This is a genomic window from Pseudescherichia vulneris NBRC 102420, from assembly GCF_000759795.1.
GTDB lineage: Bacteria > Pseudomonadota > Gammaproteobacteria > Enterobacterales > Enterobacteriaceae > Pseudescherichia > Pseudescherichia vulneris.
Genome location: NZ_BBMZ01000009.1, coordinates 113,910 through 229,252 on the forward strand (window position 1 = coordinate 113,910; position 115,343 = coordinate 229,252).

Annotated in this window: 103 protein-coding genes and 1 pseudogene (2 of these 104 cut by a window edge); 65 read left to right on the forward strand and 39 right to left on the reverse strand. The window is 55.5% G+C overall.

Annotation, left to right across the window (positions count from 1 at the left end; translation table 11 throughout):
* Positions 1-1,529 carry the 3' portion of a peptidase U32 family protein gene (locus EV102420_RS08480; protein ID WP_042390926.1) on the forward strand. Its footprint begins 436 nt before the window's first position, so only the last 1,529 of its 1,965 coding nucleotides appear in the window; its start codon lies off the left edge, out of view; the stop codon is at positions 1,527-1,529.
* A 43-nt stretch (positions 1,530-1,572) separates the two neighbouring features.
* On the opposite strand, the gene EV102420_RS21265 is transcribed toward EV102420_RS08480, so the two are convergent.
* From EV102420_RS21265 to EV102420_RS08490, 3 genes are read right to left on the reverse strand one after another with little or no spacing between them, the layout of a single operon-like run.
* Complete coding sequence (locus EV102420_RS21265; RefSeq protein ID WP_072015217.1) at positions 1,573-1,704, reverse strand: DUF2474 domain-containing protein; 132 nt, start codon at positions 1,702-1,704, stop codon at positions 1,573-1,575.
* Positions 1,704-2,714, reverse strand: coding sequence for a cytochrome d ubiquinol oxidase subunit II (gene cydB / locus EV102420_RS08485; protein ID WP_042390927.1), 1,011 nt, complete (start codon positions 2,712-2,714; stop codon positions 1,704-1,706). The genes EV102420_RS21265 and cydB (EV102420_RS08485) overlap by 1 nt, the downstream gene beginning before the upstream one ends.
* Entirely contained in the window at positions 2,714-4,114 is a 1,401-nt protein-coding gene (locus EV102420_RS08490; protein ID WP_042390929.1) for a cytochrome ubiquinol oxidase subunit I, read from the reverse strand. The genes cydB (EV102420_RS08485) and EV102420_RS08490 overlap by 1 nt, the downstream gene beginning before the upstream one ends.
* A gap of 177 nt (positions 4,115-4,291) precedes the next feature.
* Between EV102420_RS08490 and EV102420_RS08495 the strand changes: the two genes are divergently transcribed.
* From EV102420_RS08495 to patD, 6 genes are all read left to right on the forward strand, one after another.
* Positions 4,292-5,701 carry an aminotransferase-like domain-containing protein gene (locus EV102420_RS08495; RefSeq protein WP_042390931.1) on the forward strand — a complete coding sequence of 470 codons (1,410 nt, stop codon included), beginning with the start codon at positions 4,292-4,294 and terminating at the stop codon, positions 5,699-5,701.
* 180 nt (positions 5,702-5,881) lie between these two features.
* Positions 5,882-7,024: a putative ABC transporter substrate-binding protein YdcS gene (gene ydcS, locus EV102420_RS08500; RefSeq protein ID WP_042390933.1), complete on the forward strand. Its 1,143-nt coding sequence runs from the start codon at positions 5,882-5,884 to the stop codon at positions 7,022-7,024.
* Positions 7,025-7,040: 16 nt separating this feature from the next.
* Positions 7,041-8,051, forward strand: a complete 1,011-nt coding sequence (locus tag EV102420_RS08505; protein ID WP_042390934.1) for an ABC transporter ATP-binding protein — start codon at positions 7,041-7,043, stop codon at positions 8,049-8,051.
* The gene (locus EV102420_RS08510) at positions 8,052-8,993 is read left to right on the forward strand and encodes an ABC transporter permease (RefSeq protein WP_042390937.1); all 942 of its coding nucleotides are present in this window, start codon (positions 8,052-8,054) and stop codon (positions 8,991-8,993) included.
* Entirely contained in the window at positions 8,983-9,789 is an 807-nt protein-coding gene (locus tag EV102420_RS08515) for an ABC transporter permease (protein ID WP_042390940.1), read from the forward strand. The genes EV102420_RS08510 and EV102420_RS08515 overlap by 11 nt, the downstream gene beginning before the upstream one ends.
* Before the next feature lie 24 nt (positions 9,790-9,813).
* The gene (patD, locus tag EV102420_RS08520; RefSeq protein ID WP_042390943.1) at positions 9,814-11,238 is read left to right on the forward strand and encodes an aminobutyraldehyde dehydrogenase; all 1,425 of its coding nucleotides are present in this window, start codon (positions 9,814-9,816) and stop codon (positions 11,236-11,238) included.
* 254 nt (positions 11,239-11,492) lie between these two features.
* Here patD and EV102420_RS08525 read toward each other — a convergent pair whose 3' ends face one another.
* Positions 11,493-12,383 carry an SDH family Clp fold serine proteinase gene (locus EV102420_RS08525; RefSeq protein WP_255211664.1) on the reverse strand — a complete coding sequence of 297 codons (891 nt, stop codon included), beginning with the start codon at positions 12,381-12,383 and terminating at the stop codon, positions 11,493-11,495.
* A gap of 382 nt (positions 12,384-12,765) precedes the next feature.
* On the opposite strand from EV102420_RS08525, the gene EV102420_RS08530 reads away from it, so the two are divergent.
* Positions 12,766-12,939 (forward strand): GhoT/OrtT family toxin, encoded by a 174-nt coding sequence (locus EV102420_RS08530; RefSeq protein ID WP_072015224.1) that lies wholly within the window; start codon positions 12,766-12,768, stop codon positions 12,937-12,939.
* Positions 12,940-12,990: 51 nt separating this feature from the next.
* Here the strand turns inward: EV102420_RS08530 and EV102420_RS08535 are convergent, their stop codons facing one another.
* Genes EV102420_RS08535 through EV102420_RS08545 form a run of 3 tightly spaced genes read right to left on the reverse strand, consistent with a single transcriptional unit; the run spans position 12,991 to position 19,515 of the window.
* A complete protein-coding gene (locus EV102420_RS08535) occupies positions 12,991-15,165 on the reverse strand; it encodes a virulence factor SrfC family protein (protein WP_042390950.1) in 2,175 nt (724 codons plus the stop codon).
* Positions 15,162-18,143 (reverse strand): virulence factor SrfB, encoded by a 2,982-nt coding sequence (locus EV102420_RS08540; protein WP_042390952.1) that lies wholly within the window; start codon positions 18,141-18,143, stop codon positions 15,162-15,164. The genes EV102420_RS08535 and EV102420_RS08540 overlap by 4 nt, the downstream gene beginning before the upstream one ends.
* 4 nt (positions 18,144-18,147) lie before the next feature.
* Positions 18,148-19,515 (reverse strand): SrfA family protein, encoded by a 1,368-nt coding sequence (locus EV102420_RS08545; RefSeq protein WP_042390954.1) that lies wholly within the window; start codon positions 19,513-19,515, stop codon positions 18,148-18,150.
* Between the two features lie 292 nt (positions 19,516-19,807).
* Here EV102420_RS08545 and EV102420_RS08550 point away from each other — a divergent pair, with 292 nt between their 5' ends.
* Together EV102420_RS08550 and EV102420_RS08555 are read left to right on the forward strand one after the other, a co-directional pair.
* Positions 19,808-21,406, forward strand: a complete 1,599-nt coding sequence (locus EV102420_RS08550; protein WP_042391153.1) for an ABC transporter substrate-binding protein — start codon at positions 19,808-19,810, stop codon at positions 21,404-21,406.
* Positions 21,407-21,423: 17 nt separating this feature from the next.
* Positions 21,424-21,657, forward strand: coding sequence for a DUF2526 family protein (locus EV102420_RS08555; RefSeq protein WP_042390956.1), 234 nt, complete (start codon positions 21,424-21,426; stop codon positions 21,655-21,657).
* Positions 21,658-21,756: 99 nt separating this feature from the next.
* Here EV102420_RS08555 and EV102420_RS08560 read toward each other — a convergent pair whose 3' ends face one another.
* Both EV102420_RS08560 and EV102420_RS08565 read right to left on the reverse strand, forming a co-directional pair.
* Positions 21,757-22,206 (reverse strand): DMT family transporter, encoded by a 450-nt coding sequence (locus EV102420_RS08560; RefSeq protein WP_042390958.1) that lies wholly within the window; start codon positions 22,204-22,206, stop codon positions 21,757-21,759.
* Complete coding sequence (locus tag EV102420_RS08565) at positions 22,203-22,721, reverse strand: GNAT family N-acetyltransferase (RefSeq protein WP_042390959.1); 519 nt, start codon at positions 22,719-22,721, stop codon at positions 22,203-22,205. The genes EV102420_RS08560 and EV102420_RS08565 overlap by 4 nt, the downstream gene beginning before the upstream one ends.
* 129 nt (positions 22,722-22,850) lie before the next feature.
* On the opposite strand from EV102420_RS08565, the gene curA reads away from it, so the two are divergent.
* From curA to nadS, 4 genes are all read left to right on the forward strand, one after another.
* Complete coding sequence (gene curA / locus EV102420_RS08570; protein WP_042390960.1) at positions 22,851-23,888, forward strand: NADPH-dependent curcumin/dihydrocurcumin reductase; 1,038 nt, start codon at positions 22,851-22,853, stop codon at positions 23,886-23,888.
* 250 nt (positions 23,889-24,138) lie between these two features.
* Entirely contained in the window at positions 24,139-24,804 is a 666-nt protein-coding gene (locus EV102420_RS08575) for a GntR family transcriptional regulator (protein ID WP_042390962.1), read from the forward strand.
* Between the two features lie 115 nt (positions 24,805-24,919).
* Positions 24,920-25,246, forward strand: coding sequence for a type II toxin-antitoxin system RelE/ParE family toxin (locus EV102420_RS08580; RefSeq protein ID WP_042390964.1), 327 nt, complete (start codon positions 24,920-24,922; stop codon positions 25,244-25,246).
* A complete protein-coding gene (gene nadS, locus EV102420_RS08585) occupies positions 25,243-25,533 on the forward strand; it encodes a NadS family protein (protein ID WP_042390966.1) in 291 nt (96 codons plus the stop codon). Before EV102420_RS08580 ends, nadS begins: the two co-directional genes overlap by 4 nt.
* 293 nt (positions 25,534-25,826) lie before the next feature.
* Here the strand turns inward: nadS and pqqU are convergent, their stop codons facing one another.
* On the reverse strand, positions 25,827-27,935 hold the full coding sequence (gene pqqU / locus EV102420_RS08590; protein WP_042390968.1) for a TonB-dependent receptor PqqU: 2,109 nt from the start codon (positions 27,933-27,935) through the stop codon (positions 25,827-25,829).
* A gap of 235 nt (positions 27,936-28,170) precedes the next feature.
* On the opposite strand from pqqU, the gene yncE reads away from it, so the two are divergent.
* Positions 28,171-29,232, forward strand: a complete 1,062-nt coding sequence (gene yncE / locus EV102420_RS08595; protein ID WP_042390969.1) for a 7-bladed beta-propeller protein YncE — start codon at positions 28,171-28,173, stop codon at positions 29,230-29,232.
* 63 nt (positions 29,233-29,295) lie between these two features.
* Here the strand turns inward: yncE and ansP are convergent, their stop codons facing one another.
* Entirely contained in the window at positions 29,296-30,792 is a 1,497-nt protein-coding gene (ansP, locus tag EV102420_RS08600) for an L-asparagine permease (protein WP_042390972.1), read from the reverse strand.
* A gap of 385 nt (positions 30,793-31,177) precedes the next feature.
* Here ansP and EV102420_RS08605 point away from each other — a divergent pair, with 385 nt between their 5' ends.
* The 10 genes from EV102420_RS08605 (at position 31,178) to EV102420_RS08650 (ending at position 39,249) form a co-directional block, all read left to right on the forward strand.
* Entirely contained in the window at positions 31,178-32,212 is a 1,035-nt protein-coding gene (locus EV102420_RS08605) for an LLM class flavin-dependent oxidoreductase (protein WP_042391156.1), read from the forward strand.
* Positions 32,191-33,306 (forward strand): amidohydrolase, encoded by a 1,116-nt coding sequence (locus EV102420_RS08610; protein ID WP_042390974.1) that lies wholly within the window; start codon positions 32,191-32,193, stop codon positions 33,304-33,306. Before EV102420_RS08605 ends, EV102420_RS08610 begins: the two co-directional genes overlap by 22 nt.
* Before the next feature lie 17 nt (positions 33,307-33,323).
* Entirely contained in the window at positions 33,324-34,637 is a 1,314-nt protein-coding gene (locus EV102420_RS23010) for an LLM class flavin-dependent oxidoreductase (protein ID WP_042390976.1), read from the forward strand.
* 22 nt (positions 34,638-34,659) lie between these two features.
* Positions 34,660-35,592, forward strand: a complete 933-nt coding sequence (locus EV102420_RS23015; RefSeq protein WP_042390978.1) for an ABC transporter substrate-binding protein — start codon at positions 34,660-34,662, stop codon at positions 35,590-35,592.
* Between the two features lie 10 nt (positions 35,593-35,602).
* Positions 35,603-36,109, forward strand: a complete 507-nt coding sequence (locus EV102420_RS08625) for a GNAT family N-acetyltransferase (RefSeq protein ID WP_042390981.1) — start codon at positions 35,603-35,605, stop codon at positions 36,107-36,109.
* 9 nt (positions 36,110-36,118) lie between these two features.
* Positions 36,119-37,048, forward strand: coding sequence for an amino acid ABC transporter permease (locus EV102420_RS08630; protein WP_042390983.1), 930 nt, complete (start codon positions 36,119-36,121; stop codon positions 37,046-37,048).
* The gene (locus tag EV102420_RS08635; protein ID WP_042390986.1) at positions 37,032-37,805 is read left to right on the forward strand and encodes an amino acid ABC transporter ATP-binding protein; all 774 of its coding nucleotides are present in this window, start codon (positions 37,032-37,034) and stop codon (positions 37,803-37,805) included. The genes EV102420_RS08630 and EV102420_RS08635 overlap by 17 nt, the downstream gene beginning before the upstream one ends.
* A gap of 109 nt (positions 37,806-37,914) precedes the next feature.
* Complete coding sequence (locus EV102420_RS08640; protein WP_255211665.1) at positions 37,915-38,394, forward strand: GNAT family N-acetyltransferase; 480 nt, start codon at positions 37,915-37,917, stop codon at positions 38,392-38,394.
* Between the two features lie 37 nt (positions 38,395-38,431).
* Entirely contained in the window at positions 38,432-38,662 is a 231-nt protein-coding gene (gene pptA / locus EV102420_RS08645) for a tautomerase PptA (protein WP_042390988.1), read from the forward strand.
* 101 nt (positions 38,663-38,763) lie between these two features.
* Positions 38,764-39,249: a lysozyme inhibitor LprI family protein gene (locus EV102420_RS08650; RefSeq protein WP_052512338.1), complete on the forward strand. Its 486-nt coding sequence runs from the start codon at positions 38,764-38,766 to the stop codon at positions 39,247-39,249.
* A 134-nt stretch (positions 39,250-39,383) separates the two neighbouring features.
* Here EV102420_RS08650 and EV102420_RS08655 read toward each other — a convergent pair whose 3' ends face one another.
* From EV102420_RS08655 to EV102420_RS08665, 3 genes are all read right to left on the reverse strand, one after another.
* A complete protein-coding gene (locus tag EV102420_RS08655) occupies positions 39,384-39,773 on the reverse strand; it encodes a DUF943 family protein (protein ID WP_042390990.1) in 390 nt (129 codons plus the stop codon).
* Entirely contained in the window at positions 39,773-40,618 is an 846-nt protein-coding gene (locus EV102420_RS08660; protein WP_042390992.1) for a DUF3289 family protein, read from the reverse strand. The genes EV102420_RS08655 and EV102420_RS08660 overlap by 1 nt, the downstream gene beginning before the upstream one ends.
* A gap of 313 nt (positions 40,619-40,931) precedes the next feature.
* Positions 40,932-41,507 carry a flavin reductase family protein gene (locus EV102420_RS08665; RefSeq protein ID WP_042390994.1) on the reverse strand — a complete coding sequence of 192 codons (576 nt, stop codon included), beginning with the start codon at positions 41,505-41,507 and terminating at the stop codon, positions 40,932-40,934.
* A 227-nt stretch (positions 41,508-41,734) separates the two neighbouring features.
* Here EV102420_RS08665 and EV102420_RS08670 point away from each other — a divergent pair, with 227 nt between their 5' ends.
* From EV102420_RS08670 to EV102420_RS08685, 4 genes are all read left to right on the forward strand, one after another.
* Positions 41,735-42,451: an ABC transporter ATP-binding protein gene (locus EV102420_RS08670; RefSeq protein WP_042390995.1), complete on the forward strand. Its 717-nt coding sequence runs from the start codon at positions 41,735-41,737 to the stop codon at positions 42,449-42,451.
* Positions 42,448-43,416 (forward strand): ABC transporter substrate-binding protein, encoded by a 969-nt coding sequence (locus EV102420_RS08675; protein WP_042390997.1) that lies wholly within the window; start codon positions 42,448-42,450, stop codon positions 43,414-43,416. The genes EV102420_RS08670 and EV102420_RS08675 overlap by 4 nt, the downstream gene beginning before the upstream one ends.
* Before the next feature lie 39 nt (positions 43,417-43,455).
* Positions 43,456-45,111 (forward strand): ABC transporter permease, encoded by a 1,656-nt coding sequence (locus EV102420_RS08680; RefSeq protein WP_042390999.1) that lies wholly within the window; start codon positions 43,456-43,458, stop codon positions 45,109-45,111.
* A gap of 145 nt (positions 45,112-45,256) precedes the next feature.
* Positions 45,257-45,505, forward strand: coding sequence for a biofilm development regulator YmgB/AriR family protein (locus tag EV102420_RS08685; protein ID WP_042391002.1), 249 nt, complete (start codon positions 45,257-45,259; stop codon positions 45,503-45,505).
* A 49-nt stretch (positions 45,506-45,554) separates the two neighbouring features.
* On the opposite strand, the gene EV102420_RS08690 is transcribed toward EV102420_RS08685, so the two are convergent.
* From EV102420_RS08690 to EV102420_RS08700, 3 genes are all read right to left on the reverse strand, one after another.
* A complete protein-coding gene (locus EV102420_RS08690) occupies positions 45,555-45,767 on the reverse strand; it encodes a hypothetical protein (RefSeq protein ID WP_042391004.1) in 213 nt (70 codons plus the stop codon).
* 165 nt (positions 45,768-45,932) lie between these two features.
* Positions 45,933-46,220: a hypothetical protein gene (locus tag EV102420_RS22315; protein WP_131406005.1), complete on the reverse strand. Its 288-nt coding sequence runs from the start codon at positions 46,218-46,220 to the stop codon at positions 45,933-45,935.
* A gap of 98 nt (positions 46,221-46,318) precedes the next feature.
* Positions 46,319-46,573, reverse strand: coding sequence for a biofilm development regulator YmgB/AriR family protein (locus EV102420_RS08700; RefSeq protein ID WP_052512339.1), 255 nt, complete (start codon positions 46,571-46,573; stop codon positions 46,319-46,321).
* Positions 46,574-46,917: 344 nt separating this feature from the next.
* Here EV102420_RS08700 and treZ point away from each other — a divergent pair, with 344 nt between their 5' ends.
* The 3 genes from treZ (at position 46,918) to glgX (ending at position 53,409) form a co-directional block, all read left to right on the forward strand.
* Positions 46,918-48,705, forward strand: coding sequence for a malto-oligosyltrehalose trehalohydrolase (gene treZ / locus EV102420_RS08705; protein ID WP_042391007.1), 1,788 nt, complete (start codon positions 46,918-46,920; stop codon positions 48,703-48,705).
* Complete coding sequence (gene treY / locus EV102420_RS08710; protein WP_042391010.1) at positions 48,702-51,236, forward strand: malto-oligosyltrehalose synthase; 2,535 nt, start codon at positions 48,702-48,704, stop codon at positions 51,234-51,236. The genes treZ and treY overlap by 4 nt, the downstream gene beginning before the upstream one ends.
* Positions 51,237-51,333: 97 nt before the next feature.
* Positions 51,334-53,409: a glycogen debranching protein GlgX gene (gene glgX / locus EV102420_RS08715; protein WP_042391012.1), complete on the forward strand. Its 2,076-nt coding sequence runs from the start codon at positions 51,334-51,336 to the stop codon at positions 53,407-53,409.
* 9 nt (positions 53,410-53,418) lie between these two features.
* Here the strand turns inward: glgX and EV102420_RS08720 are convergent, their stop codons facing one another.
* The 7 genes from EV102420_RS08720 to EV102420_RS08745 form a co-directional block, all read right to left on the reverse strand.
* Positions 53,419-53,895, reverse strand: coding sequence for an RES family NAD+ phosphorylase (locus EV102420_RS08720; protein WP_042391015.1), 477 nt, complete (start codon positions 53,893-53,895; stop codon positions 53,419-53,421).
* Positions 53,895-54,341 (reverse strand): Xre family toxin-antitoxin system antitoxin, encoded by a 447-nt coding sequence (locus tag EV102420_RS08725; RefSeq protein ID WP_042391017.1) that lies wholly within the window; start codon positions 54,339-54,341, stop codon positions 53,895-53,897. Before EV102420_RS08725 ends, EV102420_RS08720 begins: the two co-directional genes overlap by 1 nt.
* 64 nt (positions 54,342-54,405) lie before the next feature.
* Entirely contained in the window at positions 54,406-55,287 is an 882-nt protein-coding gene (yddG, locus tag EV102420_RS08730) for an aromatic amino acid DMT transporter YddG (RefSeq protein ID WP_042391018.1), read from the reverse strand.
* Positions 55,288-55,333: 46 nt separating this feature from the next.
* Positions 55,334-56,344 carry an alcohol dehydrogenase AdhP gene (gene adhP, locus EV102420_RS08735; protein WP_042391019.1) on the reverse strand — a complete coding sequence of 337 codons (1,011 nt, stop codon included), beginning with the start codon at positions 56,342-56,344 and terminating at the stop codon, positions 55,334-55,336.
* Between the two features lie 219 nt (positions 56,345-56,563).
* Positions 56,564-58,261, reverse strand: coding sequence for an NAD-dependent malic enzyme (locus tag EV102420_RS08740; RefSeq protein ID WP_042391020.1), 1,698 nt, complete (start codon positions 58,259-58,261; stop codon positions 56,564-56,566).
* Positions 58,262-58,452: 191 nt separating this feature from the next.
* Positions 58,453-58,590, reverse strand: a complete 138-nt coding sequence (gene sra, locus EV102420_RS21270) for a stationary-phase-induced ribosome-associated protein (protein ID WP_072015219.1) — start codon at positions 58,588-58,590, stop codon at positions 58,453-58,455.
* 131 nt (positions 58,591-58,721) lie between these two features.
* Positions 58,722-60,263, reverse strand: coding sequence for a methyl-accepting chemotaxis protein (locus EV102420_RS08745; protein ID WP_042391022.1), 1,542 nt, complete (start codon positions 60,261-60,263; stop codon positions 58,722-58,724).
* A 302-nt stretch (positions 60,264-60,565) separates the two neighbouring features.
* On the opposite strand from EV102420_RS08745, the gene EV102420_RS08750 reads away from it, so the two are divergent.
* Positions 60,566-60,991, forward strand: coding sequence for a DUF2231 domain-containing protein (locus EV102420_RS08750; protein WP_042391024.1), 426 nt, complete (start codon positions 60,566-60,568; stop codon positions 60,989-60,991).
* Between the two features lie 12 nt (positions 60,992-61,003).
* Entirely contained in the window at positions 61,004-62,305 is a 1,302-nt protein-coding gene (locus EV102420_RS08755) for a PQQ-dependent sugar dehydrogenase (protein WP_042391026.1), read from the forward strand.
* A 60-nt stretch (positions 62,306-62,365) separates the two neighbouring features.
* On the opposite strand, the gene EV102420_RS08760 is transcribed toward EV102420_RS08755, so the two are convergent.
* Together EV102420_RS08760 and EV102420_RS08765 are read right to left on the reverse strand one after the other, a co-directional pair.
* The gene (locus tag EV102420_RS08760; RefSeq protein WP_042391028.1) at positions 62,366-63,376 is read right to left on the reverse strand and encodes a LacI family DNA-binding transcriptional regulator; all 1,011 of its coding nucleotides are present in this window, start codon (positions 63,374-63,376) and stop codon (positions 62,366-62,368) included.
* A gap of 27 nt (positions 63,377-63,403) precedes the next feature.
* A complete protein-coding gene (locus tag EV102420_RS08765) occupies positions 63,404-65,293 on the reverse strand; it encodes a beta-glucoside-specific PTS transporter subunit IIABC (RefSeq protein ID WP_042391030.1) in 1,890 nt (629 codons plus the stop codon).
* 159 nt (positions 65,294-65,452) lie between these two features.
* Here EV102420_RS08765 and EV102420_RS08770 point away from each other — a divergent pair, with 159 nt between their 5' ends.
* The gene (locus tag EV102420_RS08770; protein ID WP_042391031.1) at positions 65,453-66,544 is read left to right on the forward strand and encodes a hypothetical protein; all 1,092 of its coding nucleotides are present in this window, start codon (positions 65,453-65,455) and stop codon (positions 66,542-66,544) included.
* An 81-nt stretch (positions 66,545-66,625) separates the two neighbouring features.
* Here EV102420_RS08770 and EV102420_RS08775 read toward each other — a convergent pair whose 3' ends face one another.
* From EV102420_RS08775 to ycgZ, 3 genes are all read right to left on the reverse strand, one after another.
* Entirely contained in the window at positions 66,626-66,907 is a 282-nt protein-coding gene (locus EV102420_RS08775) for a biofilm development regulator YmgB/AriR family protein (RefSeq protein WP_042391033.1), read from the reverse strand.
* A 38-nt stretch (positions 66,908-66,945) separates the two neighbouring features.
* Positions 66,946-67,140, reverse strand: coding sequence for a hypothetical protein (locus EV102420_RS22880; protein WP_370678338.1), 195 nt, complete (start codon positions 67,138-67,140; stop codon positions 66,946-66,948).
* A 265-nt stretch (positions 67,141-67,405) separates the two neighbouring features.
* The gene (ycgZ, locus tag EV102420_RS08785; protein WP_042391037.1) at positions 67,406-67,645 is read right to left on the reverse strand and encodes a regulatory protein YcgZ; all 240 of its coding nucleotides are present in this window, start codon (positions 67,643-67,645) and stop codon (positions 67,406-67,408) included.
* Between the two features lie 321 nt (positions 67,646-67,966).
* Here ycgZ and EV102420_RS08790 point away from each other — a divergent pair, with 321 nt between their 5' ends.
* From EV102420_RS08790 to EV102420_RS08800, 3 genes are all read left to right on the forward strand, one after another.
* On the forward strand, positions 67,967-69,187 hold the full coding sequence (locus tag EV102420_RS08790) for a diguanylate phosphodiesterase (RefSeq protein ID WP_042391040.1): 1,221 nt from the start codon (positions 67,967-67,969) through the stop codon (positions 69,185-69,187).
* A gap of 53 nt (positions 69,188-69,240) precedes the next feature.
* Positions 69,241-69,972, forward strand: coding sequence for a MerR family transcriptional regulator (locus tag EV102420_RS08795; protein ID WP_042391042.1), 732 nt, complete (start codon positions 69,241-69,243; stop codon positions 69,970-69,972).
* A gap of 95 nt (positions 69,973-70,067) precedes the next feature.
* Complete coding sequence (locus tag EV102420_RS08800) at positions 70,068-72,389, forward strand: FdhF/YdeP family oxidoreductase (RefSeq protein WP_042391044.1); 2,322 nt, start codon at positions 70,068-70,070, stop codon at positions 72,387-72,389.
* 14 nt (positions 72,390-72,403) lie between these two features.
* Here the strand turns inward: EV102420_RS08800 and EV102420_RS08805 are convergent, their stop codons facing one another.
* Positions 72,404-73,708 carry a glycoside hydrolase family 10-like protein gene (locus tag EV102420_RS08805; protein WP_042391047.1) on the reverse strand — a complete coding sequence of 435 codons (1,305 nt, stop codon included), beginning with the start codon at positions 73,706-73,708 and terminating at the stop codon, positions 72,404-72,406.
* A 7-nt stretch (positions 73,709-73,715) separates the two neighbouring features.
* On the reverse strand, positions 73,716-74,003 hold the full coding sequence (locus EV102420_RS08810) for a VF530 family protein (protein WP_042391049.1): 288 nt from the start codon (positions 74,001-74,003) through the stop codon (positions 73,716-73,718).
* A gap of 121 nt (positions 74,004-74,124) precedes the next feature.
* Here EV102420_RS08810 and EV102420_RS08815 point away from each other — a divergent pair, with 121 nt between their 5' ends.
* The 8 genes from EV102420_RS08815 (at position 74,125) to EV102420_RS08850 (ending at position 89,438) form a co-directional block, all read left to right on the forward strand.
* Positions 74,125-75,351 (forward strand): nitrate regulatory protein, encoded by a 1,227-nt coding sequence (locus tag EV102420_RS08815; protein WP_042391051.1) that lies wholly within the window; start codon positions 74,125-74,127, stop codon positions 75,349-75,351.
* Positions 75,352-75,620: 269 nt separating this feature from the next.
* Positions 75,621-76,883, forward strand: a complete 1,263-nt coding sequence (locus EV102420_RS08820) for a CmpA/NrtA family ABC transporter substrate-binding protein (RefSeq protein ID WP_042391052.1) — start codon at positions 75,621-75,623, stop codon at positions 76,881-76,883.
* Positions 76,884-76,894: 11 nt separating this feature from the next.
* A complete protein-coding gene (gene ntrB / locus EV102420_RS08825; protein ID WP_042391053.1) occupies positions 76,895-77,803 on the forward strand; it encodes a nitrate ABC transporter permease in 909 nt (302 codons plus the stop codon).
* A gap of 24 nt (positions 77,804-77,827) precedes the next feature.
* A complete protein-coding gene (locus tag EV102420_RS08830; RefSeq protein ID WP_042391054.1) occupies positions 77,828-78,625 on the forward strand; it encodes an ABC transporter ATP-binding protein in 798 nt (265 codons plus the stop codon).
* A gap of 22 nt (positions 78,626-78,647) precedes the next feature.
* Positions 78,648-82,721, forward strand: coding sequence for a nitrite reductase large subunit NirB (nirB, locus tag EV102420_RS08835; protein ID WP_077776509.1), 4,074 nt, complete (start codon positions 78,648-78,650; stop codon positions 82,719-82,721).
* The gene (locus tag EV102420_RS08840; protein ID WP_042391055.1) at positions 82,718-85,372 is read left to right on the forward strand and encodes a nitrate reductase; all 2,655 of its coding nucleotides are present in this window, start codon (positions 82,718-82,720) and stop codon (positions 85,370-85,372) included. The genes nirB and EV102420_RS08840 overlap by 4 nt, the downstream gene beginning before the upstream one ends.
* Positions 85,373-85,436: 64 nt before the next feature.
* Entirely contained in the window at positions 85,437-86,186 is a 750-nt protein-coding gene (locus tag EV102420_RS08845) for a YoaK family protein (protein ID WP_042391056.1), read from the forward strand.
* Between the two features lie 258 nt (positions 86,187-86,444).
* Entirely contained in the window at positions 86,445-89,438 is a 2,994-nt protein-coding gene (locus tag EV102420_RS08850) for an RHS repeat-associated core domain-containing protein (RefSeq protein ID WP_052512340.1), read from the forward strand.
* 87 nt (positions 89,439-89,525) lie between these two features.
* Here EV102420_RS08850 and EV102420_RS21280 read toward each other — a convergent pair whose 3' ends face one another.
* From EV102420_RS21280 to gcvA, 3 genes and pseudogenes are all read right to left on the reverse strand, one after another.
* Positions 89,526-89,927, reverse strand: coding sequence for an NUDIX hydrolase (locus EV102420_RS21280; protein ID WP_255211666.1), 402 nt, complete (start codon positions 89,925-89,927; stop codon positions 89,526-89,528).
* A gap of 15 nt (positions 89,928-89,942) precedes the next feature.
* A pseudogene (locus EV102420_RS22720) lies at positions 89,943-89,996 on the reverse strand (hypothetical protein); the annotation flags it as partial.
* Positions 89,997-90,106: 110 nt separating this feature from the next.
* Positions 90,107-91,030: a transcriptional regulator GcvA gene (gcvA, locus tag EV102420_RS08860; protein ID WP_042391058.1), complete on the reverse strand. Its 924-nt coding sequence runs from the start codon at positions 91,028-91,030 to the stop codon at positions 90,107-90,109.
* A 240-nt stretch (positions 91,031-91,270) separates the two neighbouring features.
* Between gcvA and EV102420_RS08865 the strand changes: the two genes are divergently transcribed.
* The 18 genes from EV102420_RS08865 (at position 91,271) to EV102420_RS08945 (ending at position 107,292) form a co-directional block, all read left to right on the forward strand.
* Complete coding sequence (locus tag EV102420_RS08865) at positions 91,271-91,552, forward strand: hypothetical protein (RefSeq protein WP_042391061.1); 282 nt, start codon at positions 91,271-91,273, stop codon at positions 91,550-91,552.
* Between the two features lie 21 nt (positions 91,553-91,573).
* Positions 91,574-91,915: a carboxymuconolactone decarboxylase family protein gene (locus EV102420_RS08870; protein WP_042391062.1), complete on the forward strand. Its 342-nt coding sequence runs from the start codon at positions 91,574-91,576 to the stop codon at positions 91,913-91,915.
* Positions 91,916-91,967: 52 nt separating this feature from the next.
* Complete coding sequence (locus tag EV102420_RS08875) at positions 91,968-92,642, forward strand: cupin domain-containing protein (protein WP_042391063.1); 675 nt, start codon at positions 91,968-91,970, stop codon at positions 92,640-92,642.
* Positions 92,639-93,709, forward strand: coding sequence for a flavin monoamine oxidase family protein (locus EV102420_RS08880; protein WP_042391064.1), 1,071 nt, complete (start codon positions 92,639-92,641; stop codon positions 93,707-93,709). Before EV102420_RS08875 ends, EV102420_RS08880 begins: the two co-directional genes overlap by 4 nt.
* Positions 93,710-93,712: 3 nt before the next feature.
* Entirely contained in the window at positions 93,713-94,738 is a 1,026-nt protein-coding gene (locus tag EV102420_RS08885; protein ID WP_042391065.1) for an alcohol dehydrogenase, read from the forward strand.
* Positions 94,739-94,810: 72 nt separating this feature from the next.
* Positions 94,811-95,332, forward strand: a complete 522-nt coding sequence (locus EV102420_RS08890; protein ID WP_042391066.1) for a carboxymuconolactone decarboxylase family protein — start codon at positions 94,811-94,813, stop codon at positions 95,330-95,332.
* A gap of 124 nt (positions 95,333-95,456) precedes the next feature.
* The gene (locus tag EV102420_RS08895; RefSeq protein WP_042391068.1) at positions 95,457-96,875 is read left to right on the forward strand and encodes a cytochrome ubiquinol oxidase subunit I; all 1,419 of its coding nucleotides are present in this window, start codon (positions 95,457-95,459) and stop codon (positions 96,873-96,875) included.
* Positions 96,868-97,872 (forward strand): cytochrome d ubiquinol oxidase subunit II, encoded by a 1,005-nt coding sequence (gene cydB / locus EV102420_RS08900; RefSeq protein ID WP_042391070.1) that lies wholly within the window; start codon positions 96,868-96,870, stop codon positions 97,870-97,872. The genes EV102420_RS08895 and cydB (EV102420_RS08900) overlap by 8 nt, the downstream gene beginning before the upstream one ends.
* A 10-nt stretch (positions 97,873-97,882) precedes the next feature.
* Complete coding sequence (locus EV102420_RS21285; protein WP_072015221.1) at positions 97,883-98,029, forward strand: DUF2474 domain-containing protein; 147 nt, start codon at positions 97,883-97,885, stop codon at positions 98,027-98,029.
* Between the two features lie 159 nt (positions 98,030-98,188).
* The gene (locus EV102420_RS08905; RefSeq protein WP_042391072.1) at positions 98,189-99,127 is read left to right on the forward strand and encodes a LysR family transcriptional regulator; all 939 of its coding nucleotides are present in this window, start codon (positions 98,189-98,191) and stop codon (positions 99,125-99,127) included.
* Between the two features lie 366 nt (positions 99,128-99,493).
* Positions 99,494-100,774, forward strand: a complete 1,281-nt coding sequence (locus EV102420_RS08910) for an amino acid permease (protein WP_042391074.1) — start codon at positions 99,494-99,496, stop codon at positions 100,772-100,774.
* 192 nt (positions 100,775-100,966) lie between these two features.
* Positions 100,967-102,151: an aminotransferase-like domain-containing protein gene (locus EV102420_RS08915; protein ID WP_042391075.1), complete on the forward strand. Its 1,185-nt coding sequence runs from the start codon at positions 100,967-100,969 to the stop codon at positions 102,149-102,151.
* Positions 102,152-102,230: 79 nt separating this feature from the next.
* Complete coding sequence (gene metC / locus EV102420_RS08920; protein ID WP_077776510.1) at positions 102,231-103,436, forward strand: cystathionine beta-lyase; 1,206 nt, start codon at positions 102,231-102,233, stop codon at positions 103,434-103,436.
* A gap of 78 nt (positions 103,437-103,514) precedes the next feature.
* The gene (locus EV102420_RS08925) at positions 103,515-104,435 is read left to right on the forward strand and encodes a LysR family transcriptional regulator (protein WP_042391078.1); all 921 of its coding nucleotides are present in this window, start codon (positions 103,515-103,517) and stop codon (positions 104,433-104,435) included.
* Between the two features lie 72 nt (positions 104,436-104,507).
* The gene (locus EV102420_RS08930) at positions 104,508-104,894 is read left to right on the forward strand and encodes a RidA family protein (RefSeq protein WP_042391080.1); all 387 of its coding nucleotides are present in this window, start codon (positions 104,508-104,510) and stop codon (positions 104,892-104,894) included.
* Positions 104,895-104,911: 17 nt separating this feature from the next.
* Entirely contained in the window at positions 104,912-105,199 is a 288-nt protein-coding gene (locus EV102420_RS08935) for a DUF2913 family protein (protein WP_042391082.1), read from the forward strand.
* Positions 105,196-106,068 (forward strand): archaetidylserine decarboxylase, encoded by an 873-nt coding sequence (gene asd / locus EV102420_RS08940; RefSeq protein ID WP_255211668.1) that lies wholly within the window; start codon positions 105,196-105,198, stop codon positions 106,066-106,068. The genes EV102420_RS08935 and asd overlap by 4 nt, the downstream gene beginning before the upstream one ends.
* Before the next feature lie 36 nt (positions 106,069-106,104).
* A complete protein-coding gene (locus EV102420_RS08945) occupies positions 106,105-107,292 on the forward strand; it encodes an MFS transporter (RefSeq protein WP_042391085.1) in 1,188 nt (395 codons plus the stop codon).
* Positions 107,293-107,321: 29 nt separating this feature from the next.
* Here EV102420_RS08945 and EV102420_RS08950 read toward each other — a convergent pair whose 3' ends face one another.
* From EV102420_RS08950 to EV102420_RS08965, 4 genes are all read right to left on the reverse strand, one after another.
* Positions 107,322-108,866, reverse strand: coding sequence for a GMC family oxidoreductase (locus tag EV102420_RS08950; protein WP_042391087.1), 1,545 nt, complete (start codon positions 108,864-108,866; stop codon positions 107,322-107,324).
* A 122-nt stretch (positions 108,867-108,988) separates the two neighbouring features.
* On the reverse strand, positions 108,989-110,539 hold the full coding sequence (locus EV102420_RS08955; protein WP_042391089.1) for a GMC oxidoreductase: 1,551 nt from the start codon (positions 110,537-110,539) through the stop codon (positions 108,989-108,991).
* 392 nt (positions 110,540-110,931) lie between these two features.
* On the reverse strand, positions 110,932-112,239 hold the full coding sequence (locus EV102420_RS08960; RefSeq protein WP_042391091.1) for an MFS transporter: 1,308 nt from the start codon (positions 112,237-112,239) through the stop codon (positions 110,932-110,934).
* A gap of 107 nt (positions 112,240-112,346) precedes the next feature.
* Complete coding sequence (locus tag EV102420_RS08965) at positions 112,347-113,546, reverse strand: M20 aminoacylase family protein (RefSeq protein ID WP_042391093.1); 1,200 nt, start codon at positions 113,544-113,546, stop codon at positions 112,347-112,349.
* 235 nt (positions 113,547-113,781) lie between these two features.
* On the opposite strand from EV102420_RS08965, the gene EV102420_RS08970 reads away from it, so the two are divergent.
* Positions 113,782-114,657, forward strand: coding sequence for a LysR family transcriptional regulator (locus EV102420_RS08970; protein ID WP_042391094.1), 876 nt, complete (start codon positions 113,782-113,784; stop codon positions 114,655-114,657).
* Positions 114,658-114,778: 121 nt separating this feature from the next.
* Here EV102420_RS08970 and EV102420_RS08975 read toward each other — a convergent pair whose 3' ends face one another.
* On the reverse strand, positions 114,779-115,343 hold the 3' portion of the coding sequence (locus EV102420_RS08975; protein WP_042391095.1) for an NUDIX hydrolase. Its footprint extends 59 nt past the window's final position; only the last 565 of its 624 coding nucleotides appear in the window; its start codon lies off the right edge, out of view — the gene reads right to left on this strand; it ends in the stop codon at positions 114,779-114,781.

Genomic DNA, 115,343 nt, shown 5'->3' on the forward strand with positions numbered 1-115,343 from the left:
TGCAGCAGATCCGTGCTATCCACGAGAGCACCGACGCCACCATTGAGTTCTTTATCCACGGTGCGCTGTGCGTAGCCTACTCCGGGCAGTGCAACATCTCCCACGCCCAGACCGGCCGCAGCGCTAACCGTGGCGACTGCTCGCAGGCCTGCCGTCTCCCCTATACCCTGAAGGACGATCAGGGCCGGGTAGTGTCATTTGAGAAGCATCTCCTGTCGATGAAGGACAATGACCAGACCGCCAACCTCGGCGCGCTAATCGACGCCGGGGTGCGCTCCTTTAAGATTGAAGGGCGCTACAAGGATATGAGCTACGTGAAAAACATCACCGCTCACTACCGCCAGATGCTGGACGCCATCATCGAAGAGCGGGGCGATTTGGCTCGCTCGTCGGCGGGGCGCACCGAGCACTTCTTTATCCCGTCGACGGACAAAACGTTCCATCGCGGCAGCACCGACTACTTCGTTAACGCCCGTAAGATTGATATCGGCGCATTCGATTCGCCGAAGTTTATCGGCCTGCCGGTGGGTGAAGTGCTGAAGGTAGGCAAAGATTACCTCGACGTTGATGCCAGCGAGACCTTAGCCAACGGCGATGGCTTAAACGTGTTGATTAAGCGTGAGATTGTTGGCTTCCGCGCCAATACGGTAGAGAAGACCGGTGAAAACCGTTATCGCGTATGGCCGAACGAGATGCCAGCCGATCTCTACAAGGTGCGCCCGAATCATCCTCTGAACCGTAACCTCGACCATAACTGGCAGCAGGCGCTGACCAAAACCTCCAGCGAGCGCCGCGTCGGCGTGGATATTGAGCTGGGCGGCTGGCAGGAGCAGCTGATCCTCACCATCACCAGCGAGGAAGGAGTGAGCATTACCCATACGCTGGAGGGCGAGTTTGCCGAGGCTACCAACGCTGAAAAGGCGCTCAGTCAGCTGCACGATGGCCTGGCCAAGCTGGGGCAGACTATCTATTACGCTCGCGATATTCGCGTCAACCTGCCGGGCGCGCTGTTTGTTCCCGCCAGCCAGCTAAACCAGCTGCGCCGTGAGGCCGTGGAGATGCTCGATAGCGCCCGTCTGGCAAACTACCCGCGCGGCAGCCGCAAAGCCGTGGCGACGCCAGCCCCGGTCTACCCGGATACCCATCTCTCTTTCCTGGCAAACGTCTACAACGAGAAGGCGCGCACCTTCTATCACCGTTACGGCGTGCAGCTGATTGATGCCGCCTACGAGGCGCATGAGGAGAAGGGCGACGTGCCGGTGATGATCACCAAGCACTGCCTGCGCTTTGCCTTTAACCTCTGTCCTAAGCAGGCGAAGGGATCGATTAAGAGCTGGAAGGCCACGCCGATGCAGCTGGTACACGGCGATGAAGTGCTGACCCTGAAGTTTGACTGCCGTCCCTGCGAGATGCACGTGATTGGCAAAATGAAAAACCATATCCTCAAGATGCCTCAGCCGGGCAGCGTTGTGGCCTCCATCAGCCCGGATGAGCTGATGAAGACCATGCCTAAACGCAAAGGGCTGTAATCCCTGTAGGCCCGGCAAGCGTCAGCGCCGCCGGGCAGATCGGTCAGTGCGATTTAAGGCCCGCCGCCGACATCAGCAGACGAAACGCCATGCTGACAGCGGTGAGTGCCAGCACGCTGGCAACCCAGATAGCAATCAGCCAGAACAGACGCTTTACAAAACGCGGTGCTGCCATCAGTGATATCCCTCCCCAGGCTGAACTTTGCCCCTAAACACGTAGTAGCTCCACGCGGTATAGACCAGAATTAGCGGAATAATCAGCAGCGCGCCCACCAGCATAAAGCCCTGGCTTTGCGGCGGCGAGGCGGCATCCCACAGGGAGATACTGGGCGGGATGATATTCGGCCAGATGCTGATCCCGAGTCCACTAAAGCCGAGGAAGACCAGCCCCAGGGTCAGTATGAACGGCAAGGTATGATGGGCGTGATTATTCAGGCTGCGCCACTGCCAGAAGCTGAACAGGAGCACCAGCAGCGGCACCGGCAGGAAGAAGAAAATGTTCGGCAGGCTGAACCAGCGATCGGCAATACCCTGGTGGGTCAGCGGCGTCCAGAGGCTGATCACGCCAATGGTGACCAGCAGCGCCAGCAGCAGCTGTTTCGCCCTGTGGCGCATCGTCTCCTGCAATGCGCCGCCGCTCTTCATGACCATCCAGGTGGCACCGAGCAGGGCGTAGGCGATGGTTAACCCCAGGCCGCAGAAGAGGTTAAACGCCGTGAGCCAGTCCAGCGCGCCGCCGCTAAAGCGACGACCGGTCACCTCAAACCCGTTCAGTACCGCGCCAACCACCACGCCCTGGGCGAAGGTGGCGACGATCGATCCGAAAATAAACGACTTATCCCAGAACGGACGGTGGGCAGGCGTCGCCTTGAAGCGAAACTCGAACGCCACGCCGCGGAAGATCAGGCCCGCCAGCATGATGGTCAACGGAATGGTCAGCGCGTCGGCAATCACCGCGTAGGCCAGCGGGAACGCGCCAAACAGACCCGCGCCCCCCATGACTAACCAGGTTTCGTTGCCATCCCACACCGGTGCAACGCTGTTGACCATCACGTCACGATCTTCACCGTCGCGAATGAGGGGAAACAGAATACCGATCCCGAGATCGAAGCCGTCCATCACGATATACATCAGCGTGGCGAAGACGATTATCACAAACCAGATTACTGACAGATCGATACCCATTACTTGTTCTCCTCTGTCTCTAACGACTCACCGGCCGCAGAGAGCGGACGCGCCGGACGGCCCTCAGTCGGGTGACGATCTTCAGGCTGCGGACCGGCCTTGATCAGCCTGCCGATATAGACATACCCCACGCCAAAGACGGCGGAGTAGACCACAAAGAATCCCAGCAGGGTCAGGCTCATCTGCAAGGTGCTGTGCTGCGAGACGGCATCAATGGTACGCAGCTGGCCATAGACCACCCACGGCTGGCGTCCCACCTCGGTGGTCACCCAGCCCGCCAGCAGGGCAATCAGCCCGGCAGGCCCCATCCACAGAGCGAAGTGGTGGAACGGACGCGACGTATAAAGGCGGCCTTTATAACGCAGCCACAGCCCGACTACGCCCAGCAGCAGCATCAGCAGGCCCATCGCCACCATCAGGCGGAACGACCAGAAGACAATGGTGGAGTTAGGGCGATCCTCTTTCGGGAATGATTTGAGTGCCGGAACCTGCTTATCCAGGCTGTGGGTCAGGATCAGGCTGCCCAGGGCGGGGATCTCCAGGCCATAACGGGTGCGCTCCTGCTCCATATCCGGCCAGCCGAACAGCAGCAGCGGGGTGGGTTCACCCGGCGGGTTCTCCCAGTGCCCCTCAATGGCGGCAATCTTCGCCGGCTGATGCTCCAACGTGTTCAGACCATGCATATCGCCGACCACGGCCTGGATTGGGGCCACCACCAGCGCCATCCACAGCGCCATAGAGAACATCTTGCGGATAGCGGGCGTATTGTTGCCTTTAAGAAGATGCCATGCACCCGAAGCGCCAACAAACAGCGCGCTGCTCAGGAAGGCCGCAATCGACATATGCAGCAGGCGGTAGGGGAACGACGGGTTAAAGATGACCTTGAACCAGTCAACCGGGATCACCTGGCCGTTGACAATCTCATGGCCCTGCGGGGTATGCATCCAGCTGTTGGAGGCGAGGATCCAGAAGGTGGACATCAGCGTGCCGAGGGCCACCATGCAGGTCGAGAAAAAGTGCAGGCCGGGGCCGACCTTGTTCCAGCCGAAGAGCATCACGCCGAGGAAACCCGCCTCAAGGAAGAAGGCCGTCAGCACCTCATAGGTGAGAAGCGGCCCGGTTATGCTCCCGGCAAACTGCGAGAAGCCGCTCCAGTTGGTACCAAACTGGTAGGCCATCACCAGCCCTGAAACAACGCCCATCCCAAAGTTCACGGCGAAGATTTTCACCCAGAAGAGATAGAGCGTTCGCCAGACCTGATTTTGCGTCTTGAGCCACAGGGCCTCAAGCACCGCCAAATAGCTGGCCAGCCCGATAGTGATAGCAGGAAATAAAATATGGAATGAGACGGTAAAGGCGAATTGAATTCGCGCCAGATGGAACGCGTCTAGATCAAGCATGCAGGACTCCGCGCATAATTTAAGTTATGTCAGCGAAAGTATAGGTGATGTCAATGAATGCGGGCAGAAACAGCACCCGAACTTAAAAGCATAACAGTTGCCCTGCGGCTAAACCTTTCACCGCGTAAAGCGCTTTCTGTTATAGAATGGGCAGAGAGGAATTCACAGGGTCGAGCAATGAAAAAGTATCAGCAGCTGGCGCAGCAGATTATTGAGCAGATCACTCTTGGCGTCTGGCAGCCCGGCGATCGGCTGCCATCGCTGCGCGAGCAGGTCACCATCAGCCACGTCAGCTTTATGACCGTCAGCCATGCCTACCAGATGCTGGAGAGCCAGGGGCGGATCGTTGCCCGACCGCAGTCTGGCTACTATGTCGCGTCACCGCCCTCCCGCAAACCACCTATGCCGCCTGCCCAGGTGATGCAGGACGAGGCCGTGGACATCAACACCTACATTTTTGAGGTGCTGCAGGCGAGCTGCGACGCCTCGGTGCTGCCCTTTGGCTCGGCGTTTCCCGATCCGCGCCTGTTCCCGCTCCAGCAGCTGAACCGCTCCCTGGCGAACGTCAGCAAAACCGCCAATGCCATGAGCGTGATCGAGAATCTGCCGCCGGGCAATGCCGATCTGCGGCATGCCATCGCCCGCCGCTATGCTCAGCAGGGGATGAACATCTCGCCCGATGAGATAGTGATCACCGCAGGCGCACTGGAGGCGCTCAACCTCAGCCTGCAGGCGGTCACCGAGCCGGGGGACTGGGTGATCGTCGAGAACCCCTGCTTTTACGGGGCATTGCAGGCGCTGGAGCGGCTTAAGCTCAAGGCGCTGGCGGTGGCCACCGACGTGGAGGAGGGGATCGATCTCGATGCGCTGGCCCAGGCGCTGAACGACTATCCGGTGAAGGCCTGCTGGCTGATGACCAACAGCCAGAATCCGCTCGGCTTCACCCTCAGCAATGAGAAAAAGGCGCGGCTGGTGGCCCTGCTGGCAGCGCACAACGTCACCCTGATTGAGGACGACGTCTACAGCGAGCTCTACTTTGGCCGTGAGAAGCCGCTCCCGGCTAAGGCCTGGGACACCCAGGAGATGACCCTGCACTGCTCGTCGTTCTCGAAGTGCCTGGTGGCCGGGTTCCGCATCGGCTGGGTGGCGGCGGGGAAACACGCCCGACGTATCCAGCAGCTGCAGCTGATGAGCACCCTCTCGACCAGCTCGCCGATGCAGCTGGCGCTGGTGGACTATCTCTCCACCAAACGCTACGACGCCCATCTGCGTCGGCTCCGTCGCACCCTGGCGGAGCGCAAGCAGCAGGCCAGGCAGGCGCTGCTGCGCCATCTGCCTGGTGAAGTGAAGATCCACCCCAGCGACAGCGGCTACTTTCTCTGGCTTGAGCTGCCCGCCCCCATGGATGCCGGGCGGCTAAGCGAGCAGGCACTGGCGCACCGCATCAGCATCGCCCCAGGCAAAATGTTCTCTACCTCTGACACCTGGACTCCCTTTTTCCGCTTCAACACCTCGTGGGCGTGGGGCGATCGCGAGGAGCAGGCGGCCAAAACGCTGGGGATGCTGATCCGCGAGGCCATGGCGTAACGCACCGGTATTAAGCCGTTGTCTCTGCTCCAGAAGATGGCGGAGTGCGTCATCTGTCACAACCTAAGCAAATTTCTTTTGCGCCTTATGTGGGGCCGCAGCGCGCCGTCTACCTTTACTGAGGGAGATATTTTTACGGCACGGCTGCCGCACATATGATTGCGACAGGAGTAATGGCTTATGAGTAAGACATTTGCCCGCAGCACGCTGTACGCGCTCGGTATGACCATCGTCACCGCGCAGGCAGCCGAGCCAACGGACGTCGGTAAAGGAGAGGGGCGTCTCGATATCATCGCCTGGCCGGGATACATCGAGCGCGGCCAGACCGATAAGCAGTATGACTGGGTCAGCGAGTTTGAAAAAGCCTCCGGCTGTCAGGTGAACGTGAAGACCGCCGCCACCTCGGACGAGATGGTGAGCCTGATGGCGAAAGGCGGTTACGACCTGGTTACCGCCTCAGGCGATGCCTCCCTGCGGCTGATCATGGGCAAGCGCGTCCAACCCATCAATACCGCCCTGATCCCCAACTGGAAAAACGTCGACCCGCGCGTGGCCAAGGGGGACTGGTTCAACGTTGGCGGCAAAGTCTACGGCACGCCCTATCAGTGGGGCCCCAATCTGCTGATGTATAACACCAAAGTCTTCCCTACGCCGCCGGACAGCTGGGCGGCGATCTTCGTTAAGCAGAACCTGCCGGATGGCAAGAGCAACCAGGGGCGGGTTCAGGCCTATGACGGCCCCATCTACATTGCCGATGCCGCGCTGTTTGTGAAAGCTACCCAGCCGCAGCTGGGCATCAGCGATCCCTATCAGCTCACCGAGGCGCAGTATCAGGCGGTGCTGAAGGTGCTCCGCGATCAGCACGGGCTGATCCACCGCTACTGGCATGACACCACCGTGCAGATGAGCGATTTTAAAAACGAGGGCGTGGTGGCCTCCAGCGCCTGGCCCTATCAGGCCAACGCCCTGAAGGCCGAGGGTCAACCCATCGCCACGGTCTTCCCGAAGGAGGGCGTAACCGGCTGGGCGGATACCACCATGCTGCACACCGATGCGAAACATCCTAACTGCGCCTACAAATGGATGGACTGGTCGCTGACGCCGAAGGTGCAGGGCGACGTAGCCGCCTGGTTTGGCTCTCTGCCGGTGGTGGCGGAGGGCTGTAAGGCCAGCACCCTGCTGGGTGAGAAGGGGTGCGAAACCAACGGCTATGGCTTCTTTGACAAGATCGCCTTCTGGAAAACGCCGGTTGCCGACGGGGGCAAGTTCGTGCCCTACAGCCGCTGGACCCAGGATTACATCGCCATTATGGGTGGCCGCTGATCGTCAGGAGTGACGCATGACCTATGCCGTTGAGTTTGATGATGTCTCGCGGATCTACGGTGACGTTCGGGCGGTGGACGGCGTTAGCCTGGCCGTCAACGACGGAGAGTTTTTCTCTATGCTGGGGCCGTCCGGCTCCGGCAAAACCACCTGCCTGCGGCTGATCGCCGGGTTTGAACAGCTTTCCGGCGGCGCGGTGCGCATTTTTGGCAAAGAGGCCAGCGAGCTGCCGCCGTGGGAGCGTGACGTCAATACCGTGTTTCAGGACTACGCGCTCTTTCCGCACATGTCGATTCTGGATAACGTCGCCTACGGGCTGATGGTCAAAGGCATCGGCAAAAAAGCGCGTCACGCCCAGGCTCACGAGGCGCTGGAGCGGGTGGCGCTGGGGTTTGCCCACGCGCGTAAGCCGTCCCAGCTCTCAGGCGGTCAGCGGCAGCGAGTGGCCATTGCCCGGGCGCTGGTTAACCAGCCGCGCGTGCTGCTGCTGGACGAGCCGCTGGGCGCGCTGGATCTCAAGCTGCGGGAGCAGATGCAGTTCGAACTGAAGAAGCTTCAGCAGGATCTGGGGATCACCTTTATTTTTGTTACCCACGACCAGGGCGAGGCGCTGTCGATGTCCGACCGGGTCGCGGTGTTCAATAACGGTAAGATCGAGCAGATTGCCGCCCCGCGCGATCTCTATCTGCGTCCACGGACTCCCTTCGTAGCGGGCTTTGTCGGCACCTCCAACGTTTTTAGCGCCGCCAGGGCGCAGGCGCTGTGCGGCATGATGGGAAGCTACTCCCTGCGTCCAGAGCATATTCGGCTGGACTGGGCGAATGAAGTACAAACCGAGGGCGTGGTGCAGACGGTGCAGTATCAGGGGGCCGCGACGCGCATTGAGCTGAAGCTTGCGGATGGTGAGAGGCTGCTGGTCAGCGAGGCCAATCTTCTTGATGCCCGTCAGCCTGCGTCGCTCCAGCCAGGACAGAGCGTGCCGCTCTCCTGGTCCCGTGCGGCAATGGTTCCGTTGCAGGAGGAGTAGATGGCGATGAGCGCTATGCCTGCCCCGCGCCCGTCGGCGCATGGTCGCCTGAGCGGACTGTTCTGGCGCAGGCCGACGTTGGGCCTTTTCCTGCTGCTGATCGCCCCCCTGATGTGGTTCGGCATTGTTTACCTCGGGTCGCTGCTAACATTGCTGTGGCAGGGGCTTTACACCTTCGACGACTTCACCATGTCGGTGACGCCGGATTTGACCCTGGCGAATTTGCAGGCGCTGTTTCAGCCTGCCAACTACGACATTATTCTGCGCACGCTAACCATGGCGATAGCGGTTACCCTCGCCAGCGCGATCCTCGCGTTTCCGCTGGCGTGGTTTATGGCTCGCTATACCCAAGGCAAGATGAAGGCCTTTTTCTATATTGCGGTAATGCTTCCCATGTGGGCGAGCTATATCGTTAAGGCCTACGCCTGGACCTTGCTGCTGGCGCGGGACGGCGTGGCCCAGTGGTTTTTACAGCACATGGAATTGCAGCCGCTGCTGGAGAGCGTGTTGACCCTGCCCGCGGTGGGCGGCAGTACGCTCTCGACCTCTGGCCTCGGGCGCTTCCTGGTCTTTGTCTACATCTGGCTACCGTTCATGATCCTGCCGGTGCAGGCGGCGCTGGAACGCTTACCGCCGTCGCTGCTGCAGGCGTCGGCGGATCTCGGCGCGCGACCGGCCCAGACCTTCCGCCACGTGGTGCTGCCCCTGGCGATCCCCGGCGTCGCGGCAGGGTCAATCTTTACCTTCTCCCTGACGCTGGGGGACTTTATTGTTCCCCAGCTGGTGGGCCCGCCGGGCTTCTTCATCGGCAACATGGTCTACTCCCAGCAGGGCGCGATTGGCAATATGCCGATGGCGGCGGCGTTTACCCTGGTTCCCATTATCTTGATTGCCCTCTATCTGGCGTTCGTGAAGCGCCTGGGAGCATTCGATGCACTCTGATCGCGCACCGCTGCTGTTAAAACTGGCTGCCTGGGGTGGGGTGATTTTTCTGCACTTCCCGCTGCTGATCATCGCCATCTACGCTTTTAATACCGAAGACGCCGCCTTTAGCTTTCCTCCTCAGGGCCTGACGCTGCGCTGGTTTACGGTGGCCGCATCGCGAAGCGATATCCTCGATGCGGTGACACTGTCACTTAAGGTAGCCGCGCTGGCGACGCTGGTGGCGCTGATACTTGGCACGCTTGCTGCTTGTGCTCTCTGGCGTAGCCAGTTTTTTGGCAAGAGTGCTATCTCGCTGCTGCTGCTGTTGCCCATCGCGCTGCCGGGCATCGTAACCGGTCTGGCGTTGCTGACGGCGTTTAAAACGGTAGGGCTGGAGCCAGGATTCCTGACCATTGTGATTGGTCACGCTACTTTCTGCGTGGTGGTGGTGTTTAACAACGTCATCGCCCGCTTCAGGCGCACCGCCTGGAGCATGGTAGAGGCGTCGATGGATCTGGGGGCCAACGGCTGGCAGACCTTTCGCTACGTGGTGATGCCCAATCTTGGCTCGGCGCTGCTGGCAGGCGGCATGCTGGCGTTTGCCCTGTCGTTTGACGAAATCATCGTCACCACCTTTACCGCCGGACATGAACGCACGCTGCCGCTGTGGCTGCTTAACCAGCTGGGCAGGCCACGCGAGGTGCCGATCACCAACGTAGTGGCCCTACTGGTGATGCTGGTGACGACGCTGCCGATTTTAGGTGCATGGTGGCTGACCCGCAGGGGCGAGAACGCCTTTGGCAACGAGAAATAACTGACCCTCAACCAGGATATGATTATGCAAGATCAACTGTTAATTAATGGCCAACTGGTCAGCGGCGAAGGGGAGAAGCAGGCGGTTTACAATCCCGCGACCGGCGAGGTGCTGCTGGAGATCGCCGAAGCCTCTGCCGCCCAGGTAGACGCCGCCGTACAGGCCGCCGATCGCGCCTTTACCGAGTGGGGCTACGCCACGCCGAAAGTTCGCGCCCAGGCGCTGCTCGATCTCGCCCAGGCCATTGAAGATAACGCCGAGGCGCTGGCCCAGCTGGAGTCCCTCAACTGCGGCAAGCCGCTGCACTGCGTGATGGGCGACGAGATCCCTGCCGTGGTTGACGTTTTCCGCTTCTTCGCCGGAGCGGCGCGCACCCTGAACGGCCTGGCGGCGGGCGAGTATCTGGAGGGGCATACCTCGATGATCCGCCGCGATCCGGTGGGCGTGGTAGCATCGATTGCGCCCTGGAATTACCCCCTGATGATGGCTGCCTGGAAGCTGGCGCCCGCGCTGGCGGCGGGCAACTGCGTGGTGATTAAGCCGTCGGAAATTACCCCGCTCACTGCCCTGAAGCTGGCGGAGCTGGCGAAGGATATCTTCCCGGCCGGGGTGCTTAACGTGCTGTTTGGTCGGGGCAAGACCGTGGGCGATCCGCTCACCGGGCATGAGAAGGTGCGAATGGTTTCCCTGACCGGCTCCATTGCTACCGGGGAGCATATCATCAGCCACACCGCCTCTTCAGTGAAGCGCACCCATATGGAGCTGGGAGGCAAAGCGCCGGTTATCGTCTTTGACGATGCCGATCTGGATGCGGTAGTAGAGGGGGTACGTACCTTTGGCTACTACAACGCGGGTCAGGACTGTACCGCCGCCTGCCGTATCTATGCCCAGAAGGGCATTTACGATGCGCTGGTCGAGAAGCTGGGCGCAGCGGTGGCGAGTCTGAAGATGGGCGCGCCGGACGATGAAAGCACCGAGCTGGGGCCGCTCAGCTCCGCTGCGCACCTGGAGCGGGTAACGCAGGCGGTGGAGGCCGCGAAAGCGCTGGGGCACATCAGCGTCGTGACCGGGGGCGCGAAGCGCGACGGCGCAGGCTACTATTTCCAGCCGACGCTGCTGGCCGGGGCAAAGCAGGAGGACGATATCGTCCAGCACGAAGTGTTTGGCCCGGTAGTGAGCGTAACCGCGTTTGACGATGAAGATCAGGTTCTGAGCTGGGCCAACGACTCCCGGTACGGGCTGGCCTCATCGGTGTGGACTCGGGACGTGGGCCGGGCGCACCGCTTAAGCGCCCGCCTGCAGTACGGCTGCACCTGGGTCAACACCCACTTTATGCTGGTCAGCGAGATGCCGCACGGCGGGCAGAAGATGTCCGGCTACGGCAAGGATATGTCGGTCTACGGCATCGAGGACTACACCGTCATTCGGCATGTCATGATAAAGCACTAGAGTATTTTCAAGGTAGCTGGAACAGCGCGTGATGCGGTTCCAGCTACTGTTTATCTTTTGGTCTGGTTGCTGACAGACGAGACAGGGCCGTAGGCAAGATCGAATTTCGGCGGGTTTAATAACCTTTTGTTTTTTAAGTCATTAATCATTGATTTCTGGTGCTGAGAGCGTACCAGAGTAGACAGCGATATAACTTGCTCGATTAAACTTGAATTGGGCATATTGCTATTCCTCTTTAGAGTAGATCCACGCTATCACTCTTCTGTGGCGATGTCATTAGCTAAGGATGACATAACAATTATCTCTTTTTGCACTTTGAACCTAAATTCCGTCAACATCTTATCTATTTCTCTAAGATCTTCTGTCAACTGTACATTGTCCGTGTAGTCTTCTATTTGAAGGTGAAGATCGTTTGTAAGCGTATTTATACCAATAAACCTACCATGAGAATGCCAGCGTCTGTTATCACTGAGTGCCACAGCGATATCTTCGGCCCGCGCAATTTTGTCATCCAGCGTAACAGGTGCTTGAGTTCTTTCCCGTACGTTCCAGTTACGGAACTTATATTCAACAAGCCATTTTTTTAATAAATCTTTAGACAGCTCTCTGGCTTGTTCATAACGTCGTAGTTGAGCTAAATCTAAATTATTGAGCATCATTAATTCAGCTTGCGTAACCTGTCCGGTATGAGATTTGTTGATAATCTCCTCGACTTTATCCAGGTAGCCAAGGGCTGGAACCCACTTGCCGTCAGATGACTGGACCTGTGGGTCAATCGGACCAAGCGAGGAAGCATAATCCATGTAAATTTTATCACCAGACATACACCAAATCGTACCGGCAGACATGGCGTAGTTAGGAACAATAAAGTAGACCTCCTGATAAAAATGGCGGGTTATTTCAACCATTTTTTCTACAGATTCTACGGAGCCACCGCCGGTTGACAGTATTATCACAAGCGAGCTTGTCTCTTTCTTTTTTGCGACTCGGCCAATGTCTTCAAGTACGGGTTGATAGATCTGTTTAGCCCACTCTGTAATCCCTCCGTAATAAACAATAACATCTGAGTCTGGAAAGTGATCGTTTTTTAATTCGTCAATTTTGAAGGAAATGAAACCTTCTATTGTATCATCTATGTTACTCAAGATAGTCTCCACTAATAATGCTGGTGAATGCATTATTTAAATGAATGCATCTAACGACAGGAGGTGTTAATATTCATTAAAAATATATATTAGAACCTTGCCACCATTGCCGTGTTGATGATTCTATGTTTTGTTTTAAGGGGCGCAATTTTATATTTATAAAATATGGGCTGGCTAGGGAGTTTCTTCAAAAGTGTCGGATTCCTTCCTGACGGTATAAATCTGTACCGCCGCCTGCCTGTCTTGCTCTTCTTTTCGTCTTTCGCCCCCGACATAATCGACAAGTCCGGTTTCCCTCACTTTCGCAGGGATAAAGCTTGATTTACATCAATAAAAAATGCATATTGCGCGCGTTTTATTCTATTTTGAGCAAATGTCGGCTATGACCCTATACCAAAAAATGCTGGTCTTCTACGCCGTGATGGCGACGATCTGTGCACTCATCACCTGGTTCCTGTCAAAGGATCGCAAACGGATCCGCTTTCTGTGTGCGTTTCTAATCGGCTCGACCTGGCCGATGAGCTTTCCGGTGGCGCTGCTGATCTCTCTGTTCTAAGAGTGCGGCGTAAAGAGGTTCCCCGGCGCGTTGCGTCACCGGGGGAGCCGATTAAGGCAGAAGCGTTAATAACGTTTTGCGCTGGGCATCCGTCACGTCTGAGGGGTGCCGATAGCCAATGTTCTCGTTGCTGCGGGTATAGAGCGCCACCAGCCAGTCATAAACGTAGCGTGTCGCGGCGTGAACTGGCTGATCGCCCAGTCGATTCAGTCTGCCTGCGGTGTGGGCTGGCGCGTCGGTGCTGAAGATCGCGCTGCCTTTCTGGATACGGCTGGCCGGGCGCCGATCGACCGCAACGTCGGCGTAGCCAAGCCAGGCAATCAGATTGCCAATTGCCGCATGCAGCTGCGCCGCGCAGGCGTTATCCCGCTGCATCAGAGTTTGCAGCTGGCTAGCGAGATCCAGCCGGTAGCTGGTGGTGATAATCGTGTCCGCCACCTGGCGCAGCGTAGCCGGGGTAATGCCCAACCGGGCCGCGCTCTCCGCGCTGCGGCTCCACTGGCGAAGATGATTCACCCACATGGCGTGCGCCTGCTGACCGGCATCCCGGGCGGCACTGGCGCGCTCGGGCATCTCCTGCGCATCGGCAAAGAGATCGATCGCCTCGTTAAACAGGCCGCTCACCTTCTCCTCACGCGGCAGCTGTACCTTCCACAGGGCATCAAACTGCTTCATCTCTGGCAGCAGTCCTTCCAGCAGTTCACCATGGCGTCCAGCCTGGCCCTGCAGCTCGCGAATCGCCGATTCAGCTCGGGCGCGACGGGTGTCCGCATCCTCTGTTAGCGGCGAGAGCAGAGGCTGCATCAGATCGCGCAGCATCCGATTGTGGCGCTCGCGCAGGGCAGTCAGTCGACTCAGGCGCAGCGACGGCGTGGTGGCCTGAGATAGCCACTCAATCAGCCGCTGCAGGCTGCTGGCGTCCAGCGCCTGCAGGGTTCCCCAGCGCTGTCCCGGCTTGCCCAGCAGCTGCTGCACGGTTTCATCAAGATTGAGCGAGGTGGTAAACCGCGCGTCCTGAGGCGTAATCGCCCACACCAGTCCCGGCAGCGCTGTCTCCTGGCCCGACTGCGTCTCCTGCACCCAGTTCAGCAAGGCCTTAGCCGTGACGGCGGTGGCGCTGCGCTGCGGCGTGGCGTTGCAGATCATCAGCACGTCCGGCTGGCGCTGCTGGCGATAGCGCTCCAGCAGCCAGCGGCACTTGCTGTGCCAGAGCGGGCGTTGAGGCTGCGCCGCCGGGCAGGGAATATCGACAATATCTACCCCGTCCAGCACGCTGTTTTCAACGCACAGCACTAATTCGTAGGTCAGCAGAGACAGAGTGGCGAGGGGAATGCTTACCGCGTTTTGCAGCTCGTCTTTTGACAGAGGATGAACCACTACCTCCGCCTGCGCCTCGATGCTCTCTGCTGCCAGCGGGTTCAAGAAACCCTCCGTCGGCAGGGCAAAGTTATCTACCAGCAGGCTCAGGGGCGCAGCCAGCTCGGCGGCGTTGCCGGTCTGATGCAGAACGTGCGCCAGGGCTAGCCACTGCTGGGTCAGCTCCTGCTGCTCACCCCACAGCAGCGACCAGGCGCTGGCCCGGGCGCGCAGATCCAGGGAGGGGATCAGGGTAGCGAGCTGGTACCACAGGCCGTCGTCGATCTGCTGCTGTGCAGCAGGCACGGTGGTGCGCCAGAACGCGGCAATCGCGCCGACGTCCTCAGCGGTAAGGCCCGCCACCGGATGCGGCTGACGCAGCCCGCGCCAGCGGTTGAGACGATCTTCAATCACCGCCCGGTCGACAAGGTGGCGATCCTGCTGTCCGGCGGCATGGGCGATAAACACCTGCACCAGCTCCGCCTCGCTAATCAGACGCAGACGCAGTGGAAACGCATCGTCAACGTTCTGAACGGCCGTGGTGAAGCGCAGCGCCATGCCGGTCAGGGCATGACCCGGATTGATATGGCTCAGGTAGTCGAAACTCTTCTCGCCGGCCTTGACGTTAATCCGTCCACTGCCGCTGCTGCACAGGGCGGTAAGCAGGTGTGCTTTTGCCGCCTGGGCGTGACCATAGAGGCCCACCGTGCGGGGCTGGCTAGCGGCGCGGGCCAGCACGCTCTCGTGCGCGGCGGCGGCGGTCAGGCGTAGCAATAGGGCGTCAGCGTCATCGTCAAGCAGCGGGGCGTGCTGGCGGGTCTCATCTATCCATGCCATTAATGCCTGGGAGGTTTTGCTCACATCTCTCATTTTAAGTACACGCTCCCGCTGTCAATCCAGTAGTGGCTGCCGCTGTGGCGGCGATCGGCCAGGGTGTTCAGTTTAAACGTCAACGCATCGGCGGCAACCGGCGTTCCGTCTTGTAGCCAGGCCTCGCTCAGGGTGAACGCTTCCGGCCCCAGCGCCTTGCTGCCGCCGGTGAGGGCCAGCCGCACGTTCAGCACGCCGTCGCCAGCGATGGCTTTCGCCAGCTCCGGTGAGTTGATACTCAGGGTATAGAGCGGCGTTGCAGGCCAGCGGGCGTTGGCGAGCTGGCGGAAGCCCAGCGTGACGTTGCCGCGCAGCGGGAAGTGCAGACGGGCATCCAGCTTGGCACCCGACTTATCCAGGTCGATATCTTCATACCAGACGTTCTCTTCGCGCAGGGTATTCACCACGTTATCCAGCACGCCGAGATAGCGCACGGTTGAGTAAGCCCCAATATCCGCCGCTTTAAAGTTAAAGCGCGGCAGGCGCAGATCCAGCGCCAGGCTGCACAGCATCGCCCCAACGGCGGCGGTGGATTTCGGATTGCCGATCCGCCCCTGCTGGCTAAACGGATACCACTCGTGCACCCGGTACTTATCCAGCCACACCATTCGGTTAACCGGAACCGGCTGCAGGTGGCGGATCAGCGCCTGCACGCCCGGCAGGCAGCCTGGACGCCCGGTGATCAGCAGCACGTCGCAGCCGTAGTGGGAGATGGCTTCACATACCGCATGGATCGGCGCGGTCAGGGTGAACTGGCCCCCCAGCATCGCCGCCTGCAGATCGCTAAAGTTAACCTGCAGCGGCACGGCAAAGAGATCGAACGCCGCGGCGCTGGCTGGCAGAGCGTGATCGATGGCCTGTTTGAGGTAGTTCATGACGTTGCGCGTCGGCTGCTGGGTCAGCAGTTCGCCAAAGGTGGCGTGCAGCCCCGCCAACGGATCGTTGATATCGCTTTGCTCCCAGGCCGAGAGGATCGCATGGCCGATCGGCATAAAGAGTTGCAGCGTGGTTTGCTGGCGCAGCACCGCCTGGGTGTCAATGCGGCCAGAGTCGCCAAACAGCGTTGCCATGAGTGCAGCGGCGTCGGTAATTCCCGACTTTTGCAGCTGGGTTTGCAGGGCGGGCAGCACGCAGCGCTGGATAATATCCAGCAGAATGTCATCGCCCGCTACCTTAAACCCTTCCCGGAACAGCAGATGCGGAGTGATCTTGACGTTGCTCCCGGTGCCGTCATCCAGCTGATAGTGGACGATGGCCATATCGGTGGTGCCGCCGCCAATATCGATCGACGCTACCCGCAGGGCGCGGCCCGGCGTTTCGTCCGGCGCACCGATACGGTCCGGGCGGGCGAGGGAGGCAAAAAAGGTCTCGGTCTGTCCGGCGTAGTGGGAGATAGCTTCGTTATAGAGCCAAACCAGTTGGCCGCAGCTCGCCTCGTCCCACTCCATCTGGATCTGCGGGACGGGCACCACGCTCTTATCGCGCTGCTTGCTGTTAGCGAAGTCGTCATCCTGCGGGTGCCACCCCATCGCTTTCCACACCAGGGCGATGGCTTCAAACATGCGGCGGCGGAAGATCTCGCGCTCCTGCTTCGGCATCGCCGAGGGCAGGGTCAAAATAATGGTGCGCAGTTGGCGGGGCGAGGCCGGGAAACCCAGACGCAAGCGCGTCGCCACGCTGTTGATCTGCCCTAAAGCCTGAGCCAGCAGCTCGCACAGCATGTGCGTCATCAGCGTGCTGCGGCTGTACTGGGGCGAGAACACCGGCAGACGCTCATCCAGCGGCAGGGTGTAGAGCGGCTGGCCGTCGTCGTTCATCAGGTTCATCAGCGGGAAGGCGGTCGCTAGCGGCTCGCGCTGGGACTTGCTGTTCATCTGGCTAAAGCGCCAGTCCTGTAACACCGGGGTCTCATCCCACAGGTAACGGCGCGGGCTAGAGATACCGCTGTTGCCTTCGGTCCCCAGACGCTGCATCGCCAGCTTGCGGGCCTCGTCGCCCACGCGAACGATCGAGGGCCAGACGAAGGCATCTTCACGCCCGCTCTCCACGGAGAAGTGCTGTTTGCCGAAGCGGGCTTCGGAGAACTCCAGCCGGCTGGTAAACAACGGCTCGTTTAAAAACTGCGGCTCGCTCAGGGAGCGCACCTGCAGCTCTGCCGTCTGGCGCAGGCCATCGTTGGCGTCGCCCTGATCCTCAATGATGACGCCGCAGGTATGGGTGTTGCCGACGTCGAGGATCAGATCCACCGGAATAGCCGGGGTGCTGAGGGTATGGGTAACGATTTTAACTTCTGGCACCGTCAGCTGCTCGCCCAGCAGGGTAAGCAGGTTGAGCCAGTGGGCCTGATACTCAAAGCCGCGCAGGGCCTGGGCAATCTCCCGCTCGCTGCGGTTTTCGACGCTGGTGGCGTAGTGCAGAAACGCCTCGCGCAGCCAGCCATCTATCCAGGTCTGATCGAGAAAATCAAACACCTCGTCGTCGCGCCATGCCAGCGCAAAGCGGGTGCCGTTCAGAATGTCATTGGTGGCCGGGGCCAGCGCCCCAGGCGAGAGATCGTTGATCTGGCTGTCCAGCGCCAGGGTCACGCGGTGGGTGTTGCCTACGCTGTCCGGCTCGGCCAGCTTGCGGATCTGCACGCGAGCCCAGTTATCCGGGCCTTCCACAAAGGTGCGCGGCGGGTTAAAGCGTAAGAAAGGTATAGGTAGCCAGACGCCATCCAGCACCGCCAGCGACTCAAGCAGCGGCAGGGTGATCTCCGGCTTCACCACCTCGGGCTGGCCGCCGTCACGGGTGGGCAGCGTATAGCGGCTGTTGATCAGATCGTAATCGAGGCGCAGCAGCGGCCCGTTAGCGGTTTTTCGTACAAAGCGTCCGCTCTGTAGGGAAGCCTGCGGCGTCAGGCCAAAGTCGAGAAACTGCACGCCGCTGTTGGCAATCAGCGTGACGCTCTGTTTGTAATCGCAAAGATTAACCAGCATAAAATCAGGAACCTGTTTTTCTGAACGTCAACGGGACAATGGTTTTGGCATCATACCGGGCGCTGCACTGGGCAACGTCGCTGGTGCCTGCGGTGCAGGAGATCTCCGGCATCGGGTAGCGAGAGCCGTCGCTGCAGCGCGCGTGACCGCGGCTTTTGATCATCAGTACGCCGGTGTCGTGCAGGCCAGAGAAGATCTCGGACCGACAGACAATATTATTACCCTGCACCAGGCGGGCGGTGCCTTTATTATTCTGGATCTGGAAGCGCAGCGTAGGCGGCTTGCCGGTCACTTCGTCTTTGATATCCAGCATCACGCGCCAGCTGCCGTTAAGAAAACGGGTGCTGCCCGCTTTAACCTGGTTGGCATCCATCACCAGCGCATCTTTTGGGATAGCGGTGATGGTCGGTTCGCTGGCTTTCTCTACCACCGGGGCAGGCGCTGCTTTGGCCGCCACCACTTCCGCCTGATGCAGCGGCAGCGAAGCCGTAAGCACCGGCGCAGGCTCAGCCTCGACCGGGGCAGGCGCAATGGTCTGCCGCGCAGCGGGCTGCGCGGCGGCTGTTTTAATGGCGGGCGTTGATTCAGGCTCTGCGGGCTGATGCGGCCAGAGCAGCGGGGCAGCCACGGCAGCGACCACCACGGCGGCCACCGGCAGCGCCCACAGGCCAACGCGGCGCTTAGCGGGAACAGGCGCCGCGTCAACGGCGGCAGGAGGAACAACCGGCGCGGGCGCGGGTTCAGGCTGCGGCGGTTCGGGAGGCTGTTGAGTCGTCATCTCCGGCACGGCGGCCAGCAGCGGTTCATCGGCTTGGCTGAAGGTCGCCACGGCAGGGGCTTCCTCTTCAGCGTCGTTCTCTTGCGGCATCTCGATGATCGGGGCTGGCGGCTCCTCTTCCCGCAGGCAGGCGAGCACGTCCTCGCGGGCGCTCTCGTTCAGATCAACAAAGCCCCAGAAAGTAATCACCGGTTTGCCATCCACCAGGAACACGTGGTTCACGCCGGGAAACTGCAGCGCTTTCGCCAGCAGGGAGCCAAACAGCTGCTGGGCGGTTTTCGGCGACTGCAGGCTTTTCCGGCTCAGGGCCGCGGCGCTGTCGAGCGTGCTTTCCAGAAAACGCAGGGCGCGGAAGCGGGACTCGTCGTCCGCCGCCTTCCAGCTTACCGCCCGGCCTTCGACCGGAGAGTACCAGTCCACGCGATCGCCGTCGTCGTTAATCTGCGGTATGGCGAGGCAGTCCACCATCGCCTGCTGCTTACGCAGACGTAATGCTTCACGAATTTGCAATGCCGAATCAAAGACGGCCTGGCCGCCACCGCCAACGGCCTGAAAATCATCCAGATCGCCGCTGCGCAAGAGAGTTTTTGCCACGTTTTCATCCCATAGACTTCTTCACGCCTCTACTTTACGAGATGTAATAGCAAGCAAACGGTGGAAGAGAGGCTAAAAGCGGTGAATTCTCGTGGCATTGCGCGGGCGCTTTTTGCTTGACGTTTACGAAACGACTTAAGGCAAACTTAACGGTGGGGAAAGGCGAAGAAATCAGCAAAATCAGCTGCTTTGGCATAACCTGATAGTGATTCGTTATTTGCCAGATTTTCACTGCTATGCTGAGATCACGTTTTAATAAAATAATAAGGTTTTAATTATGTTTTCAGGAAAACTGTCTACGGGTAAAACGCTGCTCGCGCTGGCGCTCAGCACGCTTCTGCCTGCAAGCGCGGCATGGGCGGCATCTAACGATACCCTTATTTACTGCTCTGAAGCCTCTCCGGAATCCTTTAACCCACAGATCGCCAGCTCTGGCCCGAGCTTCGTCGCCAGCTCACAGACGCTGTATAACCGCCTGATCAACTTCGACCCGGTAAAAAATACCCCGGTGCCGTCGCTGGCGACCAGCTGGACTATCTCCCCGGACGGTAAGACCTACACCTTTACCCTGCGTCAGGGGGTTAAATTTAACAGCAATAAATACTTCAAGCCGACCCGCGACTTTAATGCCGATGATGTGATCTTCTCGGTGATGCGTCAGAAAGACGCTAACCACCCTTATCACAGCGTCTCTCAGGGCAACTATGAATACTTCAACGATGTCGGCCTCGACAAGCTGATCAAAGACGTCAAAAAGGTCGATGATTACCACGTCCAGTTCGTGTTGAACGAGCCGAACGCCGCGTTCCTTGCCGACTGGGGCATGGATTTTGCTTCTATCCTTTCGGCAGAATACGCGGATGCCATGCTGAAAAAGGGCACCCCTGAGAACGTCGATACCTGGCCAATCGGCACCGGGCCGTATGCACTGCAGCAGTATAAGCGTGACGCGCTGATCCGCTATATTGCTAACCCGAACTACTGGGACGGTGAGGTGCCGACGAAGCACCTGATCTTCTCTATCACCCCCAACGTGGAGACGCGGCTGGCGAAGCTGCAAACCAACGAGTGCCAGATTATTCCTGCGCCGTCCCCGGTTCAGTTCGACGTGATCAAAAAGAATAAAGATCTGGCCCTGCATTCAGTAGATGCATTGAACGTCGGCTATCTCGCGTTTAATACCGAGAAAAAACCGTTTGATAACGTGCTGGTGCGCCAGGCGCTGAACTATGCCACCGATAAAAAGGCTATTGTTAACGCCGTCTTCCTGGGCTCCGGCACGGTAGCGAAATCGCCGCTGCCGCCAAACATGCTCGGCTTTAATAAAGACCTTAAGGATTACGCTTACGATCCAGAGAAGGCCAAGGCGCTGCTGAAGCAGGCGGGCCTGGAGAAGGGCGCAGAGGTCACGCTGTGGTCAATGCCGGTACAGCGTCCTTACAACCCGAACTCGAAGCGTATTGCCGAGATGATCCAGAGCGACTGGGCGAAGGTAGGCGTGAAGGCGAAGATTGTCTCCTACGAGTGGGGCGAATACCTCTCCGGCATGCGCAAAGGCGAGCATGACAGCGCGCTGTTTGGCTGGATGTCCGACAACGGCGATCCAGACAACTTTGCCGACGTGCTGCTGGGCTGTGATAGCATCGAAACCGGCTCGAACGCCGCCCGCTGGTGTGATAAAACCTATGACGGGCTGGTGAAAAAGGCGAAGCTGACCTCCGTACCAGAAGAACGCGCCGGGCTGTACGCCCAGGCGCAAGAGGTGTTCTACCAGCAGGCTCCGTGGATTGCGCTGGCGAACGGTAAAACCTTCTATGCCACCCGCAGCAACGTAACCGGGTATAGCGTTAGCCTGATGGGCAGTGATTTCTCAAAAGCTAAACTGAATTAACAGACACAGGAGAGGATATGTCGCATTTGGAAGAGGTTGTCACGCGCGTGGATGCCGCTATCAAGGAGAGCGTGATTGCGCATATGAATGAGCTGCTGGTCGAGCTCAGCAATGACCCTGAGCTGAGCCGGGAAGATCGCTATACCCAGCAGCAGCGCCTGCGTAACACCATCGCCCACCATGGACGGCACCATCAGGAAGAGGTAGAGGCACGCCGCGAACAGCTCACCAAAAATGGGACTATCCTCTAAGCCATTGTAAACGCCGGGCGGCGCTGACGCTTGCCCGGCCTACGTCATGCACGGTGCAGTTTGTAGGCCCGGTAAGCGTAGCGCCACCGGGCAATTCATCTACCACTGGCGTCTGGCCACTAACCACGCACCAATCACCAGCAATACCGCGCCGCATACGGGGCCCACCAGCGCCCGCAATGGCACGCCGTGGCTTTTAACCAGATCCATCACCAGTCCGCCGATCAGCTGGCTCGCTACCAGCACCGCGATAGTGGTGGCCGCACCAACGTATTGATACCCGCTGATGCTGGCAAAGACAAAAAACGATCCGAGCAGGCCGGGGATCAGCGTCCACCAGCGCACCGTTGCCGCCAGTTCGCTAAACCCGGCCAGGCCATACTTCATCAGCAGAATCGAAACAAACAGCACAATACCCACCAGCGAGTTGAGCAGCATAGCGATCAACACGGTGGAGGAGGACTGGGTGATACGCACCATCAGCGTATTTTGTACCACCAGCCCGACACCTGCCGCCGCCAGAAACAGCAGGGTTAACGACTGATTCATGCGATGACATCCGGTTCGCTACGGTTATCCAGCTGCAGCTGCATAAAGGTGAGGTCAAGCCAGCGACCAAACTTGGTGCCCACCTGCGGCATCTGCGCGGTGGTGACAAAGCCCAGCTTCTCATGCAGGTGGATAGAGGCCGCATTCTGCGACTCGATCCCGGCGATCATCACGTGCTTGCCGATGCGTTTTGCCTCCTCAATCAGCCTAACCATCAGCGCCTGGCCCAGGCCTTTACCCTGATGTTCCGGGTGAACGTACACCGAGTGCTCTACCGTGTGGCGAAAACCGTCGAAAGCGCGCCAGTCGCCGAACGCCGCATAGCCGGTGATCTCACCGTTCTCTTCGCTGACCAGCACCGGATACCCCATCAGGGTGCGGGCCTCAAACCAGGCGATGCGGTTGTCAGCGTCAACGGTCTGGTCGTTCCAGATAGCGGCGGTATGCAGAACGGCGTGGTTGTAGATCGTGGCAATGGCGGCGCAGTCGTCTTTGCCCGCGTAGCGGATAGTCATGCTTAAAACCTCAGAGAATATGCACGGGATAGTCTGTTATGAATACTATTACATGACGCAGAATGTCAAAGCAAAGAGAGGCGTAAGACGCTACGCTGAAAGGATGTTTAACCGTCGAAGGAGACTACTGTGAGTCAAGAACAACAGCGTAACCGCCAGTGGCTGCTGGCTTCCCGCCCGAAAGGCGCGCCAGTTGCTGAAAACTTTCGTCTCGAAGAGAGCGAGATCCCCACGCCAACGTCCGGTCAGCTGCTGCTGCGCACCGTCTACCTCTCTCTCGACCCGTATATGCGCGGTCGGATGAGTGATGAACCCTCCTATGCCGATCCGGTGAATATCGGCGACGTCATGTGCGGCGGCACGGTGAGCCAGGTCGTTACCTCGCAGCATCCGGACTATGCCGAAGGCGACTGGGTACTGGGCTACGACGGCTGGCAGGCGTATGCCGTATCTAATGGGGAGGGGCTGGTTAAGCTCGACAAGAGCCTGGAGCACCCGTCCTGGGCGCTGGGCGTGCTGGGGATGCCCGGCTTTACCGCCTACATGGGGCTGCTGGACATTGGTCAGCCTAAAGAGGGCGAGACGCTGGTGGTCGCGGCGGCAACGGGCCCGGTGGGCGCGACGGTCGGCCAGATTGGCAAGCTTAAAGGCCTGCGGGTGGTAGGCGTCGCCGGTGGCGCAGAGAAGTGCCGTCACGCCGTGGAGACGCTGGGCTTCGACGCCTGTATCGATCATCACGCCGATGACTTTGCCGAACAGCTAAAAAATGCCTGCCCGCAGGGGATCGATGTCTATTATGAAAACGTTGGGGGCAAGGTGTTTGACGCGGTGCTGCCGCTGCTGAATACCGGCGCCCGCGTGCCGGTGTGTGGCCTGATCAGCGGCTATAACGCCACCGACCTGCCGCCGGGACCGGATCGCCTGCCGTTGCTAATGGGCACGATTTTGAAAAAGCGTATCCGCATGCAGGGCTTTATCATTACCCAGGACTATGGTCACCGCATCGACGAGTTCCAGCAGGAGATGGGGAAATGGGTTCAGGAAGGCAAAATTCACTATCGCGAACAGATTGTGGATGGCCTGGAAAATGCGCCGGAAGCCTTTATTGGCCTGCTGGAAGGCAAGAACTTTGGCAAACTCGTTATTCGCGTAGCTGAGGATAAATAGAGCAGCGGTGAAAAAATTGTACAAAAAATCATGCAATTTCATTAAACGTTGTCTTTAATTAAGCATAGCTACACCAGCGGAGCGGCATGTTCCGTTGGTGTATATTAATCTGCATAATAAATAACTTTTAGTTCTAACGTTTTGCGTTATTCCAATACCAGGCAACTCTCTACCTACTATATCTTAGGGTTCGTGTGGGAAAATTCACACGAATAGGTGAAAAGTAATAAGTATTCGACAGGACATGAATATGCTTGATTTGGAAAAGGCGCAGCGTCTGAGCCTCACTCAGCAGGTTGAAGTAAGTTTAAAGAACGCGTTAATCGTCGGGGCGCTGAAGCCCGGCGCACGCCTGATCACCAAGGAGATTGCCGACCAGCTTGGAACCAGCATTACACCGGTACGCGAGGCGCTACTGCGTTTGGTCTCGGCGGGCGCGTTGCATGCGACGCCGGCTCAGGCCTTTCTGGTTCCGGAAGTAAGCCAGCAGACCCACCGTGAAATAACCGAAATCCGTAAGCGGCTGGAATCGATGGCCGTCAGTGCCGCCTGCAGCAAAATGACTGATGAAAAACTTCGCCAGCTGCGGCTGTTGGCCAAAACCTTTAACGAAGCCCGACTCGGCGCGAACGTGGAGCAGGCATTGCAGGCTAACCGCAGCTTTCGCTTTCGACTGTACGAATATGCTGAGATGCCCACGCTGCTCTCACTGATCGAGCAGCTGTGGGTGCGCATTGGCCCGTGCTTCAACCATCTTTATCCCGCGTCTGAAGAGCTGGCCAATGGGCACCATGACTATGCCGATCTGTTAGACGCCCTGGAGCGGGGCGACAGCGAGGCCAGCCAGCGGTCAATTCTCTGCGTAATTGATATGGGCGTAAACATTGTTCAGCATCAGTATAACGAGGCACTTTAGCCCGTCTGTCGTTACTGAGGGGCATCATCGAAGGGTTTCGATTCAACTCACTCTTGCAAGTGGTACGTGGTGCGAGTATCTTTAACTCATACCATGTACTACCGAGCAAAAGGAAATGCTTCATTTTATTGAAACACCTATTTTTGAGCGATGGATAAACGATTTGCTCACGCCTGATGAGTATCAGAAATTTCAGGCTCATCTACTGACAGACCCAACGGCAGGACCCACTATTTCCCATACGGGGGGATGCCGTAAAATTCGCTGGGCTTTGCCAGCAAAGGGTAAGAGTGGCGGTATTCGGGTGATTTACTATTACCTGACGACCGATGGCGAGATCCATTTACTTTACGCTTATCCTAAGTCAGAACAGGAAAATCTGACTGACGCCCAAAAAGCAGTAATGAAAAAGTTTGCAGAACTCATAGAGGCCGCGAAATGAAAGACGATATGTTTAACGAGTTAGTAGAAAGCATGCAGCAGGCTGTCGCTATTCGTCGGGGCGAAATGAAACCAGCTCGCGTTACCTCCTATCCCATTCCAGATGTAAAAGCTATCCGCGCCAGCGCGGGGCTGAAACAGGATGAATTTGCACAAGCGGTAGGCGTATCACCTTCTCTTGTTCAAAGCTGGGAGCAGCATAAGCGCATCCCTAATGGTCCCAGCCTGAAGATGCTACGTATCATTGAGAAGCATCCTGATATGCTTCTGCTTTTCCAGCAGGTCTGACTAAAGATAATCTCCTGAGAGCATCTTCATCGCGCCTTATAACGGCTTCCCTGGTGAATTTGCCTCAGGGAAGCACCTCCATCACACTTTTACTATTCTTCCTGCCAATCGCGTTAATTACCTTTCTCCGTTGCCGATAACCCTTTTATGCGCAGTTGGGCGCTAACATGTTGCTTGGGCAAGGAGAGGGTATGTTTTTAAACCTGCATTCTGTCTGAAGCCGCTGACAAAGGCCTAAAATAAAAATGCCCGGCAGCGTTTGGCTACCGGGCATCAGCAGAAAGGCTAACGCTTTACTCGAAGCGGTACGCTACCGAGAGGCCTACGCCGTAGTTACGACCCGGAGCCGGTTCGTAATAGCGACCATTGGACTCGTTAACGATGACCGATCCGACATACTCTTTGTCGAACAGGTTATCCACCCGGCCAAACACGTCCAGCATCCAGTTGTTGTAGTTGAACTTGTACCCGGTGTTCAGACCCACGGTGGTATAGGACGGTGCTTTCGCCGTGTTCTCATCGTTGGCTTCAATGTCGCTCATGTAACGCATATCTGCCCCCGCGTACCAGCCGCTCTCCGGCACGTAGCCGAGGGAGGCAAAGCCCATGTTGCGCGCGATGCCCGGCATCCGATTGCCGTTGCAGTTGTCATCCCCGCAGACGTTGGTGCGGTAGGTCGCGTCCAGATAGGTCCACGCCATTTTTACCCGCCAGTCGCCAGCAAACTGCTGGTCAAGGGAGAGCTCAGCGCCCTGACGACGGGTTTTCCCAGCGTTTTTGTAGGTGGTGCGTCCGCCGCTGCTGGTATCGGTTACGATCTCATCATTGGTCATGGTCTGGAACAGCGCTGCGGTGAACAGGCCGTTGCCGACGCGGGTCTTGCTGCCGATCTCATAGGTGTCGTTGGTCGACGGCTTGAGATTGAAGTTCAGGCCGCTCTGGTTATTGGCCCGGTAGGAGAGCTCGTTGATGGTCGGCGTCTCGAAGCCACGGCCTGCGGCGGCGTAGACGTTCCACGCATCGGTCACGGCATACTTCAGCGCACCGGCCGGGAGCCACTCGTGGTAGCTGGCTTCGCCGCTGTCGTCGCCGTTAGCGGCGGTGACGTAGTGGTCGTTGGAGTCAAACCACACCGAGCTGTAGCGCACCCCGGCGTCCAGCGAGAGCTTGTCGGTCAGCTGCCAGCGCGACTGCATGTAGGGATCCGCATTCCACATCAGGTTGCGCTCGTTGCGGCGCAGGTTCCCTTTCTGACCGTAATCCGGCGTGCCGTTATTCATCACGAAGTTCTCAAAACCTTTCCGATCTTCGCTCATGTTTTCATAGTTCAGGCCAGTGGTAATGGTCACCGGCACCAGCAGCTCGCCACGGTGGGTCCAGCGGGTGTCGATCCCCTGATAGTGACGGCTGAGGTCGATCACCCCGCCCGCATGGGTCGGATTGAGCTGCGGCGCACGCGGAATGGACTGGTACTGAGTCGTTTCACGCTCGCCCGCGTACATCATCACGCTGAGGTCATCCTGCTCGCTCAGCTGGCGCTCGTAGCGTAGCCCGGCCTGGGTCTGCTTGATGGTTTTGCGGGTGTTGTACTGGTCGGCACGCGGAGCCTGGTGTGGATCCTGCTTCCACTCCTGCTGGGTCAGGCCGCCCGGATCGTCTGCTTTGATATCGACGCTGTTAAAGATCAGGCTCAGCTTGCTGACGTCATTGATACGCACGCCGAGTTTAGCGTTGGCGAGATTCTTACGTGCGCCGCTGTGGTCGCGATAGCCGCTGGTAATAAAGCGGGTAGAGGAGACGGTGTAATCCACGTCGCCTGCCTGCGTACCGTCTCCGGTTGCACCGGTGGCTTTCAGGCCGTAGCGCCAGCTACCATAGCTGCCGTAGTAGCTGCTGGCTTCGATGGTCGTCGGCTGCTGGCCGGTTTCGGTCGTGACGTTAACCACGCCGCCGGAGGCGTTACCGTACAGGGCAGAGAAGGGGCCACGCAGCACTTCAACGCTCTCGACGCTGTTGAGATCGATATTGGAGGTCTGCCCCTGGCCGTCCGGCATGGTCGCCGGGATACCGTCGACGTACATGCGGATGCCGCGCACGCCGTAGGTAGAGCGGGAGCCAAAGCCACGCATAGAGAGCTGCAGATCCTGCGCATAGTTCTGGCGATTCTGGATCTGTAGCCCCGGCACGCCGGTCAGTGACTCGGAGAGGTTAATGCGCGGGGCGGCATGACGCATCTCTTCCCCGTTGACCACGCTGACGGCGGCGGGCGTATCCAGCTCGGACACGGTCTGCGGCGTAGCGCTGACGATCAGAGTCTGCTCATCAGCGGCAAAAGCAGAGCCGCAGGCGGCTGGCAGCAGCAGAAAAGGGAGGGTAGCGTGCGTGATAGCAATGATTTTCATTAAAGGAACCGGTTAAATAAAAAACGAACCAAATGGAACATGTGTGCACATGTTACTGTTTTTGTAAAAATTATGAAAACGTTAACGGCACGTAGTGTTAAGTGGTGTATCCAAGTGTGTATGAAGGAAGTATGAAGATTATGGACGACCTCGCAAGAAAGACTCCACATTTTATTAATTAATGATTATTATTCTCATTCTCAACACGCGAATGTGTTAATCAAAGGGAGTCGTCATGTTTTTACGTCAATTAAGCTCGCCGCGCCTGCGTGGTTCTCTGTTCCTCGGTTCACTGCTGCTGGCGGGGACATTTAACGCTAGCGCGGCGGAGGAGATGCTGCGTAAACCGGTGGGTAAGGGCGCATACGAAATGGCGTTCAGCCAGCAGGAGAATGCCCTGTGGGTCGCCACGACCCAGAGCCGCAAGATGGATAAGGGAGGCGTGATCTACCGTCTCGACCCTGTAACGCTGGATATCACCCAGGCCATCCACAACGATCTCAAGCCGTTTGGTGCGACTATCAACAATCAAACCCAGACGCTGTGGTTCGGTAACACCACCAATAGCGCGGTGACTGCCGTTGACGCCAAAACGGGCGAGGTAAAAGGCCGCCTGGTACTGGACGATCGCCAGCGTTCCGAAACGGTGCGCCCATTGCAGCCACGTGAGCTGGCGGTGGATGAAACCACCAATACCGTTTATATCACCGGCATCGGTAAGGAGAGCGTGATCTGGGCCGTCGATGGCGAAACGCTGAAGCTGAAAAACACGATCGCCGATACGGGCACCTTTAGCACCGGGCTGGCTATCGATGCGGCGGCAAAACGCCTCTATACCACTAACGGCGACGGCGAGCTGATTACTATCGATACCAGCAGCAATAAAATCCTCTCCCGTCAGAAGGTCCTCGACGATGGTAAAGAGCATTTCTATCTCAACCTGAGCCTCGACACTGCTGGACAGCGGGCGTTTATTACCGACTCAAAGCAGGCGGAGGTGCTGGTGGTCAATCTGCGCGATGGCAAGGTGCTGGCGAAGGTTGCTGCCCCGGAGTCGCTGGCCGTGCTGTTTAACCCGGCCCGCAACGAAGCCTACGTTACCCACCGCAAGGCGGGCAAGGTGAGCGTTATCGATGCGAAAAGCTATAAGGTGGTGAAGAGCTTTGATACGCCGACCTACCCGAACAGCCTGGCGCTCTCTGCCGATGGTAAAACGCTCTACGTGAGCGTGAAGCAGGCCTCAACCCGCGAGAAAGAGGCGACCGATCCGGATGATGTGATCCGTATTGCGCTGTAAGAGTGAATAAAAAATGCCCGACAGGATTGCCGGGCATTGTTTAAAAACGTTCTTTAGAAGGACTTAGCTGGAGGTCTTCTCAACCAGCACGGCGCTTTCCGCCGTCTCTTCCACATGCACTGGCGCGGCGCTGTGGATCTCCTGCACCCGCTTACGCACGCCATACCAGCCTACGACCAGCAGGACCGCAATCACCGGAATCGAGGCGATGGTATAGGTTCCGTTGGGATAGTCGAACGCCATCAGCACCAGCACGCTCAGCAGGAACAGCAGCGTCAGCCAGGAGGTGACCGGCGCGCCCGGCAGCTTGAAGCTGACGTCAGCGGTTTTGCCCTCTTTAATGGCCTTACGCAGGCGCATCTGGCACACCACGATAAACGCCCACGAGGCGATGATGCCCAGCGCGGCCACGTTCAGCACGATCTCAAACACGCTGGCCGGAACCAGATAGTTCAGCACCACGCCGAAGACGTAAATTGCCAGCGTTGCCAGGATGCCCGCGTAGGGAACATGCTGCTTGCTCATTTTGGACATGAACTTCGGAGCAGAGCCGCCCATCGACATGGAGCGCAGAATACGGCCCGTGGAGTAGAGGCCCGAGTTCAGGCTGGAGAGCGCGGCGGTCAGCACCACCATGTTCATCACGTCGCCAATGTAAGGCACGCCCAGCTTGCTGAAGAAGGTCACGAACGGGCTCTGCCCAGCCTGATAGGCGTTCCACGGCAGCAGCAGCACCAGCAGGACCACGGAGCCCACATAGAACAGGCCGATACGCCAGATCACGCTGTTAATGGCTTTCGGTACCATGGTCTGCGGATCTTTACATTCGCCCGCCGCCGTACCCACCAGTTCGATAGAGGCGAAGGCGAAGACTACGCCCTGGACCAGCACCAGCGCAGGCAGCAGGCCGTGCGGGAAGAAGCCGCCGTTATCGGTAATCAGGTGGAAACCGGTGGTGCCGCCGTCCAGCGGTTTGCCGGTGCCGAGGAAGATAGTCCCCACGACCAGGAAAACCACGATGGCCAGCACCTTCACCAGCGCAAACCAGAACTCCATTTCGGCGAACCACTTCACGCCGATCATGTTCATGGTGCCGACGATAGCCAGTGCGCCAAGGGCGAAGACCCACTGCGGCACGTCACCAAACGCGCCCCAGTAGTGCATATAGAGCGCAACGGCGGTGATATCCACGATGCCGGTCATCGCCCAGTTGATGAAGTACATCCAGCCGGCAACGAACGCCGCTTTCTCACCCAGGAACTCACGGGCGTAGGAGACGAAGCTGCCGCTGGAGGGGCGGTGCAGTACCAGCTCGCCAAGCGCGCGGAGAATAAAGAAAGAGAAGATGCCACAAACCAGATAGACGATGGCGAGCGAAGGGCCTGCCATCTGCAGGCGTGCGCCCGCGCCGAGAAATAACCCTGTACCAATCGCACCGCCGATAGCAATCATCTGCACCTGACGGTTACCCATCGCTTGCTTGTACCCCTCTTCGTGCGAGTTAAGCCAGCGGCGTTTTGCAGCCTGATGCTCTGCTGCGCTGTTGTTGCTGTTTTTCATTGCGTTACCTGTTGACCTGTCTGAATCATCGAGGATGTTTTCATCCGGCCAGGGCGAAACAAACGTTTGCTCTGGCGAATAAATATGCTGTCTTTCCCGCTATTTTGCGCATAGATAAGACGAAACATGGCGCAGCATCCTACCTGCAATTGATAAGCGACGCAAAAGATACCCAGCGAAAATTGAGCGCTGTCGCGTGAATTTGTGTGGTCGGATGAGGGGCAATGTCGATACGATTCAGCCGCTGGAAAAGGGTTCAGTTAGAGAGGAGGCACGAGAGCCGCGACTTAGCCACTTTTTAGCTAATTAAATGTAAATTAATTGTTTCACAGCTGTTTCCTGACCTCTTACTAATAGGGACATGTTTCCTCATCTGAGCGTACGCATGTCATATCGAATTAGTCTGCTGGATAAAAGCCCCATCGCCGACGGCGAAACGGCCACGGAGGCGCTGGCCCGCACCCTGCACCTGGCGCAGCTGGCCGAGGCGTGGGGCTATCACCGCTTCTGGATCGCTGAACATCACAACACCCCGCAGCTGGCCAGCCCATCACCGGAGCTGGTGATTGCGTGGATCGTCGGCCAGACCCGGCGTATCCGCGTCGGCTCCGGCGGCGTCATGCTGCAACACTACAGTCCCTACAAGGTCGCGGAAAACTTTAACCTTCTCGCTACGCTGGCACCGGGACGTATCGATCTTGGCGTCGGCAAAGCGCCCGGCGGCCTGCCGCTCTCCACCCGCGCGCTCCAGCAGGGGCTGGATCAGGAACGCGCCGGCACCTTTGCCGACAAACTGGCGCAGCTCGACAACTGGCTTTCGCTCTCCGTGAACGATCGCCAGCAGGAGAGCCTGCTGGCAACGCCGGTGCCACCTCACCGCGCCGACGGCTTTCTCCTCGGGGCGAGCGTCGAGAGCGCCCGCCTGGCCGCCACCCTCGACTGGAACTTTGTCTTTGCTGCTCACCTGAACGGCGATAAAGCCCTGCTGCGCGACGTGCTCACGGCCTGGCAGGCTCATAGCCAGCGCAGCACGCTGGTGGCGGTGCAGGCGATTGTGGCCGACAGCGATGCTGAAGCACAGGCGCTGGCCCAGGAGATTGAGCTGTGGGGCGTGGAGCTGGAGAACGGTCAGCGCGTGACGGTCGCTAGCCAGGAGCAGGCCCAGGCGTTTGCCCGTCAGGCGGGCAGCCCGGCGAAGCAGATTGCTCGCCGTGAATCTTCGGCGCTGGTGGGCACGGCGCAGACGGTGCTGGCCGGGCTGAACGCGCTGCACCATGCATGGGGCATTGACGAATTTATTATCGACACGCCGATTACCGGCGGCGCGGCGCGAATTAACTCCCTGCGCCTGCTGGCGGAGGCGTGGTCGCAGGAGAAGCACGTGACGGAGGAGGCAGAATGCAGTTTGCACAACAGCTGATTGAGTGGCGACGCGAGCTTCATCAGTATCCGGAGCTGTCGTTGCAGGAGTTTGAGACAACGCGGCGGATCCGCCAGTGGCTGGAAAACGCCGGGCTACGGCTGTTGCCTTACGATCTGCCCACCGGCGTGGTGGTAGAGATCGGCAGCGGCGAAAAGATTATTGCATTGCGCGGTGATATTGATGCTCTGCCTATCGACGAGGCCAGCGGCGTGCCGTTTAGCTCGAAAAACGCCGGGATCATGCATGCCTGCGGCCATGACGTGCACACCAGCGTGATGCTTGGCACGGCGCTGCTGCTCAAGGAGAACGAGCACCGGCTGGCGGGCAGGGTGCGCATCCTGTTCCAGCCCGCCGAAGAGAACTTTGGCGGCGCGAAACGGTTGATTAAGGCAGGCGTCCTGAATGGCGTCAGCGCGATCTTCGGCATGCATAACGAACCTGGCCTGCCGGTGGGCGTCTTTGCTACACGCGGCGGCCCGTTCTACGCCAACGTCGATCGCTTTGTCATTGGCGTTAAGGGCAAGGGGGCACATGCTGCCCGCCCGCATGAGGGCAACGACGCCATCCTGCTGGCAAGCCAGCTCGTCAACGCTTTGCAGAGCGTTGCCAGCCGCAACGTTAACACCCTTGATTCGGTGGTGCTCAGCGTGACGCGGATCGCCGGAGGCAATACCTGGAACGTGCTGCCGGAGACGGTCGAGCTGGAGGGCACCCTGCGCACCCACGACGTTGCGGTTCAGCAGCAGGTGAAGAGGCGCGTAAACGAAATTGCCGCCGGGCTGGGTCAGGCGTTTGGGGCGGAGATTAGCGTTAGCTGGTACGACGGTCCGACGGCGCTGGTTAACGATGAGCATTGGGCCGCCTTCGCCCGTGACGTCGCTGACTGGCACGGGTATGAGACGCAGCACGCCGGGCTGCATATGGGCGGGGAGGATTTTGCCGTCTACCTGCAACATATTCCCGGTGCGTTTGTCAGCATCGGCAGCGCCAGCGAGTTTGGCCTGCATCACCCGGCGTTTAACCCCAACGAAGCATTGCTTGAAGGCGCGGCGCGCTACTTTGCGCTGCTGGCTGAAAAAGCGTTACTGTAACCCTAAGAGGATAACTTATGGCGACTACACGACAGTTACGGCTGGGCACGATTTTGCAGGGCGCATCGGGAAATATGTCTGCCTGGCGTCATCCGGCCGCCGTGGCCGATGCCAGCATCAACTTTGAATTTGTCAAAGAGACCGCCCGTAAAGCTGAACAGGGGAAGCTGGATTTTCTGTTTGTGGCCGACGGCCTGTACATCAATGAGAAATCGATTCCGCATTTCTTGAACCGCTTCGAGCCGCTGACCGTACTCTCTGCGCTGGCCAGCCTGACCACCCATCTTGGGCTGGTGGGGACGCTCTCTACCTCCTACAGCGAGCCCTTTACCGTCGCGCGCCAGTTTGCCAGTCTCGATCACCTCAGCAATGGCCGGGCAGGGTGGAACGTGGTGACCTCGCCGCTGGAAGGCTCGGCGAAAAACTTCTCCCGTGACAAGCACCCGGAACACGCCCTGCGCTACCGCATTGCCGATGAGTACCTGGACGTAGTGAAAGGGCTGTGGGACTCCTGGGAAGAGGACGCCTTTGTGCGTAACAAAGAGAGCGGGCAGTTTTTCGAACCGCAGAAGCTGCATACGCTCAACCACAGCGGGGCGTTTTTCCAGGTGGCCGGGCCGCTCAATATTGGTCGTACGCCGCAGCATCGCCCCATTATTTTCCAGGCCGGAGCCTCAGACGATGGCAAAAAGCTCGCTGCCCGCCACGCCGACGCCATTTTTACCCACCATGACACTCTGGAGGAGGCCAAAGCCTTCTATCGCGACGTCAAGCAGCAACTGGAGGCTCATCATCGCCAGGCTGAGGATCTCAAGATATTCCAGGGGGTGAGTATTATCGTTGGGGACAATGACGCCGACGTCGAGGCGCAGTACCAGACCACCGCCGCGCTGGTGTCGATAAACGATGCTCTGAACTACCTTGGTCGCTACTTTGAGCACCATGATTTTGGCCAGTATCCTCTCGACGAGCCTTTCCCGGACGTGGGCGATTTAGGCCAGAACAGCTTTCGCAGCACTACCGATGAGATCAAGCGTAATGCCCGGGAGCGGAATCTGACCCTGCGCCAGGTAGCGCTGGAGAGCGCCTCGCCGCGGCCACGCTTTGCCGGCACCCCGGAGCAGGTGGCCGACGGTCTCCAGTACTGGTTTGAGGAGCGGGCCGCCGACGGATTTATCATCCAGGGCGGTACGCCGGAGAGCTTTGCCCACGTTGTGGATCGGGTAGTGCCCATCCTTCAGGCGCGGGGCCTGTTCCGTACCGACTATCCCGGCACTACGCTGCGCGAGACGCTGGGTTTATCCGTTCCTGATAATCAATTTATAAAATAATAATGTAATAAGGGAATACGCTATGCAGAAATCAACGCTACTTCTGGCTATTTCACTCGCCATTACGCCGCTGGCGTGGGCTGACAGCGTTACCATTAACGGCACCGGCGTGAGTCTTGAGGCCAACAAAGCGCCGATTCATACTGCCAAAAATGCTCAGGCGGTGGCGGAGCTGCCTCAGGGCTACCGCTTCGCCCAGCCGGGCAAGTTTACCGTGGCGGTGGCCGCGTTGAACTCTCCTCCGCTGACGGTCTTCTCCGATGACAATAAAACGCTGTTGGGCAGCGAGGTGGATATTGCCCGACTGGTGGCGGACAGCCTTGGCCTTGAGCTCAACGTCGTGCCGACCTCGTGGGAGGATTGGCCCCTGGGCGTCTCGTCCGGCAAGTATGACGCCGCCATCAGCAATATTACCGTCACCAAAGAGCGTAAAGCGAAGTTCGACTTTGCCACCTACCGCAAAGATTCGCTGGGCTTCTACGTAAAGTCGACCAGCCCGATCAAATCCATTGAGAAAGCCGACGATATTGCCGGGCTGCGGATCATTGTGGGATCGGGAACCAACCAGGAGGCGATCCTGCTGGCGTGGGACAAGGCCAACCAGCAGAAAGGGCTGAAGCCGTTCACGCCGGTCTATACCAAGGATGATGCAGCCCAAACGCTGGCGATCCAGTCCGGCCGTGCCGACGCCTTTTTCGGGCCGAACGTGATTGGGGCGTGGAAGGCTGCGCTAACGAACAAGACTAAGCTGGTGGGAAGCGTTGACGGCGGCTGGCCAAAGGCGGCGCACATTGCGGTAACGCTGAAAAAGGGCAGTGGGCTGGTGGCGCCGGTGCAGACCGCGCTTAACGGTGCGATCAAAAGCGGTGACTACGACAAGGTGCTGGCCCGCTGGGGTGAAGGGGTGGAGCGCATCTCCACCTCGGAGATCAACCCGGAAGGCCTGGGTGACTAAGGAGAGAGCCATGCGCGAACGTTTTCGTGATGTCCCGATGGATGCCCCCGAGCTGCAACCGATTATCGAGGGACTGTTTGGCGAATACGCCGCCCGCTACGGGGACTACTTCTCCAAAGACGCGGAGGTAGAGCTGAACGAGTGGTATCTCCCACCCCAGGGACTGTTTTTAGTTCTTGAGCGGGACGGGGAGATTATTGCCACCGGGGCCTACAAGCCGCTCGATGAGCAGACGGCAGAGATCAAGCGTATCTGGACCCAGCGCACCCTGCGTCAGCAGGGGCTGGCCGGGCGCATGATGCAGGCCCTGGAGCAGCGGGCCTCTCTTGCTGGCTATCGGCGGATCTTCCTCACCACCGGCTTTCGTCAGCCGGAGGCGGTCAAGCTCTACCTGAGCCTGGGGTATGAAGCCCACTTCGATCTGCACCGCGATCCGGAGGAGTACAGCCTGCCGCCCTATGACGGACGGCTGCGTTTTAGCAAAACGCTGGACGTTGCTCTGCGCCATTCAGCCTGAGGAAAAAAGATGACCACACCTGAAACCATTAAAGTGATCCCCGCCCGCTATCCGCTGCGCACCGCAGGCGCGTTTGTCGCGCTGTTTGTGCTAGCGATAGTGGTCCAGTCCGTTGCCTTTAATCCGCGTTGGGAGTGGCACGTGTTTGCCCGCTGGTTCTTCGATCCGGCGATCCTTTATGGCGTAGGCCAGACGCTGCTGCTGACCCTGCTGGGAACGGTGCTCAGCGTGATTATCGGTGGCCTGCTGGCGCTGGCGCGTCTGTCGTCTTCCTGGCTGCTGAGCAGCCTCGCCTGGGGGTACATCTGGCTTTTTCGCTCCCTGCCGCTGATTGTGGTGCTGATTATTCTCTACAACTTCTCCTATCTCTACGACACGCTGACCATCGGTATTCCTTTCACCGCCATTAGCTGGGGGCAGTTTGAGACCATCAACGTGCTTGGGCAGTTTTCAACGGCGGTGGTAGGGCTGACGCTGGTTCAGAGTGCCTACACCGCTGAGATTATTCGCGGCGGTTTTTTAGGGGTCGATCATGGTCAGTACGAGGCTGCCGCCGCCCTCGGCCTACCGGCGTGGCGGCGCACCCTGCGCATTATTCTGCCCCAGGCGCTGCGCACCATTCTGCCGTCGGGTTTTAATGAGATCATCAGCCTCGCCAAGGGAACGGCGATGGTTTACGTGCTGGCGATGCCGGAGCTGTTCTACACCATTCAGATGATCTACAACCGCACTCAGGAGGTGATACCCCTCCTGATGGTTGGGGCGGTATGGTATCTGGCGATCACCAGCGTGCTGTCGATCATTCAGCACCTTGTAGAACGCGCCCTGGCCCGCAGCGAGCGCCGTTCGGCCATTAATGCCGCGCCGCGTGTTTCCCGCGTATCTTCCCCTGCAACCCCTGTTAACGCTCAGGAGCCTGTCCATGCCCCTCTCTCATAATGGTCACATCTCAATTACCGGCGTCAGCAAATACTTTGGTCGCCACAAGGCGCTGGACGGCGTCTCGCTGGAGCTGCCCCCTGGATCGGTGACGGTGATCCTCGGCCCCTCCGGCTCGGGTAAATCGACGCTGCTGCGGGCTATTAATCATCTGGAGCGGGTAGATGAAGGCTTTATCCAGATCGACGGAGATTACATAGGCTATCGCCGGGAAGGTGACCGGCTCTACGAACTTAAAGAGAAAGAGATCCTGCGCCAGCGCATCAACGTCGGCTACGTCTTCCAGAACTTCAATCTCTTTCCGCATCTGACGGTGCTGGAAAATCTGATTGAAGCGCCTATCGCTCACAAGCAGCTCAGCCGCAAAGCCGCCGTTGAGCGAGCGTATGAACTGCTGGACGTCGTCGGCCTGCGCAATAAGGCCGACGCCTGGTCGCGCCACCTCTCCGGCGGTCAGCAGCAGCGTATCGCCATCGCCCGCGCGCTGGCGCTGCGTCCACGGGTTATGCTGTTTGATGAACCCACCTCGGCCCTCGATCCTGAGCTGGTGGGCGAGGTGCTCGACGTCATCAAAACCCTCGCCCGTTCCGGTACTACCCTGGTGGTGGTCACCCATGAGATTGGCTTTGCCCGTGAAGTGGCGGACAAGGTGGTCTTTATGGTGGACGGGAAGATTGTCGAGCAGGGCAGCAGCGAGGCGGTGTTAAACCGTCCGCAGCATCCTCGGACTCAGCAGTTCTTATCAAAGGTGCTTTAAGGAGCCAGTATGCAACGGGGGCAACTGGCGTTGTTGCTGATTGCCCTGTGGATTAAAATATCTACATGATGAATAATGGTAAAAATGCTTTTTAGAAGGTTAAGCGTGTGTGAAAGTGATAACGTTCCGATCCCCAACTAACCGAGAATTTCAGGCATTTGTTGACTACTTTATTCCGGATTATGCTGCCGAGATCGTCAGCAACTATCGACTCCCTGAAGAAGATGCCCTTGTGCAGGCGCGTCGCGAGCTGGAAGCCAGCTTCCCCGACGCGGAGAAAACCTCTGATCAAATACTCCTCTGCATTATTCTGAGTGCGCCTGACCAAGAACATCACATCGGCTACCTCTGGTACAAGCCGGATCCGCAGTTACACTCCGCCTTCATTAACGACTTCTATCTTTTCCCGGCGTTCCGCGGGCAAGGTTTTGGTAGCGAGGCCATGAAGCAGCTTGAGCTGCGCCTGGTGGAAGAGGGCTGTAAGCAGATTAAACTACGCGTGGCTGCCGGAAATCCGCAGGCCAGACGGGTTTATGAGAATAACGGTTTTAACGTAACCGGCATCAATATGAATAAAGTGCTGGGTTAACAGCCCAGCCATACGCTTAATAAACGAGGAGTTTGCTATGCCGCATATCGATATTAAATGTTTCCCCCGCGACCTGACCGACGAGCAGAAAACCGCCCTGGCGGACGATATTACCGCTGCGATTGTCCGTCATCTCAACAGCAAAGAGGAGTCGGTGAGCGTTGCCCTGAGTCAGGTTCAACCTGAAAACTGGAAGGAGCAGGTGTGGGACACCGAGATCGCCCCACAGATGGAAGCGCTGATCAAAAAGCCGGGCTATAGCATGTAGTTTGTGCTTCCTGCCCTTCGGGGCAGGTAATGCTGTACAAGCCGAACTCCATTAAGCGGCGATTGATTAAGGGATAATGTGAGGATAGGGAGGTTGATAAAGTGAATAAATATTACTTGCCGTATGTTATTGGTGCGATCCTATCGGCACTTACTATCAACACCTCCGCGGAATCCACCAGTTCAAGCATAATTAAAAATAGCGATGTTGACGCCTGTATAGATAAGAGCGGTGATATAGACAACGAGTGTTTGAATGTGGTTAATAAGCGGAGCGAAAAGGAATTAAATGACGCTTATGAAGATAAACTAAAAGAGATATCAACTTTCGACTACACCCGGTGGTGGATGGGAGAAAAAGATCGACGTGAAGAAATGAAGCAATCCTTTGTACATAGTCAAGAACTATGGCTTAAGTATCGTAGTGAGTATTGTAAGACCGCTAGTACGGGATCTGAGGGAATTGATGGCTATGGGGCGGTAGTATTAAGTTGCCAGATTAACTTGGCGAAAAGACGGTTAGAAGAAATCAAAATGATTCACCCTGATCTTTCGGACGGATGGAAGATAATCTATTCAAAACGTTAAGAGTGGTTTGCTCTTATCTATTTAATTGCTCGAGATTTTTTTTGGGTTTAATGCAACTGCCACTATTATCTTGTTCTTCATGACGTTATTGCGGTTGGATTAAAATAAAAAAGTGTCCAACCGCCATCAATTGATTAAAAATTATACTTGACTGTTCCTTCCCTGGTTCGCCAAATCATCATCAATATATTCTTATCAATGCAGTTACGTGGTGGCTCAACATTAGGAAAGCAGAGACGATCTTCTTTGCCTTCCTCTTGATATCCTTCCCCAAAGGCGTATATCGTTATGAGAAATGGACCTTGAGTGCCAGCAGGAATATGATACTTCCGTCTTATTTTCTCTTGGTTATCTTGCCACCAATCAATTTTTTTCGCGTCAGTAAAGGGTAGGGAATCTACGATAATTCGCGCAGTGCTACCGTCATAATAACTGTTGATTACTGTAACCTTTTGATCTCTAATAAAAAAATAATAGGTGCAGCCTAGCAGTATCGCTAGAGTTGCAATAGCTAACGAACGCATCAGCGATTCCCCTGTATATTAATGACAGCCTCTAAATTTGTAAAAAATGGACGAAAACCAAATTTATTAAATCGTTGCAAGACAAACCATATTTGGAAAAATTTAAATTGGTAGAATTTCTTTTTTCGTATGTCGTCAATGTCAAGACCAAAATGATCTTGGCCTGAAAATTTGACGCTTGCTTTCCAGTCTCGTTCATTTACCTCAAGGCTAATAACATCTATTTTTGTTGCATAAACATCATGAATGGTTATACCCATTCCATTTATTTTGTCTATAAATGGAGAATCAAACTTAGGGAGTATAGAGCCACCTATTGCAGATGTAACATCTTTTAATCGCTCTTGGGGAAAGCATTTATTTTCATAATCAATAAATGATCCAAATGTTTTCTGGAATACGATACTTGCACTCTTTGTATTATAGTCGGATTGAATTTTTTGACTGTAAGCAGCATTGAGTTGAGAATCACTAAAAGGTGTACCTGTTGAACGCTGAAAATGTTTCAACATCTGGTTAATCAAATAACGATAGGGGCCTACCAAGGAGTAAGGCAAGGATGTTTTCTGCATTTCCTCAAATAATAATCGGGCACAGTCTTGAACACTTATTGTTCCGCCTCGATGAATGCCACCATAAACTCCTGCGAATCTCGACTGCGGGTTATCAAATGTTGTCAGACGAGTTAGTGTATAGGGATCAACTATATTTGATATATTGTTTAATCCAAATTCTCGTTTGAGTCTACCTTCGGAGATATCTCCATAACGCATATCATCTGCACCATAATCGTTAAATGGCCGCTGGGTCATAAATATTGTCTGTGGAAATACAGCATTAGTCATATAATGTCATCCTTTACTTAGCGTCATATCAATCCATCATACAATGACCATAAATATGTGCAATAGATCATCATTTAACGCTAACCTGTCATCAGTGCTGTGGTGATTGTACAGATGAGGCGCAGCCACTGGTCTGCGTTCCATTATATAAGTTAAAATACCAATAATGTAAAAAATATTATCAAGATGATTCGTAAATAGAGGGTCTGAGTTTAGAAATCATAGGACATCCTTCAGATGGAAGATTTGAGCAAAAAAACGGGCTACAGCATGTGGTTCGCGCTCCCTGCCATTACCGGCAGGGAGCACGTCTTTACTTGTCGTTCACGCTCATCTGCTTACCGCTGGTGACAAAGGTTCCGCCGCCCAGGTGGTGCAGGGTATTAAGCTTGTCATCATCAAACTGCCAGCGTCCGTTAATAAACGCGCGTTCGTCGGCCGCAGCGGCGACCACCTCGCCAAATAGGGTATCGTACTTCTCCTGCGCGGCGGTGGCGGGGAGGAGACGGCACTCCATCCACGCCAGGCAGCGCTCCTCAACCACCGGCAGGCCTAACACCGGGCCTGAGATGACCGGAATACCGTAGCAGTTGAATTTATCCTCATCGCGTCCGGTAACGCTCCCCACTGCGTAGGTCCAGTTTTTGGCCGCAACGCCGGGAACCACGATGCCGAACATGCCGCTGCGCTCAATCAGCTCCCGCGACCAGGCGCTCTTATCGATCACGATGGCAATGCGCGGCGGGGAGAACTCCACCGGCATCGACCATGCCGCCGCCATGATGTTGCGACGATCGATCTGGTCGTCCCGGCTGGTGATCAGCACGGTTGGGCCATGATTTAGCAGGCGACTGGCGTGCTCCAGCGCAACGGGGCGAAAATAGCTCATTGTGACTCCTTATTGTGACCTTGCTGCATTAAAGGCTGCATGACGGATTAAATCAAGCCGCAACAAATACGTCATCGCATCGTCACAAAGCCTGCCTATAGTCGCCAGCAACTAAGTCCCAAAGAGGATAACAATATGTTTGCTCCCCTGTCTTTTGTACAGGTGAGTGCGGCCCGTCTGCATTCAGGGACGGGGCGTTGTCGGCTTCCTGTAGCAGGGGGGCGATAATGCACGCACTTACCCGTATTCGTCTCGAAGGTGTTTCGTACGCCTTTGCCAACCATACCGTTCTTCATCAGATCGATCTGCATATTGAACCCGGCAGCATCGTAGCCCTGCTCGGGCCATCCGGCTGCGGCAAAAGCACGCTTTTACGCCTGCTGGCCGGGCTGACGCACCCTGCGGAAGGGGAGATCTGGTTCGGCGAACGGCAGGTCGCAAAGGCGGGCTGGGCGCTGCCCCCAGAGGCGCGCGATATCGGCATGGTCTTCCAGGACTATGCGCTGTGGCCACATATGTCCGTGGCGCAGAACGTCGCCTTTCCCCTCAAAATGCGTAACCTGCCGCGTGCCGAGCGTGATGTCCGCGTCGCCGAGGCCCTGGCGAGAGTAGGGCTGTCTGAGTTTGCCGAACGTAAACCGTCTGGGCTCTCTGGCGGGCAGCAGCAGAGGGTGGCCTTGGCACGCGCTATCGTCGCTCAGCCTCGGGTCCTGCTCTTTGATGAGCCACTCTCCAATCTCGACAGTGAACTACGAGAGTCGCTGTGCCTCGAGATGTCGCGGATCCTGCGCCAATCCGGCACCACGGCGATCTATGTTACCCACGATCGCCGGGAAGCGGAATTGATTGCCGACCGTATTGTGCATCTCTCAGCGGGTCGCGTGGCGGCAACTGATTTCGTTACGAATACATTAGTTACAACATACAATGGAGCTTTATCATGAAAGCAGTGACGTCTGTAATAAAAGGAGTTGCATTAACCATGGCACTGTCTGCAATAAGCGTCTCCAGCGCGCAGGCGCTGACTGTCTATACCGCTGGCCCAGGATCGCTGGCGAAAGGCCTCGCGGCGGGCTATGAGAAGAAAACCGGCGTCAAGGTCGATATCTTTCAAGCCACCACGGGGAAGGTAATGGCGCGCCTGGAGGCCGAGCAGGCCAATCCGCAGGCGGATATTCTTATCTCTGCGTCATGGGATACGGCGGAAGACCTGCACAACCGTGGCTGGCTGCTGCCGTATCAAAGCCAGAATGCGGAAAAGGTGCCTGCTAATCTTAAAACCAGCGACTATGTTGCCCAGGGTATCTCGGCGCTGGGTATCGTCTGGAACAGCAAGAGCGGTACGCCTGAGCCAAAAGAGTGGCAGGATCTCACCTCCGCAGACTTTAAAGATAAAGTCACCACGCCTGACCCGGCGCTCTCCGGTGCATCCCTCGATCTGCTGATCGGCCTGCAAAACGGCATGGGTGATGAGGCATGGAAGCTGTTTGAGCAGCTGAAGCAGAACGGCATGGTGGTGAGTGGACCTAACGCCCAGGCGGTAACGCCGGTTATGCAGGGTGCAAAGGCCGCCGTGTTTGGTGCGGTGGACTATGTCTCTTACGGCAATATCGCTCAGGGTGAATCGCTGAAGGTGATCTTCCCGGCGAGCGGAACGGTGATTGCCCCGCGCCCGATGATGATCTTGAAAACCACGCAGCATGCCGACGATGCTAAAGCCTTCATTGACTACGTGCTCTCGCCAGAAGGGCAGGCGCTGGTCGCCGATGCCTGGCTGATGCCAGCCCGCACTGACGTTACCGCTAAGCGTCCGCTGCTTAACGAGCTGAAAATTCTGCCGACCACCAACGACGGCAACAGCGAGCGCAGCGATGTACTGAAACGCTTTAACACGCTTTTCGCGCAGTAATCACCCGGCGGGGGCAACCCCGCTTTCAGGATAGCCGTTGTGAAACAGAAATTAATTACCCTCACTACCGTGGCGCTGCTGGCGATCCTGGTCGCGCTGCCGTTGCTGTTTATTATCCTGCAGGCCATTTTTCCGCAGTTCAGCGCAGACTCGCTGAGCGGAGCGTTTACGGGCATTGCGCCGCAGTTTCAGGATCCGCAGCTGCCCGCCATGCTGGGTGGAACACTGTGGATTGCCGCAGGCGTCGCGCTGTTGAGCGCGCTGATTGGTCTGCCGCTCGGCGTTATGCGCGGTTTGTTCAATCTTCCCGTGCCCAGACTGTGGGATCTTATCTTTCTCATCCCGTTTCTGACGCCGCCCTATATTGCCGCGCTCTCCTGGATGCTGGTTTTACAGACCAACGGTTATCTGGACCAGCTAACCGGTATCGATCTTAACGATCTGCTTTTCAGCCGCAGCGGTATTGTGCTGGTCATGACCCTGAATATCTTTCCAGTGGTCTATTTTGCTGTATCCCGCAGCCTGCTCGCCAGCGGACAACGGCTGGCGCTGGTTGCGCGGGTCCATGGTGCAACGGCGTGGCGAGCGTTTTGGCATATCACGCTGCCGATGGTTGCGCCCGCGCTGGCAGCGGGGATGCTTTTAGCCTTTACCCTGGCCATTGAGGAGTATGGCGTCCCGGCGGCGCTGGGATCGCGTTCTGGGGTAGTGATGATGACGGTAGGTATCGAGAAGAAACTCGCCGACTGGCCCATCGATCTGCCCGGCGCGTCACTGCTTTCCATGGTGCTGATCGTCATTGCCTTAACCGGATGGTGGTTACAGCGCCGCCTGGTGGGGGATAAAGAGGTCACTAGCGTGACCGGTAAGCCAACGGAGAACATGGGGGCCACGCTGGGTATCGCCGCCGTTCCGGTGGTAATGGTGATGGCCTTAACCGGTTTTGTGGCGGTCGGGCTGCCGGGGTTGTCTATGGCGGTGACCGGTGTGATGTCGACGCTGTCGGACGGGCTGGCCTGGAATAACGTGACGCCTCAGCACTATTTAGCGCTCTTCTCCCAGCAGGGGGATGCGCTTTCGGCGTTGGGCACCAGCCTGTCGCTGGCGCTGGGAGCATCGCTGATCACCGGTCTACTGGGGCTACTGATTTCGTGGCTGGTTGTGGTCAGGCAGATAAAAGGCCGCAGCGTGCTGGATGCGCTGTCGCTCTTGCCTGCAGCGCTGCCGGGCATCGTCGTTGGCGTAGGACTGATACTGCTGTGGAACCGCACCTTCTGGCCGGTCTCGCCCTACAATACCTGGGCGATCCTGCTGCTCTCATACTGCTGCCTGCTGATGCCCTGGCCGGTGCGCTATATCACCAGCGCGCTACGCCAGCTGGGCGGCAATCTGGAGCCGGCAGCGCGGGTTCATGGCGCAAGCGCGCTACAGGCGCTGCGCTTTATCGTCATGCCGCTGGTCTTTCCCGCCATGCTGGCCGCGATGCTAATGGTGTTTGCCATCGCCTCACGTGAGCTGGTCACGTCGCTGTTGCTCTCACCAGCGGGAACTCAAACCGTGGCGGTGTTTATCTGGCGACAGTTTGAGCAGGGATCGGTTGGGCAGGGGATGGCCATGGCGACATTAACGCTGCTCGCCGGGCTGCTTCTTATGCTTACCGCACTGGCAATCATGCAGCGTAAAGGGCGAGGCTGATTTAAAATCGCGCAGGATTGTTTAATTTATCGCCAATCGCAAGAGTGACTATTGCGGAGGAAAGCATTGCCGTCTACGTTTATCGCGGTAATGATTTTCTCTCAATACCTTGAGAGACCAGTAACTTAAAATTAAAGGCATATTGATGCACAGCGCAACAACTGAAGACACGCTCAACACTTGGTTCGATCAGGGTAGTCAGGCTTTTGAAGCCGAACGTACTCTCATTAGAGGACTCGCTCAGAATCTCAAAAGTAACCGGATTGAGGTGAATAATAAGAATCTCATCCTGGCCCTGATTAGGCTGCTTGAAACAGAGGATGATGTGATCAAGCTCGATGTTTATCGCAACGCGCTTGAGCTTATCGTCCAGAAAACACCAGACGATTTATAATGGTATTTAAAACGCCCCGTATCGCTTTGTCAGGATACGGGGCGTTGGCTTATAAAGGTTTTACCAGACGGGCCCTGAGGTAGCGAATGCAGCTTTCCAGAATGCGGAGCTGCTGTTTCTCTTTTACCATCACACTACGGGCGCGTAGCACCATCATAAGATTGTCCGCATTTACCGGCAGACGTGAATTCATTAGCCAGGTCGCCGCCTCACCAATGATCTCTTGAATATTTTCAAGCAAAACATGTTCATCTTCGTTCAATTGCACTCTCAATGCAGAAAGGGGTTTGTCTTCCAGGCCTGGTAGCCAAGATCAAATTCACAGAGAGCATTTGGGGGAACATGCTTAAAGCAAGTCTGATTAGAAGGGTAAAAACAGCAAAAAACCTGTTAACCGTACCGATCAAACAGGTATTACTGACTGAGGCTAGTGTTTATAAACAGTAGTAGGGTGACTAAGAACAGCGTCGCGTCTGTGAAGCTTTAAGGATCGGGAAGGGCTGGAACCGCTGTCGGGAAGCATTCTGAACTGATGTACACCGTTGATGGCCGTACGGAAAGCTTCACGTCTGCCATGGTCATTTTCATCATGCAGACTCTCCTGCAACTGACCGAGGAGCGCTTCGAAAGAGACGTTGTCATCAGCCTCAAGAAGCGACATGACGGCTTCACCCATCACTTTATCTACCAGCCTTTCCTTATCATTTTTGCTCATTGAGCCTCTCAGTATTTATTTGGCGCTGGACTTCATATCATTCTAGCAGTATGCACGCTTATACCCGAGATTGACAGGTATATTACGCGGTTAGCCTATCAGAACGGATTATTGCGCAGGATTATGCGCATTAACTCGCTGAGATGCGCTTGCATGACAGGATGGGTTTCAGCCTCAATGCGTGCAACCAGTTTCAAACAGATCGTCCTTCTGCTGATAATTTGACCAGCACGCAACAGAGCGATGACGATATCTCCCAGCGTCTCTTCCCGTGAAGGAATATTCTGCATCGCTACACACACGCCCGTATTGACATCGTTACCCTGTGTAGCTTTTACATCTTTCTCGCACATGTTGCGTTTCCGAACCAGGTTGAATCATATTTTCGCTGATTGAATTTTGTCCAACCCATTCAGCTAGTTTATTTTGTTGCCTAATAATATCGATAAGAAACGGTAAAAGAAAAGAAAAGTAATAAATTTTTACCTTACTTATATAAGGGGTTAAGCGTAACCCCTTTATTAAAATAGGATATATCCTCTTTGGGGCTGTGATTAAATCTTCCTTAAGTAGAACTACATCTCACTCTTTGCAGCATAGGCTATGATTTTATTTACACACGGTCAGGAGAGGTCACTACCCGAACACCGTTTTACACCCTTTCGTCACGTCTGCGTTTGTTTATTGAGGTATCTGCATGGAGTCCAGATCTTTTCTTAAAAGCTGGGGGGCCGAGTTCGTGGCCGCTGACACAGTGCGTTTTCGTGTGTGGGCGAGCGGTCAGGAGAGCGTTACGCTCAGGCTCTCAGGCAAGGAGTTTAAGATGAACCCGGCCGGTGAAGGCTGGTTTGAATTTTCCACTACCGATATCTCCCCTGGTGCGGAATATCACTATGTTCTCGCCGATGGAACCACGTTGCCGGACCCGGCGTCCCGAGGGCAAAAAGCCGATGTTAATGGCCCTTCGCTGGTGATCGATCCAGAGAGCTACCGCTGGCAAAACACGCAGTGGCAAGGGCGTCCGTGGGAAGAGACCGTCTTTTACGAGCTGCATGTCGGCACCTTTACCCCTGAAGGGACGTTTAGGGCCGCCATCGAGAAGCTGCCTTATTTGGCTGATATCGGGATTAGCGCCATTGAGATCCTGCCCGTATCGCAGTTTGGCGGCAACCGGGGCTGGGGCTATGACGGCGTGCTGCTCTACGCGCCGCACTCGGCTTACGGTACGCCGGACGATTTCAAAGCCTTTGTCGATGCCGCTCACGGCTACGGCATCTCGGTTGTGCTCGACATTGTGCTGAATCACTTCGGCCCTGAGGGTAACTATCTGCCGCTGCTGTCGCCAGAGTTCTTCCACAAGGAGCGCATGACGCCGTGGGGGCCGGGCATTGCCTATGACGTGGATGCAGCACGTCGCTATATTGCCGAAGCGCCGCTCTACTGGCTGAAAGAGTTTAACCTCGACGGATTGCGCTTCGATGCCATCGATCAGATCGATGACAGCGCTGAGAAGCATGTCCTGATAGAGATTGCCGAGCGCATTCGGGCTGAGATTACCGATCGACCTGCACACCTGACGACGGAAGATTGCCGGAACGTCATTTTCCTGCATCCACGTGATGAAGCCGGTTCGACGCCGCTGTTCAGCGGCGAATGGAACGATGATTTCCATAATGCAGTACACGTGTTTGCTACCGGCGAAACCCACGCCTACTATCAGGATTTCGCCGATCGGCCGGAAAAACAGGTCGCGCGTGCGCTGGCGGAGGGGTTTGCCTATCAGGGAGAGGTTTCTCCTCATTCAGGAGAGGCTCGCGGCGTAGACAGCACCGGGCAGCCGCCGGTGGCGTTCGTTGACTTTCTCCAGAACCACGATCAGACAGGCAACCGGGCGCACGGCGAGAGGCTGATCTCTCTCGCTGGCATCGAGCGTACCAAGGTGCTGCTTGCCGCGCTGCTGTTGTCTCCCCATATCCCGCTGCTGTTTATGGGCGAGGAGTATGGAGAGAACAAACCGTTCCTGTTCTTTACCGATTTCCATGGCGATCTCGCCAAAGCCGTACGTGAGGGGCGAGCGAAAGAGTTCGCCGGTCATGATGGCTACGACGGTGACAGCGTGCCCGATCCCAACGCCGAGAGCACCTTTATGCAATCGAAGCTGGACTGGAACAAACTTGAAAGCCACGAAGGGCGCGCCTGGCTGGAGCTGACCCGCGCGCTGCTGCGCCTGCGCCAGCAGCGGATCGTGCCGCTGTTGGCGACCGCCGGGGGCAATTCTGGCCGGGTAGTTCAAACAGATGAAGGATACCTTGCCGTAAGCTGGACGTTCCCACAGGGAACGCTCTCGCTGGCGTTAAATATTGGCGAGCGTCATCAGACGCTGCCGGAATTACCTGGCGAAACCATTTTTGCCTGGCCGAAGGCGGCAGATGAACTGCCGCAGAACTCAATTGTTGTTCGCCTTGCATCAGGAGAAGCAAAGTGAAGATCCCAACCGCGACTTACCGTATCCAATTTCGTAACGGCATGACCTTTGACCGCGCCGCTGCCCTTGTGCCTTATTTGCAGCAGCTGGGCATCAGCCACCTTTATGCCTCCCCGATCTTTACCGCCACCGCCGACTCGACGCATGGCTATGACGTCACGGATGCTAACGAGATCGAGCCAGCCATTGGCGGCCGAGAGGGCTTTGACCGTATGGTAGCCGCCCTGAAAGAGGCAGGCCTCGGCCTGATTCTGGATATCGTTCCGAACCACATGGCGGCCTCGCTGGAGAACGCCTGGTGGCGCGACGTCATTGAACACGGTGAACAGAGCCGCTACGCCCGCTATTTTGATATCGACTGGTCGCGTCGTCTGACCCTGCCGTTCCTCGGAGATACCTTTGAGGCCGAGCTGGAGAAGGGTGATATTCGCCTGCAGGCCGATCCTAAAACAGGCAAACCTGCCTTCGCCTACTTTGAGAGCTTCTATCCGCTTTGCCCGGAGAGCTATCAGGGGCGGGAAGAGGAGGTATTGCAGCTTACGGATAAAGCAGAGCTTATTGCGCTGCACGAACAACAGCCTTATCGACTGATGACGTGGCGAGATGCGCCGCGCGATCTCTCGTATCGTCGCTTTTTCGAAATTACCGGCCTTGTCGGGGTTCGCGTTGAAGATGACGCCGTCTTTGACGATAGCCACCGCCTGATCCTTGATTTAGTGCGCAGCGGGGCGGTAGACGGCCTGCGGGTCGATCACGTAGACGGCCTTGCCGATCCAAAAGGTTACCTGAGACGCCTGCGCCAGGAGGCCGGAGCCGACTGCTACCTGACCGTTGAGAAGATCCTCGGCAAGGGCGAGCATCTGCCGGACGACTGGCCGGTATCCGGCACCACCGGGTACGAATTTATTGCCGCGCTCTCTGACGCTCTGGTGGATGACGATCGGCTCGCCGCGCTGCGCAAAGCCTACGACAAGACCATGGAAAGGCAAGTGGATATGCGGGCCGAACTGCGTGCAGCCAAGCTGCTGATGGTTGACCGCAACTTCGAGGGTGAATTTACCACCCTGCTGAAGCTGGCGCTTGGCCTTGCCGAATCAGAGGGGTTCGCTACCGAGCAAGCGACAATGCATGCCGCGTTACGCGAGCTGCTTGTGGCCTTCCCGGTCTATCGTACCTACGGTACACAAGAGGGCCTGCCAGCTGCCGACGCGGAGCTGCTGCATAAGGTGGTGACCAAGGTTAAAGCCAGCGAAAATGCACCGGATCCCGAGGCGCTCGACTTTATTACCCAAATTCTTGCGGGCTCGCTTTCGAATGCGGTATCGGATAAGGCCTCGCTGTTCCGCACCCGCTTCCAACAGCTCACCGGCCCGCTGATGGCAAAATCCGTAGAAGACACGCTCTTCTTCCGCCAGAACATGGGCCTGGCGCTGAATGAGGTGGGTGCCGAACCGTTGCCGCGCATGTTCTCTCTGGATCGTTTCCACGCTGAGATGAAAACCCGGCTAGAGAAGCAGCCTGATGCGCTGTCCAGCACCTCGACCCACGATACTAAACGCGGGGAAGATACGCGTGCTCGCCTCTATACGCTGACGGAAGCGCCGTCGCGCTGGGCGGTATGCGTCGGCCGCTGGCGGGAGATCAATCAGCATAAAGTGGTTGAACTTGAAGATGGCCCGGCACCGAAACCCGCCGGGAAGTGGATGCTGTACCAGGCGCTGGCGGGCGTATGGCCCGTGACGCTGCAGCCCGACGATGCGGAAGGGCTGAAGGCGCTGGAAGATCGCTTCCTTGACTTCGTTGAAAAAGCGCTGCGGGAAGCCAAGCTGCGTACCGACTGGGTGGAGAATAACGATCCGTTTGAGAAAGCGATGCTCGACTATGCTCGACACCTGCTTTCGCCGGACAACCAGGCCTTCTTACAGGACTTTGTGAGCTCGCTCCAGCCGTTTATTCGTGCTGGCCTGGTGAACAGTTTGACCCAAACCGCTATCAAGCTGACCGCGCCAGGCGTGCCGGATATCTATCAGGGCAGTGAGGCGCTTAACTTTAGCCTTGTCGATCCCGATAACCGCCGCGAGCCGGATTTTGCCACGCTGACCCAGCAGCTGCCTGAGGATGACCAACCCGTTATCGTCACCGAAGAGAGCTGGCAGAGCGGTTTCCTGAAGCAGCAGGTGATCGCTAAAACCCTGCGCCTGCGTCAGCAAAAACCGGCGCTGTTCCGTTATGGCGACTATCTGCCGCTGGCGGTAACGGGAGAGATGGCCGACCACGTTATTGCCTACGCCCGGGTCAGTACCCGGATCCGCGGCGGCGACGCGCTTATTGTTATCGCCCCGCGTTTGGCGTTGCGACTGCCGGACGATGCGGAAACCGCATGGTTTACCGATACCACCATTGCGCTTCCTGAGTCACTGGCAGGCCGCCGCTACCGCAACATCCTCAGCGGAGAGACGCTCTCCCTGGACGAACGGATTGATTTAACCAATATCATCGGAGATGTACCGCAAATTTTGATTGCTGAATGATTATTCAACTGAATTTTTGCAGCGCTTAATCGCGCCTGGTTGCTTATTGCCTAAAGGAATGTGCCCTTTGAAGTCCACATTCTATGGAGAAGAATGAATGAAATACCATAATACCTACCAAATCCTGCCGGGGGATTATCACCTTCTCGGCGCAAACTACGATGGTGAGGGTGTCAATTTTGCCCTTTTCTCGGCGCATGCAGAGCGCGTTGAGCTTTGCCTTTATGACCCCAGCGGCAAGCATGAAATCGGCCGCATGGACCTGCCAGAAAACACCCATGAAGTCTGGCATGGCTACGTGTCTGGTCTGCAACCGGGGACACTGTATGGTTTCCGCGTGCACGGTCCTTTCGATCCGGAAAACGGTCACCGCTTTAACCCCAACAAGCTGGTTATCGATCCCTATGCCCGTGAGCTGGTAGGCGACGTGGAGTGGAACGAAGCCCATTTCGCATACGACATGCTGCACGAGGATAAGGATCTGACCTTTGATAAACGCGACAGCGCGCCGTTTATGCCGAAGTGCCGGGTTGTTAACCCCAATGAGTTTGACTGGCAGGATAACAATCGGCCCAATATTCCGTGGTCGCAGGCGATTATCTATGAAACCCATGTGAAGGGGTTTACCCAGCTTAACTCGGCGCTGCCGCAGGCGCTGCGCGGTAACTTCGAGGGGATGGGCCATAAAGCGACTGTGGACTACATCAAAAACCTCGGCATTACGTCGGTAGAGCTGCTGCCGATCCACTGGTTCCCGGACGATCAGCATCTGCTGGATCGCGGGCTGAAAAACTTCTGGGGCTACAACACGCTTGGCTTCTTTGCACCAGCCTCTCGCTACTTTGGGCCAAAAGGCATTCAGGGCTTCCGCGACATGGTGCGCGCATTCCATGACGCAGGTATCGAGGTGATCCTCGACGTGGTCTACAACCACACGGCGGAAGGTAACGAGCTGGGTCCAACGCTGTCGTTTAAGGGTATCGATAACTTCTCTTATTATCGCACCATGCCCGATCAGCACCGCTACTACATAAATGACACCGGTACGGGCAATACGGTTAACACGTCGCATCCGCGCGTATTGCAGATGGTGATGGACTCGCTGCGCTACTGGGCGGAATCGATGCATATCGACGGCTTCCGCTTCGATCTCGGTACCATTCTGGGTCGTGAACCAGAAGGCTTCGACCAGCGCGGCGGCTTCTTTGATGCCATAACCCAGGATCCGGTGCTCTCTAAACTTAAGCTGATTGGTGAACCCTGGGATATCGGACCGGGCGGTTATCAGGTGGGCGGATTCCCGCCGGGCTGGGCGGAGTGGAACGATAAATATCGTGATACGGTGCGTGAGTACTGGAAAGGCGACAACGTCGCCCAGGATTTTGCCTCCCGCCTGTTGGGCTCTGGCGATCTCTACGACATCCGCGGTCGTCGCCCGTGGGCAAGCGTTAACTTTATCACCGCCCATGACGGCTTCACGCTTAACGATCTGGTGTCGTATAACGAGAAGCACAACGAAGAGAACGGCGAGGATAACAACGACGGCCACAACGATAACCGCTCTTACAACTACGGGGCGGAAGGTCCCACTGATGATGAAGGTATCAACGCGGTCCGCGAGCGGCAGAAGCGTAACTTCCTCGCCACGCTGCTCTTCTCCCATGGTACGCCGATGCTGCTGGCCGGGGATGAGTTTGGCCGTAGCCAGATGGGTAACAACAACGGCTACTGTCAGGACAGCGAGATCTCCTGGGTTCACTGGGACGATCTACCGCCTTCCAGCGAAGCGCTGCGCGAGTTTACCCGCCAGCTCATTAAGCTGCGTTCAGAGCAGCCGCTGCTGCGCCGTGAAAGCTGGCGCGATGGCCTGCTGATCGAGTGGTTCAACGCCGAAGGCGGGGCCCAGCAGCCTGAGCACTGGCATGAGGGGTCAGCGCTGGTGGTTTACATCAGCCGCCCGGATTTGAAGCCCGAGGAGGGGATCTGGCACGACGTGCTGATGCTGCTCAACCCGTTTGAAGAGAGCATGCAGTTCCGTATTCCGCAGCCAGGCGAGAACGGTTGGGTGCTGGAGCTGACGACCTTTGATACAGAACCGCGCGGCATTGTTATTGATAGCGAAACGGACTTTACGCTGGAAGGGCGCAGCATCGCGCTGTTCAGAAGGCCGTAGGTTAATGCGTTAGCAGCGCTTACCCAAGCGCGGATCGATGATAAACGGCTCTGCTTTTACACTTAGCAGAGCCGTTTTTGCTTCTGGATGCTCCGGATTAAAAAGCGCATTCCACTCGCCGGTAATCGTGCTCGGTACGCGCAGCAGCAGTCCGTTGCTTACGTCGGCCAGCCACTGATCGCCAATTTGCTGAGTGGAGATCGGAGCGGGGTCTGCCTGCCAATCTTTCGGTAACGTATCAAGATCGAGTGTAGCAATCAGCTCTGTTGGGATCGCTATAGTCAGAAAGCTGTAGCCTTCAGCTATGTCTTCGATCTCCAGATGCACCAGCGTTTCAAGCACGCAAAGCGCCTTGGATGAACCCAGATAGACACACTCTCGACCTCGAGAGTTCCAGCGCCCCCCGAAGGTGCGTGCTCCATAGCCATCAAACGCGGTAGCAACGTAACGCGACTTTACCAGTCGCCAGAAAAGCTGCGTGTCCATCAACTTAGCACGCCATGCTCAAGCCTGCCAATAAGCGTTAGCACCGCTTCCGCCCCAGCGGGGGTTGAGAGAAGCTCTGCCGGTTTCTTTCCACCCAGCCCTTTAGCGGGTTTATTGAGCCACTGGGCCAGCCGGATATTATCGTCGTTGAAGAGTTCCCGCGCCGCGCTGATAACCCGAGCCAGGGTATAGACGCGTGCGCTCTGCTCGGGTGAGAAACGCTTTTCTACGCTATTCAGCCGCCGGCTGTAGGTATTGCGATCGATCCCCGCCATTCTTAATAGCAAGGCTTCATCAAGCTGAGTGGCATCGGTGATGCTGCGCAAAATAGTCGCATCCAGCCCGGCGCTAATACTGTCATGAGCGGCAATGGCCGCTACGGGCAGCCCCAGCGTGCTGAGTAAGTCATGCGGAAGCGCCACCGCTTTGGGAGTATAAACTTGCATGGTTATTGCACCTCCTGTTCATTTGATATCTATTTTAGTTCAAATGAACAGGTGGTACAACTTATTAGCGCAGACGCGTGGCGTACCAGCAGAGCAGAGAGCCGCCGCAGACCATCAGCGCCCCTTGCCAGAAAGCCAGACCCAGCGGGGCGCTGAGCAGCATAGCCGCCAGCGCTGACGACAGCACCGGCGTAAAGTAGGAGGCTGCCGCCAGCACGCTCACGTGACCATGTAGGATCCCGATATTCCACGCGGCGTAGCCAAACCCGAGGGCAAAGGCCACCATCAGAAGCTGGAGTGTGACTGTCCAGCTGAAGACCATTGGCGGCTGCTCGCTCAGGGCATACTTCACCCACAGGCTAAGCGCGGTAAGCAGAATAAAGAAGGTGATGCCGTTGTGACCCTCGGCATATTTACTGGTGACGGTGCAGTAGGCGGCCCAAATGATAGCCCCGCTAAAGGCCAGAATATAGCTGAGCGGGCTAGAGATAATATTGTGGCGGATATCGGCGACGTTCAGCCCATTTTCACCCCCCAGCACCCAGCATACGCCTAAAACTGACAGCAGCAGGCCGGGCACGATCCACAGGTTGCTTTTTTGCCTGTTGAACAGGATCGCAAACAGAATAGTCAGGCTAGGCCAGAGATAGTTGACCATCCCGACCTCAATGGCCTGATGGCGCGTGGCGGCATAGCCAAGGGAGAGGGCGAGGCACATCTCATAGCTGACAAACAGGACGCTGCCAGCCAGCAGGTAACGAATTGGAAAGCGCCGCACGGCGGGAAAGCCAACCGTAGCCCAAAGCAGCATGCCGCTTAAGGTGTAGATCATTGCCGCCCCGCCCACGGGCCCGAGTCCTTCACTGACGCCGCGGATTAATCCCACCAGCGTGCTCCAAAGCACAATGGCCATTAAGCCGATCAGTGTTGCCCTTTTCTTCGTCATCCTGTGTCCGTTATAACGTCTATGTCGTTGAAAAGGGCATCGTACCTTATCGGCGGAAGTCGATCACCATGCGGCCTCGGATCTTGCCTTGCTCCATTTCGTGGAAGATGGCGTTGATATCTTCCAGCGGACGGGAAGCGACTTTCGGCACTACTTTACCCTCGGCGGCAAACTGGAAGGCCTCAGTCAGATCCTGACGGGTGCCTACCAGCGAACCGACGACCTGAATACCGTCCAGCACCAGGCGCGGGATATCGAGGCTCATGGACTCCGGCGGCAGGCCAACGGCAACCACGCGTCCTCCGGCCCGCACCGCATCGACGGCGGAGTTAAACGCTGCTTTGGCAACGGCGGTGACCACCGCAGCATGCGCGCCGCCGGTTTTCTGCTGAATGATCTGCGCCGCATCTTCGTTACGGGAGTTAATGGTCAGATCGGCGCCCATCTCTGATGCCAGGCTAAGCTGCTCATCATTAACGTCGATAGCGATTACTTTGGCGTTAAAGACGTTCTTCGCATACTGCATCGCCAGGTTGCCGAGGCCGCCAAGTCCGTAGATCGCAATCCACTGGCCCGGTTTGATATGGGAAATCTTGATCGACTTATAGGTCGTTACGCCTGCGCAGGTAATACTGCTGGCGGCGGCGGGATCGAGACCATCCGGCACTTTCACCGCGTAGTCTGCTACAACGATGCAACCTTCGGCCATGCCACCATCAACGCTATAGCCCGCGTTTTTGACCTCACGACAGAGGGTTTCGTTACCGCTGTTACAGTATTCGCAATGCCCGCAGCCTTCATAGAACCAGGCGACGCTGGCGCGATCGCCAGGCTTAAGCGACGTGACGCCCGGACCGACTTCCTCTACCACACCAATTCCTTCATGGCCCAAAATGACGCCGGTTTTGTCGCCGAAATCACCGTTCTTAACGTGAAGATCGGTATGACACACCCCACAGCACTCCATCTTTAACCGCGCCTCGCCGTGGCGAAGGGGGCGTAAGGTTTTTTCTGTGATTTCTACTTGATGATCGTGCGTAACAACAGCAGCTTTCATTTTTATCTCCTTAAGGTATGCAGATGAGTAGTGCATAACGTAACGCGTGATAAGTGAACGAAATTACTCCTTTAGGATTAATGACTTCTGGAGAAGTTGCAACCGCGTAGACACATCCTGCAATGATTTATGAGAATAATTCGCAAATGGCTCGTCAGCAAGCACTAAGGAGGGTGAGGGGATGGAGGCCCGGCAAGCGTAGCGCCGCCGGGCAACTGATTAAATAGAAGTTCGGCGATAGCTGCGGTATTCAGGCCGCCAGAAGTTATCGTCGATCGCCTGCTGTAGCGCCTCGGCGGAGGTTCTTACCGCCACGCCTTCCTCCTGCGCCACCTGACCCACCGCAAAAGCGATAGCGCGAGAGACGCGCTGGATCTGATCGAGGCCCGGCAACACCATGCCGGTATCACTGGTGCGCAGCGGGGAGTGTTCCGCCAGGGTTTCGCTTGCGGCCATCAGCATCTCGTCGGTGATGCGCGACGCACCCGCAGCGATAACGCCCAGCCCGACGCCCGGGAAGATATAGGCGTTGTTGCACTGGGCAATCGGGTAGACCTTATCTTTCCACTGCACCGGCGGGAAGGGGCTGCCGGTCGCCACCAGCGCGTTGCCGTCGGTCCAGGTGATGATATCCTGCGGCGTCGCCTCGACACGGGACGTCGGATTCGAAAGCGGCATGACGATCGGACGCGGGCAGTACTTATGCATCTCCCGGATAATCTCTTCCGTAAACAGGCCGGTCTGGCCCGAGACGCCAATCAGGATATCCGGCTTAACGTTGCGCACCACGTCCAGCAGGGAGATGGCGTCGCCGCTGGTCTCCCAGTGTTGAATATTCTCCTGCTTCTGCACCAGCTTGCTCTGGAACGACAGTAGGTTAGGCATCTGATCGGTCAGCAGGCCGAAGCGATCGACCATATAGACTTTTTGCCGTGCGGCGGCTTCGCTCAGCCCTTCGCGCTGGGTCTGGGCCACGATCTGCTCGGCGATACCGCATCCGGCAGAGCCTGCGCCGAGGAAAACAATCTTCTGATTGCTCAGCTGGCTGCCTGCGGCGCGGCTGGCGGCGATAAGCGTACCCACCGTCACGGCCGCCGTCCCCTGAATATCGTCGTTAAACGAGCAGATCTCGTCGCGGTAGCGGTTAAGCAGCGGCATGGCGTTTTTCTGGGCAAAGTCTTCAAACTGCAGCAGCACGTCCGGCCAGCGCTGTTTCACGGCCTGGATAAACTCATCAACAAACTCATAGTATTCGTCGCCGCTGATACGCGGATGACGCCAGCCCATATAGAGCGGATCGTTAAGCAGCTGCTGATTGTTGGTACCGACATCCAGCACCACCGGCAGGGTATACGCCGGGCTGATGCCGCCGCAGGCGGTGTAGAGCGACAGCTTGCCGATAGGAATGCCCATGCCGCCGATGCCCTGATCGCCGAGACCGAGAATACGTTCGCCGTCGGTAACGACGATCACTTTAATATTGTGCGCCGAGACGTTCTGCAGAATGTCGTCCATCATGTGGCGGTTTTCGTAGGAGATAAACACGCCACGCGCGCGGCGGTAGATCTCAGAGAAACGCTCGCAGGCAGAGCCGACGGTCGGGGTGTAGATCACCGGCATCATCTCATCGAGATGGTTTTCTACCAGACGATAGAAGAGGGTTTCGTTAGTGTCCTGAATGTTACGCAGATAGATGTGCTTATCGATATCCGTTTTGAACCCCTGATACTGCAACCAGGCGCGTTCAGCTTGCTCCTCAATGGTTTCTACCACCTCAGGCAGCAGGCCGAGCAGGTTAAAGTTGCGTCTCTCTTCCAGGCTGAAGGCGCTGCCTTTATTCAGCAGGGGAAACTCCAGCAGCACGGGGCCAGCATAGGGGATGTACAACGAACGGTTTTTCTTGTACTTCAGCAACATCTCTAAAACTCCTGGGTAAAAAAATCCCGGCGCTGGCACGGTTACCTGCGTGCAAACGGGGTAGGTAGTACGGCGGGGGAAGTATAAAGCATGCGTATTGCAATTACTTGTTACTTTGCTGAAACATATTTATAAATAAAAACGCCACCGGGGCGGTGGCGCAGACGTCGATATGGATAACGAGGAGGGCATTACTGGGCGCGACGATGACGCCCGTGGCGGTGGGTGACCACTTTTTCGCTGCCGTCGTCGCTACGCACGACCTTTCTCTGATTCGACAGCTTGTAGTCCAGACCTAAAATATGACGTGCCTGACGATTCGTTCTCATGCTAACTCCTTAATTCTGTAAATAGTTTCAAGGACCCACCCGCAGCTGCGGGCCGGGCAAAGCGTGATCCCATAGCTTAGGCAGCATAGCGCGTGTAGCGAACAAAAAATGTGCTGCACCGTTGAATTACGTTAATTGCCGCCACCAAACACCTTAACGGCGCGTTGCAGGCGTGCGGCACGCGTGGAGAGATCACCGGCGGCGTCGGTCACCCGCTCAACCATGCCGGTATTGTTGTGGGTCATCACGCCGATACGCGACACGGATTCATTGATGAGCGACAGCGCCTGAGTCTGCTCCTGGGTAGCGGTACCCATCTCTTTAATCATCGTCGACATCTGGAGCACGTTATCGATCATCGCCGTCAGGTGCGTCTCGGTGTTCTCCACCATCTTCACGCCGCTGCTGACGTTAGCGACGTTCTGCTCAATCAGGGTTTTGATCTCCTTCGCGGCGGAGGCGGAGTGCTGGGCCAGATGACGCACCTCGGCGGCGACCACGGCAAAACCCCGACCCGCTTCCCCGGCGCGGGCGGCTTCAACCGCGGCGTTGAGCGCCAGAATGTTGGTCTGAAAAGCGATGCTGTCGATTACGCCGATAATATCCACGATCTGCCGGTTATCCCGGGAGACAGACTGCATCATGGTGATGGTTTGCTTCATGATATTGCCGCTGTTCATTGCGTTGCGGCTGGTCTCATCTGCCCGCGTCATCGCTTCAGCGGCGGTCTCTGCCGTCTGCTTCACCGCGCTGGCAATCTCCTCCACCGCCGCCGCCGTCTGGTGCAGATCCGCCGAGGTCTCTTCGGTACGCTGCTGGAGCAATTCCCCCTCTTCAGAGATGCGATGGCTGATTTTGCGGATCCCGTCCAGCTGGGTGGTAACGTCCCCAACCAGAGAGTTAAGGTTCAGCCCGGACTGATTCACAAGGCGCAGCAGCATGCCGATCTCATCGACGCGGTTAAATTGAAAATAATCGGCGCGCCGACCGGATACCACTTTTTGTATTTGCGTTAAGATTAATTTTAACGGATGCGAAACCTGCGCCTGTAAAAAAAGCGCAATCAGTAAAAATAGCATCAGCGTCATGGCGGATTGAACCGGCGCAGGGAGAGAAATAAAGGGCAGGGCAGCTATCACCAACGCGGGAATAGCCAGCGCCAGGTTAATTCGCCGGGAAATAGCGAGCCATTTAAAAAGAGAGAGAAAAGAGAGCGCGCCCCGGCGCACCAGCACGCCTTTATAGAAGCGATAGCCTTTTAATTTATTGCTGTTAATTTGCGCGTAGCATTTCTCACTCGCGTCAATCTCTTCCCGGTGAGGAATATTTCTGACGGAGATGTAGCCGGTGAGTTTTTCCCGCTGATACACCGGGGTCACGTTGGCGCGAACCCAGTAGTGATCGCCGTTGCGACGGCGGTTTTTCACCAGCCCCGTCCAGCTCTCTCCCTGCTGAATGGTAAACCACATATCGGCAAAGGCAGCGGGAGGCATGTCAGGATGGCGAATAATATTGTGCGGCTCGCCAGCCAGATCGGCTTCATCAAACCCGCTGGCAGCAATAAAGGCGGAGTTAGCATAGGAAATATGGCTCTGCGTATCGGTTGTCGACATAAGCGTCGTACCGTCGTTAAGTAAATACTCTTTCTGTGTAACGGGAGTGTTACGCTTCATCAATAACCCCACAATCAAGCGTCTGGCAATAAATAGATCGGAATTGTATTTTTCTTATGGCTCGCGCATTTTCCACTATCGATGCAATAACGGAAAGTAGCTTCAGGAAATATTTTTTTAGCCACGCTGAAATATGTCTTAGGTATAGGTTATAAAAATGAAAATAGATCAAGCGGACGTTGTTAATACTTTAGCGCGCGGCAAAACCTTAACGCAAATAGAGAGGGCATCGTGCTATATCGCGAAAATAATCTAACCTTTACAGGTACCTTTTAATCGCTGGACAGGCTCAGGAGATGGACATGCATACCCCAACCGCGTCAGGACGTTCGAGCTTTGCCGTAGCGCTGTATGAGCTACTTAACCCTATTCCGCTCGGTTTTTTTACCGCCGCCTGGATCTTTGACATTCTCTATATCAAAAGCATGCAGATTATGTGGACCGACGCTGCCAGCTGGCTGATTGTGATCGGGCTGCTGATTGCCATTATTCCGCGCCTGATTAACCTGGTGCAGGTCTGGGTGGGGCGTCGCTATACTTTCGGCTCCCCGGTAAAGCTGCACTTCTGGCTTAACCTGATCGCCATTCTGTTAGCCATAATCAATGCCTTCATCCATAGCCGCGACGCCTATGCCGTGGTGCCGCTGGGTGTCATCCTGTCGACGTTGGTAGTGATCCTGCTGCTGCTGGCGAATGTTCAACTCGCGCTGCGTCAGCGTAACGCTTAAGGAGAAGCTCATATGAAAAAACATAACCGAGCGTTACTCAGCGTGGCGATTGTCGCGCTACTGAGCGCCTGTGATAACGGCGCGACTGTCGATCCGCAAAAGCAGATGGGGCCGAATCCAGAGCTGCCGCAGGCGCAAAACTTCCTGCTGCCGCCAATGCAGGTCCCGGAAGGCGTGCCGTGGAAAGAGGGCGAGAAGCCCACGGTGCCTGCTGGGCTACAGATTGAAAAAATTGCCGATGGCCTGAAGCATCCCCGGCAGATCTACGTTTTACCGAATAATGACGTGCTGGTGGCGGAGTCAAACAGCACGCCGAAACCCACCACGCGCCCCAAGCAGCTGATTATGGGCCTGGTGCAGAGCGCCTCCGGCAAGGCGGGGAAAGGCGGGGACAGTATTACCCTGCTGCGCAACGTGAACGGCAAATGGGAGAAGCATACCTTTATTGAGAACCTGCACTCGCCGTTTGGCATTCAGCTGATCGGCAATACGCTGTGGGTGGCCAATGCCGACAGCCTGGTGAAATTCCCCTACGAAACGGGGCAAACCTCCATTAGCGCGCCCGCTCAGGAGGTGACCGAGCTACCTGGCGGCCCGATTAACCATCACTGGACCAAATCCCTGCTGGCCAGCCCGGACGGCAGCAAGCTGTACGTGGGCGTCGGTTCGAACAGTAACATTACTGAAAACGGCATCGGGGCGGAGTATCGCCGGGCAGCCATTCTCGAAGTTGATGCCGCCAGCGGGGCGAGCCGCATCTACGCCAGCGGCCTGCGCAATCCTACCGGATTGGGATGGGAGCCGCAGAGTGGCAAGCTGTGGGCTATCGTTAACGAACGCGATGAGATCGGCTCCGATCTGGTACCGGACTACATGACGTCGGTGCAGGAGAACGGTTTCTACGGCTGGCCCTACAGCTACTTTGGTCAGCACGTTGATGAGCGCGCCCAGCCCCAGCGTCCGGATCTGGTCGAGAAGGCCATCAAGCCCGACTACGCCATTAGCTCGCACGTCGCGCCGCTCGGCCTGCTGTTCTATACCGGGGACAATATGCCGCAGTATCGCGGCGGTGCGTTCGTCAGCGAGCATGGCAGCTGGAACCGCAAGCCGCTCAACGGCTACCAGGTGATGTGGGTGAAGTTTGAGAACGGTCAGCCGGTGGGGTTGCCGCAGCCGGTAGTCACAGGCTTTTTAACTGACGATCAGAAACAGGTGCGCGGCCTGCCGGTCGGGCTGGGGATGGATGCCCAGGGCGGGCTGATTATCGCTGATGATGCCGGCGACGCCGTCTGGCGGGTCAGCGCCGCCCAGTAGCGGAAAAAGTAACGAAAAAAGTAGCGAAAAAGCAAAAAGGCTGCCAGACGGCAGCCTTTTTTAACGCTTGCGCTTAGCCACGGAGTCTCTGACGATCAGCGAGCCTTCATGCAGTGACTGCGGGGCGCTGTCATCGCCGCTGTCAGGAGAGAGCAGAATACGCACCGCATCGCGGATCATCTCATCCATCGGAATATGGACGGTGGTCAAGGTTGGGGTAAAGTAGCGGCCAATGATGGAGTCATCGAACCCGGCGACAGAGATATCGTCCGGCACCCGCAGGCCGTGGTCAATCATCGCCTTGGTGACGCCAATGGCCATGTCATCGTTGGCGGCCAGCACACAGCTCATCGGCCGGTCTTTTTTCAGCAGGGCGCAGCCCGCCTCGTAGCCGCTCTCGGTGCTCCAGCTGCCACGGACGATAAGCGATTCATCCGGGGTCAAACCCGCCGCGTTAAACGCATCGAGGTAGCCAGCCAGACGACTGTCACCGGTAGGCGAACCTTCGCCGCCCGCGACAAACGCGATATCGCGATGGCCCTGATCAAGCAGATATTCCACCATGCGCATGCTGCCCTGATAGTGATCGACAAACACCGAGCTGCTGCGGTTGCGCTTTAGCTCGCGGTTGATTACTACGATGGGCACGCTGCTCTCATCAATGATGTCATCCAGCTCGTCCACGCTGAGATACTTGGGGTAGATCATGATCGCCTCGCAGCGCAGCTGCAGCAGGAAGTTGATAGCGTTACGCTCATCCTCCCGGCTGTGCTTGCCGTCGGCCAATACCAGCTGACGCTGGAGATCTTCGCTGCACGTCGCCGCCTGGTAAATCATGGCGGAGAAGAACGGCCCGTTATACAGGCCGTTGGTGATCACCAGTCCTACCGAGTTGGAGCGGCTGGTCGCCAGGGTGCGCGCCAGCAGGTTAGGGCGATATCCCGTCTCTTCGATAGCCTTGAAGATCCGCGCCTTTACCTCTTCGCTGACCACTACCTTGCCGTTCAGCGCACGGGAGACCGTGGCTTTTGAAACACCCGCTCGCCTGGCGACATCCAGTATCGTGACCATAACACTCCCCAGTTAGTTAACAGCGTATCAGGAGACGGTCATCAACGGCATCTCCTGACGAATAGTGCCCCCGGACTGGAGCTTCGTCAGCTCAAACTCATCGCTGTTGATCACCAGCACCGGCGTGGTCAGATCGTATCCGGCACGCTCGATGGCCTCTTTATCAAACTCCAGCAGCGGCGTACCGGCCTTAACGATATCGCCTTCCTTTACCAGCGGACGGAAGTGCTCGCCCTGTAGATTCACGGTGTTTAACCCAACGTGGATCAGCAGCTCAGCGCCGTTGTCGCAGGCCAGGCCAATGGCATGGCGGGAGTCGATTACCGTCTCCACCCGGGCGTCGCAGGGCGCTACCACTTTACCGTCGTGGGGACGAATAGCAACGCCGTCGCCCAGCACCTTTTGCGAGAACGCTTCGTCAGCTACCTCTTCCAGAGCGATCACCTCGCCACTGAGCGGGCTGTTCAGCGCCAGGCGGGTCTTCGCCGCTGCGGTGGACGTCGTGCTGACGGGGGCGGTTTCGGGCGCGTCGGTCAGGGTCTCTTCCGCCACCGGATCGTCAAAGCCAACAAACTGCACCAGTATAATAGTCAGGACGATAGCCGTTGCGCTACCGGCAAGTTCACCGATAAAGGACATCGGCGCATCCGGGCTGATGGCGTTCACCAAAGTAAAGAGGCCCGGCAGCGCCGCATAGGCATAGTAGAGAGAGCCAAACAGGCTGGCGACTACCGCACCCACCGCGCCACCGATACAGCCGCAGATAAACGGTTTTTTAAAGCGCAGCGTCACGCCATAGATTGCCGGTTCGGTAATGCCAAAGATGGCCGTGACGCCCGCCGACAGGGAGGTGGTTTTCAGCTCGCGGTTGCGGCTCTTCAGGAAGACGCCAAACACGGCGGCCATCTGGCCGATAACCGCAATGGTCTGATAGGCCTGGAAGGAGTCATACCCCTGAGTATCGAAGTTGGCCATGATCACCGGGGTGATGCCCCAGTGGACGCCAAAAATAACGATAATCTGCCAGATACCGCCGATAAGCGCAGCGGCCACCGCAGGCGCGGCGGCAAACAGGGCGTTGTAGCCGCTAGCGATGCCCATTGCGGCCCAGGTGGTAATCGGCCCAATGACGATAAGGGTCAGCGGAACAATGATCACAAAGCAGATCAGCGGGGTGAACAGGGCGCTGACCACGTCCGGCAGGGCCTTCTCGACACGCTTCTCAAGCCAGGAGAGCGCCCAGACCAGGAACAGCGGCGGCAGTACCGACGAGGTGTAGACCGTTTTTGCCAGTGGAATAAACAGGAAGGTAATCGTCTCTCCGGTAGCAATGCGGCCCGCCATGGCTGACCACTCGGGATTAATCAGCGCGCAACAGCAGAGCACGGCGATAAACGGGTTACATTTAAAGTGGCGCGCGGCGGTGATCGCGATAAACACCGGCAGGAAGGCAAACGGCGTCCACGACATAAAGTTGAGGATAGCGAAGGTGCCGGTAGTTTTCAGATCGGCATCGATCAGGCCGACAACAATCAGCAGGCCCTGTAAAATCCCGGCGGCGGCAAGAATGTAGACGATCGGTGCAAACACGGCGGACATGGTGGCAATCACCGCATCCAGCCAGCGGGTTTTCGGCTTATTGCTCGTTCCCGCGTGGTCCTCACCAATTAGCGCGGAGAGAGCGTTGAACACGTCGGCCACGTGGGTGCCAATAACGACCTGAAACTGGCCGCCGCTCTCTACTACGGCGATAACGCCGGGCAGGTTTTGGATCCGGCTTTTTGCCTGGGCAGGGGTATCGTTCAAAACCAGGCGTAAACGGGTGGCGCAGCGGGTAAAGCTACTGATGTTCGCTTCCCCGCCGACCTCCTGAAGAATGTCACTGGCTAACTTATTGTAATCCCTAATAATGGCCATTCTGATGTACCTTTTTTATGGGTTATGAGTGTGTGACTTATATTTGAAACCGGTTTCATGCTAGCAGTGAAGAGCCGCCTTGCAACCGGTTTCATGGCTAAAATGTGGGCTAAATCACAGAGGGAAGGGTGTCCGTTTTTTTAGAGGAGGTTATGCGCTATGTTCACGGGTATGTCTGATTTAACAAAAACCCATCATCATGCTGAACGGGAAATCTACACCTGTGTGATTTCGCTTGCCGGCAATCCTGACAACAACGAACAGATAAAAAAGGTCGAACACTTTTGCGGGTTTTATAATGCGCTGAATCAGGAGGAGAAGAAGAGGGCCATCTATCAACATCTGACCGGTCATCTTCCACCTGCCTCTGTGAATGAAGCGAAGGCATTAGCCCTGAGCGAACGTCCACTGACCGGGAGAGAGCTCGGTGAGGTGGCGCAACAGCAGAATCGGGAGATCGCTGCGTATCGCGCAACCGTTAACGCCTGGTTTGCGGATTGCGATAATAACTGGGAGCACGTTATTCCGCAGGAGACGCTGGTGCTTCACTACCGTGGGCAGAATCAATACGCGGCCCGGTTCGTTGCAAAAGCTAACGGCGTCGTCACCCATACCGCATTGACCTACTTTGAGAATCAGCGTCGTCATCAGCGTCATACCGGCACCCGCTGGCTTATTATCGATAAGAAAAACCATAGGCATGCGCTGTCGCTGCCTGTCGATGACAACGTTCACTTTCACGACTCTCTGAATTTTTATTATCAGCAACAGGATGGCAATGAGCGCGTCTATAACTTCATGGGCCAGCCGCTAATGAAGGTTAACTGCGGACCCGAAACCGCCCTTACTGCCATTTTCAGCCATGAAGTTGAACGCAAAGAGTATGAAATAATGCAGTCAAACTTACTGAGAGTGCAGGGTGAGGCTGGTGCAGCGATTGCGCTTAACCAGCGCTGCTATGCTGCGGATCCGCTGTGGCAACAGGAGCGGCTGAACGGCCATGCGGCTAATAAGTCCGATGCCGTGGCCGATGTCTCTTTCTATCATGCCATTGCTATCAGTGACAGTGTCACTTATATCGGTGATAGCAGCGCTGAAGGAGAGGAGAGTTTAACGATAACCAAGATTATGTTAACAGGCGAAGATAAGATAATGGCGGTTACCGCCAGGCTTACGGCGACAATGGGGAGAGAACCAACGCAAGATGAAGTAGAAGAGATAGCGGCACGATTTGGCATCGATTCGCGTTAAGCGGGTAGCGTGGAGTCGCCACCCGACAGATCCAGCAACGCCAAATGGCGTTGCGCTTAATCAGACTACGCTACCTGCCAATCAAATATCATCCATCGTATGGTCGACAACGATTTCCAGCGTCTTGCGAATAATGTCGCTCTTCACCACGTCATCGGTGGTTTCGATCGCCTGAATGAGATGCAGGATAATAGCTTTATTATTGAGATGTCCGCCTGAGGCCAGGATCGATCTCACTACTACACCCAGTACCGCTGATTCGTCTGCCAGAACGTCGCCTGCATTGCGGAAGTAGGCGGAGAGGGCCGTATCGGGCAGTGTTTCGAAGAGGTCTGATGATTGCTGGAGCATAGCCTGAAGCATAGGATTATACCGTTAAAAAGTGAGAAAAATGGATGCAGTCAGTGTTTTTTACTGGTGCTCTTTTGCTGGCTAGTGCCGAACAGTTGAAACACATTGTCCTTATGTTCGTTCTCAGAATCCTTCTGTTCACGTCCGGACTGGCGCCGCATCGATACTTTTGCATTATTTGTTATTTCCGCGATGACGCGCCCAAGCGTCTCACGTCGTCGGATATCCTTTTCTTTTGCTTCCATAGACTGCAACCTCGTGATAAGTGCCCTGGTGTTGACGGGCCCATTCTCACTGAGGAGAGATAAGACGGCTTCTCCGATCAGCTCATCTGTTAATCGTTCACGTTCACTTCTATTCATAACTGCGTCTCTGATGCCACGCTAATCCGGAAATGGAAACGCGGCATGAGTCTGCGCCAGGCTAAGGCCGTGTTATCTTCCGTGAATACCAGCCTACCCCAGGCGACTTTAAAAACTTAACTACCCGTTGCTGTGATTTTGCCAACTCTTAGCGGTCAAACAGCAGGCCAATCAGCGTGTGATAATGGCTCTCTTCTTCTGAATCAGACGCCATTTCCAGGCGGCTGAGCAGTTTGGTGCAAATTGCCTTACGGTTCAGGCTCTGACCGCTGCTCAGAATTTCAACCACAATCTGACCCAGCGTCTCCTGCTGGCTTGGCAGTGCAGCTTTATTGAAATACCGGGTAATGGCATTAGCTGTGTTCGGAACAAAACCGTTCTGCTGCATATGTCACTCCTGTAAAATTCAGTAATTTGTGATAACGAGTACAAAGTTATACAAATCGTGGAAACTTGTACATAGAAATTGTACAAATTTACGTAATTAATTATAGATAATTTTAATATATGCTTATTATCAATGTGTTACAGAAAAATCCTAACTTGATCTGAGAATACTTGTACAGGTATGTCAAAAAGCTGTACTCTTTATAGAGCAGCATACTTATACACGGGAAAGATTGTCTTTAAAATCAGGCACAATCATCACAGGATCTGCGTGCTGACATTTGTTAAGGTGGTCTTTCACACACCCATTCCCGGAATGAATATGCTCACAACCATTATTTACCGCAGCCATCTCTGCGACGACGTACCGGTTAAAATGCTGGAAGAGATGGTTGCCGCAGCAAATCAAAAAAATGGTCACTCCGAGGTGACAGGCATCCTGCTTTTTAACGGGACCCACTTCTTCCAGCTGCTGGAAGGGCCGGAAGAGAGCGTGTTCAAAATCTACCGCGCTATTTGTCAGGATACTCGCCACTACAACCTCGTTGAGCTGCTATGTGACTACGCGCCGTCACGGCGGTTTGGTAAGTCGGGGATGGAGCTCTTCGATTTAAGAGAGTATGACCGGGATGATGTGCTGCAGCGCGTGCTGGATAAAGGCACCTCTAAGTACCAGCTGACCTACGATGACCGTGCGCTGCAGTTCTTCCGCACCTTCGTCGAGGAGCGTGAGAAAGAGAACTACTTTGAAATTCCACCTGCGGATGCCTGGGATTTCATTCCGGATGACGCTGCTTCCCGTGCTGAGACGCGAGAAGTGGATGAAACGGCAGAGTGCAGCTTTGCTTTTCAACCGATGATCGATCCGTTTGCCCGTGAGGTGGTCGCGATCGAAGCCTTGCTGCGTACGCCAGGGGGAGACCTTCCCGAGGCCTGGTTTGCCGGGCTGACGGGAGATGAGGCCTATGAGGCTGACCTGCGCAGCAAAAAAGTGGCTTTTGCCATGGCGGCCGAGCTGAATATCGGTGAGCGGACGCTGTCGGTGAACCTGCTGCCGATGACGCTGGTGAAGGTCCCCGGCGCGGTCGATTTCCTGCTTCAGGAGATCGAAGCCAACGGTCTGGTTCCCGAGCAGGTCATCGTGGAGTTTACCGAGAGCGAAGTGATTTCACGCCTCGATGAATTCACCGATGCGGTAAGGCTGTTAAAAGCTGCGGGTATCCGTGTTGCTATCGATCACTTTGGCGCGGGCTTTGCCGGTCTGCTGCTGCTGGCGCAGTTTCAGCCGGACAGGATCAAGATCAACCGCGACCTGATCAAAGATGTACATAAAAGTGGCCCACGGCAGGCAATAATTCAGGCCATTATTAAATGCTGTAGTTCGCTGGAGATCATGGTCTCCGCAGTGGGCGTTGAGCGGCCTGAAGAGTGGATGTGGCTGGAGTCAGCGGGCATATCACAGTTCCAGGGCTACCTGTTTGCCCGTCCCGAATTTGCCGGCATACCTGCCGTGGCATGGCCAGAAAAGCGGGCGGGTTTATGAGATAATGATAGCGTTTGAATATGAGCATAGCAGCGTTGAGTTTAGGGGAGTTGATGGCTTTTTATAGTATTGGCGATGTAGCAGAACGATGCGGTATAAACCCGGTCACGCTCCGTGCCTGGCAGCGTCGCTATGGCTTGCTCAAACCCCAACGCAGCGAAGGCGGTCATCGTCAGTTCGACGAAGAAGATATTCAACGCATCAAAGAGATCAAACGCTGGATCGAGAGCGGCGTCCCGGTCAGTAAAGTGAAGGCGCTGCTGGAAGACAACAAGGTGGTTGCCCATGATGACTGGGCTACGCTGCAGGAAGAGATGATGGGCGTGCTGCGCCAGGCCCGTCCGGCTAAACTGCGCACGGCTATCACAACGCTTGGACGGGACCATACGGTGGATGACCTTATCGACCATATACTGACTCCCGTACGTCAGCGTCTGACCCTCGATCAATACACCGCCCGCGTCATGTCCAGCCTGCTGGACGGCGTCATTACCGAGCATGCTGTCTCCTGCGTGATCACCGCGCGTAAAAAAGCGGGCAGGGAAGCGCTGCTCATTGGCTGGGGCAGCGAGGATCGCACCCGGCTGTGGCTTGAGGCGTGGCGACTGTCGCAGCGGGGCTGGCATATCGACCTGCTGGCTGAGCCGCTGGAGGTGCCGCGTCCCGAGCTTTTCCCCGGCCAGCATATCTTTTTATGGACCGGCAAAGCGCTGACCCACCGTCAGAAAGAGCAGCTGGAACACTGGCAGGAGCAGGGTTTTACCGTTGCGTTTCATGGTCCATAACTGAGCCTGCTAATTAATTTTTGTTTCCATTGTTTCACCTATCCACAATTCCTGTACCAGGCTTAACGAAAAGGTCAGAGCAATTGTGGAGCATTATGAAAGAGCAAAATCGTACTATCGGTATCAAACCCTATGGTGGTTCAGCAGGCGGTTGGGGAGCACTCAAAGCCGTCGCCGACGCAATACGCGGCCAGATGTCGGTAAAGCAGGACGTCATTGCCCTGTTCAAAGTTAACCAGCCCCAAGGCTTCGACTGTCCAGGCTGTGCCTGGCCCGATCCGCAGCATGCCTCCTCGTTTGAATTCTGCGAAAACGGCGCGAAAGCCGTCTCCTGGGAAGCCACCAGCAAACGTACCACCCCCGAATTTTTTGCCGCCCATACCGTAAGCGAGCTGTGGGAGCGCAACGCCTTTGAGCTGGAGGGCGAGGGCAGACTTACCCATCCCATGAAATACGATCCCGCCAGCGATACCTACCAGCCCATTGAGTGGCAGACCGCCTTCAGGGAAATCGGCGAGCATCTGCGCAGCTACGATGACCCCGATAGCGTCGAGTTTTACACCTCCGGCCGCGCCTCCAACGAAGCCGCATTTCTCTGGCAGCTCTTCGCCCGCGAGTATGGCACCAACAACTTCCCGGACTGCTCGAATATGTGTCATGAGCCCACCAGCGTCGGCCTGCCGGAGTCCATCGGCGTCGGGAAGGGAACCGTTGAGCTGGAGGATTTTGACCACTGCGACCTGGTGCTCTGCATCGGCCATAACCCCGGCACTAACCATCCGCGCATGCTCGGCACGCTGCGGGAGGTTTCAAAACGCGGTGCCACCATCGTTGCTATCAACCCGCTGCGCGAGCGTGGCCTGGAGCGCTTTACCTCCCCGCAAAGCCCTATCGAGATGCTCTCCCTGAGCTCCACCGAGCTCGCCTCAACCTACTACAAGGTGCGGGTCGGCGGCGACGCGGCGATGCTGAAAGGGGTGATGAAAATTCTGCTGTCAATGCACGCAGAGGCAAAAGCCAAAGGCGAGCCCGGCGTTATTGACGAAGCCTTTATTAGCGATCACACCCAGGGGTTCGAAGCACTGAAAGCCGACCTCGATGCCACCGACTGGGCGCATATCCTCAAGGTGTCGGGTATGGAGCGCAAAGAGATCCAGAACGTGGCCCGACTGTACGCCAACGCCGAGCGAACCATCATCTGCTACGGGATGGGCATCACCCAGCACCAGTACGGCACGCAGAACGTTCAGCAGATCGCTAACCTGCTGCTGATGCGCGGCAACATCGGCAAAAAAGGGGCTGGCATCTGTCCGCTGCGCGGCCACTCCAACGTGCAGGGCGATCGCACCGTGGGTATCACCGAGATCCCACCCCAGTCGCTGCTGGATAACATCGAAAAGGTCTTCGGCTTCACGCCGCCGCAAAAGCACGGCCACGGCGCGGTAGCGGCGATTCAGGCGATGCGCGACGGCCAGGCCAAAGCGCTGCTCTGTCTCGGCGGTAACCTGGCGGAAGCGATCTCCGATCCGCAGGTGACTTTCCCGGCGATGCGCAACCTCGATCTGGTTGTGCATATGGCGACCAAGCTCAACCGCTCCCATCTGCTGCTGGGCAAGCACAACTATCTTCTTCCCGTGCTGGGCCGTACCGAGCGGGATGTTCAGGCCTCCGGTGAGCAGAGCATTACCGTTGAGGACTCCATGTCGATGGTGCACGCCTCCCACGGCTCGCTGGAGCCCGCTTCGCCGCACCTGAAGTCAGAGCCTGCTCTGGTTGCCGCGCTGGCAAAAGCCACGCTGCCCAATACCGTCGTTGACTGGGACAAAATGGTGCGCGACTACAGCTTTATCCGCGATGCCATTGAAGCCACCATTCCAGGCTTCGACAATTTCAATGAACGGGTGAAAAAACCGGGTGGCTTCCGCCTACGCAATACGGCATCGGAGCGAGTCTGGAACACGCCCTCCGGCAAAGCCGAGTTCAAAATCATGCAGGGCATCAATGAAGATCCGCGCTCGCTGAAGTGTCACGATCTGGTGCTGACCACGCTGCGCAGCCATGACCAGTACAACACCACGCTATACGGCCTGAATGACCGCTATCGCGGGGTGACTGGCAGGCGGGACGTGCTGTTTATCAACGCCGATGAGGCCGAGAAGCGCAATCTGCGGGTGGGGGATCAGGTCAACATAACGGCTCTGGATCATGAAGGTAACGCCACCGAGCGGCGAATGCACAACCTGACCGTGGTGGTGATCGATATGGCCCCGGGTTCGGTCGGGGCCTACTATCCCGAAGCCAATATAATGGTGCCGCTAGACAGCCACGACACCAAAAGCGGTATTCCGGCATATAAGAGCATCCCGATAGCGATGGAGCGCGTGGAGGCGGTGGCCACCTCCGGCGCGCTTCGCTAGTCAGCCGTTCTTAATCAACTGCCCCAGCGGCTCCGCAGGTAATTTACCGCCTGCTGAGCCTGGGGCTGATTGAGGTTGTTCTCACGGAACAGAATGGTGCCGCCGATCTCAGGCAGGGCATCGTTGAGATCGAGCTGTTTTTTCAGCTCCGGCACGCCGCCGTTGACCGTCCAGTCCGGCTCGGTTTTCGACGGTTCGCCCACCTTATAGAGCGCTACGCCAATGTAGAGCCGCGTATGGGTGGGTTTCACTACGTCCGCCCACCATTTAGCTAACACATCATAGCGCGCTGCATCTCTGGAGAAGGGCCAGTAGATCTGCGGGGCGATATAATCCACCAGACCTTTTTGCACCCATAGACGCGTATCGGCGTAGGACTCATCATAGGCCGCGGCGCCGCGCGTATCGGATCCGGCCGGATCGTGGGAGCGGTTGCGCCAGACGCCGCAGGGACTCACACCAAACTCGACGTTGGGGTTCAGCTGCTTAATGGTACGCGATACCTGCTCGATCAGCTGCTGCGTGTTGTTGCGCCGCCAGTCCGCTTTTGAGGCAAACCCGCTGCCGTATTGCTGGAACGTTTGATTATCGTTCAGGACAGAACCGGGCGCTTCGGCATAGAAGTAATCGTCAAACTGTACGCCGTCCACCGGATAGTGGGCCACCACCTCGGCGACGATGCTGGTGATCCAGTCCCGCGCTTCCGGAATTCCGGGGTCAAGCACGTAGCGATCGCTGGCAGTGCGGATCCAATCCCGGTGCAGCACAAACACGCTGGCGGGATTGAGCGGCAGGGTGCGATTCAGTTCGGCAACGGTGCTGGGTTTGGTATTGGTAGAGACGCGGTAGGGGTTGAACCACGCGTGCACCTTCATGCCGCGCTTGTGGGCCTCATCCAACATAAACTGGAGCGGATCGTAGCCCGGATCGGCCCCGATGGTGCCGGTAAGCATATCTGACCACGGCAGGATCTTCGACGGCCAGAGGGCGGTCCCGTCAGGTTTCACCTGGAAGAAAACGGTATTCACCCCAAGGCGTTTCAGGTTGTCCAGCTTATCGGTCAACGCCTTCTGTTGCAGGCTGACGCGCAGCGCCGGGCTGGCGGTGACCGACGACGCCGGCGGCCAGTCGAGCCGGGAAACCGTGGTTAGCCAGACGCCGCGCACGGGTTCATTGCTGCGCGCCGATTTATCCGGCAGGGGCTGCTTCGCTACAGGCGGAAGCGGGGTGATCACTGATTTCGGTGGTTTAGAAGAGCAGCTGGCAAGTAAAAGCGCGCAGCCAACCAGTGCGCCTAACCGTGTAATGTGTCGCGCCATCTTTGTTTCAGCTCTTATTCAGGCGGCTATTAGCCCATGGGTTTACAGCAGGCTCGTCCTGTTTTTCCGGGACGGCATCATCCAGTGAATCTAAATAGAGTGCTTCGACCTCCGCGCGCGCCCAGGGCGTGCGGCGTAAAAACTTCAGGCTCGATTTTACGCTCGGATCGTTTTTAAAGCAGTTGATATTGATTAGCTTGCCCAGTTCGCTCCAGCCATAGCGCGCAACCAGGGCATTCACCTGCATCTCAAGGGTTACGCCGTGCAAAGGGTCTTTAGATACGTGTGCAGTCATGACCATTCCGATGGTTTAGGATGTGGTGATTAGCATAGCGGGCGCGGAGTAAAAGGAAAGAGGGAAATGCGGCATGCATCTTGCTTTATCCTCGATATGTTCCTTTTGTGCAGGTAGCGATATGCCTCTTTCCGCTCTCGATTTCGTACAGGCCGCCCGACAAAGTGAAATCACGGGCCTACAGCAGCTGCTGCAAATGAGCAAGCTGGTGGGGGCGGTCAGCCAGCTCATCCATCTCCTACAGCGCGAGCGGGGCACGGCCAACATCTATCTCTGCTCGCGCGGCGATACCTGGGGCGACCGCCTTGATGAACGTGCGCAACAGGTTCAGCTTGCCGCAGAAGCGGTAGATAGCCAGCTCACAAGGCTGGATCTCAACGGTCCACTGGCTAACGCACCGCGACTCTTTAGCCGCATCGCCAACGCCCTGCACAGCATGAGCGGTTTGCCTGCGCTGCGTGAGCAGGTTGCGGCGCTGACTATCTCCCAGCCCGACGCGATGAACCGCTATAGCGAGGTGATCCGCACCCATCTGGCGCTGGTATTCGAAGCAGCCGATACCTCCGGGGATCCCACGGTGTCACGGGCCCTGCTGGCTATGTTCAGCTTTATGCAGGGCAAAGAGCTGGCCGGGCAGGAGCGCGCCCTGGCGGCGGCGGGTTTTACCTCACGGCACTTCGATGACCCTACGCATCAGCAGCTGCTGGCGCTTATCGAGGGGCAGGAGCGCTGCTTTAACACCTTTATGGAGTTTGCTGACGAGCGCTCTTTGGCGCTGTGGCAGCAACAGCAGCGCACCGACAGCAGCGAGCTGGAGCGCTTTCGCCGTATTGCCTGCACCTGTGCCACGCCTGCGGGCGTTGCTAGTGACATCGCGCTGCGCTGGTTTGATATCACCACGGCACGTATCGACGGGATGAAAATTATCGAGGATCGGCTGGAGGAGAGACTGATGGCCTGCTGCGAGCAGCGGATCGGCGATGCACAACGCTGCGACGCTCTGCAACAGCAGGAGATTGCGCAGCTGCCGCAGCAGGATAGCCATTACGCGGCGCTGATCCCGCCCCAGCTCAGCCGTTCCGTACTTGAGCTTATCGAACGCCAGTCTCGCCAGCTGCAGGCGCAGGATGCGGAGCTGGCCACGCTGCGCGCGACGCTTGCCGACCGTAAGCTGGTGGAGCGCGCCAAAAGCGTGCTGATGCAGCATCACGGCATGAGTGAGCCGCAGGCCCACAAAATACTGCGCGACATGGCGATGAAGCAGAACAAGAAGCTGGCAGAGATAGCAGAGGCGATGCTCTCCGTGGCGGCCATTATGGGAACATCAGCGAGTAAGCCCGCGTCGTAACCCTTACGGAGTAGCTGCACCGCCGGTGTGCAAATGGCCAACCGTTGCGGTGCAAATAACGCTCTACCCGCCGTTGAATTTAACTTATTTGGCTGATTTTAAAGCGCATCCTCAGATTGGCACACAAGCTGCATTACGGTAAGTACAGAAAGACTAAGCCAACGGCGGTTTAGTCATCGTTTCGGATAAAGGCGTCCGTTAGCGTTCAGGAGACTGAGCGCTAACAGGACGCTTTTTTTTGCGCATTTTTCACCTTACAGGAAGCCGCAATGAAGCAAGACGACATTAACACCATGGTGAGTCTCTCCCGCCGCCGATTTCTGGCAGGCAGCGCGCTGCTGGGCGGCAGCATGCTGTTACCGGGTTTTATGAACAGCGTCTGGGCGGCAGGCTCTGATGCGCCAGAGAAAAAAGAGATCCGCGTGGGCTTTATCCCGTTAACGGACTGCGCCTCGGTGGTGATGGCAGCGGTGAAGAAGTTTGATGAGAAGTACGGGATCAAAATCATCCTCAGCAAGGAGTCCAGCTGGGCCTCGGTGCGCGACAAGCTGGTCTCCGGCGAGCTTGATGCTGCCCATGTGCTGTACGGACTGGTGTATGGCCTGCAGCTCGGCGTCTCTGGTCCGCAGCATGATATGGCGATGCTGATGACCCTCAACAACAACGGCCAGGCGATCACCCTCTCAAACCAGCTGAAAGCGGCGGGCGTGACCGATGCGGCCTCGCTGAAGAAAACCATTGAGGGCAGCGCAAAGGGAACCTACACCTTCGCCCAGACGTTTCCCACCGGCACGCATGCCATGTGGCTCTACTACTGGCTAGCCAACGCCGGGATCCATCCCTTTAACGACGTCCGCAACGTGGTCGTGCCGCCGCCGCAGATGGTGATGAACATGAAGATCGGCAACATGAGCGGCTACTGCGTCGGCGAACCGTGGAACCAGCGCGCCATTCTCGACGGGATTGGCTTTACCGCCGCGACCACACAGGAGATCTGGCCCGATCATCCGGAAAAAATTCTTGGCACCACCTCGGCGTGGGTAGCCGCCAATCCCAATACGGCCCGCGCCCTGACCGCAGCGGTGCTGGAAGCCTCCCGCTGGATCGACACCTCCGACGCCAACCGCATTGAAACCGCGAAAGCCATAGCGGGGCGCGCCTACGTCAACACCTCACCCGAGACCATTCAGGGGCGGATGCTCGGCGACTATGACAACGGGCTGGGCAAGAAGTGGAAAGACGCTCACGGCATGCGCTTCTTCAACGATGGGGCGGTGAACTATCCGTATCTCTCAGACGGCATGTGGTTCCTGACCCAGCACAAACGCTGGGGGCTTATCGATGCCGACCCGGACTATCTGGCGGTCGCGAAGACGATCAACCGCACCGATCTCTATAAGCAGGCGGCGACGGCGGTAGGGGGCATCAACCTGCCCGCCAGCGATATGCGCAGCAGCACCCTGTTCGACGGCAAGGTATGGGACGGCAGCAACCCCGCTGACTATGCCAACAGTTTTGCTATGAAACGCTAAGTGAGGCCGACATGTCTATCAACACCAAAACGAATGTGGTTACGCTGGCCGCCGAGCCGGAGAGCGCGGAGATCCTGCCCCTGAAAACGGCTATACCGACGCCGCCGTCGGAGGTGACAAAACCGGCACCTGCCAGCCGCCTGCGTAAAGGCATCCATGGCGCAGTGAAGAAAGCGGTGCCCGGACTGCTGGGGGCGATTGTGCTGATCGTCCTCTGGCAGATCGCCGCCCTGAGCAGCAATGGCTTTCCGACGCCGCTGAAAACCTGGGACGCGGCCAAAATCATCTTCGCCGAGCCGTTTTATATCGCCGGGCCAAATGATATGGGCATCGGCTGGAACGTGCTGGCATCGCTCAAACGCGTGGCGCTGGGCTTCGGTCTGGCGGCGCTGGTGGGGATCCCCCTCGGCTTTCTTATTGGCCGCTTTAGCTTTATTGCCAACATGCTCAACCCGGTTATCGCCTTGCTGCGCCCGGTCAGCCCGCTGGCCTGGCTGCCGATTGGCCTGCTGCTGTTCCAGCGCGCAGAGCCTGCCTCGGCGTGGACCATCTTTATCTGCTCTATCTGGCCGATGATCCTCAACACCGCCGAAGGGGTGATGCGCATTCCGCAGGACTATCTCAACGTCGCGCGGGTATTGAAGCTCGGTGAGTTCACCGTGATGCGCAAAATCCTCTTTCCCGCCGTGCTGCCGCACATTCTGACCGGGGTTCGCCTCTCAATCGGTATCGCGTGGCTGGTGATCGTCGCGGCAGAGATGCTGACCGGCGGCGTCGGGATCGGATTCTGGATCTGGAACGAGTGGAACAACCTCAACGTGGAAAACATCATCATCGCCATTCTGCTGATTGGCGTCGTGGGAATGCTGCTTGAGCAGGGCCTGATGGCCATTGCCCGCCGGTTTAGCTACGGCAACTAGTCACAAGAACCTCTGGAGCCTGATATGAAACACGAGAAAGCCATTATCCGCGTAGAAAACGTTACCCAGCGCTTTCACACCGCACAGGGGCCATTCCTGGCGCTCGACAACGTTAGCTTTGAGCTTGCGCGGGGCGAAACCGTCAGTCTGATCGGTCACTCCGGCTGCGGGAAGTCCACGCTGCTGAACCTGATCGCCGGGCTGAGCCAACCCACCGAAGGTGTTCTGCTCTGTGATGACCAGGAGATTAACGGCCCAGGCCCGGAGCGCGGCGTGGTGTTTCAAAACCACTCCCTGCTGCCGTGGCTGACCGCCTTTGACAACGTTGCCCTCGCGGTAGAGCAGGTTTTTAAAGGGAAGATGAGTAAGAGCGAGATGCAGGCGTGGATCGAACATAACCTTGAGCTGGTGCATATGGGCCATGCCATGCATAAACGTCCTGGGGAGATCTCCGGCGGCATGAAGCAGCGCGTGGGTATTGCCCGGGCGCTGGCGATGAAGCCGAAGGTGCTGCTGATGGACGAACCCTTTGGCGCGCTGGATGCCTTAACCCGCGCCCATTTGCAAGATGCGGTGATGGAGATCCAGTCCCGCCTGAATACCACCATTCTGCTTATTACCCATGACGTTGACGAAGCGGTGCTGCTCTCAGACCGGGTGATGATGATGACTAACGGTCCTGCGGCAAAGGTTGGCGAGGTGCTGCACGTCGAGCTGGAGCGTCCGCGCTCGCGGCTCACCCTGGCCAACGACTCACGTTTCCATCACTACCGCCAGCAGGTGCTGCATTTCCTGCATGAAAAACACCGGGCCGTGGCCTGAGACAGCGGGCGAGGTAAGCAGAATGGATAAACCTGTCCTGGTTGTGATTGGCAACGGCATGGCGGGCGTGCGTCTGGTGGAAAGGCTATGCGAGCTGGCCCCGACGCGCTACCGGATTGTGATTGTCGGTGACGAAGCGCAGCCCGCCTATAACCGCATCATGCTCACGCCGGTGCTGGCGGGTGAGAAACACTTTACGGACATCGTTACCCACGATCGAGCCTGGTATGAGCGTTACAACGTCACGCTGATCGGGGGATCCCCGGTGACGGCGATTGACCGTGAAGCCCGTACCGTATGGGTTAACGATCGGCCGCTGGGTTACGATCGTCTGGTCATCGCCACCGGCTCGCTGCCTTTTATGCCGCCGCTGCCGGGTGCCGCTCTGCCGGGTATCTATGGCTTTCGCAATCAGCAAGACGTGGAGAACATACTGCACGAGCGGGTTCCTGCGCAATCAGCAGTGGTTGTTGGTGGCGGGGTACTTGGTGTCGAGGCGGCAGCGGCACTGGCGCTGCGCGGTATGCAGGTCACGCTTCTGCACCGGGGGCCACATCTGATGGATCAGCATCTGGATCGGCATACGGCAGATCTCCTGCGCAATGAACTGACGGCGCGAGGTATTGAAACGGTATTGGCGGCGGAGACGATAGCCTATAGCGGCGGTGAAAGCGGACATGTTCAGGCTGTGAAGCTCCGTGACGGGCGGGCTATTCCTGCCCGGCGGGTCATCGTTGCCGCTGGCGTGCGGCCCAATATTACCCTGGCGCAGAAGGCCGGACTGGACTGCGCCCGCGGCATTCTGGTTAATGACCAACTGCAAACCTCCGATCCGCATATCTCGGCCATTGGCGAATGCTGTCAGATGGGTGAACAGACCTTTGGGCTAGTGGCCCCGTGCTGGCAGCAGGCGGAGGCCCTGGCGGCGCGTCTGGCGGGCATGAGCGTACCGCCTGCCGTTCATGACGTACCGCTGCGCCTTAAGGTCACCGGTATCCATCTCTTCTGCGCCGGAACGCTGCACGGCGGACAGGACGCGGAGATCCATTCCACCTTCGATCCCTTTGACGGCCACTATCGTCGTCTGCTTATCCAGAACAACCAGCTAAAGGGTGTGCTGCTGTGGGGAGATATCAGCGACGGGGCGGAATACCTTGCCCGTCTGGATCATCCTCAGTCCAGCCTGTTTATGCCCGACGCGCCCAATCCCTCTTCTTTGAAAGATCCGTTATCCACGACGATAGCGAGGAGCAATGTTATGTCAAAACCCGTTTTAGTGATGGCCGGACACGGCATGGTAGGTCACCATCTTCTGCAACAGCTGGTCGAGCGTGAACTGCATCTTCGCTATCAGATTATCGTTTTCGCCGAAGAGAATAGACCGGCCTACGACCGGGTTCATCTCTCGGAATACTTCTCCGGGCGCAGCGCGGCGTCACTGTCGATGGTAGAGAGCGACTTCTTTGAATCAACCGGCATTGAGCTACGCCTCGCTAACGGCATCGAGCATATCGATCGCCATCGCCGGTATGTTGTCGACAAGCAGGGACGGCAGACCGCCTATGACGCGCTGATTCTGGCGACCGGATCCTATCCGTTTGTGCCGCCAATCCCCGGTAACGACAGGCCCGGCTGTCTGGTCTATCGCACTATTGACGATCTGGCGGCGATTCAGGCCTGTGCGGAGAAAGGCAGCGTCGGTGTGGTGGTTGGCGGCGGCCTGCTGGGACTGGAAGCCGCTAACGCGCTGAAGCATCTCGGTCTGCAAACCCATGTCGTAGAGTTCGCTCCGCGGCTGATGGGCGTTCAGCTCGACGAAGGCGGGGCGGCCATGCTGCGCCGCAAGATCGAGGCGCTGGGCGTGCAGGTGCATACCGGTAAAGAGACGCGGGAGATTGTTCCGGGGGAGAGCTGCCACTACCGGATGGTTTTCGCCGACGGCAGCCATCTGGAGACCGATCTGGTGCTCTTCTCCGCTGGGATCCGACCACGGGATCAGCTTGCCAGAGAGTGCGGCCTGGAGGTTGGCCCGCGTGGTGGGATTGTGATTGACGATCGGTGTCGTACCTCCGATCCTGCTATCTTTGCCGTCGGGGAGTGCGCCCTGTGGAGCGGACAGATTTTCGGGCTGGTGGCACCGGGTTACCAGATGGCGCGTACTCTGGCGGAGACGCTTGCCGGCAACGAGGCGGCCTTTAAAGGCGCGGATATGAGTACCAAGCTGAAACTGCTTGGCGTCGAGGTGGCATCGGTGGGCGATGCCCATGGCCGTACGCCGGGCAGCGAAAGCTATAGCTGGGTCGACGGCCCGGCAGAGATCTATAAAAAAATTGTGGTATCGGCGGATCGCAAGCGTCTGCTGGGCGCAGTGCTGGTGGGTGACAGCAGCGAATACAGCACGCTGTTACAGATGATGCTCAACGATATGCCGCTTCCCGCCAGTCCAGAGGGGCTGATCCTGCCCGCCAGCGCAGGCGGTGCGCCCCAGGCGCTGGGCGTCGCGGCATTACCGGACGGGGCACAGATCTGCTCCTGCCATAACGTCAGCAAATCTGACATCTGCAATGCCGTGAAGGGTGGCTGCGGTGACATGGCCGCAATTAAGTCTTGCACCAAAGCGGCCACCGGCTGCGGCGGCTGTGCGGCGCTGACTAAACAGGTGATGGAGTATGCGCTGAGTGAAATGGGCGTTGAGGTAAAAAAAGATATCTGCGAGCATTTTGCCTATTCACGGCAGGAACTCTATCACCTGGTGCGCGTAGGCAACATCCGCAGCTTCGATGAGCTGATCGACAAACATGGCCACGGCTACGGGTGTGAAATCTGTAAACCGCTGGTAGGTTCAATACTGGCGTCGTGCTGGAATGACTACCTGCTCAAGCCGCAGCATCTGCCGCTACAGGACACCAACGATCGCTTCTTTGCCAATATCCAGAAAGATGGCACCTACTCGGTGGTGCCGCGCATCCCGGCCGGAGAGATCACGCCTGACGGGCTGATCGCCATTGGTCAGGTCGCCAAGCGCTACAACCTCTATACCAAAATCACCGGCGGGCAGCGGGTCGATCTCTTTGGGGCGCGAGTGGAGCAGCTCCCGGAGATCTGGCAGCAGCTCGTGGAGGCCGGATTTGAAACAGGGCACGCCTACGGTAAGTCGCTGAGGACGGTGAAATCCTGCGTCGGCTCCAACTGGTGCCGCTACGGCGTACAGGACTCTACCGATCTGGCGCTGCGGCTGGAGAATCGCTACAAGGGACTGCGCTCGCCGCACAAGATTAAAATGGCCGTTTCGGGCTGCACCCGCGAATGCGCTGAAGCGCAAAGCAAAGACGTCGGGGTTATCGCCACCGACAAAGGCTGGAACCTCTACGTCTGCGGCAACGGCGGCATGAAACCCCGGCACGCGGATCTGCTCGCCCAGGACCTGAGCACCGAGGCGCTGATCCGCACCGTGGATCGTTTCCTGATGTTCTATATCCGCACCGCCGACCGGCTGCAACGCACCAGCACCTGGATGGATAATCTTGAGGGCGGCATGGATTACCTGCGTCAGGTGGTACTGGAAGATAGCCTGAATATCGCCGCCGAACTCGAAAGCGAGATGCAGGCCGTGGTGGCGACCTACCAGTGCGAATGGCAGACCACGCTGGCGGCGCCCGATCGCCTCGCGCTGTTTAAACCCTTTGTTAACCACGATGAACCCGTACAGGCGGTGCAGGGCTGGGTGGAGATCTGTGACCTGGACGAGATCCCGGCCAATGCCGGTATGGCGGCCCGGCTAACCCACCAGCAGATTGCGCTGTTTCACCTGCCGGATCATCCCCAGAAGGTATTTGCCCTCAGCAACCACGAGCCGAACAGCGATGCCAACGTGCTGGCGCGCGGACTGTTGGGCGACGTGAAGGGCGAACCGGTCGTGATTTCCCCGCTGTATAAGCAGCGGTTCCGCTTGCAGGATGGCCGCAGCGTCGACGACGGGCAAAGCGCGCTGAGCGTCTGGCCGGTGAAAGTGGAGGGCGGACGCGTCTGGGTGCAGGAGCAGCCTGCAAGCCATATCGATCGACCCGCTGCCATGATTGAGACGGTCAGCCTATGAGCAGCGCGACGGTTACCACTACCTGCGCCTACTGCGGCGTCGGCTGCGGGGTAAAGATGCAGCCCCATGCAGAGGGGTTTACCGCCAGCGGCGACGGCGCGCATCCGGCTAATCTTGGGCGGCTGTGTGTGAAAGGCAGCGCCCTGGGAGAGACGCTGGATCTCAACGGGCGTCTGTTGCATCCCGAGATTGACCGCCAGCCGGTCAGCTGGTCGCAGGCCTTAGATGCCGTTGCGCAGGGATTGCAGGCTATCATTCGCGATCATGGCCCGCAGGCGGTGGCGTTTTACGGCTCGGGCCAGCTGCTGACGGAGGACTATTACGTTGCGAACAAGCTGATGAAGGGTTTTATCGGCGCGGGAAATATGGATACCAACTCGCGGCTGTGCATGGCCTCGGCGGTGGTGGGTTATAAACGTGCGTTTGGCACCGATGCGGTGCCGTGCAGCTACCGGGATCTGGAGCTGGCCGACTGCGTGATCCTGACCGGATCGAATATCGCCTGGGCGCACCCGGTGGTCTATCAGCGGCTGGCCCAGGCTAAAAAAGCAAGGCCGGAGATGCGTATTATCGTCATCGATCCGCGTCAGACCGCCACCTGCGACATTGCCGATCTGCATCTGCCGCTGCGTCCCGGTAGCGACGCCGCTCTGTTTTGCGGCGCGCTGAACGCCATGGCAGAGCATAACCTGTTGGACAGTGACTTCCTCAAGCAGCACACCCAAGGTGGGGATGAAACTTTGACGGCGGCGCGTGACTGGACGGAAGAACACACCGCTGCGTTCTGCGGATTGCCGCTGACTCAGCTGCGGACGTTCTATCAAATGATTGCCGATAGCGATCGTCTGGTCACGCTCTACTCAATGGGCATCAACCAGTCCAGTTCAGGCGTAGACAAGTGTAACGCTATCATTAACCTGCATTTAGCGGCGGGCAAAGTAGGGCGCGAAGGCTGCGGTCCGTTTTCGATAACCGGTCAGCCAAATGCCATGGGCGGCCGGGAAGTAGGTGGGCTGGCTAACCAGCTGGCGTCACACATGGGCTTCACTAAAGAAGAGATTGATCGTGTAGAGCGCTTCTGGAAGAGTGACAACGTCACAAAAAGTGCAGGACTTAATGCCGTTGAGCTGTTCCGCGCAATAGAACAAGGCCAGATAAAGGCGGTGTGGATCATGGGCACCAACCCACTGGTTTCACTCCCGGATGCGGATCGGGTCCGCGCCGGACTGGCGCGCTGCCCGCTGGTCATTGTTTCCGACGTCATGCGCGATACCGATACCACTCGTGCAGCCCATATCTGCCTACCGGCGCTGGCCTGGGGCGAGAAGAATGGCACCGTCACTAACTCTGAGCGCTGTATCTCGCGCCAGCGCGCTTTTCTGCCTGTACCGGGTGAGGCGAAGCCAGACTGGTGGATCCTAAGTCAGGTCGCCCAGCGGCTAGGGTTCGGCGAGGCGTTTGCCTGGCAGCATCCGGCAGAGATATTTCGCGAGCACGCGGCGCTGTCCGGTTTTGAGAATAACGGTTCGCGGGCGTTTGATATTAGCGGTCTGGCGCAGCTTACCGACAGGGAGTGGGATGAGCTGCGCCCGGTACAGTGGCCGGTTAACGCGGCAAATCCGCAGGGCAGGGAGAGGCTGTTTACCGACGGGCGTTTCTTCCATTCTGACGGCAAAGCGCGGTTAATCGCCATTACGCCCCGGCTGCCGATCAATCAGCCGACGTCCGTTGCGCCGCTGATTATGAACACCGGCAGGATCCGCGATCAGTGGCATACCATGACCCGCACCGGCAAATCCGCGCGCCTGATGCAGCATATCAGCGAGCCGTTTTGTCAGTTTCATCCTGCCGATGCGCCGGACGTTCAAGATGGCGATCTGGTGCGGGTCTCATCCTCTCACGGCTGGCTGCTGCTGAGAGCCCGGCCCGATAGCCTGCAACCGCGCGGCAGCGTGTTTGTGCCGATGCACTGGAACAGCCAGTTTAGCCAGCAGGCGAGGGTAGATGCGCTGGTCGAGGCAAATACCGATCCGCTATCGGGGCAGCCGGAGAGCAAACACATGCCGATCAGCCTACGTCGCTGGGCTGCCGTCTGGCAGGGCGAGCTGTTTATGCGCGGCAATCACCTGACGCCGCCCGCGACGGCATACTGGAGCCGGATCGCGCAGCCCGATATCACGCACTACGTCCTGGCGGACTCCTCAATACCGAAGGATTGGCTGGCGTGGCTCAACGAGTATGCTGCTGTCGGGGAGTGGATCTGCCAGTCGGCCCACCTCGGTGAAAAAGGATTTAACCTGCTCGCATGGGCAGACGGCGAACTCCAGCTGGCGTTTTATGCCCACCGGGATCGACCTGGAGTGGATCGCCAGGCGGTAGTAGCTGCGTTCGGCCAGCCTCCACAGACCGCTCCGCAGCGTCTGGCTCTGCTGGCCGGTACGGCTGGGAAGGGTAAGGCTTCAGCGGGGGCAACGATCTGCAGCTGCTTTGCGGTAGGCGAACACAAGATTGCTGATGCCGTGCGCCAGGGATGCAGCAGCGTGCAGCAGCTCGGCGCACAGCTTAAGTGCGGAACTAACTGCGGCTCCTGTATTCCGGAGTTAAAGAAGATCCTTGCCGAGCAGCTCGCTTTCAATTCAGGTATGTCTTAATCGTGTGAGGCCATTGTTCTGCTAGCTTAATGATTTAGCTGAAGTTGGTAACCGGAGGTTATCTTTGCTGATTAAACTGAAAAGAACACGTTCGCACAATGAGGACCGCAAGCTGGCCCTGTGGCTCGCCACGGCGGCTGGCCTGCTAAACGCCATCGCGCTTGGCGCTTTCGGCTTCTTTCCCTCCCACATGACCGGTAACACCTCGCAGCTCTCCAGCGAAGTTTCCAATACGGACCTACGGGACGTTCTGTTTTTTAGCGCCATCATCGTGGCGTTTGTTTGCGGGGCAGTGCTTGCCCGCATCATCGTACTGTGGGGGATCGTGCATAACTGCCGGCTGATTTTCTGTCAGATCCTGTTCGCCGAGGGTCTCTTTTTAACCGGCATATCGCTGTATGAGATCTACTTTCATGCGTTCTCATCGAACCGGGAGATTGTTGTCATTCTTTGCGGCCTGATGGGGCTGCATAACTCGACCTCCACACAGCTGTCGAGTGGGCGGGTCAGATCGACACATATCACCGGTACGTTAACCGATGCCGGGATCTCGCTAGCATCCGTGCTGGCAGCCATGCTGCGCCGGGATTTCTCTAAAGATAGCGCTGCGCAAAAAAGTCAGCTTAAGACTCATCTTACGACAATTTTCTCATTTCTCACCGGCGGTATCGCAGGTCTGTTCCTGTTCAGATGGTTCGGTTTTACGGCCATGTCGGCGGTTGGTGTCGTGCTAATGGCGATTGCTACACTGTCGATTATTAGCGTTACCGTTCGGGTTAGAAAAGCACGTGCAGCGATGCGTGGTCTCTCTTAAATATTGATGGCTTCAGCTAATGAAGCCATGCTCTTTTTATTATGGAGTGGATAAAAAGAGCACATATCCTTTTTATTTTATTGCCATTACTCTTCTATATAAAACCTGCATATATCACATCTTAACGTGCCGAATATAACGATAAAAAATCATTGTTATACACTTATTGCCTATCTCTTTTACTCGAGTTTGATTAAGATAAATTTCTTATAAATCAATATTTTGATAAAGAAATATCATTATCCAAAGGAGTAAACCATGAGCAGCACAACACTTGCCACCGGTACGCCGGTGGTCAGCGTCAATGATAACCGTGGCGCAATAATTCGCGCTCTAAATTGGAATCATGAGCAGGTAAACAGCCCGCTTCGATTGCTGATTAATCATAACCTGATTAATGATGACAGCCGAGTTTTTGAAAGTCGCGATCCGCGTCTATTTACCGCCTGGTCTGCTAACGACGCGACGCCAGCAAATCTCCAGAGCACACCCTCATTGGCAGGTCTGATTTTGCACCGTGAAAGCAGCGATAGTGGGAATTTGGTGACGCTGTTTGACGCGGCAGGCCGTCCGGTATGGAGCCGGGACGGGTGCGGCACGGTGCAGAGTATAACGTATGACGAACTGGGCCGTCCGGCAAAGGGCAGTGAGCAGTTGAACGGGAGTGAAATCCGGTTCAGCTGGCGCAGCGAGTATGGCGACGCCGGTCCGGCGGATGCCGGTTCGCAGGGGAATAATCTACGCGGCATGTGCGTGGCGCAGTATGACGATGGCGGCCTGGTACAGGTGAGCTCGGTGGCGCTGAGCGGAGCGGTGCTCAGCCAGACGCAGCGCTTTTTGTCTTCGGCAGAGGCGTTACCCGACTGGCCGGACGATGCGGCGGAGCGGGAGGCGCTGCTTGAAGCTGAGGTATATAGTACGTCTGTTACTGCCGACGCCCGTGGTGCGGTTCTGAACCAGACGGATGCCATGAACCATATGCAGAGCTGGCGCTATGACGTCAGCGGCAATAATTGTTATCAGACGGTGACCCCGGCTGGAGGAGAAACGCAGAGTCTGCTGGGGGATATGACATGGAGCGCAGCGGGTCAGGTGCTGACAGAGTCCGCCGGGAACGGCGTTAACACCGAATACAGCTACGACCCGCAGAACCAGTGGCTCGCCACCATCACGGCGCAACGGGCAGATAACACTACGCTTCAGGCCCTGAGCTACGGTTACGATAATACGGGTAACGTCACCTCGATAAATGACGGCTCGGTGGCGGCTGGCTACTGGCGCAACCAGGCCACAAACGGCTCACGGCTGTTTACCTATGATGCCCTCTACCAGTTGCTGAGTGCCACCGGACGTGAGAATGCCAACAACACCGGGATGCAGTACAGCGCCCTGCCGGTGTTGTCGGATGGCAACCAGTATGTCAACTACACCCGCAGCTATCACTATGACGACAGCGGCAACCTCGCCACGATGACTCACGCCGGGGCGGGAAATTTCACCCGCACTATGACCACGGAGAGCACCTCGAACCGCAGCGTGCAGCAGAACGACGGCGGAGCGCAGACTCCGGACGCGGTGACGGACTGGTTCGACAGCAACGGCAACCTGCTGACGCTCCAGGCCAGCGCCGCAGGCAGCGACGGTCTGACGTGGGACGGCAGTAATAACTTACAGCAGGTGACCCTGGTGAGCCGCAGTAGCGGCGACAACGACCGGGAAGTCTACCAGTACAGCGGCAGCCAGCGGGTGCGCAAGCAGACCCGCACCCTGATGAACGGTGAAACGCAGCTGTGGAATATTGATGAAGTACGCTACTTGCCGGGGCTGGAGTTACGTAAAAGTTGGCAGGAGACGGCGGGCAACAGCCCCACACCGTCGCTGACGGAGGAGTTGCACGTCATCACCGGCCAGGCGGGCCGGGCAGGTATCCGGGTGCTACACTGGGAAACGGGTAAACCGGACGGTATTGATAACAACCAGGTGCGCTGGAGCGTGGACGATAATATCGGCTCGCTGGAGCTGGAGATGGACGTAGAGGGCCAGCTTATTAGCCGGGAAGAGTACTATCCCTTTGGCGGCACCGCTGTGTGGGCGGCACGCAGCGAGGTGGAAGCAGATTACAAAACCGTGCGTTATTCTGGCAAGGAGCGGGACGGCACCGGACTGTACTACTACGGCCACCGCTACTATGCCCCGTGGCTGTGTCGCTGGATAAGCGCCGACCCGGCAGGCGAGGTGGATGGGCTGAACCTGTACCGGATGGTAAGAAATAATCCGGTCAGCCTGAAAGATATGGGTGGGATGGCTCCTATAGGGGATAGCAGTACGGCTGGAATGAGTATTAAAGACAGGCTCGCACTGCTTCAACAAAAAAATGGAAATACAGGAGAGGCACAAGGCCCATCGGTACGGCCCAAAGTCCCTCCGCGTCCAGTAAAAGCATCAACATCACCGCAATCAGCGGCTATGCCGGTACAACAGCCAACCCCACAGGTAATGCCAGCCGCCACAGCTGATGAGCCAATCGCTGGCCCATCATCGGCGCCTGCCAGAAGCCTTAGAAGTCAGCCTAAAACGGCGCAGGACGTTTTTGACAGGTACGGGGCCAGTTATCACGCTGAAAACAGAACATATCCTTTTGAGATGATGCAGGAAATTACTCAAAATAAACTTAATTATTCAAATACATCTTTACCAGCAAAAAGCCTTGAAAAAATAGCTGGCATGAAGTTTACGCTTCGGCATTATACGTCAGCCCCAGCGGGGCAGGCACCGTCCTTCAATGAAATTGCCACCAATATGGACCTGGTAAAAAAAGGGGTTAAATCTCTTTCACGATCGAGTGGCAGTAATACCAACGAAGATGACTGGCGAAGACTGGGTAATACCGGATTTTCTTTTTTCCTTCTATCAATAAATGGAGAGGTGGCCAACAGAAAGTTCCTGGCCAATTCAACGCACTATGCAGAATTCGGTATTGATGAACTTATTCAAGCACTTGGTCCGGACACGGAGTTTTTTGCCAGTGCAGATTTACTCCATGAGAAGAATCTCGCATCGGTCAAGGCAATAAAAGGTAAATTAGGTGATTTAAAATCGCTGCTTGCAGCAGCGGCAGGAATTTCTGCGGTACAGCTGGGAACGCTGGGTGCAAAAGCTCTGCTAAGTAAAATAGATGCAGCGTTTGGCAATACGCTTGAAATAAAAATCCCAGGTAATGTTAAAATAACAGGCGCCTGGAACAAGGTTTAAACGCATAGGCTAACTTTTTACTGGAAAAGAGTAAAGTACACCGCTATGGGAGTCTATAGCGGTGTATTATTAATGCCTGAACATATACTAGTCGAACCATGTCGGTCGATCCGACGTTGCGATATCCATACTCACTTTAATTTGCTCGGGCACGATCCTTGTCAAAGACAGATCCGGCAGCTCGTTAATGTCGAAAAAGCCAATATCGGTGGATTCATGGCTCAATGCCAGGCTTCCACCGATCTCTTCGCACAGGAAGATAAGCGTGTAAACGTGCCAGGGGTAGGGTGGATGGCCATGAAGATTGCGATCCCACACGCCCAGCAGTTTTGTCACTTTTACGCTGAGCCCGGTTTCCATCAGAACTTTGCCTTCGCGAAGGATGAACGCGCGAACATCCGTTTTGGGAGTCGCATAACCGATTTCGGAGACATGATTCCAGGACTTAGCGTCAAGGTCAAAGCAGGAGCCGATCAGCTCAACGGCCATCTGCTGAAGAGCTTCATAGTGCTCACAATCGAAAACATCCCTGGCGTAGGTAAGTCCTGTCTGGGTAATGGCATTGAGTTTTTTAGCTTGGGATAAACTCCGGCACGAATTGCTGCCTTAACGCCGGAACTGGATATGCCAGGGTTCTGCGCTTTAATGATTTCTTCAGTAATATCAGGTCAGATGTTGTTGCACGCGCGGGCTTGCTCAATCATCCATTCACGGAAATAGGCGATTTTCGGCAGGCTGTCGCAGCCAGGCCGGTGCACAAGGTAATAGGCTAACGGGCTGGCGAGGGAAACCTCCGGGCACAACCGGACCAGACGTCCGCTTTTGAGATCTTCATCGACCATAATGCTGCGCGCCAGTGCTATACCATGGCCCTCTACGGCGGCCTGGAGCACCGCAGCGGAGCTGTTGATCCGCAGGCCTGGCTTGCGGGCGATAGCCTGAACGCTGAAACGGCGTAACCACCGATCCCAAGTAATGAAGTCTTTATGCTGCTCCATCGACAAATCGTGAATAAGCGTTTGCTCCGTGACCCCTGTCAGGCAGTTAATTGCCGGGTTTACAGCCATCAAAGAGGGGGCACAAACCGGGAAAACCTCTTCCGACATCAATAGCTCAGCCTGCAATCCTTCCCAGCGCCCCAGACCGTAGCGAATACCGACGTCCATACCCTGGGCGGTAAAATCCAGCAGCTTCAGGCTGGTCTCCAGACGCACGTCAATATCCGGCCAGCGCTGCTGAAAATCTTCTATACGCGGCAGCAACCACTTGGCGGCAAAAGCAGGACTGATAGTGACGTTAAGAATACCGTTGGTGGCCCCTTCGCGAAGCAGCGTCATACCCAGATTGAGGCTCTGAAACCCGGCGCGAATATCCGGTAACGCCCGTTGCGCGGGTTCTGTCAGCAGAAGGGCGGCTCGCCGGTTATTGCTTCGATGAAACAGTGGAAAACCTACCACCTCTTCAAGGGAACGTACCAGCTGGCCCACGGCCGCAGGCGTGACGTTAAGCTCTTCTGCCGCCAGAGAGAAACTCTGATGACGTGCGCTGGCTTCAAAAGCCCGAAGGGCGTTGAGATGAACCGGGATTTTCATATCTGAAAGAAAACCTTCTTAGAGGGCCAAGATTATCTCATTTGTTCATGAGGCCGAGGCTAAACATAATGCAGAAACGGTGAGGCTTAGACAATACATCTTTTAAATTCATAAACTCTGTGTCGTTTTTATGTGCAAAGTTTTTCTTTGAATTTAATTGAGCCATAAGTGACGCCGTAACGCAATGCATCTTGAACGTGTCTTTTGGCTTCAGCTTTCAACCGAATAAAGGAGTTAATCATGGCCTATTTGCAGATCACCTTGGATATTAGCGAACAGAACCGTGCGGCTGCGGCGGCGGTTTACCAAAAATACAAAGCCCCCTTCCTCTCGACCATTGACGGTGCCGTCTCTAAAGAGTTGCTGGTGCGTGCAGAGGATGTGCAGGTACTGCATGGTTTTGAATCCGCCAGGCAGGCCGAAGCCTATCTCGGCTCGCAGCTGTTCGTAACAGATGTGGTCGAGGCCCTAAAGCCTTATCTAAACAGTGCGCCAGATGTACGTATCTATGACGTTGCCTGATTGCTAATTAACGGGATTGTTATGTTTTTGAACTGGACTGAAATGCGTAAAGAGTTACGTGCCGCTATCGGACGATTTGCAGGTCTGCAACCCGATGTGATGCAGGGTATCGATAAAATGCAAAACGGTGCTGCGGCAACAGGGCACCTGGATGCCAAAACGCATGAGCTGATTGCGCTGGCTGTCGCCGTCACCACCCGCTGCGATGGCTGCCTGTCAGTGCATGCCGAAGCAGCCGCAAAACAGGGTGCAACGCGGGAAGAGATCGCCGAGGCGCTGGGTGTCGCCATTACGCTCAATACAGGGGCTGCGCTGGTTTACTCCAGCCGCGCACTAGATGCTTTTGATTCACTGCCAAAATAACCTTCGTACAGCGGTTTCGCCTTGAAACCGCTTTTTCTTGCAGGAACGTCGCATGTTGATTAATCACGACTTTACCCGGCGCGTTACCGTCGCCACTGACGATTACCACTGGGTTCACTCCCCGCAGAAAGGCATTGAACGTGTAATGCTGGATCGCATCGGCGGTGAGCAGGCGCGTGCAACCAGCATCGTTCGTTATTTGCCGCAGACTTCTTTTCCTCAACACGTTCACCCGGGCGGTGAAGAGATTCTGGTGCTGGATGGGCAGTTTTCGGAAGGTGAGAAGGATTATCCCGCAGGCTGGTATCTGCGCAATCCCCCGGGCTCTTGCCATCAGCCCCATAGTGCTACCGGTACGCTGCTGTTCGTTAAGCTCGGCCAGATGAGCGATGGTGAAAATAGTCCGCTGCGTATCGATACCCGCGATGCGGCCAACTGGCAGCAGGAGGAGGGTATTTCGGTCTGTCCGCTATTTGAGAACGATCGGGAGAACGTCTGCCTGCTGCGCCTGGCATCTGGCTCGCTTCTGGTTGAGCCACGCCTTACGGGCGGGGCAGAGTTATTGCTCGTGCAAGGCAGCCTAATTGAAGGCAACAGCATCTATGCCGAAGGAAGTTGGATCCGCATTCCTGCTGGGCAGCGGATGGCGTTGATGGCGGAAAAAGAGAATACCCTGCTGTATCTGAAAAAGGGCCATCTCGGTGCTATGCAGGAACCTCAACCATGATGAAGGCCCAGGTTGCGATTGTTGGCGCAGGACTTAGCGGACTCTATGCGGCCTGCCTGCTAGAGCAGGCCGGGATTAAGTATGTCGTACTTGAAGCCCGCAAGCGGGTTGGTGGTCGTGTCATGCCCGCTGAGAGCACAGGGGCAGACTTGGGGGCAACATGGCTCTGGCCGGGGATCCAGCCCGCGCTTTCTACGCTTCTTGCTGAACTGAATATTGAAGTTTTCTCCCACCAGGAATGGGGGGACATGCTGTTTGAGCGGACTATGGATACCGCTTCTCGTCATCCGGGGTTTGTCTCTTCCCCTGCGGCGGCACGCGTTCGTGGGGGAATGTCACAGCTGACCGCTGCGCTGCTGGCGCGTCTTGAGCCTGACCGGGTCGTCATGGATGTGCAAGTAAAGCAGATTGAACAACACAACGGAACGCTGACTGTTCGTGGCCACGGTGCAGATGAACAAGCTGTGACCCTGCACGCCCGACACATCCTGCTGGCCTTGCCTCCCATGCTGGCAACCCGGATCGCATTTACCCCCGCACTGCCTGACCCTCTGCTACATGCGTGGCGTAACACCGGCACCTGGATGGCGCCGCATGCCAAATACGTAGCGCTCTATTCCCGCGATTTCTGGAAAGAAAAAGGCCTCTCTGGAGAGGCGCGAAGCAGCGTCGGACCCATGGTAGAGATCCACGATGTTTCAGAACCGGATGGGATGTACGCCCTGTTTGGTTTTATTGGACTGCCGTATAACGCGAGGCAGGCAATGGGCGAAATTGCCTTACGCGAGCAGTGCAGGGCGCAGCTGGCACGGCTGTTTGGCCCCGAGGCAGCCCATCCGCATGCTGAATTTATTAAAGACTGGGCAGCCGATCCTTTCACCGCCACATCGCGCGATCTGACTTTACAGGCTGGCCATGCCGTACCGCCGGCCTGGGCGGATAACGGTTCCTGGCGGCACGCCATAACGGGTATCGCCAGCGAGTGGTCTGCCGCATTTCCAGGTTATCTTGCCGGCGCGATTGATGCTGTCGCCGCAGGCATCCAACGAATAATAAACGAGAGATAACGTATGAAAAAAACCTATAAAGCCATGCAGGTTACCCGTCCGGGACAAATGGAAATGGTAGAGAAAGATCTTCCCGAACCGGGACCGGGTGAGGTGCTTATCAAGGTGGAAGCCTGTGGAATTTGCGGTGCGGACGCAGGGGCTATTGAGGGTCTGGAAAAGGGCGTTGAATATCCACGCGTCCCGGGCCATGAAGTGGTCGGTACGCTCTGCAAAACATCCGATCCATTACCCGCATGGCTGAAGCCAGGCCAGCGCGTCGGGGTTGGGCGTCTGGGCGGGCACTGCAACGCCTGCGATCAATGCCGACTTGGGCACTTTAACCTCTGTCAAAACCAGCCGGTCACCGGCAGCACGTGTGACGGCGGGTATGCCGAATACATGCTGGCGCGGACGACAGGGTTGGTCGCCATCCCGGACGACCTCTCATCCGTGGAGGCCGCACCGCTGCTTTGCGCCGGTATTGCAACCTTTAACGCCCTGAAAAAATCTCATGCACAGGCCGGCGACACCGTCGTGATTCAGGGTATGGGCGGTCTTGGGCATCTGGCCGTGCAGTATGCCCGGAAAATGGGTTTTCGTGTCGTCGCTGTTGGCAGGGGCGCTGATATCGCGGATGAAGTGATGACGCTTGGGGCACATCACTACGTAGATACACATAGTCAAGATGCCGTGGAAGCAATCAAAGCCCTTGGTGGCGCGGAAGTCGTCTTGTCGACCATAACGGATAGTCCAGCCGTATCGGCGTTGTTACCGGCGCTGGTGCCACAGGGGCGGCTAATGATCGTCGGGGTGGGTAAGGAGCCTTTGACCCTGATGCCGGGCGTGATGATAGGGCGAGAGTTAACGGTCAGGGGGGCTATTACCGGTACCGCCATTGAGTTAGAAAAAGCCCTGAAGTTCAGCCTGTTGGCAAACGTGCGGGCCATGATTGAGACGCAGCCTCTGGCACAGGCGCAGCAAGCCTATGAAAAAATGCGCAGCGGCCAGGCCAAATTCCGCATGGTTCTCACCCTTGAGCATAGCTAAAACTGTTTTAGTCGATTGTTAAGCACCTTATTGAATAACGGTAGAGTATTACCCTCATCTGCGAGAATAATTATGAGCAATGTACGCGTTACGCCGTGGCAGGATAACGATCCCGTTCCGGCTGATTTACTGGCCGCTATGCAGGCCCGCCGTCCCGGCGGGGAATTAATTGATATTGACAGGGTGTTACTGAAAAGCTTTCCGCTGGCCACCGGCTGGAATGCCTTACTGGGCCGGGTTCGGGCCGACTTCAGCCTCGAACTGCTCTATCTCGAATTGATCATGCTTCGCGTAGCGGTACTTAATCGCGCTGAATTCGAGTGGGGCGTGCACTATCCGGTTTATCTCAAGGCAGGGGGATCGGAAGAGAAGGCTCAGGCGCTGAAACAGACCGAGCCGGAGCGCGGCCTGTTCGATGAGCGCGAATGGATGCTCATTTCCTTAACCGATCAGTCAACCAAAAACGTAAATGTCGACGCCGAGGTCATTGCGTCATTAAAGATCCTCTTTGGTGAAACCAAAACGGTGGAGGCGGTTGCGACCGTTGCTGCTTATAACATGGTTTCGCGTTTTCTGGTCGCGCTGGATATCTAGCGCCACCATCTTCTCTCTTTCCACTATCTGGATATTACTGCAGAGCAAACTGCAGTGAGGCTATGGGCGAAAAATAACAGGCTTCAACGCTTGAGAATGGTCACGCCCATAAAAAGGAGTACCTATGTTCGGTTTAGATGCGTTTCATCTGGCAAGGATCCAGTTTGCCTTTACGGTTTCATTTCACATTATCTTCCCGGCGATAACCATTGGTCTTGCCAGCTACCTGGTGGTGTTAGAAGGACTATGGTTAAAAAAACGCGGGACGGTATATCTGGATCTTTATCATTTCTGGTCCAAAGTCTTTGCCGTTAACTTCGGTATGGGCGTGGTCTCCGGGCTGGTCATGGCCTATCAGTTTGGCACCAACTGGAGCGGATTCTCTCAGTTCGCCGGCAGTATTACTGGGCCGTTGCTCACCTATGAAGTATTAACGGCCTTCTTCCTGGAGGCGGGATTCCTGGGCGTTATGCTGTTCGGTCGCAATAAGGTCGGACCGGGCCTGCACTTTTTTGCCACCTGCATGGTGGCGTTAGGCACGTTGATATCGACCTTCTGGATCCTGGCATCCAACAGCTGGATGCATACGCCGCAAGGTTACATTATTGAGAACGGCGTGGTGGTGCCCCAAGACTGGCTGAAGATTGTTTTTAACCCCTCCTTCCCGTGGCGTTTAGTGCATATGACCACGGCGGCCTTTCTGGCCAGCGCCTTTTTCGTTGGCGCATCCGGCGCATGGCATCTTCTTAAAGGCAAGGATACGCCAGCGATCCGTAAGATGTTCTCAATGGCGCTGTGGATGGCGGTAATCGTGGCGCCCGTTCAGGCTTTCCTGGGCGATGGACATGGATTAAATACGCTTGAACACCAGCCTGCAAAAATCGCCGCGATCGAAGGGCACTGGGAAAACAGACCCGGTGAAGCCACGCCACTCATTCTGTTTGGCATTCCGGATATGGCGCAGGAACGTACCAGGTATGCTCTAGAAGTGCCGTATCTCGGCAGCCTGATCCTAACACATAGCCTTAACAAACAGATCCCTGCCTTAAAAAGCTTTCCGCCTGCTGACAGGCCAAATTCCACCGTGGTGTTCTGGTCATTTCGTATCATGGTGGGGCTAGGGCTGCTAATGATTGCCCAAGGCGCACTGAGCCTCTGGCTGCGATATCGCAAAAGTCTGTATTCGTCGCGACCTTTCCTCTGGTTTGTGTTGTTAATGGGGCCTTCCGGATTGATTGCGATCCTTGCAGGATGGTTCACCACCGAGATAGGACGGCAGCCTTGGGTCGTGTATGGCATTCAGCGAACCCGGGACGCGGTATCGGCACATGGCAGCCTGCATATGAGCTTTAGTTTGTTAGCGTTTATCGTGGTTTACAGCGCGGTGTTCGGTGTGGGGTATCTGTATATGATGCGGCTTATCAAGACAGGGCCGGTGAGCGGCGAAGGCCATCATCAAGAAGAGGGCGGTCCTGGCAGGATGCGTACCCCGGCACGGCCTCTCTCGGCGAGCAGTCAGCAAGAAGGAACACATGATGATTGATCTCTCCCTTATCTGGTTTGGCATTATCATTTTCTCCATCATGATGTATATCGTCATGGACGGATTCGATTTGGGCATCGGGGTCGTTTTCCCTTTCATTAAGGATGCCGAAGAGCGTGATGTCATGGTCAACACGGTGGCGCCGGTATGGGATGGCAACGAAACCTGGCTAGTGATGGGCGGTGCCAGCCTGTATGGCGCATTTCCGCTGGCCTATGCCGTTATTACCGATGCGCTGGCTGCGCCCTTAACGCTGATGCTCATCGGTTTAATCTTCCGTGGAGTGGCGTTTGAATTTCGTTTTAAGGCCACGCCCGCCCATCGCCCTTTTTGGGATAAAGCCTTTATCTCTGGCTCTGTTCTCGCCACTTTCTGCCAGGGCGTGGTGGTGGGTTGTCTGATTAACGGCTTGCCTGTGAGTCATCGTGCTTATGTAGGGCCGGAGCTCATCTGGCTGGATCCCTTTGCGCTGTTTTGCGGCCTGGGGCTGGTCATTGCCTATGCACTACTAGGCAGTACCTGGCTGGTAATGAAGACAGAAGGGCAATTACAGCAGAATATGGCCAGACTCACGATCCCGTTATTGGCCGCGCTGCTGGTGGTTATGGGAATCGTTAGCCTCTGGACGCCGCTTGCGCATTCATTTATTGCTACGCGCTGGTTCAGCCTGCCAAACCTGTTCTGGTTTCTCCCCGTCCCTGTGCTGGTATTGGTCTGTTCATGGGGAGTGATAGGTTCCCTTCGGCGTGGGGCGCACTATTCACCTTTTTTATTAACGCTGATGCTGATCTTGCTGGGCTTTTCCGGGCTCGGTATCAGTATCTGGCCTAATATCATCCCGCCGTCGGTCTCGCTTCACCAGGCGGCATCCCCAGAGATGAGTCAGGCGTTTATGCTGGTCGGTAGCCTGGCGATCATCCCGATAATCCTTATCTATACCTTCTGGAGCTACTACGTCTTTCGCGGAAAGGTCAGGACGGGTGAGGGATACCATTAAGGAGAGAAATATGCTGACGCGCACCGACAAGAAAAGTCGTACTTTGCTGAAAGGCGTATTCTGGCTGGTCATCATTTGGACCACCAGCGTCCTGGCGCTGGGGATTGTTTCGTTGCTTTTCCGCGCGCTTATGTCTGCGGCAGGTATGAAGGCATAATCCAGGACAGACGCCTGGTCGTTTTCCGCCCAGGCGTTTTACCTGAAAGAAAAACTTTTCCGCTTAACAAGTTTATCTGCTTTGTCGGGAGCGCCGTATCCACCTCATACTGCTTCAGATACTTTCCTCCGTCTTACGCCATACCTACCGAACAAATCTATGACAATTCCATTGACGATCAAACAAATTGAGATGCTGGTGAAAATCAGTGAGGGAAAAGGGCTGTCCGAAGCGGCGCGGCTGCTTAACATATCCCCTTCCGCCGTGAGCAAGGGGCTTGCGGTGATGGAAGAAAACCTCGGCGTGCCGCTCATTCAGAGAACGACCCGTTCATTTCAGCTAACTGAAGCTGGAGAGTACTTTGTCTCCCGCGCCTCAGAGCTTCTGAAAGAGTTTGACGATATCGTTAATACGACCTGTGGATATTTCAATCACCCTCATGGCGCGCTGAGGATCACCTGTTCTGTGGCGTTTGGCTATGCACATTTGATTGATATTTTTGAAGAGTACCGTAAGAAAAATCATGACGTTGAACTGATTCTGGATCTTGACGATCACCTGACGAATCTTAATGAAAACAATGTCGACATCGCGCTGCGGATCACCGCTACGCCGCCGCAGAACTATGCGGCCAGGAAGTTATCCAAAATAAGCTGGCTCTATTGTGCATCACCAGCCTACCTGGCGCGAAACGGCACCCCGACCAAACGCACTGAGCTCACCAGCCATGCGTGTCTCGTGTATCCGGGCCTAACGCCACCGCTTCGCTACAACGAGATTGCGTCTCAGCATCCACAGTGCAATATCAAACCTAAAACGCCGGTGCAGGCTAACAGTAGCCTGCTGCTGCTAAAAGCGGCCCTTTCCGGACAGGGGATTGCCTGGCTCCCTTCCTATCTTATCAGTCAGCACATTGAGAGCGGGGAGTTAGTGCCCCTTACGCTGGATGGTAAATGCGCTTATCCGACTCATAGCCTTTACGCGCTCTATTTCCCGAGCAAGTTTCGCAATCCTAAAGTCAGATCCTTTATCGATTTCCTGGTTGAGGAGAATCAACCCTGGAATCGTTGGGAGAAAGCTATCGATGGCCTGCTGTAACCAGCAGGCTTTTTTAATGTGCTGTAGATCACAATTGCAATTTAGCATTAGAATGCATCCATAAGGAAAAACTATTATCACGATCACATTCATAGATAAATAATTTTATATTTTGTGGCCTCTGTCATGTTGCTTTCAAATAAACAACCTGTGAACAAAAGTAGAAACTGTTTTCTTTAATTTTCATTCGCTACAGTTTTGTTGCTGTGTAAAGCTTCTTACATTCAATCATTAATGCCTAAAGGGTTATTTGATTGGAATACGGCAGGGCTTGTTAATTTTGGGCAAGAAATTAACCAAGTTACCACAGCATGCATTTAAAACATGCTCAGTCTGGTGCTTTTATTTAGTTTATTGGGGTCTCCTATGACTGTAGGAATTAATAACGAAGCAATTAATAAAAAGAATATTCCCTTTACTATGTACGATTTAGGATGGGTAGTGCTCTGCATCGGCGCGGCTATTGGATCCGGCATTGTCTTTTTCCCGTTACAGGTTGGCCTGAAAGGCGTATGGGTATTTGCGTTAGCGGTTATCCTGGGTTATCCGGCCGTCTATTACATGCAAAAACTGTTTATCGAAACCATGGCGCGTAGCGATGAGCAGGATTCCTATCTAAGTATTATCGCCAGTTATGTTGGCAACCGCTGGGGAGTGTTGCTGGGCGCGCTTTACTCCATCACCATGCTGAAATCGATGGTTGAGTATGCCCTTGCCATCACCAATGACAGCGCCTCATACATAAAAACATTTGGCCTTACAACCGAGACGCTCTCTGAACACTGGTGGTGGCCTTTGCTGTTAATCGCTGGGCTCTCTTTGGTGGCCTCCAAGGGGGAGAAGGTCCTGTTTAAAGTGTCGGGCAGCATGATTGCAGTAAAACTGGTGATCATCGTAGCCATTGGCTTTGTAGTGGTGCCTTTCTGGGATGTGGGCAATATCGGCGAACTTCCAACCGTTAGCCACCTCGTTGTTGGCGCGTTCCCAACCCTACCATTCGCTATCTTCTCTATCATGTTCGTTGGGATTTTAAACCCCATGAATATCGCCTATAAAAAACGTGAAGAAGATAAAGAGGTGGCAAAGTACAAGATTTTGCGCGTACACAAAGTGGCTTATCTGGTTCTGGTGGCTACCGTGCTGCTGTTTGTGGTCTCCATTGTACTTTCTATCAGCGAGGCAGACGCGCTGCGCGCTTACCAGGATAACATCTCGGCGCTTGCCCTGGCCGCAAAGGTGATACCCGGGGCAGCAGTGAAATACATGAGCGTGATCCTTAATGTGTTCTCTATCGTAACCGCATTCCTGGCACTTTATCTGGCCGTTCATGAGTCATTTGTTGGCCTGATCAAAGTGGCTGTAGAAAAGATGTTTAAGTCACATGACCCCAATAGCAATGCAATTTCAGTTGCTGCGTTTTTCATGGTGGTGCTGGTGTTATGGCTAATCGTTTTGACCAACTTCCCGATTCTGAAGGTATTTGTTTTCGGCGGTGTAACCTATGGTCTGATTAGCTGCATCATTCCTGGAATTATTATATTGAAGAATGACAGGTTCACTGACCTGCGTGGGGTATCGGTCTACTATGTTATCTTGATTGGTATACTGATGTGCATTGGCCCATTTGTTATGCTGTTTTCACAATAGAAACCTGACTTCTGTAGCTCACACTGTGCTTTAACCATAATAATTAAAATGCTTTATCATTAGTTTTGTTCAGGGTCATCATTAGCTCGATTCATGATCGCCCTAAAATAAAATTCTGCGAGTGGAAAACAATTATCAAAGACGCTTGCCTGTGATATTAAGAAAGAGACAAAAAGACAATGGGGAGCGGAGATGTCGCACAATAAAATCGCAAACAAATTACAGAACCTTCAGTCATCTGCAATTAGGGAGTTATTGAAACATAGCAAAATGGATGGCGTCATTTCTCTTGGCGGAGGCATTCCGGACCCCAATCTGTTTGATCGCGAAGGTTTACAGATAGCTATGGATAATGTGCTTACGCACGGTTGGAAAGATGCCTTTCAATATGGTCTTAGCGAGGGTAGCCCAGAGCTGCGTGGCGCCATCTGCCAACTTATGAAAGAGAGAGCGATTAGCTGCGATATAGATGATGTCGTCGTGACCTCTGGCTCTCAGCAATCGTTGGATATCCTTGCTCGCGCCTTGATTAACCCGGGTGACGTTGTGGTTGTGGAACGACCTACCTATCTGGCGGCATTGCAGGTGTTACAGCTTGCTGAAGCAAATCTGATGTCAGTCGGAACAGACGGCCAGGGAATGATCGTCGATGAGCTCGAAGCGCTGTTGAAAACCACGTCGGTGAAGGCAGTTTACATCGTGCCCACCTTTGGCAACCCCGGCGGTGTTACCCTGACAGAGCAGCGACGCCAGCAGCTGGTGGCGCTTTCCCAGCGCTACGACTTCGTTATCATCGAAGACGATCCTTATGGCGAAATTAACTTTACCGATAAGACGTTTACTCCGCTCATATCTTGGGCGGCGGAAATGGGTGTCAGCGACAACGTGATTTACACCTCTACCTTTTCTAAGATCCTCGCGCCGGGCGCGCGGGTAGGTTGGTTAGTCGTGCCGGAGTGGCTTAAGCGACAGGTAGTGAACCTTAAGCAAGCCACGGATTTACACACCAGTTCGTTATCCCAGTCGCTGACGTACCACTATCTGAACAGTGGCCGCCTGGCGGATCAAATCGCCCTGATCCGCCAAGCCTATAAGCAAAAATGCCTTGTCCTGAGCCAGCACCTGCAGAACGAGTTGGGCGACCATCTGACCTTCCATCAACCGATGGGCGGCATGTTTCTATGGGCAAAATTTAAATATGAAATGAACACCACGCACTGGCTGCAGAAAACGCTGAGTAACGGTGTGGTGTATGTGCCAGGCGAGTTCTTCTACTGCAATGAGCCGGATCGCTCCACGCTGCGTATGTCGTACGTCAGCACTACAGAAGAAAATCTGAAAGAAGCGGTTATGCGCTTAAAAACCGCGTTGAATTAATCGTCGCCGCCATCTATCCAGGGGCGGGGACATAGGTCAAAACAAATCAGTACGTGTTGTAAAAAGAGGAAGTTTAATAATGTCCAATCATAGTTTTGATAACCAGGTGTCCCCGGAAACCTATCTTTGTCACGGCCCATTCGATCCTGACGTCTTCGGGGGCGTGGTTAACCCGCCGGTGTACCATGCCTCTACGGTCATTTTCAAAAACTGCAAAGAGCTCAGCGAGCGTCACCAGGCGCTGTTTGAGGATGCGGAAGACGAGGTGATGTACTACGGCCGCTTTGGCACCCCCATCACCTTTGCCGTGCAAAAGGCTCTGGCGGAGCTGGAGGGCGGCTATCGTTCGTTGCTGGTTCCTACGGGTCTGGCCGCCTGCACCAGCGCATTATTGGCTCTGGCAAAAAGCGGCGATCATATTTTGGTCAGCAGCAGCGTGTACGGTCCGACGCGTGGGTTCGTGAATAATGTTCTGGCGAATATGGGCGTATCAGCCACCTTCTTTGATCCCACTATTGGCGATGGTATCGGCGATCTGTTCCAGGAAAACACGACCGTGGTGTTTACGGAATCACCAGGCTCACAAACGTTTGATATGCAGGATATCCCGGCAATCACGCGCATTGCGCATGCGCGCAATGCGAAGGTGATTGTTGATAATACCTGGGCGACACCGCTGTTTTACAAACCTTTCGATCATGGCGTAGATGTCTCCGTTCATGCCGCTACCAAGTATATCGTCGGCCACTCTGATGCGCAGATGGGGTTGATCACCGCCAATAAAGAGACCTGGCTGGCAATCCGTCGCTTTGTCTATCTTTTTGGCCTGCATGCCGCGCCAGACGACGTTTACCTGGCACAACGCGGTTTGCGCACTATGTCTCTACGGCTGGAGCGTCATCAGGCTTCTGCGCTTAAAATTGCAAAATGGTTTGAAGAACGTGAAGAGGTTGAGCAGGTGCTGCATCCGGCATTGCCTTCCTGCCCGGGTCATGAAATCTGGAAACGTGACTTCACCGGATCAAGCGGTCTGTTTAGCGTAGTGCTTAAACCGCACTATTCAAAAGAGTCTGTCGAGAAGTTTATCGATAGCCTGGAATACTTCGGCATCGGTTTCTCCTGGGGTGGTTTTGAAAGCTTGGCCATCCCGTTTAACCCGCGCAAGGATCGCCCCGAATACCACTGGCCGTATGAGGGACAATCCTTCCGTCTGCAGATTGGCTTAGAAGACCCGATTGATTTAGTAAAAGACTTAGATCAGGCGCTTCGTCATCTGCAGGCATAAGGCCCTGCGGCGCGCCAGCCATGCTGGCGCTTGTTATACTCACGCGATGACGAAACGTTCTGATTGACGGATGCAGTAATGGATATTCCGATTGACCTTAAGCACTTACATACACTTCTTACATTGCGTAAAACAGGTAACCTTACGCGTGCGGCAGTAGCCCTTCAGCTAACGCAGTCTGCGTTATCGCACCAGATCAAGCAGCTGGAGGATCATTACGGTGTTACGCTATTTGTGCGCAAGACATCGCCTATACAGTTTACCCAAGCCGGGGAGCGACTGTTACAGCTAGCCGAAACGGTGGTAAGTGCAATGGAGGAAGCCGATCGAGACCTCTATAAGTTTGCCAGCGGTAAACAGGGAGAGCTAAGGATTACGCTTGAGTGTCATACCTGCTATGGCTGGTTGTTACCAGTGATGGATGAATTCCGTAAAAAATGGGCTGAGGTTGAAATCGATATCCTGCCAGGCTTCCAGCCGGATCCAGTGGGCCTGCTACTGCAAAATAGAGCGGATGTGGCCATTGTAGATGAAACAGAGCAGACAGACATGGTCAGCTACAGTCCGTTGTTCAAATATGAAATGGTGGCCATCTTACCCAATGGGCATCCTTTAGCGCAAAAGCCGTGGCTAGAGGCGGAGGATTTTCGCGGAGAATCGCTTATTACCTATGCCGTACCGGAAGATCGCATCGATCTGTGTCGCAAAGTGCTAAAACCTGCCGGCATTCGGGTACAACGAAAAACCACTGAACTGACTATGGCGATAGTTCAACAGGTTGCCAGCCAGCGTGGTATTGCGGCATTACCGATCTGGGCGGTGTCGGAATATCTGGATAAAAAGTATGTTACAGCCAGGTCGATCACCAAAGATAAGTTAATGTCTGAAATTTGGCTGGCATCGCTAACTGAAAATATGGATAAAGACTTTGTGTGCGACTTTATTCATTTTATCAAACAACGCTGCATGCGCCTGTTACCTGACATCCAAATTACGTAGTTTTATATTTTAGAAACAAGGGGTTTATTCATTTAGACCCCAAGGCACTCTATTTTCCTACAGGAGAGAAAAATGAAGAAAATTATTAATACAGAGTCTGCGCCAGCGGCTATTGGACCTTATTCTCAGGGCGTCGCTTTCGGTGATTTAGTCATAACTTCCGGCCAACTGCCGCTTGACCCAGCTACAATGGCCTTCCCGGACGGTGGCATAAAACAGCAGACGCGCCAGTCGCTGCTGAACGTCAAAGCCGTTCTGGAACAGTCGGGCGCTTCGCTGGAAACCGTGCTAAAAACCACCTGCTTTCTGGCAAAAATGGAAGATTTCGCTGCCTTTAATGAAGTCTATACCGAGTTTTTTGGTTCAACAGGAGCGCCAGCCCGATCGTGCATTCAGGCAGGGAAATTGCCCAAAGATGCCTTAGTTGAAATCGAAGCTATTGCGTACATTAAAAAGTAACAACAGAGGAGGCGGGAGTGGATATTCAACGCATTAAACGTGTGCATCATTTCTACTACTGCCTCCTTATTGCAGTAAAAATGTATCGTCGGGAACGGCGCGGGCTGAATAAAATCGAAGAGAATACGTTTATTTACTGCTGGCTACAAAAGGCTATAAAAAATGCTGTCTTCGAACACGCTTTGCAAAACGAGATCGAGTGGTTGATAACGCAACTGCGCGGCCACGGAATAAGGTTAGACATAAATTCAATGGTTGAAAATATCTTTGTTAAATTAGACCACCTCCTGAGTGAGCTAGAATGATTACCTTGGGTAACCGATTATTTGTGCTGCTGCAGTACCTGGTACCGCAGCATCTCTTATCCCGGCTGACGGGATATGTTGCGCGCTGTCGTGTTCGTTGGTTCAAGAACCGGCTAATAAACGCATTCATAGCCCGCTACGGCGTGGATATGCGGGCAGCACGTGGGGAAACGGCAGAAGATTATGAAAATTTTAACGCCTTTTTTACCCGCCGGCTTAAAGCACACCTTCGTTCGGTAGCAACCCACCCGCAGGATGTTGCTAGCCCGGCGGACGGTACTCTCGGACAATTTAGCACTCTGGAGAGCGAAACGCTTGTGCAGGCGAAAGGGCACAAATATAGCCTGTATGAGCTTCTCGGTGGGGATGTAGAACGCGCTTTACCCTTTATTAATGGCGAATATGCGACGATCTATTTAGCACCCCGGGATTATCACCGTGTGCATATGCCGCTATCCGGAACCTTGCGGGAGATGGTCTATATTCCCGGTAAGCTGTTTTCGGTAAATAGTGTGACAACCGGCACCGTGCCACGTCTGTTTGCGCGTAACGAACGCGTTGTTTGCCGGTTTGATACCGAACAGGGGCCGCTGGCTATCGTCCTGGTAGGGGCGATGATTGTGTCATCCATTCATACCGTCTGGCATGGGCCTGTATGCCCTCATGCACGCCAGATCCAGACTTTTACTTATGAGGAGACGGACGCTGCGGCAATACAGTTAAAGAAGGGGGATGAACTGGGCCATTTTAGGCTGGGCTCGACGGTCATTATCCTCTTTGCGCCAAATCAGATGCAGTGGAATGAAGCCATAAACTCAGGGACGACAGTAAGATTTGGTGAGGCGATAGGAAGAACTTTTCAGCTTTAAGTTTTACCCACAAAACGAATCAGGATATCGCTTCACATGACCATAGAACATGCGCTTTCCGTATCTGAGCAAAACAATAATATTATCCGCCTTGCGGCCGCTCAGGCACTGGCTGGAGCAAACTCAGTTGTTTTTTATGCTACCGGGGCTATTGTCGGTAATACCATCGCCCCCAGCGCGGCGCTGTCGACGCTTCCTGTCACTCTGTTTGTACTGGGTATGGCGGCGTCGATCCTGCCATTAGGTGCATTGGCAAGACATCGGGGACGCAAGGCCGCATTTATGACGGGCACGGGGGCAGGGGTGATCACCGGGCTGGCCGCTGCTCTTGCGATGGTTATCGGTTCTTTTTTGCTTTTTTGTATTGCCGCCTTTATAGGTGGCGCTTATGCGGCAGTTGCGCTCAGCTTCCGTTTTGCGGCGACGGATGGCGTCTCGCCAGAACGACGTGCCCGGGCGCTGTCGTTGGTGATGGGCGGCGGCGTTATCGCTGGCGTCATTGGGCCTGGGCTGGTGACGGGCACAATGGATCTCTGGCCACCCCATACGTTTGTCATTACCTTTATGGCTCAGGGGCTGGTGGCGGCCGTCTCAGCCGTGATCCTGATGGGCCTAAAACCGGTAGAGGCCGTTACTGTCTCTTCTTCAGGGGGCCGACCGCTTAGTGAAATCATTCGCCAACCGGGTTTCGCCAGAACCGTATTCAGCGGGGCGGTGACCTATATGGTGATGAATTTCCTGATGACCGCTGCACCGCTTTCTATGCATATGCACGGGATTTCGCAGGAGGCCTCAAACCTCGGCATCCAGTGGCATGTGATTGCCATGTACGGCCCGGGATTTTTTACCGGTAAGCTCATCAGCCGGTATGGTGCGCTGCACGTTGCGGCGGTAGGGTTGCTGATTACCGCTGGCTCTGTGGTAGCCGGTCTGGGGGGAACAGAAATCCATCACTACTGGCTGTCGCTGATATTACTCGGCGTAGGCTGGAATTTCGGCTTTATCGGCGCCTCGGCCAGGATCATTGATTTCCACCGGCCAGAGGAAAAAACCCAGGTGCAATCGCTGAACGATTTTGTGGTGTTTGGCGTGATGATTGTTGGCTCGTTCTCGTCAGGAGTGCTACTCAATCTTTACGGCTGGAACGCAGTATTATGGGGCTCACTGGTTCCGGTAAGCCTGGCATTTCTGGCAATAATAGTGGGGGAGCGCGATAAACGGTAACAAGCCCGCATAGGCGGGCTTGATGACTGCTATGCTACTGCCTGCTGTTCTTTTACGGTAGTAGCATCACTTTCTTCAAGTTTTTTTATCAACCTGTCTGCGACATTGGCCGACCAGGCGGCAATGGTCAGACTAGGTGCGCCGCCCGGAGAGGCAGGAAGAGCGGATGAGTCGGCAACGTATAACCCGGGATGATCGAATACCTCACCATCAGCGCCCACCACGCCATCCGCATCTGACGTCCCCAAACAGGCTCCTCCCATAGGATGAACGGTAACCGGATCCCGTGGCGCATAGATTTTTGTCCTGGTGCGAGCCTTGATGTTGTTCAGCTCATCATCAATGTCTGCATAAATACTGTTCTCTTGTTTGCTATAGCTAATTTTAAACTTACCTCCCTTGGTAGTGACGGAGCCATTGCTGTCGTCGCCGCCAAAGGCAATGATGACCGACTGCTTACGTAACCAACGCTTAAGAAACGACGGCACGGGGACATCGTCCAGGCCCTGAATACTGGCGCGAAGGACAATCACGCGTTCGTTAGTGGAGTCCTTCAGGCGGAAAGGGGAAGCGATAGGCATACCTTTCGACAGATCGGTAGCGCTGTTCTCTTTCCAGACGCCGAAGAAATCACCGTTACCACTAAATTTCAGACCGAGCCGGGGCATACCGGTGAGCCCCCCTTCAATGTCGCGACTGCGCAGTAACAGTCGCAGGGTATTTAGGGCCCCGGCAGCCAAAATAAGATGTTCTGCCTGTACGCTTTCTACCTTTCCACTACGATGATTGCGATAGCGCACTTCGTAGCGCATGGCGCTGTCGTTTTGCGATTCAAGCTTATGGATCGAGAGGGCTTCACACATCTCTTGTACAACCAGTCCCTGTTTTACCGCCGGCCAGATAAAGGTAAAGTCGAGGGTGGTTTTTGCCCCCGAAGGCGAACCCAGGAAGCTGTTGTTTTTCATATCGCATTCCCAGCGTTCAATGCCGTTACTATCCGTTATTTTGACCGGGACGCCAGGCTGTTTGGGGACCAGCATACCGATTGCCGGATCGCCGAGAGGAGTGAGTAAGCCATTATAATTCGCCTCTTCAATGCGGTTGGGGGCCTTATCGGCAGCAGTAAGCGGGCGGGCATTAAAAGCCTTGATTATTTCATCATAGTAGCGCTCCATTTTCCCCTGGCTTATTTCCGGGTGATGGTTATCCCAGTAGTCTGCAGCCAGCGGCCTGTCCAGAAAACCAGCATAAACATGGCTGCCACCTCCCACGCCCGACGAACAGATAATGTTGATGCCTTTGCCCGCATAAGCTTCGATAAAACCTTTATTATTTAAGGTCAATGTCTTTTTAAACCGATGCGAGCCTACCGTTCTCAGACCATGCGTAAAGACTTTACTTCCCTGGGGAAGTGAGACGAGATTTTTAAGACCGATTGAGCGGTTTGGCACCGTATCGCGCCAGGGGCCACGTTCCAGCATCAAGACATCTCGACCTGCAGCGGCCAGGCGTTGTGCGGCAATCGCGCCGCCAAAACCACTACCAATAATCAGCACTTCAACTTGCTTTGTCATTGACCAACCTTGTAGGCAATCCCGCCGGGACACTGTCAAACAGAAATCCGGATGGGAGATGGGAAGGGCGAAGCGACTGGCTTAACTCAGCGCTCCGTTCGGAATATGCGTGCTGCGCTGTATTACCGCGCTTGCGAAGCCGGATCGTTCTGCTGCAAAGGCTCTTGCCTAAGGGTATCGAGCAGCCTGTCGGCAACGTTGGCGGCCCAGACGGCAATGGTCAGGCTGGGCGGCCTGCCGGGCGACTCTGGTAGCGCCGCTGCATCGGCGATATACAGGCCTGGATTGTCAAATATCTCACCATTGGCACCAATTACGCCGTCCAGATTAGAGGTTCCCAGGCAGGCACCGCCCAAAGGCTGAACGGTGATAGGTGCAGAAGGGGAATAGATTTTGGTGCCCGTCCTGGTTTTGATCTCTCTGACTTCGTGATCTATCTCCTGATAAACCTGGCTGTCCGCCTTGTTATAAATCACGTTAAACCTGCCGCGTTTTAACGTCATCACGCCGTTGTTGTTATCTTTGCCCAGTGCAACGATAAAGGCGTTTCTGCGGAACCATCTTTTGATAAATGTGGGACATGGGATGTCATCCAGACCCTGGATAGCGGCGCGCAACACCTGGACGGATTTGCTGGTGGAGTTTGCCACCCGGAACGGGCCGCACAGGGGAAGACCAGCTGAGAGATCGCGAGTGCTATTCTCTTTCCAGAAACCAAAATAGCCACCATTGGTACCAAATCCTTTACCCAGGCGCGGCATGCCTTGAAGGCCAGCGCTGGCGTTACGGCTGTGCATTAGCAAGCGGATCGTATTCAGGCAGCCAGCGGCTAAAATTACATGCCGGGCACGCACGCGTTCATTCCTGTTTTTATGATGATCGCGATAGTGGATTTCATAGCGCATACCGTCAGCGTCGCTTGTTTGTAGCCTGTGAATGGCAGTCACTTCGCACATATCACGAACGACAAGGCCGCTGCGTATCGCAGGCCAGACAACCGAAAAGTCGAGTGTCGTTTTGGCGCCGGTGGGGGAGCCAAGAATGCTGTTATTCCTATATTCACACTCCCAGCGCTCTACGCCATTGGTATCAACGACTTTGGCAGCCGTGCCGGGATTTGCAGGAAGCAAGATCCCGATAAAAGGGTTAGCCAGACCTTGCGTAGACAATGTGCCTTCGTAACCGGTCTGGCTAATATTATTCGGCACGCGATCGTCATCGTTAACAGGTCTGGCCTTCAGAAGTGACAGAATTTCGGCATAATAGCCATCCATTGCGGTTTTTGATAACAGCGGATGGCGATTGGCCCAATAATCGGGATCGGACGGTTTTGCCAGCATGGCGGCATAGGCGTGACTGCCGCCACCGACGCTGGATGAGCAGATAATATTAATGCCTATACCGTGGAAAGCTTCGATAAAGCCTTTTTTGTTGAGCAAGACAAATTTCTTCAGCCGATGCGAACCGAACGATCTTAACCCATGCGTGAAGACTTTTTTCCCCTGCGGCAGAGACGCAAGGTTATCAATGCCCACTGAGCGATTGGGCACCGTATCGCGCCACGGACCTCTTTCCAGCATCAACACTTCCCGCCCGGCATCGGCAAGACGTTTCGCTGCAATGGCACCGCCAAAACCACTTCCTATGACAACTGTTTCTGCCTGGTTTTTCATTAAAACACCTGTACTCTTATAGGGTAACCATTCCTACATCAATAATGTGAATTCGGAGATAAAGATAAGTCATTCAGTTATTGTGGATATTATCGTTAATTTTTTGGGCGTATATTGTTACTGAATCATTGTCTGGATAAAATAAAACGGCGACAAGGTAGATAATGTATCTGGTCTAAAAAGATTATCTTTCCATTCGGTAAGCTGCCGGAATTAAAACGCTTTTTTGTGAATAGGGAATTTTGTTGAAAAAAAATCACAACACCTATGCATTGGGTTCAAATTGGACTAATGCTGACCACAGAGCAAGGTTGTATAAAAAAATGGCAACATAACAATGCCGCCATTGTAAAAGATAATAATGTTAAAGTAGTGATTGTGATGAGAAAAAATTACAGCCGCTTCATAGCAAAAACCAATGAAAATAGGGCGCCAACCATAACAATTCCTATTAGCAAGTACATTACAACATAAAAATCATTGCTTACACTTAATATGAATCCTATTAACACAGGAGATAAAGCACCAAAACCTACAGCCATGCCATTTAATGCTCCTGCGGCAGAAGATATCGCTTCAGTGGGAACCATACCTTGCAATAGAGTAAATATGCAAGGCAACTGCATTGATGATGCGCCTATGCCAAATGAGATTACAATGGCAGCCATGTAATTATTAGTAATATTTACTCCTGCTAAGATCCCTGTAGCACATAACAGCGCTGAGATAAGCATTATCAACCCTTTCTTTCCGGTGCGATCGACGACGATCCCGGAAACAATCTTGAATAATAAACCGAATATGAATGGTAACGACGACATCCATCCAACGCTTGCCCAGGAAAAGCCACGTTCAGTATTGAGATATGTCGGTAGCCAGGTAACAATTCCCCATGATAACATAGAGTTAGTGGAAAAAATCATTAACAGCATCCAAAAGCTAGCATTACACAAATAGATTTTAGAACGGGTAATGATTGATGGCTTTTCAAAAGTATCGCTTTTAAAGATATGCCCAGGCACACTTTCTTCTATAATCTCAAGCTCAGAGTTATTGATATATTTATTTTCCCGCGGCGTGTTTGATGTGAAGAAATATATCAACATAAGTGGAACAAGGCTTAACACAAACGAGAAGTAAAATGTGTGCCGCCAGGAGTACTCAGCAATAATCCAGGTAAAAACCGGCATCGCTATTGCTGGGGAGAGAGACTGGCCTAAAATCCACGCCGTATTGGCTCTTCCTCTTTCTTTGGGTGGAAACCAGTTCTTGATAAAAGTGTTCTGCATCGGATAGTAAAGTCCTTCCCCGATACCTAATAATATACGCGTGCCGAGTAAAAACCCAAAGATACCTGATAGCCCACCCAAAAGGAGAGATAAGCTTATAACGACATAGGCTATAAGCATAGCTTTTCGGGGGCCGATGAGATCGCCTACTGGGCTAAGGACGACATTAGAAATACCATAGGCAATCAAAAAGGAAGTCATTAACAAACCAATATATATCGGCTTGCCGGCTAGATTCATTTCTTGTAAAAATTGAGCATTCGCAGCAATGATAGAGATATTAACGCGATCTAAGTAGATGATAGAAAGGCTAACAAAAAGTATAGCCAGAACATACAGTCGTTGCCTGGTTGGTTTTTGCGCAACCTCGGAGATAGGTACCGTTTGAGAAATGTTATTATCGCTGTTCATCTTACATTCCTTATCGCCCAGGCTGGGCGGTAAAAAAACAGTTTATATACCGATGAGTAGAAAATAAATTTTCCATTTCAATGATCATCGGCCGACACGACAGCTAATTATTTGTTCGCCTCGGTAAGAAACCATTGCCGAGCGAGTTTTTCCCAAAAATAGGCACCTAAGCTAAGGTTTTTATCGTTAAAATCATAGGCCGTACTATGAAGAGCTTCGCCTGAAACTTCATCCTTGCCATTACCAATCCACCCATATGCACCAGGAACTTCCTGAAGCATAAACCCAAAGTCTTCAGCGGTCATAGCAGGACGGACATGGGTATTGGCGTTCGTTTCACCAACCATTTCTTGCATAACGGCCGCCATAAACTTCCCTTCTTTAGAGTGGTTTGTAGTGTTCGGGTAGCCACCATCCTTTATAATGACCTCGGCTTGGGCACAATGTGCTTCAGCGATATAGTGCGATATCCGTTTCACCCCGTCTAAAATTAATGATTGGGATTCATTAGTCAAAGTCCGACAGGTACCAGACATTCTGGCTTCCGCAGGAATGATATTTGGTGAGCTTCCTGCTTCAATTTTACCAATTGTCAGCACTGCTGCATCCAGTGGATCAACACGACGTGAAACTAAACTCTGCAACTGTGTAACGATAGAGCACGCTACCGGAACCGGATCGATAGTCGAATGAGGAAGAGCCGCATGACCACCTTTACCGCGAACAATAACCTCAAATGTAACCCCTGATGCCATTATTGGACCGATTTTTGTGCCCATCTGTCCTTGAGGAAGATCTGGCCAGTTATGTAAGGCAAAAACTGCCTGGCAAGGATATGTTTTGAAAAGGCCCTCATTCATCATGACACGCGCACCGGCGCCACCTTCTTCCCCTGGCTGAAAAATAAGATGAACAGTACCATCGAAGTTACGATTAGCAGACAGAAGCTCTGCAGCACCGAGCAGCATTGCCGTATGCCCATCATGCCCACAAGCATGCATACATCCTTTATACTTACTCGCATACTCGAAATCATTGGCTTCTTCCATTGGAAGAGCATCTATATCAGCTCTAATGCCTAGTGCGGGGCCTGGGTTATCAGCGCTACGGTTTTGACCATATATACTGCCAACAATACCTGTAGTTGCCAGCCCGCGCTTGAAAGGGATATTTAAAAGAGTAAGAAATTCCGCGATTTTTTCTGACGTGCGGTGTTCATTGAATTTCAACTCAGGATGCATATGTAAATCATGTCTAAATTCTGTGAGCCTTTTCACATTTAAATCTATTTCTTTCTTATTCTGCATAAAGTAAGTCTCGTTGTTGGATAGAGGTTAGAGTTAATCTTTTGTTTGGTGTAAAGGAATTTATTAATTTTTATTGATTCAATTCACATAAATTCTCATGGCTAAGGGTCGATTGCTTATGGGCAAAATGAAAACAGCCACATTGCTTGAACCTACTCAACAGGAATGATAGATATAGGGGGGTATGCCGTAAAATACCTTTTAAACATCTCACTCATGCCATTGAGGTATAGCTATGGAATTGCGCCAGCTTCGTTACTTCACAGCCGTGGCTAAACTTGGCAGTATTAGTCAAGCAGCGCAGGCGCTTCACATTGCTCAACCGGCATTGACTCGTCAGATCAAAAAGTTAGAGGAAGATGTAGGCGTATTGCTGTTAGAGCGGACGGGAAGGGGAGTGAACCTTACTGATGCTGGCACTCAATTTTTAGCCGATGTGGAAAAATTACTTGATGATGCAACCACAGCCAGGGAACGTGCCATACGAGCCTCAAGAGGAGAGTGCGGTAATTTATCTCTCGCTCTTCCCGTCATACAAAATGCAGCCCCATCAATTACATCATTATTAAAACGATTCAAACAAAAAGCGCCTCATGTTGGTATAACTCTTCACCATCTTATTTCAGAAGTGCAGCTTGCCATGATTGCAGAAGGGCAACTAGATGCAGGCTTTTTATTATTTAGGCCTCAGAATGACCCACGATTTGAGGGTGTACCCATTTTCAAAGAAAGAATGTTATTAGCCTATCCAGCCGAGTGGAGCTGGTCAAATAATAAAAAACCTGAATACTTGAGAGACCTGCAAGATCTGGACTTTATATGGATAACGCGCACTGCTGCTCCGGTATGGCATGATAGGCTTATTCATTGTTTTTTTGATGCGGGCTTTACACCACGCTCAGTTATGCAGGGAGTGGATGCGGTATCGATGTTAACATTGGTTTCTGCCGGAATGGGATGCACTATTGTTGCTGAAGGAACCCGATATCTTGCTCCACCTAACGTACTGTTTTCGACTTTATACGATTTGAATCTTGAACAGGAGTGGGAATTAGTTTGGTGCAAAAACCGCTGTTCTGAAGTGTTAAAAAGCTTAATAAAGATGATCTGAAATTATGCAAGATGCGAAAAATTTGACGGATAGCGTTAACAGTACATCTGATAGAAGACGATGGAACGGATTAGCCGCCAGTGGATACAGGCGGCGATGCGCGGAGTGCCGTAAGCACTAATTAGTCAAACCACGTTGGGCGATCTGACGTGGCGATATCCATGCTTACTTTTATCTGTTCAGGAACGATCCTGGTTAGCGACAGATCCGGCAGCTCGTTAATGTCGAAAAAGCCAATATCGGTGGATTCGTGGCTTAATGCCAGGCTTCCACCGATCTCTTCGCACAGGAAGATAAGCTTGTAAACGTGCCAAGGGTAGGGTGGATGGCCATGAAGATTGCGATCCCACACGCCCAGCAGTTTTGTCACTTTTACGCTGAGCCCGGTTTCTTCTTTAACTTCCCGGCTCACGGCTATAGATGGCGTATCGCCAACGTCCGCCCAACCGCCGGGTAAACTCCATAGCCCATCGTCAGCCTCGCGAACCATCAGAACTTTACCTTCGCGGAGGATAAAAGCACGAACGTCCGTTTTGGGGGTCGCATAACCGATTTCAGAGACGTGATTCCATGTCTTAGCGTCAATGTCAAAGCGGGAACCGATCAGCTCAACGGCCATTTGTTGAAGAGCCTCATAGCGCTCACGATCGAAAACATCCCTGGCGTAGGTAAGTCCGGTTTGGGCA

Excerpts from the sequence above, each read along its gene's own strand:
- EV102420_RS21265 (WP_072015217.1), bottom strand. The coding sequence starts at position 1,704 with ATGGCAGCACCGCGTTTTGTAAAGCGTCTGTTCTGGCTGATTGCTATC.
- cydB (WP_042390927.1), bottom strand. The coding sequence starts at position 2,714 with ATGGGTATCGATCTGTCAGTAATCTGGTTTGTGATAATCGTCTTCGCC.
- EV102420_RS08490 (WP_042390929.1), bottom strand. The coding sequence starts at position 4,114 with ATGCTTGATCTAGACGCGTTCCATCTGGCGCGAATTCAATTCGCCTTT.
- EV102420_RS08495 (WP_042390931.1), top strand. The coding sequence starts at position 4,292 with ATGAAAAAGTATCAGCAGCTGGCGCAGCAGATTATTGAGCAGATCACT.
- ydcS (WP_042390933.1), top strand. The coding sequence starts at position 5,882 with ATGAGTAAGACATTTGCCCGCAGCACGCTGTACGCGCTCGGTATGACC.
- EV102420_RS08505 (WP_042390934.1), top strand. The coding sequence starts at position 7,041 with ATGACCTATGCCGTTGAGTTTGATGATGTCTCGCGGATCTACGGTGAC.
- EV102420_RS08510 (WP_042390937.1), top strand. The coding sequence starts at position 8,052 with ATGGCGATGAGCGCTATGCCTGCCCCGCGCCCGTCGGCGCATGGTCGC.
- EV102420_RS08515 (WP_042390940.1), top strand. The coding sequence starts at position 8,983 with ATGCACTCTGATCGCGCACCGCTGCTGTTAAAACTGGCTGCCTGGGGT.
- patD (WP_042390943.1), top strand. The coding sequence starts at position 9,814 with ATGCAAGATCAACTGTTAATTAATGGCCAACTGGTCAGCGGCGAAGGG.
- EV102420_RS08530 (WP_072015224.1), top strand. The coding sequence starts at position 12,766 with ATGACCCTATACCAAAAAATGCTGGTCTTCTACGCCGTGATGGCGACG.
- EV102420_RS08535 (WP_042390950.1), bottom strand. The coding sequence starts at position 15,165 with ATGAGAGATGTGAGCAAAACCTCCCAGGCATTAATGGCATGGATAGAT.
- EV102420_RS08540 (WP_042390952.1), bottom strand. The coding sequence starts at position 18,143 with ATGCTGGTTAATCTTTGCGATTACAAACAGAGCGTCACGCTGATTGCC.
- EV102420_RS08555 (WP_042390956.1), top strand. The coding sequence starts at position 21,424 with ATGTCGCATTTGGAAGAGGTTGTCACGCGCGTGGATGCCGCTATCAAG.
- EV102420_RS08560 (WP_042390958.1), bottom strand. The coding sequence starts at position 22,206 with ATGAATCAGTCGTTAACCCTGCTGTTTCTGGCGGCGGCAGGTGTCGGG.
- EV102420_RS08565 (WP_042390959.1), bottom strand. The coding sequence starts at position 22,721 with ATGACTATCCGCTACGCGGGCAAAGACGACTGCGCCGCCATTGCCACG.
- EV102420_RS08575 (WP_042390962.1), top strand. The coding sequence starts at position 24,139 with ATGCTTGATTTGGAAAAGGCGCAGCGTCTGAGCCTCACTCAGCAGGTT.
- EV102420_RS08580 (WP_042390964.1), top strand. The coding sequence starts at position 24,920 with ATGCTTCATTTTATTGAAACACCTATTTTTGAGCGATGGATAAACGAT.
- nadS (WP_042390966.1), top strand. The coding sequence starts at position 25,243 with ATGAAAGACGATATGTTTAACGAGTTAGTAGAAAGCATGCAGCAGGCT.
- pqqU (WP_042390968.1), bottom strand. The coding sequence starts at position 27,935 with ATGAAAATCATTGCTATCACGCACGCTACCCTCCCTTTTCTGCTGCTG.
- yncE (WP_042390969.1), top strand. The coding sequence starts at position 28,171 with ATGTTTTTACGTCAATTAAGCTCGCCGCGCCTGCGTGGTTCTCTGTTC.
- ansP (WP_042390972.1), bottom strand. The coding sequence starts at position 30,792 with ATGAAAAACAGCAACAACAGCGCAGCAGAGCATCAGGCTGCAAAACGC.
- EV102420_RS08605 (WP_042391156.1), top strand. The coding sequence starts at position 31,178 with ATGTCATATCGAATTAGTCTGCTGGATAAAAGCCCCATCGCCGACGGC.
- EV102420_RS08610 (WP_042390974.1), top strand. The coding sequence starts at position 32,191 with ATGCAGTTTGCACAACAGCTGATTGAGTGGCGACGCGAGCTTCATCAG.
- EV102420_RS23010 (WP_042390976.1), top strand. The coding sequence starts at position 33,324 with ATGGCGACTACACGACAGTTACGGCTGGGCACGATTTTGCAGGGCGCA.
- EV102420_RS23015 (WP_042390978.1), top strand. The coding sequence starts at position 34,660 with ATGCAGAAATCAACGCTACTTCTGGCTATTTCACTCGCCATTACGCCG.
- EV102420_RS08625 (WP_042390981.1), top strand. The coding sequence starts at position 35,603 with ATGCGCGAACGTTTTCGTGATGTCCCGATGGATGCCCCCGAGCTGCAA.
- EV102420_RS08630 (WP_042390983.1), top strand. The coding sequence starts at position 36,119 with ATGACCACACCTGAAACCATTAAAGTGATCCCCGCCCGCTATCCGCTG.
- EV102420_RS08635 (WP_042390986.1), top strand. The coding sequence starts at position 37,032 with ATGCCCCTCTCTCATAATGGTCACATCTCAATTACCGGCGTCAGCAAA.
- pptA (WP_042390988.1), top strand. The coding sequence starts at position 38,432 with ATGCCGCATATCGATATTAAATGTTTCCCCCGCGACCTGACCGACGAG.
- EV102420_RS08655 (WP_042390990.1), bottom strand. The coding sequence starts at position 39,773 with ATGCGTTCGTTAGCTATTGCAACTCTAGCGATACTGCTAGGCTGCACC.
- EV102420_RS08660 (WP_042390992.1), bottom strand. The coding sequence starts at position 40,618 with ATGACTAATGCTGTATTTCCACAGACAATATTTATGACCCAGCGGCCA.
- EV102420_RS08665 (WP_042390994.1), bottom strand. The coding sequence starts at position 41,507 with ATGAGCTATTTTCGCCCCGTTGCGCTGGAGCACGCCAGTCGCCTGCTA.
- EV102420_RS08670 (WP_042390995.1), top strand. The coding sequence starts at position 41,735 with ATGCACGCACTTACCCGTATTCGTCTCGAAGGTGTTTCGTACGCCTTT.
- EV102420_RS08675 (WP_042390997.1), top strand. The coding sequence starts at position 42,448 with ATGAAAGCAGTGACGTCTGTAATAAAAGGAGTTGCATTAACCATGGCA.
- EV102420_RS08685 (WP_042391002.1), top strand. The coding sequence starts at position 45,257 with ATGCACAGCGCAACAACTGAAGACACGCTCAACACTTGGTTCGATCAG.
- EV102420_RS22315 (WP_131406005.1), bottom strand. The coding sequence starts at position 46,220 with ATGAGCAAAAATGATAAGGAAAGGCTGGTAGATAAAGTGATGGGTGAA.
- EV102420_RS08700 (WP_052512339.1), bottom strand. The coding sequence starts at position 46,573 with ATGTGCGAGAAAGATGTAAAAGCTACACAGGGTAACGATGTCAATACG.
- treZ (WP_042391007.1), top strand. The coding sequence starts at position 46,918 with ATGGAGTCCAGATCTTTTCTTAAAAGCTGGGGGGCCGAGTTCGTGGCC.
- glgX (WP_042391012.1), top strand. The coding sequence starts at position 51,334 with ATGAAATACCATAATACCTACCAAATCCTGCCGGGGGATTATCACCTT.
- EV102420_RS08720 (WP_042391015.1), bottom strand. The coding sequence starts at position 53,895 with ATGGACACGCAGCTTTTCTGGCGACTGGTAAAGTCGCGTTACGTTGCT.
- EV102420_RS08725 (WP_042391017.1), bottom strand. The coding sequence starts at position 54,341 with ATGCAAGTTTATACTCCCAAAGCGGTGGCGCTTCCGCATGACTTACTC.
- yddG (WP_042391018.1), bottom strand. The coding sequence starts at position 55,287 with ATGACGAAGAAAAGGGCAACACTGATCGGCTTAATGGCCATTGTGCTT.
- adhP (WP_042391019.1), bottom strand. The coding sequence starts at position 56,344 with ATGAAAGCTGCTGTTGTTACGCACGATCATCAAGTAGAAATCACAGAA.
- EV102420_RS08740 (WP_042391020.1), bottom strand. The coding sequence starts at position 58,261 with ATGTTGCTGAAGTACAAGAAAAACCGTTCGTTGTACATCCCCTATGCT.
- sra (WP_072015219.1), bottom strand. The coding sequence starts at position 58,590 with ATGAGAACGAATCGTCAGGCACGTCATATTTTAGGTCTGGACTACAAG.
- EV102420_RS08745 (WP_042391022.1), bottom strand. The coding sequence starts at position 60,263 with ATGAAGCGTAACACTCCCGTTACACAGAAAGAGTATTTACTTAACGAC.
- EV102420_RS08750 (WP_042391024.1), top strand. The coding sequence starts at position 60,566 with ATGCATACCCCAACCGCGTCAGGACGTTCGAGCTTTGCCGTAGCGCTG.
- EV102420_RS08755 (WP_042391026.1), top strand. The coding sequence starts at position 61,004 with ATGAAAAAACATAACCGAGCGTTACTCAGCGTGGCGATTGTCGCGCTA.
- EV102420_RS08760 (WP_042391028.1), bottom strand. The coding sequence starts at position 63,376 with ATGGTCACGATACTGGATGTCGCCAGGCGAGCGGGTGTTTCAAAAGCC.
- EV102420_RS08765 (WP_042391030.1), bottom strand. The coding sequence starts at position 65,293 with ATGGCCATTATTAGGGATTACAATAAGTTAGCCAGTGACATTCTTCAG.
- EV102420_RS08770 (WP_042391031.1), top strand. The coding sequence starts at position 65,453 with ATGTTCACGGGTATGTCTGATTTAACAAAAACCCATCATCATGCTGAA.
- EV102420_RS08775 (WP_042391033.1), bottom strand. The coding sequence starts at position 66,907 with ATGCTTCAGGCTATGCTCCAGCAATCATCAGACCTCTTCGAAACACTG.
- EV102420_RS22880 (WP_370678338.1), bottom strand. The coding sequence starts at position 67,140 with ATGGAAGCAAAAGAAAAGGATATCCGACGACGTGAGACGCTTGGGCGC.
- ycgZ (WP_042391037.1), bottom strand. The coding sequence starts at position 67,645 with ATGCAGCAGAACGGTTTTGTTCCGAACACAGCTAATGCCATTACCCGG.
- EV102420_RS08790 (WP_042391040.1), top strand. The coding sequence starts at position 67,967 with ATGCTCACAACCATTATTTACCGCAGCCATCTCTGCGACGACGTACCG.
- EV102420_RS08795 (WP_042391042.1), top strand. The coding sequence starts at position 69,241 with ATGGCTTTTTATAGTATTGGCGATGTAGCAGAACGATGCGGTATAAAC.
- EV102420_RS08800 (WP_042391044.1), top strand. The coding sequence starts at position 70,068 with ATGAAAGAGCAAAATCGTACTATCGGTATCAAACCCTATGGTGGTTCA.
- EV102420_RS08805 (WP_042391047.1), bottom strand. The coding sequence starts at position 73,708 with ATGGCGCGACACATTACACGGTTAGGCGCACTGGTTGGCTGCGCGCTT.
- EV102420_RS08810 (WP_042391049.1), bottom strand. The coding sequence starts at position 74,003 with ATGACTGCACACGTATCTAAAGACCCTTTGCACGGCGTAACCCTTGAG.
- EV102420_RS08815 (WP_042391051.1), top strand. The coding sequence starts at position 74,125 with ATGCCTCTTTCCGCTCTCGATTTCGTACAGGCCGCCCGACAAAGTGAA.
- EV102420_RS08820 (WP_042391052.1), top strand. The coding sequence starts at position 75,621 with ATGAAGCAAGACGACATTAACACCATGGTGAGTCTCTCCCGCCGCCGA.
- ntrB (WP_042391053.1), top strand. The coding sequence starts at position 76,895 with ATGTCTATCAACACCAAAACGAATGTGGTTACGCTGGCCGCCGAGCCG.
- EV102420_RS08830 (WP_042391054.1), top strand. The coding sequence starts at position 77,828 with ATGAAACACGAGAAAGCCATTATCCGCGTAGAAAACGTTACCCAGCGC.
- nirB (WP_077776509.1), top strand. The coding sequence starts at position 78,648 with ATGGATAAACCTGTCCTGGTTGTGATTGGCAACGGCATGGCGGGCGTG.
- EV102420_RS08840 (WP_042391055.1), top strand. The coding sequence starts at position 82,718 with ATGAGCAGCGCGACGGTTACCACTACCTGCGCCTACTGCGGCGTCGGC.
- EV102420_RS08850 (WP_052512340.1), top strand. The coding sequence starts at position 86,445 with ATGAGCAGCACAACACTTGCCACCGGTACGCCGGTGGTCAGCGTCAAT.
- EV102420_RS21280 (WP_255211666.1), bottom strand. The coding sequence starts at position 89,927 with ATGGCCGTTGAGCTGATCGGCTCCTGCTTTGACCTTGACGCTAAGTCC.
- gcvA (WP_042391058.1), bottom strand. The coding sequence starts at position 91,030 with ATGAAAATCCCGGTTCATCTCAACGCCCTTCGGGCTTTTGAAGCCAGC.
- EV102420_RS08865 (WP_042391061.1), top strand. The coding sequence starts at position 91,271 with ATGGCCTATTTGCAGATCACCTTGGATATTAGCGAACAGAACCGTGCG.
- EV102420_RS08870 (WP_042391062.1), top strand. The coding sequence starts at position 91,574 with ATGTTTTTGAACTGGACTGAAATGCGTAAAGAGTTACGTGCCGCTATC.
- EV102420_RS08875 (WP_042391063.1), top strand. The coding sequence starts at position 91,968 with ATGTTGATTAATCACGACTTTACCCGGCGCGTTACCGTCGCCACTGAC.
- EV102420_RS08880 (WP_042391064.1), top strand. The coding sequence starts at position 92,639 with ATGATGAAGGCCCAGGTTGCGATTGTTGGCGCAGGACTTAGCGGACTC.
- EV102420_RS08885 (WP_042391065.1), top strand. The coding sequence starts at position 93,713 with ATGAAAAAAACCTATAAAGCCATGCAGGTTACCCGTCCGGGACAAATG.
- EV102420_RS08890 (WP_042391066.1), top strand. The coding sequence starts at position 94,811 with ATGAGCAATGTACGCGTTACGCCGTGGCAGGATAACGATCCCGTTCCG.
- EV102420_RS08895 (WP_042391068.1), top strand. The coding sequence starts at position 95,457 with ATGTTCGGTTTAGATGCGTTTCATCTGGCAAGGATCCAGTTTGCCTTT.
- cydB (WP_042391070.1), top strand. The coding sequence starts at position 96,868 with ATGATTGATCTCTCCCTTATCTGGTTTGGCATTATCATTTTCTCCATC.
- EV102420_RS21285 (WP_072015221.1), top strand. The coding sequence starts at position 97,883 with ATGCTGACGCGCACCGACAAGAAAAGTCGTACTTTGCTGAAAGGCGTA.
- EV102420_RS08905 (WP_042391072.1), top strand. The coding sequence starts at position 98,189 with ATGACAATTCCATTGACGATCAAACAAATTGAGATGCTGGTGAAAATC.
- EV102420_RS08910 (WP_042391074.1), top strand. The coding sequence starts at position 99,494 with ATGACTGTAGGAATTAATAACGAAGCAATTAATAAAAAGAATATTCCC.
- EV102420_RS08915 (WP_042391075.1), top strand. The coding sequence starts at position 100,967 with ATGTCGCACAATAAAATCGCAAACAAATTACAGAACCTTCAGTCATCT.
- metC (WP_077776510.1), top strand. The coding sequence starts at position 102,231 with ATGTCCAATCATAGTTTTGATAACCAGGTGTCCCCGGAAACCTATCTT.
- EV102420_RS08925 (WP_042391078.1), top strand. The coding sequence starts at position 103,515 with ATGGATATTCCGATTGACCTTAAGCACTTACATACACTTCTTACATTG.
- EV102420_RS08930 (WP_042391080.1), top strand. The coding sequence starts at position 104,508 with ATGAAGAAAATTATTAATACAGAGTCTGCGCCAGCGGCTATTGGACCT.
- asd (WP_255211668.1), top strand. The coding sequence starts at position 105,196 with ATGATTACCTTGGGTAACCGATTATTTGTGCTGCTGCAGTACCTGGTA.
- EV102420_RS08945 (WP_042391085.1), top strand. The coding sequence starts at position 106,105 with ATGACCATAGAACATGCGCTTTCCGTATCTGAGCAAAACAATAATATT.
- EV102420_RS08950 (WP_042391087.1), bottom strand. The coding sequence starts at position 108,866 with ATGACAAAGCAAGTTGAAGTGCTGATTATTGGTAGTGGTTTTGGCGGC.
- EV102420_RS08955 (WP_042391089.1), bottom strand. The coding sequence starts at position 110,539 with ATGAAAAACCAGGCAGAAACAGTTGTCATAGGAAGTGGTTTTGGCGGT.
- EV102420_RS08960 (WP_042391091.1), bottom strand. The coding sequence starts at position 112,239 with ATGAACAGCGATAATAACATTTCTCAAACGGTACCTATCTCCGAGGTT.
- EV102420_RS08965 (WP_042391093.1), bottom strand. The coding sequence starts at position 113,546 with ATGCAGAATAAGAAAGAAATAGATTTAAATGTGAAAAGGCTCACAGAA.
- EV102420_RS08970 (WP_042391094.1), top strand. The coding sequence starts at position 113,782 with ATGGAATTGCGCCAGCTTCGTTACTTCACAGCCGTGGCTAAACTTGGC.